General features: G+C 41.9%; 110 protein-coding genes, 1 other RNA gene, 1 riboswitch and 1 other annotated feature (1 of these 113 only partly in view). Of the genes, 28 read left to right on the top strand and 83 right to left on the bottom strand.

The annotated features are described in order from the left end of the window. From metK to PGQ33_RS07920, 4 genes are all read right to left on the bottom strand, one after another. Nucleotides 1-399: the start of a methionine adenosyltransferase gene (gene metK / locus PGQ33_RS07905; protein ID WP_008370096.1), read on the bottom strand. It extends 789 nt beyond the left edge of the window; only the first 399 of its 1,188 coding nucleotides appear in the window; the start codon lies at nt 397-399; the stop codon falls past the left edge of the window. A gap of 139 nt (nt 400-538) precedes the next feature. Beyond that, a riboswitch (SAM riboswitch) is annotated at nt 539-638 on the bottom strand. Between the two features lie 102 nt (nt 639-740). Beyond that, the gene (locus PGQ33_RS07910) at nt 741-2,033 is read right to left on the bottom strand and encodes a UDP-N-acetylglucosamine 1-carboxyvinyltransferase (protein WP_270205567.1); all 1,293 of its coding nucleotides are present in this window, start codon (nt 2,031-2,033) and stop codon (nt 741-743) included. A gap of 268 nt (nt 2,034-2,301) precedes the next feature. After that, complete coding sequence (locus PGQ33_RS07915) at nt 2,302-2,802, bottom strand: shikimate kinase (RefSeq protein WP_117835063.1); 501 nt, start codon at nt 2,800-2,802, stop codon at nt 2,302-2,304. A gap of 66 nt (nt 2,803-2,868) precedes the next feature. Then, nucleotides 2,869-3,264, bottom strand: coding sequence for a hypothetical protein (locus PGQ33_RS07920; RefSeq protein ID WP_055249050.1), 396 nt, complete (start codon nt 3,262-3,264; stop codon nt 2,869-2,871). Between the two features lie 551 nt (nt 3,265-3,815). Between PGQ33_RS07920 and PGQ33_RS07925 the strand changes: the two genes are divergently transcribed. Both PGQ33_RS07925 and PGQ33_RS07930 read left to right on the top strand, forming a co-directional pair. Then, on the top strand, nt 3,816-4,055 hold the full coding sequence (locus PGQ33_RS07925; protein WP_117824103.1) for a hypothetical protein: 240 nt from the start codon (nt 3,816-3,818) through the stop codon (nt 4,053-4,055). A gap of 18 nt (nt 4,056-4,073) precedes the next feature. Next, a complete protein-coding gene (locus tag PGQ33_RS07930) occupies nt 4,074-4,733 on the top strand; it encodes a DUF2185 domain-containing protein (RefSeq protein ID WP_270205568.1) in 660 nt (219 codons plus the stop codon). Nucleotides 4,734-4,900: 167 nt separating this feature from the next. Here PGQ33_RS07930 and PGQ33_RS07935 read toward each other — a convergent pair whose 3' ends face one another. From PGQ33_RS07935 to PGQ33_RS08010, 16 genes are all read right to left on the bottom strand, one after another. After that, nucleotides 4,901-7,102 (bottom strand): DNA topoisomerase III, encoded by a 2,202-nt coding sequence (locus PGQ33_RS07935; RefSeq protein ID WP_270205569.1) that lies wholly within the window; start codon nt 7,100-7,102, stop codon nt 4,901-4,903. Between the two features lie 20 nt (nt 7,103-7,122). Beyond that, a complete protein-coding gene (locus PGQ33_RS07940; RefSeq protein ID WP_270205570.1) occupies nt 7,123-9,075 on the bottom strand; it encodes a diguanylate cyclase in 1,953 nt (650 codons plus the stop codon). A 363-nt stretch (nt 9,076-9,438) separates the two neighbouring features. Beyond that, nucleotides 9,439-9,840, bottom strand: a complete 402-nt coding sequence (gene atpC / locus PGQ33_RS07945; protein WP_008370075.1) for an ATP synthase F1 subunit epsilon — start codon at nt 9,838-9,840, stop codon at nt 9,439-9,441. 12 nt (nt 9,841-9,852) lie between these two features. Then, entirely contained in the window at nt 9,853-11,244 is a 1,392-nt protein-coding gene (gene atpD, locus PGQ33_RS07950; protein ID WP_008370073.1) for a F0F1 ATP synthase subunit beta, read from the bottom strand. Nucleotides 11,245-11,274: 30 nt separating this feature from the next. After that, nucleotides 11,275-12,141 carry an ATP synthase F1 subunit gamma gene (gene atpG / locus PGQ33_RS07955; protein WP_022220234.1) on the bottom strand — a complete coding sequence of 289 codons (867 nt, stop codon included), beginning with the start codon at nt 12,139-12,141 and terminating at the stop codon, nt 11,275-11,277. Nucleotides 12,142-12,151: 10 nt separating this feature from the next. Beyond that, complete coding sequence (atpA, locus tag PGQ33_RS07960) at nt 12,152-13,663, bottom strand: F0F1 ATP synthase subunit alpha (protein WP_008370069.1); 1,512 nt, start codon at nt 13,661-13,663, stop codon at nt 12,152-12,154. A gap of 36 nt (nt 13,664-13,699) precedes the next feature. Then, the gene (gene atpH / locus PGQ33_RS07965) at nt 13,700-14,245 is read right to left on the bottom strand and encodes an ATP synthase F1 subunit delta (RefSeq protein ID WP_008370066.1); all 546 of its coding nucleotides are present in this window, start codon (nt 14,243-14,245) and stop codon (nt 13,700-13,702) included. Then, a complete protein-coding gene (gene atpF, locus PGQ33_RS07970) occupies nt 14,233-14,748 on the bottom strand; it encodes a F0F1 ATP synthase subunit B (RefSeq protein ID WP_270205571.1) in 516 nt (171 codons plus the stop codon). The genes atpH and atpF overlap by 13 nt, the downstream gene beginning before the upstream one ends. 41 nt (nt 14,749-14,789) lie before the next feature. Beyond that, entirely contained in the window at nt 14,790-15,056 is a 267-nt protein-coding gene (gene atpE / locus PGQ33_RS07975) for an ATP synthase F0 subunit C (protein WP_117557506.1), read from the bottom strand. 64 nt (nt 15,057-15,120) lie between these two features. Further along, nucleotides 15,121-15,840, bottom strand: a complete 720-nt coding sequence (gene atpB, locus PGQ33_RS07980) for a F0F1 ATP synthase subunit A (RefSeq protein ID WP_022220233.1) — start codon at nt 15,838-15,840, stop codon at nt 15,121-15,123. 14 nt (nt 15,841-15,854) lie between these two features. Next, a complete protein-coding gene (locus tag PGQ33_RS07985) occupies nt 15,855-16,250 on the bottom strand; it encodes a hypothetical protein (RefSeq protein ID WP_117835075.1) in 396 nt (131 codons plus the stop codon). A gap of 20 nt (nt 16,251-16,270) precedes the next feature. After that, complete coding sequence (locus tag PGQ33_RS07990; protein WP_022220232.1) at nt 16,271-16,501, bottom strand: AtpZ/AtpI family protein; 231 nt, start codon at nt 16,499-16,501, stop codon at nt 16,271-16,273. A 231-nt stretch (nt 16,502-16,732) separates the two neighbouring features. Continuing rightward, nucleotides 16,733-17,230, bottom strand: coding sequence for a tRNA (cytidine(34)-2'-O)-methyltransferase (locus PGQ33_RS07995; protein ID WP_117557510.1), 498 nt, complete (start codon nt 17,228-17,230; stop codon nt 16,733-16,735). Next, the gene (locus PGQ33_RS08000) at nt 17,223-18,233 is read right to left on the bottom strand and encodes an AIR synthase-related protein (RefSeq protein WP_055156264.1); all 1,011 of its coding nucleotides are present in this window, start codon (nt 18,231-18,233) and stop codon (nt 17,223-17,225) included. Before PGQ33_RS08000 ends, PGQ33_RS07995 begins: the two co-directional genes overlap by 8 nt. A 53-nt stretch (nt 18,234-18,286) precedes the next feature. Further along, complete coding sequence (locus PGQ33_RS08005) at nt 18,287-19,795, bottom strand: VanW family protein (protein WP_270205572.1); 1,509 nt, start codon at nt 19,793-19,795, stop codon at nt 18,287-18,289. A 203-nt stretch (nt 19,796-19,998) separates the two neighbouring features. Beyond that, nucleotides 19,999-21,759 carry a B12-binding domain-containing radical SAM protein gene (locus tag PGQ33_RS08010; protein WP_270205573.1) on the bottom strand — a complete coding sequence of 587 codons (1,761 nt, stop codon included), beginning with the start codon at nt 21,757-21,759 and terminating at the stop codon, nt 19,999-20,001. 136 nt (nt 21,760-21,895) lie between these two features. On the opposite strand from PGQ33_RS08010, the gene ffs reads away from it, so the two are divergent. Continuing rightward, nucleotides 21,896-22,159, top strand: an RNA gene (ffs, locus tag PGQ33_RS08015) — signal recognition particle sRNA large type. Between the two features lie 83 nt (nt 22,160-22,242). Here the strand turns inward: ffs and tadA are convergent. The 3 genes from tadA to PGQ33_RS08030 all read right to left on the bottom strand — a co-directional run bounded on the left by tadA (nt 22,243) and on the right by PGQ33_RS08030 (nt 25,015). Continuing rightward, nucleotides 22,243-22,764, bottom strand: coding sequence for a tRNA adenosine(34) deaminase TadA (gene tadA / locus PGQ33_RS08020; RefSeq protein WP_172676465.1), 522 nt, complete (start codon nt 22,762-22,764; stop codon nt 22,243-22,245). Next, nucleotides 22,688-23,755, bottom strand: a complete 1,068-nt coding sequence (locus PGQ33_RS08025) for a hypothetical protein (RefSeq protein WP_270205574.1) — start codon at nt 23,753-23,755, stop codon at nt 22,688-22,690. Before PGQ33_RS08025 ends, tadA begins: the two co-directional genes overlap by 77 nt. A 120-nt stretch (nt 23,756-23,875) precedes the next feature. After that, nucleotides 23,876-25,015 (bottom strand): hypothetical protein, encoded by a 1,140-nt coding sequence (locus tag PGQ33_RS08030; protein ID WP_118217404.1) that lies wholly within the window; start codon nt 25,013-25,015, stop codon nt 23,876-23,878. Nucleotides 25,016-25,317: 302 nt separating this feature from the next. Between PGQ33_RS08030 and PGQ33_RS08035 the strand changes: the two genes are divergently transcribed. After that, on the top strand, nt 25,318-25,656 hold the full coding sequence (locus tag PGQ33_RS08035; protein WP_117557518.1) for a P-II family nitrogen regulator: 339 nt from the start codon (nt 25,318-25,320) through the stop codon (nt 25,654-25,656). 124 nt (nt 25,657-25,780) lie between these two features. After that, nucleotides 25,781-27,031 carry an ammonium transporter gene (locus tag PGQ33_RS08040; protein ID WP_270205575.1) on the top strand — a complete coding sequence of 417 codons (1,251 nt, stop codon included), beginning with the start codon at nt 25,781-25,783 and terminating at the stop codon, nt 27,029-27,031. Nucleotides 27,032-27,313: 282 nt separating this feature from the next. On the opposite strand, the gene PGQ33_RS08045 is transcribed toward PGQ33_RS08040, so the two are convergent. The 13 genes from PGQ33_RS08045 to proS form a co-directional block, all read right to left on the bottom strand. Beyond that, entirely contained in the window at nt 27,314-29,356 is a 2,043-nt protein-coding gene (locus PGQ33_RS08045) for a glycoside hydrolase family 13 protein (RefSeq protein ID WP_118217405.1), read from the bottom strand. A 10-nt stretch (nt 29,357-29,366) separates the two neighbouring features. Then, nucleotides 29,367-31,184 (bottom strand): ATP-dependent zinc metalloprotease FtsH, encoded by a 1,818-nt coding sequence (ftsH, locus tag PGQ33_RS08050; protein WP_022220226.1) that lies wholly within the window; start codon nt 31,182-31,184, stop codon nt 29,367-29,369. Nucleotides 31,185-31,203: 19 nt separating this feature from the next. Beyond that, the gene (gene hpt / locus PGQ33_RS08055; protein ID WP_270205576.1) at nt 31,204-31,725 is read right to left on the bottom strand and encodes a hypoxanthine phosphoribosyltransferase; all 522 of its coding nucleotides are present in this window, start codon (nt 31,723-31,725) and stop codon (nt 31,204-31,206) included. Further along, nucleotides 31,670-33,118 carry a tRNA lysidine(34) synthetase TilS gene (tilS, locus tag PGQ33_RS08060; protein ID WP_270205577.1) on the bottom strand — a complete coding sequence of 483 codons (1,449 nt, stop codon included), beginning with the start codon at nt 33,116-33,118 and terminating at the stop codon, nt 31,670-31,672. Before tilS ends, hpt begins: the two co-directional genes overlap by 56 nt. A 19-nt stretch (nt 33,119-33,137) precedes the next feature. Then, a complete protein-coding gene (locus PGQ33_RS08065; RefSeq protein WP_270205578.1) occupies nt 33,138-34,556 on the bottom strand; it encodes a SpoIIE family protein phosphatase in 1,419 nt (472 codons plus the stop codon). A gap of 72 nt (nt 34,557-34,628) precedes the next feature. Next, a complete protein-coding gene (locus PGQ33_RS08070) occupies nt 34,629-34,952 on the bottom strand; it encodes an FtsB family cell division protein (RefSeq protein WP_270205579.1) in 324 nt (107 codons plus the stop codon). An 84-nt stretch (nt 34,953-35,036) separates the two neighbouring features. Then, a complete protein-coding gene (gene yabQ, locus PGQ33_RS08075) occupies nt 35,037-35,381 on the bottom strand; it encodes a spore cortex biosynthesis protein YabQ (protein ID WP_117835086.1) in 345 nt (114 codons plus the stop codon). Nucleotides 35,382-35,392: 11 nt separating this feature from the next. Next, nucleotides 35,393-35,683 carry a sporulation protein YabP gene (gene yabP / locus PGQ33_RS08080; protein WP_117557534.1) on the bottom strand — a complete coding sequence of 97 codons (291 nt, stop codon included), beginning with the start codon at nt 35,681-35,683 and terminating at the stop codon, nt 35,393-35,395. Nucleotides 35,684-35,804: 121 nt separating this feature from the next. Continuing rightward, nucleotides 35,805-36,044 (bottom strand): RNA-binding S4 domain-containing protein, encoded by a 240-nt coding sequence (locus tag PGQ33_RS08085; protein WP_022220222.1) that lies wholly within the window; start codon nt 36,042-36,044, stop codon nt 35,805-35,807. 78 nt (nt 36,045-36,122) lie between these two features. Then, nucleotides 36,123-36,398 carry an HU family DNA-binding protein gene (locus PGQ33_RS08090; RefSeq protein WP_117557536.1) on the bottom strand — a complete coding sequence of 92 codons (276 nt, stop codon included), beginning with the start codon at nt 36,396-36,398 and terminating at the stop codon, nt 36,123-36,125. A gap of 172 nt (nt 36,399-36,570) precedes the next feature. Further along, nucleotides 36,571-37,566 (bottom strand): CotS family spore coat protein, encoded by a 996-nt coding sequence (locus tag PGQ33_RS08095; protein ID WP_117557538.1) that lies wholly within the window; start codon nt 37,564-37,566, stop codon nt 36,571-36,573. Between the two features lie 77 nt (nt 37,567-37,643). Then, the gene (locus tag PGQ33_RS08100) at nt 37,644-38,972 is read right to left on the bottom strand and encodes a CCA tRNA nucleotidyltransferase (RefSeq protein ID WP_117557540.1); all 1,329 of its coding nucleotides are present in this window, start codon (nt 38,970-38,972) and stop codon (nt 37,644-37,646) included. Between the two features lie 12 nt (nt 38,973-38,984). Then, the gene (proS, locus tag PGQ33_RS08105; RefSeq protein ID WP_008370004.1) at nt 38,985-40,430 is read right to left on the bottom strand and encodes a proline--tRNA ligase; all 1,446 of its coding nucleotides are present in this window, start codon (nt 40,428-40,430) and stop codon (nt 38,985-38,987) included. A 304-nt stretch (nt 40,431-40,734) separates the two neighbouring features. Continuing rightward, nucleotides 40,735-40,936, bottom strand: a binding site (T-box leader). 118 nt (nt 40,937-41,054) lie between these two features. On the opposite strand from proS, the gene PGQ33_RS08110 reads away from it, so the two are divergent. Continuing rightward, the gene (locus PGQ33_RS08110; RefSeq protein ID WP_022220218.1) at nt 41,055-41,747 is read left to right on the top strand and encodes an RluA family pseudouridine synthase; all 693 of its coding nucleotides are present in this window, start codon (nt 41,055-41,057) and stop codon (nt 41,745-41,747) included. Nucleotides 41,748-41,764: 17 nt separating this feature from the next. After that, a complete protein-coding gene (locus PGQ33_RS08115) occupies nt 41,765-42,100 on the top strand; it encodes a hypothetical protein (RefSeq protein ID WP_270205580.1) in 336 nt (111 codons plus the stop codon). Here the strand turns inward: PGQ33_RS08115 and PGQ33_RS08120 are convergent. Together PGQ33_RS08120 and PGQ33_RS08125 are read right to left on the bottom strand one after the other, a co-directional pair. Further along, a complete protein-coding gene (locus PGQ33_RS08120) occupies nt 42,060-42,731 on the bottom strand; it encodes an HAD family hydrolase (protein ID WP_117557544.1) in 672 nt (223 codons plus the stop codon). The genes PGQ33_RS08115 and PGQ33_RS08120 overlap by 41 nt on opposite strands. Beyond that, on the bottom strand, nt 42,731-42,892 hold the full coding sequence (locus tag PGQ33_RS08125) for a hypothetical protein (RefSeq protein WP_008369991.1): 162 nt from the start codon (nt 42,890-42,892) through the stop codon (nt 42,731-42,733). Before PGQ33_RS08125 ends, PGQ33_RS08120 begins: the two co-directional genes overlap by 1 nt. 224 nt (nt 42,893-43,116) lie before the next feature. On the opposite strand from PGQ33_RS08125, the gene PGQ33_RS08130 reads away from it, so the two are divergent. Then, nucleotides 43,117-43,677 carry a hypothetical protein gene (locus PGQ33_RS08130; RefSeq protein ID WP_022220216.1) on the top strand — a complete coding sequence of 187 codons (561 nt, stop codon included), beginning with the start codon at nt 43,117-43,119 and terminating at the stop codon, nt 43,675-43,677. 192 nt (nt 43,678-43,869) lie between these two features. Here the strand turns inward: PGQ33_RS08130 and PGQ33_RS08135 are convergent, their stop codons facing one another. From PGQ33_RS08135 to PGQ33_RS08155, 5 genes are all read right to left on the bottom strand, one after another. Next, entirely contained in the window at nt 43,870-44,730 is an 861-nt protein-coding gene (locus PGQ33_RS08135; RefSeq protein ID WP_117557546.1) for a deoxyribonuclease IV, read from the bottom strand. Further along, the gene (locus PGQ33_RS08140; protein WP_117557547.1) at nt 44,700-46,490 is read right to left on the bottom strand and encodes an aminopeptidase P family N-terminal domain-containing protein; all 1,791 of its coding nucleotides are present in this window, start codon (nt 46,488-46,490) and stop codon (nt 44,700-44,702) included. The genes PGQ33_RS08135 and PGQ33_RS08140 overlap by 31 nt, the downstream gene beginning before the upstream one ends. A gap of 156 nt (nt 46,491-46,646) precedes the next feature. Next, on the bottom strand, nt 46,647-46,844 hold the full coding sequence (locus PGQ33_RS08145) for a hypothetical protein (protein WP_270205581.1): 198 nt from the start codon (nt 46,842-46,844) through the stop codon (nt 46,647-46,649). Between the two features lie 115 nt (nt 46,845-46,959). Further along, entirely contained in the window at nt 46,960-47,337 is a 378-nt protein-coding gene (locus PGQ33_RS08150) for a DUF3783 domain-containing protein (RefSeq protein ID WP_118217411.1), read from the bottom strand. 12 nt (nt 47,338-47,349) lie between these two features. Beyond that, the gene (locus tag PGQ33_RS08155) at nt 47,350-48,234 is read right to left on the bottom strand and encodes a YitT family protein (RefSeq protein ID WP_082424298.1); all 885 of its coding nucleotides are present in this window, start codon (nt 48,232-48,234) and stop codon (nt 47,350-47,352) included. A gap of 218 nt (nt 48,235-48,452) precedes the next feature. On the opposite strand from PGQ33_RS08155, the gene PGQ33_RS08160 reads away from it, so the two are divergent. After that, nucleotides 48,453-49,901, top strand: a complete 1,449-nt coding sequence (locus PGQ33_RS08160) for a 4Fe-4S dicluster domain-containing protein (protein WP_270205582.1) — start codon at nt 48,453-48,455, stop codon at nt 49,899-49,901. Nucleotides 49,902-49,988: 87 nt separating this feature from the next. Here PGQ33_RS08160 and fliB read toward each other — a convergent pair whose 3' ends face one another. The 3 genes from fliB to PGQ33_RS08175 are packed head-to-tail and all read right to left on the bottom strand — an operon-like array spanning nt 49,989 to nt 52,482. After that, on the bottom strand, nt 49,989-51,125 hold the full coding sequence (gene fliB, locus PGQ33_RS08165) for a flagellin lysine-N-methylase (protein WP_195502142.1): 1,137 nt from the start codon (nt 51,123-51,125) through the stop codon (nt 49,989-49,991). Next, nucleotides 51,126-51,767 (bottom strand): endonuclease III domain-containing protein, encoded by a 642-nt coding sequence (locus PGQ33_RS08170; RefSeq protein WP_195502141.1) that lies wholly within the window; start codon nt 51,765-51,767, stop codon nt 51,126-51,128. A 13-nt stretch (nt 51,768-51,780) separates the two neighbouring features. Continuing rightward, nucleotides 51,781-52,482, bottom strand: a complete 702-nt coding sequence (locus tag PGQ33_RS08175; RefSeq protein ID WP_117557557.1) for a helix-turn-helix domain-containing protein — start codon at nt 52,480-52,482, stop codon at nt 51,781-51,783. Nucleotides 52,483-52,732: 250 nt separating this feature from the next. On the opposite strand from PGQ33_RS08175, the gene pepT reads away from it, so the two are divergent. The 4 genes from pepT to PGQ33_RS08195 all read left to right on the top strand — a co-directional run bounded on the left by pepT (nt 52,733) and on the right by PGQ33_RS08195 (nt 58,533). Continuing rightward, nucleotides 52,733-53,953 (top strand): peptidase T, encoded by a 1,221-nt coding sequence (gene pepT / locus PGQ33_RS08180; RefSeq protein ID WP_118198896.1) that lies wholly within the window; start codon nt 52,733-52,735, stop codon nt 53,951-53,953. An 18-nt stretch (nt 53,954-53,971) separates the two neighbouring features. Beyond that, a complete protein-coding gene (locus PGQ33_RS08185) occupies nt 53,972-55,471 on the top strand; it encodes a YfcC family protein (RefSeq protein ID WP_173826119.1) in 1,500 nt (499 codons plus the stop codon). 30 nt (nt 55,472-55,501) lie between these two features. Then, a complete protein-coding gene (gene pepV / locus PGQ33_RS08190) occupies nt 55,502-56,878 on the top strand; it encodes a dipeptidase PepV (protein ID WP_270205583.1) in 1,377 nt (458 codons plus the stop codon). A gap of 170 nt (nt 56,879-57,048) precedes the next feature. After that, entirely contained in the window at nt 57,049-58,533 is a 1,485-nt protein-coding gene (locus tag PGQ33_RS08195) for a sensor domain-containing diguanylate cyclase (RefSeq protein ID WP_270205584.1), read from the top strand. Nucleotides 58,534-58,673: 140 nt separating this feature from the next. On the opposite strand, the gene PGQ33_RS08200 is transcribed toward PGQ33_RS08195, so the two are convergent. From PGQ33_RS08200 to PGQ33_RS08255, 12 genes are all read right to left on the bottom strand, one after another. After that, nucleotides 58,674-59,807, bottom strand: a complete 1,134-nt coding sequence (locus tag PGQ33_RS08200; protein WP_195502138.1) for an ATP-binding protein — start codon at nt 59,805-59,807, stop codon at nt 58,674-58,676. Nucleotides 59,808-59,978: 171 nt separating this feature from the next. Then, the gene (locus tag PGQ33_RS08205) at nt 59,979-60,173 is read right to left on the bottom strand and encodes a hypothetical protein (RefSeq protein WP_055156213.1); all 195 of its coding nucleotides are present in this window, start codon (nt 60,171-60,173) and stop codon (nt 59,979-59,981) included. A gap of 88 nt (nt 60,174-60,261) precedes the next feature. Beyond that, on the bottom strand, nt 60,262-61,551 hold the full coding sequence (locus PGQ33_RS08210) for an O-acetylhomoserine aminocarboxypropyltransferase/cysteine synthase family protein (RefSeq protein ID WP_008369949.1): 1,290 nt from the start codon (nt 61,549-61,551) through the stop codon (nt 60,262-60,264). A 215-nt stretch (nt 61,552-61,766) separates the two neighbouring features. Beyond that, on the bottom strand, nt 61,767-62,894 hold the full coding sequence (locus PGQ33_RS08215; RefSeq protein WP_195502137.1) for a M20/M25/M40 family metallo-hydrolase: 1,128 nt from the start codon (nt 62,892-62,894) through the stop codon (nt 61,767-61,769). 108 nt (nt 62,895-63,002) lie between these two features. After that, nucleotides 63,003-64,142, bottom strand: coding sequence for a trans-sulfuration enzyme family protein (locus tag PGQ33_RS08220; protein ID WP_270205585.1), 1,140 nt, complete (start codon nt 64,140-64,142; stop codon nt 63,003-63,005). A gap of 89 nt (nt 64,143-64,231) precedes the next feature. Further along, nucleotides 64,232-64,666: a GNAT family N-acetyltransferase gene (locus tag PGQ33_RS08225; protein ID WP_008369942.1), complete on the bottom strand. Its 435-nt coding sequence runs from the start codon at nt 64,664-64,666 to the stop codon at nt 64,232-64,234. 16 nt (nt 64,667-64,682) lie between these two features. Continuing rightward, nucleotides 64,683-65,273 (bottom strand): glutathione S-transferase C-terminal domain-containing protein, encoded by a 591-nt coding sequence (locus PGQ33_RS08230; RefSeq protein WP_270205586.1) that lies wholly within the window; start codon nt 65,271-65,273, stop codon nt 64,683-64,685. A gap of 69 nt (nt 65,274-65,342) precedes the next feature. Then, complete coding sequence (locus PGQ33_RS08235; RefSeq protein WP_055249387.1) at nt 65,343-66,101, bottom strand: amino acid ABC transporter ATP-binding protein; 759 nt, start codon at nt 66,099-66,101, stop codon at nt 65,343-65,345. A 3-nt stretch (nt 66,102-66,104) separates the two neighbouring features. Continuing rightward, a complete protein-coding gene (locus PGQ33_RS08240) occupies nt 66,105-66,848 on the bottom strand; it encodes an amino acid ABC transporter permease (protein ID WP_055158585.1) in 744 nt (247 codons plus the stop codon). Then, nucleotides 66,848-67,711 carry a transporter substrate-binding domain-containing protein gene (locus PGQ33_RS08245; RefSeq protein WP_117835104.1) on the bottom strand — a complete coding sequence of 288 codons (864 nt, stop codon included), beginning with the start codon at nt 67,709-67,711 and terminating at the stop codon, nt 66,848-66,850. Before PGQ33_RS08245 ends, PGQ33_RS08240 begins: the two co-directional genes overlap by 1 nt. Before the next feature lie 25 nt (nt 67,712-67,736). Beyond that, nucleotides 67,737-68,774, bottom strand: coding sequence for a glutathione S-transferase C-terminal domain-containing protein (locus PGQ33_RS08250; protein ID WP_270205587.1), 1,038 nt, complete (start codon nt 68,772-68,774; stop codon nt 67,737-67,739). A 12-nt stretch (nt 68,775-68,786) separates the two neighbouring features. Continuing rightward, nucleotides 68,787-69,821: a glutathione S-transferase C-terminal domain-containing protein gene (locus tag PGQ33_RS08255; RefSeq protein ID WP_117835106.1), complete on the bottom strand. Its 1,035-nt coding sequence runs from the start codon at nt 69,819-69,821 to the stop codon at nt 68,787-68,789. Between the two features lie 236 nt (nt 69,822-70,057). On the opposite strand from PGQ33_RS08255, the gene PGQ33_RS08260 reads away from it, so the two are divergent. Beyond that, nucleotides 70,058-70,465 carry an RrF2 family transcriptional regulator gene (locus tag PGQ33_RS08260; RefSeq protein ID WP_055158591.1) on the top strand — a complete coding sequence of 136 codons (408 nt, stop codon included), beginning with the start codon at nt 70,058-70,060 and terminating at the stop codon, nt 70,463-70,465. Nucleotides 70,466-70,476: 11 nt separating this feature from the next. Continuing rightward, the gene (locus PGQ33_RS08265) at nt 70,477-70,965 is read left to right on the top strand and encodes a GAF domain-containing protein (RefSeq protein ID WP_055158593.1); all 489 of its coding nucleotides are present in this window, start codon (nt 70,477-70,479) and stop codon (nt 70,963-70,965) included. Between the two features lie 24 nt (nt 70,966-70,989). Here the strand turns inward: PGQ33_RS08265 and PGQ33_RS08270 are convergent, their stop codons facing one another. After that, nucleotides 70,990-71,190, bottom strand: a complete 201-nt coding sequence (locus PGQ33_RS08270) for a hypothetical protein (protein WP_270205588.1) — start codon at nt 71,188-71,190, stop codon at nt 70,990-70,992. A 68-nt stretch (nt 71,191-71,258) separates the two neighbouring features. On the opposite strand from PGQ33_RS08270, the gene PGQ33_RS08275 reads away from it, so the two are divergent. Beyond that, nucleotides 71,259-72,467, top strand: coding sequence for an MYG1 family protein (locus tag PGQ33_RS08275; RefSeq protein WP_195479647.1), 1,209 nt, complete (start codon nt 71,259-71,261; stop codon nt 72,465-72,467). Nucleotides 72,468-72,547: 80 nt separating this feature from the next. On the opposite strand, the gene PGQ33_RS08280 is transcribed toward PGQ33_RS08275, so the two are convergent. The 7 genes from PGQ33_RS08280 to PGQ33_RS08310 form a co-directional block, all read right to left on the bottom strand. Continuing rightward, complete coding sequence (locus PGQ33_RS08280) at nt 72,548-73,546, bottom strand: aromatic acid exporter family protein (RefSeq protein ID WP_117835110.1); 999 nt, start codon at nt 73,544-73,546, stop codon at nt 72,548-72,550. A gap of 88 nt (nt 73,547-73,634) precedes the next feature. Continuing rightward, nucleotides 73,635-73,832 carry a hypothetical protein gene (locus PGQ33_RS08285; RefSeq protein ID WP_118198904.1) on the bottom strand — a complete coding sequence of 66 codons (198 nt, stop codon included), beginning with the start codon at nt 73,830-73,832 and terminating at the stop codon, nt 73,635-73,637. Between the two features lie 542 nt (nt 73,833-74,374). Beyond that, a complete protein-coding gene (locus tag PGQ33_RS08290; RefSeq protein ID WP_117835112.1) occupies nt 74,375-75,283 on the bottom strand; it encodes a radical SAM mobile pair protein B in 909 nt (302 codons plus the stop codon). After that, the gene (locus tag PGQ33_RS08295; protein WP_270205589.1) at nt 75,271-75,960 is read right to left on the bottom strand and encodes a radical SAM mobile pair protein A; all 690 of its coding nucleotides are present in this window, start codon (nt 75,958-75,960) and stop codon (nt 75,271-75,273) included. Before PGQ33_RS08295 ends, PGQ33_RS08290 begins: the two co-directional genes overlap by 13 nt. After that, nucleotides 75,957-76,394, bottom strand: a complete 438-nt coding sequence (locus PGQ33_RS08300) for a radical SAM mobile pair system MarR family transcriptional regulator (protein WP_004844961.1) — start codon at nt 76,392-76,394, stop codon at nt 75,957-75,959. The genes PGQ33_RS08295 and PGQ33_RS08300 overlap by 4 nt, the downstream gene beginning before the upstream one ends. A gap of 241 nt (nt 76,395-76,635) precedes the next feature. Further along, nucleotides 76,636-77,931: a tyrosine-type recombinase/integrase gene (locus PGQ33_RS08305; RefSeq protein WP_005608354.1), complete on the bottom strand. Its 1,296-nt coding sequence runs from the start codon at nt 77,929-77,931 to the stop codon at nt 76,636-76,638. 86 nt (nt 77,932-78,017) lie between these two features. Next, complete coding sequence (locus PGQ33_RS08310; protein WP_005608353.1) at nt 78,018-78,647, bottom strand: helix-turn-helix domain-containing protein; 630 nt, start codon at nt 78,645-78,647, stop codon at nt 78,018-78,020. A 171-nt stretch (nt 78,648-78,818) separates the two neighbouring features. On the opposite strand from PGQ33_RS08310, the gene PGQ33_RS08315 reads away from it, so the two are divergent. The 8 genes from PGQ33_RS08315 to PGQ33_RS08350 all read left to right on the top strand — a co-directional run bounded on the left by PGQ33_RS08315 (nt 78,819) and on the right by PGQ33_RS08350 (nt 85,699). Beyond that, nucleotides 78,819-79,049, top strand: a complete 231-nt coding sequence (locus PGQ33_RS08315) for a helix-turn-helix domain-containing protein (RefSeq protein WP_004843519.1) — start codon at nt 78,819-78,821, stop codon at nt 79,047-79,049. A gap of 140 nt (nt 79,050-79,189) precedes the next feature. Continuing rightward, nucleotides 79,190-79,504, top strand: a complete 315-nt coding sequence (locus PGQ33_RS08320) for a hypothetical protein (RefSeq protein WP_005608351.1) — start codon at nt 79,190-79,192, stop codon at nt 79,502-79,504. Nucleotides 79,505-79,833: 329 nt separating this feature from the next. Beyond that, nucleotides 79,834-81,555, top strand: coding sequence for a MobA/MobL family protein (locus PGQ33_RS08325; protein ID WP_270205590.1), 1,722 nt, complete (start codon nt 79,834-79,836; stop codon nt 81,553-81,555). Further along, nucleotides 81,494-82,228: a DUF6040 family protein gene (locus PGQ33_RS08330; RefSeq protein ID WP_005608347.1), complete on the top strand. Its 735-nt coding sequence runs from the start codon at nt 81,494-81,496 to the stop codon at nt 82,226-82,228. Before PGQ33_RS08325 ends, PGQ33_RS08330 begins: the two co-directional genes overlap by 62 nt. Nucleotides 82,229-82,291: 63 nt before the next feature. Next, nucleotides 82,292-82,636: a broad-spectrum bacteriocin mediterrocin MdcF gene (mdcF, locus tag PGQ33_RS08335; protein ID WP_008402210.1), complete on the top strand. Its 345-nt coding sequence runs from the start codon at nt 82,292-82,294 to the stop codon at nt 82,634-82,636. A gap of 67 nt (nt 82,637-82,703) precedes the next feature. After that, the gene (locus tag PGQ33_RS08340; protein ID WP_004843525.1) at nt 82,704-83,153 is read left to right on the top strand and encodes a hypothetical protein; all 450 of its coding nucleotides are present in this window, start codon (nt 82,704-82,706) and stop codon (nt 83,151-83,153) included. Next, nucleotides 83,154-85,094 carry a DUF1430 domain-containing protein gene (locus PGQ33_RS08345; protein ID WP_005608344.1) on the top strand — a complete coding sequence of 647 codons (1,941 nt, stop codon included), beginning with the start codon at nt 83,154-83,156 and terminating at the stop codon, nt 85,092-85,094. Then, nucleotides 85,091-85,699, top strand: a complete 609-nt coding sequence (locus PGQ33_RS08350; RefSeq protein ID WP_005608342.1) for an ATP-binding cassette domain-containing protein — start codon at nt 85,091-85,093, stop codon at nt 85,697-85,699. Before PGQ33_RS08345 ends, PGQ33_RS08350 begins: the two co-directional genes overlap by 4 nt. 151 nt (nt 85,700-85,850) lie before the next feature. On the opposite strand, the gene PGQ33_RS08355 is transcribed toward PGQ33_RS08350, so the two are convergent. Both PGQ33_RS08355 and PGQ33_RS08360 read right to left on the bottom strand, forming a co-directional pair. Beyond that, nucleotides 85,851-86,087 carry a DUF6061 family protein gene (locus PGQ33_RS08355; RefSeq protein ID WP_004843528.1) on the bottom strand — a complete coding sequence of 79 codons (237 nt, stop codon included), beginning with the start codon at nt 86,085-86,087 and terminating at the stop codon, nt 85,851-85,853. Between the two features lie 318 nt (nt 86,088-86,405). Next, nucleotides 86,406-86,738 (bottom strand): winged helix-turn-helix transcriptional regulator, encoded by a 333-nt coding sequence (locus tag PGQ33_RS08360; protein WP_008373705.1) that lies wholly within the window; start codon nt 86,736-86,738, stop codon nt 86,406-86,408. 142 nt (nt 86,739-86,880) lie between these two features. Here PGQ33_RS08360 and PGQ33_RS08365 point away from each other — a divergent pair, with 142 nt between their 5' ends. Further along, nucleotides 86,881-87,234: a cupin domain-containing protein gene (locus PGQ33_RS08365; protein ID WP_117824071.1), complete on the top strand. Its 354-nt coding sequence runs from the start codon at nt 86,881-86,883 to the stop codon at nt 87,232-87,234. Between the two features lie 106 nt (nt 87,235-87,340). Here the strand turns inward: PGQ33_RS08365 and PGQ33_RS08370 are convergent, their stop codons facing one another. From PGQ33_RS08370 to PGQ33_RS08425, 11 genes are all read right to left on the bottom strand, one after another. Then, nucleotides 87,341-87,487, bottom strand: a complete 147-nt coding sequence (locus PGQ33_RS08370) for a hypothetical protein (protein WP_008373708.1) — start codon at nt 87,485-87,487, stop codon at nt 87,341-87,343. A 71-nt stretch (nt 87,488-87,558) separates the two neighbouring features. Then, a complete protein-coding gene (locus tag PGQ33_RS08375) occupies nt 87,559-87,972 on the bottom strand; it encodes a UvrD-helicase domain-containing protein (protein WP_270205591.1) in 414 nt (137 codons plus the stop codon). 60 nt (nt 87,973-88,032) lie between these two features. Then, entirely contained in the window at nt 88,033-88,218 is a 186-nt protein-coding gene (locus tag PGQ33_RS08380) for a DNA-binding protein (RefSeq protein WP_118301011.1), read from the bottom strand. A gap of 114 nt (nt 88,219-88,332) precedes the next feature. After that, the gene (locus tag PGQ33_RS08385) at nt 88,333-88,698 is read right to left on the bottom strand and encodes a DUF4411 family protein (protein ID WP_270205594.1); all 366 of its coding nucleotides are present in this window, start codon (nt 88,696-88,698) and stop codon (nt 88,333-88,335) included. 56 nt (nt 88,699-88,754) lie between these two features. Then, nucleotides 88,755-88,826: a putative holin-like toxin gene (locus PGQ33_RS08390; protein WP_270205595.1), complete on the bottom strand. Its 72-nt coding sequence runs from the start codon at nt 88,824-88,826 to the stop codon at nt 88,755-88,757. Nucleotides 88,827-89,054: 228 nt separating this feature from the next. Next, the gene (locus tag PGQ33_RS08395) at nt 89,055-89,495 is read right to left on the bottom strand and encodes a GrpB family protein (RefSeq protein WP_243002816.1); all 441 of its coding nucleotides are present in this window, start codon (nt 89,493-89,495) and stop codon (nt 89,055-89,057) included. A 94-nt stretch (nt 89,496-89,589) separates the two neighbouring features. Next, the gene (locus PGQ33_RS16820) at nt 89,590-90,345 is read right to left on the bottom strand and encodes an NUDIX domain-containing protein (protein WP_306464917.1); all 756 of its coding nucleotides are present in this window, start codon (nt 90,343-90,345) and stop codon (nt 89,590-89,592) included. Beyond that, nucleotides 90,345-90,980 carry an HD domain-containing protein gene (locus PGQ33_RS08410; RefSeq protein WP_055248363.1) on the bottom strand — a complete coding sequence of 212 codons (636 nt, stop codon included), beginning with the start codon at nt 90,978-90,980 and terminating at the stop codon, nt 90,345-90,347. Before PGQ33_RS08410 ends, PGQ33_RS16820 begins: the two co-directional genes overlap by 1 nt. 287 nt (nt 90,981-91,267) lie before the next feature. Beyond that, a complete protein-coding gene (locus tag PGQ33_RS08415; RefSeq protein WP_019163197.1) occupies nt 91,268-91,567 on the bottom strand; it encodes a type II toxin-antitoxin system RelE/ParE family toxin in 300 nt (99 codons plus the stop codon). Between the two features lies 1 nt (nt 91,568). Beyond that, nucleotides 91,569-91,817 carry a type II toxin-antitoxin system prevent-host-death family antitoxin gene (locus PGQ33_RS08420; RefSeq protein ID WP_021905858.1) on the bottom strand — a complete coding sequence of 83 codons (249 nt, stop codon included), beginning with the start codon at nt 91,815-91,817 and terminating at the stop codon, nt 91,569-91,571. A 122-nt stretch (nt 91,818-91,939) separates the two neighbouring features. After that, a complete protein-coding gene (locus tag PGQ33_RS08425; protein WP_270205592.1) occupies nt 91,940-92,140 on the bottom strand; it encodes a hypothetical protein in 201 nt (66 codons plus the stop codon). A gap of 390 nt (nt 92,141-92,530) precedes the next feature. Between PGQ33_RS08425 and PGQ33_RS08430 the strand changes: the two genes are divergently transcribed. The 3 genes from PGQ33_RS08430 (at nt 92,531) to PGQ33_RS08440 (ending at nt 94,499) form a co-directional block, all read left to right on the top strand. Further along, a complete protein-coding gene (locus PGQ33_RS08430) occupies nt 92,531-92,713 on the top strand; it encodes a hypothetical protein (RefSeq protein WP_270205593.1) in 183 nt (60 codons plus the stop codon). A gap of 365 nt (nt 92,714-93,078) precedes the next feature. Further along, nucleotides 93,079-93,273, top strand: a complete 195-nt coding sequence (locus PGQ33_RS08435; protein ID WP_009265203.1) for a DUF3173 domain-containing protein — start codon at nt 93,079-93,081, stop codon at nt 93,271-93,273. Between the two features lie 35 nt (nt 93,274-93,308). After that, nucleotides 93,309-94,499, top strand: coding sequence for a site-specific integrase (locus PGQ33_RS08440; protein WP_055158674.1), 1,191 nt, complete (start codon nt 93,309-93,311; stop codon nt 94,497-94,499). A 305-nt stretch (nt 94,500-94,804) separates the two neighbouring features. Here the strand turns inward: PGQ33_RS08440 and PGQ33_RS08445 are convergent, their stop codons facing one another. The 4 genes from PGQ33_RS08445 to PGQ33_RS08460 form a co-directional block, all read right to left on the bottom strand. Next, the gene (locus PGQ33_RS08445) at nt 94,805-95,302 is read right to left on the bottom strand and encodes a nucleotidyltransferase domain-containing protein (RefSeq protein ID WP_009247521.1); all 498 of its coding nucleotides are present in this window, start codon (nt 95,300-95,302) and stop codon (nt 94,805-94,807) included. Between the two features lie 84 nt (nt 95,303-95,386). Beyond that, complete coding sequence (locus PGQ33_RS08450) at nt 95,387-96,931, bottom strand: ATP-binding cassette domain-containing protein (RefSeq protein ID WP_009247522.1); 1,545 nt, start codon at nt 96,929-96,931, stop codon at nt 95,387-95,389. A 453-nt stretch (nt 96,932-97,384) separates the two neighbouring features. Next, the gene (locus PGQ33_RS08455) at nt 97,385-97,762 is read right to left on the bottom strand and encodes a TnpV protein (protein ID WP_009247523.1); all 378 of its coding nucleotides are present in this window, start codon (nt 97,760-97,762) and stop codon (nt 97,385-97,387) included. 26 nt (nt 97,763-97,788) lie between these two features. Beyond that, nucleotides 97,789-98,928, bottom strand: a complete 1,140-nt coding sequence (locus tag PGQ33_RS08460) for a plasmid recombination protein (RefSeq protein ID WP_019190307.1) — start codon at nt 98,926-98,928, stop codon at nt 97,789-97,791. Nucleotides 98,929-99,440 lie beyond the last annotated feature (512 nt).

Raw genomic sequence — 99,440 nt, forward strand, 5'->3', positions numbered from 1 at the left:
CATTCCCTGGTCTCCTGCACCGATTGCTTCCAATTCTTCATCTGACATCTTGTGTTCCTTTGCTTCAAGAGCTTTATCAACACCCATGGCAATATCGCTTGACTGTTCGTCAATTGCTGTCAGAACGCCACATGTGTCAGCATCAAATCCGTACTTTCCTCTTGTATAACCAATTTCACGAACAGTATCACGAACGATTTTTTGAATATCTACATATGCATTTGTAGTAATTTCTCCCATTACCATAACAATTCCTGTAGTCGCGCATGTCTCGCAAGCTACACGGCTCATTGGATCCTGCTCCATAAGTGCATCCAGGATCGCATCGGAAATCTGGTCACACATCTTATCCGGATGTCCTTCAGTTACTGATTCAGAAGTAAATAATAATCTCTCCATCTTTTTTCCTTTCTTTTCTTCTTTGTATCTGCCTCTCTTATCTCTGGAATAATGAAAATCGACAAACAGAATTTCTCTTCTGTCTATGCAAATTTAAAGGTCAGCCCCAAAGGACTGACCTGATATCTCATCATCAATCCTCTTATTGTTCGATTGCTCGCTCAGGTTGGCACCTTCCGGCTTACCGGGGTTGCCGTGGCTTCGCAGGTCCTTTGTACCTCCACCACTCTGAATAAGAGAAAGCGTATTTAATTGTTACCGCTACACATCATAACACTGTCCATAGCTTCCGTCAATATACATTTTGGGAAATATGTTCTATCAAAACAGGAATTCCTGTCTTAACCTACTTTTAACTTGAATTTCTGGATCTCACGTTCTGTAGAAACTCTCTCGATCACTGCGCCGAGACTTCTGAGCTTCTCTTCAAAACGTTCGTATCCCCTCTGGATATATACGATGTCATCTACGATCGTAATGCCATCTGCGGCCATTCCTGCAATCACAAGTGCTGCTCCTGCACGAAGATCCGGTGCACTGACCCTTGCTCCCGAGAATTTATCTACGCCTTCGATAGTCGCTGCATTGCCTTCAACCTTGACATTTGCACCCATTCTTGCAAGTTCTGAAAGATATTTGAAACGATTCTCAAAAATACTTTCTGTAATCGTGCTTGTCCCTTTACAAAGAGCAAGTGTAACACCGATCTGCGGCTGCATATCTGTCGGGAATCCCGGATATGGAAGAGTCTTCACCTGTGTATTATGAAGATCTCCTTTGGACACAACACGCACTGCATCATCAAATTCTTCTACTTCACATCCGATCTCAACAAGCTTTGCAATCGTAGCTTCCAGATGCTTCGGAATGACATTCATAACAGTCACATCACCTCTGGTTGCTGCTGCCGCAAACATAAATGTGCCGGCTTCGATCTGATCCGGAATGATAGAATAATCTGTCTTATAAAGGCGGGATACACCGCGGATCTTAATCACGTCCGTACCTGCTCCACGAATGTTCGCTCCCATACTGTTCAGGAAGTTTGCCACATCGACAACATGAGGCTCTTTTGCCACATTCTCAAGGATCGTAAGTCCTTCTGCCATCGATGCTGCCATCATAACGTTGATCGTAGCTCCTACGCTTACCACATCAAAATAAATGTGCTTTCCGATCAGACGCTCTGCTTCTGCGATAATCTTGCCATGCTCGATATCCACATAAGCACCAAGCGCACGAAAACCTTTCAGATGCTGGTCGATCGGACGGCTTCCGATATTGCATCCTCCCGGAAGAGCGACTTCTGCTCTTTTATACTTACCAAGAAGTGCTCCGAGCAAGTAATAAGATGCACGGATCTTCTTGATGTAATCATATTCTATATCAAAATTTTCAATGTTGCTTCCGTTGATTCTGACTGTGTGCCGGTCAATACGGTCAACCTCGGCACCAATCCCACTGATTGCTTCCAGCAGAACGTTGATATCGTTGACATCCGGAAGATTATCGATAGTAACTGTCTCATCTGTCATAATCGCAGCTGCCAGAATTGCCAGTGCTGCATTCTTTGCTCCACCGATCTCGACTTCGCCGACCAGCGGATTGCCACCCTTAATAATATACTGTTCCATTTCGCACCTCAATTAACGATTTCTTTCCCTCTGAAATATATCCTGTTCTATACTTCTGTCAAACACTCTATTCATACTCTTTATTATTTCATGAATAAAAAACCTCATACTTTTTATTCTTTCCAGATCTCTCAGGATTTGTATGAAGCTTTTTGTAATAATCCTCTATATCTCATATCAGTATAGCATATTTCTATATTCATTGCAAAATTATTTATCTTGCTTTCTTCATTTTCGTAAAACTTTTGTAATAATTTCTTTAAAAAATTTATTGATTTTCCAAAATTTCCATTACATTTTCAATGGTTTCTTCCAGCTCCAGTCCATCCTCTGAAACAGTAATATCTGCATATTTTTCAAATAATACTACTCTTTCGTCATATAGATCCTTCAGCGTCTGCCCGTCCCGAAGTGCAACTCCCCTTTTCTTTGCATTCTTCAGTCTGGAATTGATAACCTCAAATGACGCATGCAGATAAACAATGGTTCCGATCTCTTTGTAATGCTTCATTGCTTCTTCACAGTAAACTACGCTTCCTCCCGGGGAAATCACCGCATGTTCCGCTTCCACATCACGATTGACCTGATTCTCAATACTTAAGAATCCGTCCAGACCTTCTTCTGCGATAATCTCCCGCAAAAGTCTGTTCTCCTGCTTCTGAATCAGCAGATCTGTATCAATAAACTCGTATCCAAGCCGCTTTGCGACTACCACTCCGACGGTACTTTTTCCAACTGCCGGCATTCCGATAAATATAATATTCTTCATATGTACCCTGGCCCACTCCTTACCGAAACTGTGTTTCAGATGCTGTCATTTTTATATCGGACGATATTATAGCACAAGTCCTGTGCATGAAGCAACTGTTTTTTCCTGTTGCCGCCTGCCTTTTCCTCTTCTTTCCATCAATTCCTGGTACATCAGGATTTCTACGATCTCCCGGATCTGTTCCGGAGTATAGGTCTCTTTTTCCCATTTTTCCTGTTTCATGACCTGTTCATACGCCCTACGACACATCAGGCACAGTTGGAGCTTATCCGGGTACTCATCATAGATCATGCTTCCTTCATATTCTTGGCGGTCGCATTCTTCCTGTATATATGGAAAAATCTTTTTTGCTGTTGCCGGATACATACTTTGCAGGTATTCCCGGTCGCGCTTCTGGATTTTGTCTTCGTCAAATGCGTATGGAATCGGATACATCATATAATAAGGCAATCTCAGGTCCATGTCTGACACTTCCATTTCTTTTTTCTATGCTTTAGTGTATGCGGTATGGGGGAGTGGGGTTCCTGGGGGGTGTGGAAGGGGGACGATTTTCGGGCAATCCTGTTTCCGGGGCGGATTCGGAATGTAACAGGGAGGTAACGGGGAAGGAAGCGGCAAGTGGCGGCACCGGACAGATTCGCCCCGAAATCTGATGATTTCGCGGCTCAGGCTGTCCTCACCAGTCGTGCGGGAGGCACGGCTGGTGTCCACCTCTTGCCACTTTCTTCTCCTAACTCCCTGTAACGTTCCTGCATATGCCCTGGAAACAGGATTGCCCGAAAATCTGCGCGCTTCAAGACGGAGGGGTGCCCCGGAACTCTACTCGCGAAGTTGAGTGTTGTTCAGAACGGGCGCCAGGCGGACATTTGTCCTGTGGCTTGGGATATTGTGTGGGGATTTATTTTACTGGATTTTGGTTGTAAAAAGGACATATTCTATATTGAAATAATTGGGTTTATGGTATACTGAATTATAGGTATATATTTTTTCATGCTTTACGAAGGAGGATATATATGGATATAATTATCAGACCTGCGGAAACCAGTGATTTTGACAGTGTAGTACATATCCTGAATCAGGTTCAGGCTTTGCATGTGAACTGGCGGCCTGATATTTACAAAGAAAGTAAGGATTTTTTCTCTTTGGATGCTTTTCAGGATGCTTTAGGGAGAGAAACTTTTTATGTTGCTGCATATGAAATGTACAAAAAATATGGCTTTACAGAAAAATCAATCAACATGGAATTATTATAAGTAGTGAGGTGCAAAGTTATGAATAATGAAATTGTGAATGCTATGGAGGAACTTGAAAACTGGTTGGCTGATCCGACTGAACTGGGGCGGAAACCGGCGAAGATTGAGTATACAGCTTCTTTTGAGGATGAGGATGGGATCAAATGTATGATCTTTAAATTCAAGAAATCTTTCTTTGGAAAATGGCTTCTTGGCATCGTCAGTGAATCCGGAACCTTCAGTGAGATGAAGGAATACAATTCTGCCACAGAAACAGAAGATGCTAAAGCGTTACTTCATATATTAAAAGAATACTGGAAAAAAATGGCAGAAAAAGAACAGGGATTTATCGAAATCCCGATTGAAAATCTGATCGAATGGGACGAGCCGAATGGGGAAGGTTGTATCGTTTCCGATAAGATCACAAAAGAAGGCTATAAAGTCGGCTACATGCTCCGCGAAGAGCCAACAGAAGGGAATCCGGACAGTGGCTGGAGATTCATGGCTGGCAATGAAGATGACGAATATATGGACAATCCGGATAATCATCATGTCTTTGCACTCAACACCATCTGCAATTACGACAGCGATATTATCCCTTATCTTCATGCCAAAATCGGATCTGCTTTCATACGTGTAGATGAGTCCCATTTTGAAAAATATCATGAATTTAAGCCTATGTTCATCCAAAAGCAATAAATAAGTAAAAATAAACTCTGTTTTTCCCACTTCGCCACAACATCCTCGTCTGCCAATGCACAGGCGTGTGGAAGGTTTGACTTTCCGGTTCCGTTTTGTACTACAGCCATCAAGTCAATGAGACGTACCAGAAAACCAAACCTTCCACACGCCATCCCATTCGCCACCTACAACTTAATCTTAGCCAGCGCATCCGCAAATGGATTATTCACCGGCTCATCCTTCTGCTGTCTTAAATATTTCTGCACATCCTTCTTGCTGACTCCCGCACCTTCTTTCTTCCGTCTCTCCTGGAACGATGTCAGCTTCTCCTTATGTCCGCAGACACACACAAAAATCTGTCCATCCCCTCTTCCTTTCAGCTGCATCTTCTTGTGACACACAGGACATCTCGCATTCGTTGTCCGTGATACTGTTTCGCGGTATCCGCACTCTCTGTCCTGACAAACCAGCATCTCACTGTTCTTTCCTTTCACTGCAAGCATTCTCTTACCACATCGCGGACATTTACTATTTGTCAGATTATCATGCCGGAACGTTCCTGCTCCCGCCTTAATCTCAGAAACCACCTGATCCGTATATTTATCAATATCCTTCATAAAATCCTTCCGCGAAAGCTTTCCCTTCGCAATCTGCGACAAACGCATTTCCCAGTCTGCTGTAAGTTCCGGCTGTTTTAACTCTTCCGGCACAAGTTCCAGAAGCTGCTTCGCTTTCGATGTAAGATAGATATCTTTTCCACGCTTTTCCAGCAAAAAGCTTTTAAAAAGTTTTTCAATAATATCCGCTCTTGTCGCAACCGTTCCCAATCCTCCTGTCTCGCCAAGCGTTTTCGCCATCGCTTTGTCATGGCTTTCCATATAAGCCGTCGGGTTCTCCATTGCTGACAAAAGTGTTGCTTCATTAAAATGTGCCGGTGGCTTCGTTTTACCTTCTGTCAATGACAACACAAGTCCTTTAATCTCCTGTCCTTTTTCCAGTTCCGGCAGTGTCTGTCCTTTCAAACCCTTTCCAGACTCATATGCTTCTTCCTCTTCTTCATCCTCAGCCGAATAGATTTCCTCTTCATAAACAGCCCGCCATCCCTGCGCTTTCACAATCTTTCCAGACGCAAGGAAAGTTTCACCGCCAACCTTCACCGTAACCTGTGTCTGCTCATACTCAAATGGTGGATAAAGCACAGCAAGAAAACGCCGCACAACCAGATCATAAATCTTCCGCTCTTCATTTGTCATATGACTCAGATCCACAAACTGCTCCGTTGGGATGATCGCATGATGATCCGATACCTTCGCATCATTTACAAAAGCGAGCTTTCCGCTCAGATCCTTTTTCTTCGCTGTCATTGCAAGCTTACGGTACGGTCCTGTACCACACGCCTCCAGACGGTCCTTGATCGTCGGAACAATGTCTTTGCTCAGATATCTGGAATCCGTTCTTGGATAGGTCAGCACCTTATGATTCTCATACAGTCTCTGCATGATATTCAGCGTCTCTTTCGCCGAATATCCAAACCGCTGATTGGCTTCTCTCTGCAGCTCTGTCAGATCATACAAAAGCGGTGCATACGTTTTTTTCGGTGTTTTTTTAATCTCTTCCACTACCGCTTTTTGTTCATCCAGCTTTTTCATCAGTCCGGTCATTTTCTCTTTATCGAATGAGCGATAACTCTTTGACTTCTGATCCTGCCAGGTCAGCATAATATTTTGTCCTTTTGCAGTCATTCCATAATAACCTTCCGGAATAAAACTACGGATCTTTTCTTCTCTCTTTGCAATCATTGCAAGCGTTGGTGTCTGCACACGTCCACAGGAAAGCTGCGCATTATATTTACAGGTCAGTGCCCTTGTTGCATTGATTCCAACCAGCCAGTCTGCCTCGGCACGGCACATTGCAGCATCATAAAGCGCATCATACTCATGCCCGTTCTTCAACTTTGCAAAACCTTCTCTGATTGCTTTATCTGTTACAGATGAGATCCACAGCCTCTTGATCGGCTTTTTGCTTCCTGCTTTTTCCAGAATCAGCCTTGCTACCAGCTCTCCTTCTCGTCCTGCATCCGTAGCAATGATAATTTCATTCACATCCTTGCGGTGAATCTGTGTTTTCACCGCTGCGAACTGTTTTCCGGTCTGCTTTATTACTTCAAGCTTAAATGGAGCCGGCTTCATCGGAAGCACATCAATTTTCCACTCTTTATATTTTTTATCGTAATCTTCCGGATCTGCCAGCGTAACCAGATGACCAAGTCCCCAGGTTACAATATAACGCTCTCCTTCAATTGCTCCATTTATCTTTTTCCCACATTTAAGTACGCGCGCAATATCACGCGCAACAGAAGGTTTTTCTGCAATTACAAGTGCCTTCATTCTGTCTTTTCTACTCCTTTTTATTCTTCTGCCACTTCCATCATTGTCTTTAATTTATCCTGCGCTTCGGTCATACACTGGAGTAACAGTGGGTTAAATGTACCGCATTCACCATTCCTAATCATTTCCAGTGCTTTTTCATGCGAAAATGCCTTCTTGTAAACACGTTCACTCACCAGGGCATCGTACACATCCGCCAGCGATACTACTTGTGCCGAAATCGGAATTTCTTCTCCGACAAGTCCGTCCGGATATCCCTTTCCATCATATCTTTCATGATGCCAGCGGCAAATCTCATATGCAAGCTTGAGCAGCTTTTCATTCCGGTCCATATCCAGATTATCCAGCATTTGTGCACCGATCAAGGTATGTGCCTTCATAATCTCAAATTCCTCTTTGGTAAGCTTTCCCGGTTTGTTCAGAATTCTCTCGTCAATTCCAATCTTTCCGATATCATGCAAAGCCGATGCTGTTGCAATCAAAAATCTATCTTCCCATGAGAGCTGATATTTTCCTGTCTTTTTCACCAGTTGTTCCAGTAAAAGCTGTGTGATCAGATTGATATGGATCACATGCCGACCGCTTTCTCCGTTTCTGAACTCAACAATCTGACTCAGGATACCGATCAGCATTCGGTTATTTCTCTCTTTTTCGTAAATCTGCCTGGTCACCAGACGGATCAGTCTCCTCTGTTTTGCATATAGCTTGATCATGTTCAGGACGCGTTGATATACGATTTTCGCATCAAACGGGCGGCTGATGTAATCTGAAACGCCCATCTCATATGCCCGTCTGATATAGCTATCTGAATCTTCACTGGAAATCATGATTACCGGAATATCTTCAATCCAATGATTCTGGTTCATCGCAGCAAGAACTTCAAATCCATCCATTTCCGGCATCACAATATCGAGCAGCACCAGTGAAATCCCTGTTTCATACCGTTCCAGTTGTTCCAGACATTCTTCTCCGTTAGCCGCCTCCAGGATCCGGTAGTCCTCTTTCAGGATCTCTTTCAGAATCTCGCGGTTTATTTCCGAATCATCCACGATAAGGATCTGTTGTTTCAGTTTTTCTGATGCAGAATTTTCTTCCTTTTTCTTTCCATTTTCATCCCATTCTGTGACAACCATATTTTTATAATTTTTAGCTATATACATCTGTCTGTCAGCACTGGCAACAGCATCTTCCATATTGCCTTCGCGGAATATAGCTCCGCCGATGCTGACCGAAAGCTGCATTTTCTCATAATTCGGCACAACCGCATCGTGGATTTTTTCCCGGATCAGTTTCAGCTTATCCTCAAAAATATGCTTCTTAATCGAAGGTAGGATCAGTAAAAATTCATCTCCGCCATACCGGATCAGAATATCTGTCTTCCGGATATATTTTTTGATAATGTTCGCAGTCGTTATAAGTGCCGCATCTCCCGCACTGTGTCCATAAGTATCGTTATGGAGCTTAAAATCATCCAGATCGATCACTGCAATTCCGGCTTCATCCTCCATCTTTTTGATCTCTTCTTCAAAAAAACGCCGATTATATATCCCGGTCAGTACATCCGTATATAGCTTTTCATTATATCCTGACAGTTTACTGATCAGCTTCTCATACCCTTCCTGATCAATCTGAATACTCTCATCAAGATTCTGAATCATTTCCATAACATAAGGTCTGCCATCAATCTCAACATAACGCGAGATTACCTGAAATACCTGCGAATCCAGAAATTCAAATTTTATCTTCTGCGTCTGTTCTTTCAGTGCCAGAAGAGAGCTGCAGTTCTTGCATTCCTTGTCTTTTTTCCAGAAAGTGTAACACTGACACGTTTCAGATAAATCTCCTGCATTTATCCGTTTTTCCCGATCCATCAGCATTTTCCCGTCTACCAGTCTGACAACCTGAAACACTTCCCTCAAAGATTCCATCTTTCTTTCCGCTTCCTGCATTGTCATTTGGTCCTGTTTGTTCATCCCTTTATCCTCTCAATTTTATCCTGCCATTCATACTCTTTTTTACGCTATATAATGATGTTGGGGTCAAAAAGTATTTTGACCCCTTTGATACCAGATTGCTACGTGCTTTGGCACTCTCGCAATCCTCAAAAATATTCGTAATCCGCTCATTTTTCTTTGAAAAATGGCTACTTACTCATGTTTTTGGCGGATCAAGAGGTCAAAAATCCTCTTGCAAGCAAGCTTGCATCGGCTTTCTGACCTTATGACCCTGGTATCATCATATAATAAAATTATTATAGGCAAATTCCTCCTTATTGTCCAGTTTTCCTTCATTAAAAAAACCGAAAATCCAACAAAGGATTCTCGGTTTTTAATGCTTTATGACTGAGCTGCTCCAATTCGGGCAACTGCTCTTTTCAGTGCCGCCTCTGCACGGCGCATATCTGTGCCTTCCTGCTTCGCAGCAATTCTGTCCTCAGCGCGCTTCTTCGCCGCTTCGGCACGTGCCACATCAATTTCATCCGGCCACTGTGCATCTTCTGCAAGCACCGTTACCCTCTCCTGCAGGATTTCTACAAATCCTCCGAGAATTGCCGCTTTCTTAATCTCCCCGTCATTGTGGATTCGCATCACGCATGGTTCAAGAATCGTCGTCAGCGGAATATGCTTTGCATAGATACCAAGTTCTCCTTCAGTACTTACAAATTCAAGGAATTCGCAATCACCCTCCAGAAACTTCTTTTCCGGCGAAATAATGTTAAGTTTAAATTTATCTGCCATAGGACGTCCCTCCTATTTCACACGGGCAAGCACGTCATCGATATTACCTGCATTCAGGAAATATCCCTCCGGAATATCATCATGCTTTCCTTCGAGGATCTCTTTAAATCCTTGAATTGTCTCGCCAATTGGAACATAACGTCCTTCCAGACCTGTAAACTGTGTCGCAACGTGGAATGGCTGGGAAAGGAATCTCTGGATCTTTCTTGCTCTGGATACGACCAGCTTATCTTCCTCGGAAAGTTCATCCATACCAAGAATTGCAATGATATCCTGCAGTTCTTTGTATTTCTGAAGAATTTCCTGTACTCCACGGGCTACTTTATAGTGTTCTTCTCCGACAATGTGTGGATCCAGAATACGTGAAGTAGATTCCAGTGGATCTACAGCCGGGTAAATACCAAGCTCTGTGATCGCACGGGAAAGTACGGTCGTTGCATCCAGATGGGCAAATGTTGTTGCCGGAGCCGGGTCAGTAAGGTCATCGGCTGGCACATATACTGCCTGCACGGATGTGATGGATCCGTTCTTCGTGGATGTGATACGCTCCTGCAGCGCACCCATTTCTGTCTGCAGTGTCGGCTGATAACCTACCGCTGAAGGCATACGTCCAAGAAGCGCTGATACTTCGGAACCTGCCTGTGTAAAACGGAAAATGTTATCAATGAAAAGAAGTACATCCTTTCCACCTTTATCACGGAAATATTCTGCAAGAGTCAGTCCTGTAAGTCCGACTCTCATACGTGCTCCAGGTGGTTCATTCATCTGACCGAATACCATCGCTGTCTTTTTGATAACTCCGGATTCTGTCATCTCATAGTAAAGGTCATTTCCTTCACGGGTACGTTCTCCTACACCAGTGAATACAGAATAGCCGCCATGCTCCGTTGCAATATTGGTAATCAGTTCCTGGATAAGAACGGTCTTTCCTACACCAGCTCCACCGAACAGACCGATTTTTCCACCTTTCTGATATGGGCACAGAAGGTCAACAACCTTGATACCTGTCTCCAGCATCTCTGTCTGTGTTGCCTGCTCTTCAAAGCTTGGAGCTTTTCTGTGAATCGGTGCGTATTCAACATCCTTCGGAGCCTCTTTTTCATCAATCGGCTCACCCAGTACGTTGAAGATACGTCCGAGTGTTGCTTCGCCAACCGGAACTGAAATCGGTCCCCCGGTTGCTACGGCGTCCATGCCTCGCACCAGTCCGTCTGTCGGTCCCATGGCGATACATCTTACGATATCATCACCCAGATGCTGTGCAACTTCTACCACAAGTTTTCCTCCATCCTTGCGCGTAATCTCAACCGCATCGTTGATCTCCGGCAAGTATCCTTCCGAAAACTTAAGGTCAAGAACGGCACCGATAACCTGGGTAATTTTCCCTATATTTTTATCTGCCATTTTCTCCTCCTTACATACAGAAACCTGTATTTATCCGATCGCCTCTGCTCCGGCAATGATCTCGGTAAGTTCCTGTGTGATCGCACCCTGACGTGCTCTGTTATATTTCAATTCCAAATCATCTATCATCTCTTCCGCATTGCTGGTTGCCGAATCCATCGCCTGCATACGTGCACCGTTCTCACTGGCAACTGCTTCCACAAATGCGCCATACAGAATGCTGCTGATATATTTCGGAACAAGAAGGCTGATTGCCTCTTCCGCTTCCGGTTCAAAGTTCATCGGTGTAAGCTGCGCCTTTGCATCCTCTTCTCCCGCTTCTTCCTGCACCTCTGCCGGAAGGACTTTGATCATCGTCGGAATGTGACTTACCGTATTTTTGAAAAATGTGTAGATCAGATAGATCTCACCAATCTCACCATTTTCAAAATCTGTCAGAAGTCTTTTGGTAATACTCTTCGCATCATCATAGGACGGTTCTTCGATCATCTCTGAATAATCAGCGACAATATCATATCCTTTGTGTTTCAGAAGTTCCAGTCCTTTTCCTCCAATTGCATAGATCCGGATATTCTCCTTCGTAAAGGCTTCGTTTTCAGTCACCATCTTCACTACATTGGAGTTATATCCACCTGCCAGTCCACGATTGGATGTTACAACAATGACTGCTTTCTTCTTCGAATCATCTGCTTTCAGATATGGATGATTGATATTCCCTGCCTTTGCAAGCAGAGAGGTCATTGTTGCATACATACAGTCAAAATACGGCTTTGATTCTTCTGCCCGGGTTCTTGCTTTCTGCAGCTTTACGGTAGAGACAAGTTTCATGGCTTTTGTAATCTGCTGCGTGCTCTGTACACTGGTACGGCGACGCTTGATATCTCTCATAGATGCCACTTTGTATCACCTACCTTGCCTGAAATTGTTCTTTATATTCTCCGATTGCTTTTCTGAGAGCTTCTTCTACTTCTTCTTTCAGCACTTTGTCATTCTTGATAGATTCTGGAATTTCCGGATATTTTGTCTTAATATAATCAAAAAGTCCGCTTTCAAAAGCCAGAATATCTTCTACCGCAATATCAAGAAGAAGCTTCTTAACTGCTGCATAAATGATAATAATCTGGTATTCTACCGGCATCGGCTGGTACTGCGGCTGTTTCAGGATCTCTTTGATCCGGACTCCCTGTGCCAGACGTTCGGAAGTCTCTGCATCCAGTTCCGATCCGAACTGTGCAAAGGATGCCAGCTCACGGTACTGTGCAAGATCAATACGGATTGTACCAGCGATCTTCTTCATCGCCTTGATCTGTGCCGATCCACCTACACGGGATACAGAAAGTCCGGCATTAACGGCCGGTCTGAAACCAGAGTTGAACATCTCTGTTTCCAGATAAATCTGTCCGTCTGTGATGGAAATAACGTTGGTAGGAATGTATGCTGATACGTCACCTGCCTGTGTCTCGATAATCGGAAGTGCAGTAAGTGAACCTCCGCCAAGTTCATCTGAAAGACGGGCTGCTCTTTCAAGAAGTCTTGAATGCAGATAGAATACATCTCCCGGATAAGCCTCACGTCCAGGTGGACGTTTCAGAAGTAAGGAAAGGGTACGGTATGCAGTTGCATGTTTGGACAGGTCATCATAAACGATCAGTACATCATCTCCGTTCTCCATCCATTCTTCTCCCATCGCACATCCTGAATACGGTGCGATGTACTGCAGTGGTGCAAGCTCACTGGCTGTTGACACAACTACAGTTGTATAATCCATTGCCCCAAAGGTCTCCAGAGTCTTAACAAGAGAAGCTACGGTCGAAGCTTTCTGACCGATTGCTACATAAATACACTTTACGCCCTGCCCTTTCTGGTTGATGATCGTATCAATCGCGATCGCTGTCTTACCGGTCTGTCTGTCACCGATGATCAGCTCTCTCTGTCCACGACCGATCGGAACCATGGAGTCGATCGCTTTAATACCTGTCTGAAGCGGTGTATCTACTGACTTACGGGAAATAACCCCCGGTGCCACACGCTCGATCTGACGATGCCTGGTTGCCTGGATTGGTCCTTTTCCATCGATTGGCTGTCCAAGTGCATTAACTACACGGCCAAGCATACAGTCGCCTACCGGAACCTCTACAACTCGTCCGGTTGTCTTTACAGTATCACCTTCATTGATATTCTTATGATCTCCCAGAAGAACAGCACCTACGTTGTCCTCTTCCAGGTTCAGAACCATTCCGTATACTTCTGAAGGGAACTCCAAAAGTTCACCCTGCATTGCATTTTCAAGGCCGTGGACACGCGCAATACCATCTGCCACCTGAATAACCGTTCCGACATCCGATACGTTCAGCTCAGAGGAATATCTTTCAATCTGTTCTTTGATCACAGAACTTATTTCTTCTGGTCTTAAATTCATGGAGCGAATCCACCTTCTTTCTACTAATTCTAACTGCTATACCTGAATTTTCTTCAGGCTCTTTGACAGTTCATACAGCTTTGTCTTAATACTTGTATCCACAACTCTGTCACCGATACGGATCACCATTCCGCCGATCAGAGAAGCATCTACCTGATAATTCATCTCAAAGGATTCATATTTTGTCGTCTGAAGAAGCCGCTGCATGACTGCTTCTTTCTGTGCCTCGCTCAGTTCTACTGCTGTAGCGATATATGCAATCCCGATTTTCTTTTCTTCTTTTACAAGTCCGATAAAATATTCAAATACAGAATCTATCTTGCTGTAGCGCCCTTTTTCGATCATCAGCTTCATCAGCTCTACAATCTCATTTGAAACACGTCCGCGGAAAATCGTCTCGATCATCTGCTCTTTGTCTTCACGCATAACTCTCGGATTTCCGAGAATCTTCTGAAGCTCTGCATTTTCTTCGAGGATCACTCCGATACTCTGTACTTCCTCGAATATCTCATCCATTTTTCCGCAGTCACGGGCAGCTTCAAACAGGGCGTCACCATATACCTTTGATACTAGCTTAGCCATGTCTGTTCTCCCATTTCTTTTAATGTCTCTTCGATCAGTTCATCCTGTACACTGGTATCGATCGAAGCTGCTACTACTTTACCTGCCATTGCTGATGCAATGGCGATCAACTCCTGCTTCATATCATCAAGCGCACGCTTCCGTTCCAGTTCGATCTCATTATTGGCACGTGTGATGATCCTTGCTGCTTCTTCTTTTGCTTCTGCAACAATTTCATTTTCGGTCTTCATCGCTTTTTTCCGTGCTTCACTGAGAATAGCCTGCGCCTCTTTATCGATTTCTTTTAATTTCTGTTCGTATTCTTCTTTGTAAACGGCTGCCTCTTTCCGGTCATTCTTTGCTGACTCCTGTTCATCAGCAACTCTCTGCTTTCTGTCCTCCAGAAGTTTTCTTACCGGTTTGAAAAGCAGATATGACAGAAACGTGAACATGACAAGCATACTGAGTGCCATGACACAGGCATCAAAAAGAAGCTGCGCATCCAGATTAAACAAACGTTCCAAGGCGTTGCCTCCTTTCTCTTATTTTACAGGCAAAACCTTTTTTACAGCTTTCCAAGAAGCGGGTTTGCGAACAAGAGAATAAGTGCAATAACCAAACTGTACAGACCTGTTGTCTCTGCTACTGCCTGTCCTAAAAGCATTGTAGACGTGATGTCTGATCTTGCTCCCGGGTTACGTCCTACTGCAGATGCACCATGACCTGCCGCAATACCCTGTCCTACACCAGGACCAATACCTGCGATCATCGCAAGTCCTGCGCCGATTGCTGAACACGCTAAAACTAAAGCTTCATTTGAAATATTACCCATAATAATTTTCCTCCTTAATCACTGCAAACCTGATACTGTCTGAACTTAGATCCCAGTTTGCTTTTTACTCCGCTGACGGCATCTTGTCATTGATATATACCATCGTCAGCATGCAAAATACATATGCCTGAATTGCTCCCGAGAACACATCGAAATAGATGTGTAGAAATCCCGGCCATGCCCATGCGATCTTATACAGAAGACCATAGATAAGTCCCATGATTACAGTACCGGACAGCACATTTCCAAACAGACGAAGTGAGATGGAAAATGGTGCTGCGATCTCCCCGATCAGATTGATTGGGAACAAGAACGGCAATGGTTTGAACAGGCCTGTAAATGCCTCAATTTTGTTGTATTTGATGTTATTGAACTGAATCAGCACAAATGTGATAAGTCCAAGTGGAAGTGTTACACCATAATCTGCAGTTGGTGGCCGAAGCCCCAAAAGTCCCGAAAGGTTTGCCACAATCAAAAACAAAAACAAAGACCCGATATAATTCCGGAACGCCAGTCCGTTTTTCCCCATGCTTCCTTTTACCATATTGTCAAGCATCTCAACGATAAGCTCGGCAATATTCTGCAGGGTTCCGGGTTTGCCTTCGGCATCGCTCAGCTTAGCTCGGACAACCAACGCAAAAATCAGCAGTAATAACGCTACGATCAATATGCTGACATGTGTAGTGGTGAGCCATAACTCCTGCCCAAATAACTGGAATTTAACGAGACCGTGAATTTGAAAATCCGGCTCCTTAGCTGCCAGCATTCCTAAGCTGTTCCCCACGCGCTCTACCTCCTTTACTTAGATTTTTTGAATTTAGCGAAAAGCTTATGCATAATTGGCTGCAAATATGCCGCAAGCTTTAAACTCATAATTCCTGCAAACAGTGTAAGTACATTCGCAATCCGAAGCCAGCTGACGGCTATAAATACTACAACTACAACCAGATATCTTATCGCGTAAGATTTCTGCATGTATCTCTGTGCTTCCTGTTCTCCATAAAGTACCGCCTCATCCAACGAGTTTTTCATATGGATTACCATGAAAACACCTGCAGCCACCCCGATCCAAAGCCCTGCTGTCATTCTCAGATGATCCCCTGGGATAATCAGACATACAATCTGTACGATTATTCCATACAGAAGCATAGTGATGATCATATCCTTCAGTACGGTATTGTCTGTCTTACTCATGTTGTTTCATTCCTCCCTGCTCAATTTTTGTTTTTGTCTTCCGGATCTTCATTCGCATGTCTCGCAAGTACCCATGCATTGCGCAGGCCTGCCAATACACCCACTATCACCAAAGGGATAAAAACTGGAAAAGAAACCTTCTTTTCCAGCCATGTACCAAAAAAAGTGCATAGCAAAATGGGAACCAGTATACTGATGCCTAACTGACTGATGAGTGCAAAGGTTTTATATACGCTTTGTTTATATTTCATGATACTTATCTCCATTCTCTATATCACTTTCCATTTATTATATCCTTTTTTATGAAATATGTCCACTGGTTTACACACGATTGTATTTTTTCTTATACAATTTCCAAATATTGTCATCACTTTTACCAATAAATGCCATTAAATGCGTTGATTATTTAAAATATTTTATATAGTTATTTTTTTCACAATAGCAAAAGTGCTGCAAAGCGTTTTTAGCCTTGCAGCACTTTTTTATTCATCCCATTCCAGTCTGTGAAGATGTCCTTCTGTATTCATTCCGGCAAACCCATTCTGCCGGAGCGCTTCATATAACACGATCGCAACCGAATTTCCAAGATTCAGTGAACGGATATCTCCGATCATCGGAATCCGGATGCTGTCTTCCTTGTGGTGACAGAGGATTTCTTCCGGAATCCCTGCGCTTTCTTTTCCGAACATGATATAACAGTCCGGTTCATATTTAACATCCGTATAAAGATTCGGTGATTTTGTAGTTGCCATATAAATCTTCGCTCCCGGATTTTTTTCCATAAAATCCCGGTAATCAATATAAGTCGTCACATCCAGATGTTCCCAGTAATCCATCCCTGCCCGTTTCAGGTTCTTTTCATTTAACCGGAAACCAAGTGGCTCGATCAGATGAAGTCTGGTATTCGTCGCCACACAGGTCCTTCCGATATTTCCGGTATTTGCCGGGATTTCCGGTTCAAAAAGTACAATATTAAGCATTTACATTCTCCTTCATTTCATAAATTCGTGCCAGTTCGTCCGGTGCCGGTCTGTCGAGAAATCTTTTTTCTCCCCCACCCCAGATGATTCTCTCGTTTCCTTCTGTTGTGTGTCCGATGATCTCTGCCGGAATACCTTCCCTTTTCAGTCTTTCCTTTAGTTCTTCACCCTTCGGTGTCACCATAAGAACCGCTCCTGTACTGGTAAGCTGGTAAGGATTCAGATGAAATACTTCACAGACTTCAATCGTTTCCTGACGTACCGTCATTTTCTTCATCTCTACCGAAAGACCAATTCCTGCACCTTCTGCCATATCCCAAAGTGCTGCAAGAATCCCTCCTTCTCCGATCGGATGCATTGCTGACACCCCGTTCCGGCCGGCAATCTCCATTGCCCTGTCACTGAAAATTTCATCTCTCATATCTTCCAACTTATTTAAGAATCCCGGCGCAAACCGCTCTGCCAGAGCCGCCCCTTCTTCCCGTATGATCCGTAAGGTTCCTTCCATACCAATCCATTTAACCAGGACAATCTCTTCGCCTGCTTTTGCCGATCTGCTTGCAAGCAGCTGTTCTTTTTTTGCCTCACCGTGTGCTGTTACATGAACAATACTCGTCTGGATCCCATTTACACTTTGCGCATCTGCAAAGAAAACCCTGAGACCTTTTTCTTTACATATCTCCGAAATCTCCACCATCATCGCTTTCAATCTGGACTCATAGGCAAACGTCGGGAGCATGATCCGGACACTGATTCCATATGCCCGCGCTCCTCTGGAAGCCAGCTGATCCACTGCCTGCGCTATGGCAAATACTCCAAGATCTTTTTCATTTCCGGCTAATGAAACATCCGTTGCGATTGTGATCCGCTCTTCACTTTCATCTGCTATATAACAGGTTTCCTCCTGTGACGGTCTTAAAAAATCTATACCTTCTATATTATTCTGTATCTGTTTTAAAACCGAACGCCGATAGACGGTCTGTGACACTCTTCCTGCTTTCATACTTTTATCCTCTTTCTGTTCTGCCATTCTTTCCAACAGCCGCCTGCTTTTTATTACTTAAGTGCAGATGCCTTGCTGATCGCCGCATTAATCTTCTCCTGATCCTGGGTTGCAATTGCTTCCTCCACCAGCTTAGTTGCCTCTGCATTATCTGATTTTGTCCCGACTTTCACGGTAACATCAGAAGTCTGATAGGTGCTGTTATTGATTACTTCCCGGCTGACCTCTTCTCCGTTTTCATAGGTAACTTTCCAGAGCCGTGCCGTGCTTCCATCCATTCCGGCTCCCTCTGTTTCCTGTGAGCCGACCGCACTTTCCGTATCTTCTACATACTTTTTCGTATACTCTGTTGTCTCCAGAGTCTCACTTTCAAATTCCACGGAATGTCCTGCAGCTCTGGTATCTTTTCCGTAAATATAAAAACCAAGCTGGTTATTGCCATCAATATATCCTTCAATCAGGATCGGTGTATCGTAATTATTGACAAATTTAAAATCACTGATTCCTTCCGCTATCATTGCATCCCTTGATGGTTCTACATAGCTGACACTCATGGAATGCGGTGCACGCCGGGTGACCTCCAGTTCCGCATAAAGAACCGCATTATAAAGCGTCGTAGATACCTGACACAGGCCACCTCCGATACTCTCTACAATCTGTCCGTTCTCATAGGCACTTCCTGCCACATAGCCATTCTCTTCTGTGTAAGGAAGTGTGACCTGTTCCACTGAAAATTCTTCTCCCGGCATAACAACAGTTCCGTTGATCAGCTCCGTTGCTCGCCTGATGTTCTGCACGCGGTCCCCCCATCCGGCGTTTGTCGTATAAGAGCCAAGCTCATCCTGCAGGGATTCCAGATCTGCCTTTTTGATCGTCGGCTCTTCCGTATCCAGCTTTAACTCTACTTCTGCGTCCTCGTAATTCCATTTTTTGTTCATGAAATTCTTAATCTTCTTCACGGATTTATCTACATCAACCGTATAACCTTCTGCTTCATCTATCAGATCGAATCCGCTTCCGTTATAGGATGCCGATGCATTGACCGCTTTCTGTTCCAGCGGAACCGCACGTTCCTGGATCAGCTCTCTGAGTTTTGCTTCATCAACTTTAAAGCTTTCATCTATGACATATTTCTTCTTATTTAAATTATGTATCTTCTGATAGCGGCTCCAGATGCTTCCATTTTTTCCGTATCCGACCGCCTTTTCTGCAAGCTTATCAATATTTTCTACTTCCGCTCCCATTTCCTCGATTGACACATCTGCGCCCTGATCTTTTACCTTCAGTACAAGTTGCTTATTCCGATAATCTCCAAGTGTATTGTTTACCGCTTTCACTGCTTCTTCCTTGGTCATTCCGGATACATCTGTCTTCCCTATAAAAACATTTTTGCAGATATGCTCCTCATCTACCTTGCTCACATACCGCCATAATATGAACTGAATCACGGAGAAAATAATCACGATGGCTGCAATAACCATAATCCCCACATGCAGATTTCTCTGCCGGATACGCTTTTGTGCCTTTTCACTTAACTCTCTCTTTTTCTTTCGTGCCGCCATCAAAAAAATCCTCCTGATTTTATATGATATATGGAATAATTGATGTTGCTACCATTGCAACAATAACAACAAGAATAATCACTGCCGCTATCTTCCGTGTCTGTTTTGGATTAAACACTTTTTTTCACCTCAAATCACACATTTGTTTTCATTCTATACTCTTTCATTTCTTTTTTCAAGATATCCATTACTACTGTCAGATGTTACTGTTTGCATAATTCCCGGATTTCTTCTGTAACACAAAATACCTTTGCCTGATGATCCAGTGGGTTCCGGTTCTGGTAGTCAAACAGAAGCACACATTCTTCCTCTTTCATATCCCCCAGAACATCATAAGAAAACCTCTCGATATGCGTCATTTTTCTAAGCTGCCGCTTCTCCATATTTTCATAATTTTCCAGATAACGCCTCTCTTCATCCTCACGGTCATAGAACAGGCGGAACTCTTCTTTGGAAATCCGCTCATCGCCTGCAAATAACGGACGGCTCTTTGCATTCTCCCTCAGATAAAAGTCCAGTGTCAGAAGCTGCTTATACGCCTCACATCTTTCTGCATCATAAAATCTTGCAAAATCATACAGGATCTCATATCTTGCCGTGCGTGCATGACTTAAAGTATCCAACCCATTTTCTTCATAATACTCTGCCAGCTTTTCAAAAAGCGTAAATGGTCTTTTAAAGTGTCGGATCAGATAAGGAAGCGTGTAACAGAACTGCCTGCTGTTATAGTAGGTCTCCACCATTTCCTCGATCCCTTTCAGGCGCAGGGTATCCTCATATGGAAGCCACTTTGTATACAAAACTTCATACGGTGGCATTCCTTTATAAACCAGTCCGTAATCGTCTTTCTTCTCTTCCATATAAGAACCCTTCAGTACTTTCAGAAAACCAAGCTGCAGCTGCTCCGGTTCCAGTGCATAAACATCATCAAAGGATTTCCCAAAGCTTTCATAATCTTCATACGGCAATCCTGCGATCAGATCCAGGTGCTGATGTACATTACCATAAGAATTGATTCTCCTTACCACTTCTGCAACCTGTTCAAATTTCATTGTCCGGTGAATCTCACGTATCGTATCCAGGTTGGTAGACTGCACACCGATTTCCAGCTGGATCAGCCCCGGTCGCATGGTTTTTATCAATTCCATTTCTTCTTCATTCAAAAGGTCTGCCGCAACCTCAAAATGGAAATTGGTAATGCCGTTATCATGCTCTTTGATATAACGCCAGACTGTCATGGCGTGATCATGTTTGCAGTTAAATGTACGGTCTACAAATTTAACCTGAGGTACTTTATGATCGATAAAAAATTGCAGTTCTTTTTTTACCAGTTCCAGATCACGGAACCGCAGACACTTATCTATAGAAGAAAGACAATAACTGCACGAAAATGGACATCCACGGCTTGTCTCATAATAAATAATCTTATGTTCAAAAAGCTCCATGTTCTCATATACAAACGGAACCTTACTCAGATCCATGGTCTTGCGCCATTCATTTTCCACAATCTGCCCGGTCTGTTCCCGGTATACGATTCCTTTCATATTCTGAAGTCCGTCCGCTGTCTTCTCCTGATAAAAGTGTAAAAGATCGCAGAAAGTCTGCTCCCCTTCTCCTTTCATGACGCCATCCACTTCTGGCAGACGCTCCAGCACCTTTACTCCATCATAAGATACCTCCGGTCCGCCTATCCAGATGATGATCTGCGGCATCACTTTCTTGATCTCCCTGCAGATCTCTTCAACATAAGTAAGATTCCAGATATAGCAGGACAGACAGAGCATGTCCGGCTTCCTTTTGTAGATATCCCGCAGAATCTCATCGAGCTGCTGATTGATCGTATATTCTCCAATACTGATCTCATCTGATGTATCACCATACTTTTCCGCATATGCTTTCAGACAGTAGACTGCCAGATTGGAATGTATATATTTCGCATTGACTGCACCTAAAAGTACTTTCATATCGTTTCCTTTCCGTTTCCAAAAAGTTTTATCTTTAGTATCATACTCCATTTTCAGATTGGCGTAAACCAAAATGATAAAATAAAATCTCCTCAGATACATTGACATTTTTACAAAAACACGGTAAAATAATGTTCTGTGCAGCCGGGGTGCTAGCGGTACCCTGTACCTACAATCCGCTATAGTGGGGGTGATGCTGTGCCGAGGGCTTTACTTGTCAAAGCTGCCTCTGGTTTGTGGCGTTGAGATTTGGGTCTTACGCGGCGGGACTCTGTGAACCGTGTCAGGTCGGGAACGAAGCAGCACTAAGCAGAACCTCTCGGGTGCCGTAAGGTAGCCTGGGTTGAGTTTACAGCCAGAGTAACGTTTGGTAGGCTTTAGTTCGACGCACAGCGCACAGAAAAAAAGAAATTACAAAAGCTACGGATTTTGTTTCCGTAGCTTTTTTCATGCAAAAAAGCCTGCCTTTGACAGGTTCTTCGATTAAGGATTTTCTTCCGGCATATTTGCTGATTCCTGTTCTTTCTTTTTCATCTTCTGCTTCTTGCGCAGTTCCTTGAAAAAGCTCTTCATCATCTGTGAGCATTCTTCTTCCAGAACTCCTGTCGTAAGCTCTGCCTGATGATTAAACGCTTCCACCTGTAGAAGATTCAGGATGGAACCGGCGCATCCGGCTTTCGGATTCATACATCCAACAACCACTCGTGGAATCCTTGCCTGTACAATGGCTCCGGAACACATCTGACATGGTTCCAGCGTTACATATAAGGTGCATTCTTCCAGCCGCCAGTCACCCATTACCTTACTTGCCTTTTTGATTGCAGAAATTTCTGCATGTGCAAGGGGATTCTTATCCGTTGTCCGCCTGTTGTATCCTCGTCCGATAATTTTCCCCTGATATACGATCACACAACCAATCGGTACTTCCTCAATCTTCCATGCTTTTTTCGCCTGACGGATCGCTTCCTTCATGTATTTTTCGTCTTCGGTCAATATCTGCCGCATCTTCCTTCTCCTTTACTTCTTTTCGAATCACTGCCCCTACCGGTCTGCACCAGTAACCGAAATGTTCCTCATCTTCAATCTCATATTCTTCCAGATCCAGTTCACCATCAGATGGCTTCATGAACTGACTGAATCCAAATGCTCCTGCCGCCCGCTGCTCGCCCGGAAAATACAGTCCCGGAACCCCAATCCAGCATTTCCCTTCTTTTTCAAATGATACCAAATGATGGTAATTATAATATCCATGGAGCAGAAAATGATTATTCGCAAGCTTCCATTCCTTTCGCGGAAGTCCGGCAATCTCCTGACGGGTGATTTTATAGATGATATCCTTTGTGGTTTTTGGTGGTAAATCTGAATTTGCGTTCTGAGAGTTTCTTTCTTCCGGCACATTTGGGTTGCTTTTCGATTTCCTAACTGCATCTGTGTTTTTAGATTGTTCTGAGGTATCCTGTTCTTCTATATTCTCAGATTTTCTCTGGCTTGTTTTCTCCTCAAGTATTTTCTCATTTCCTGGCTTCTCGTATTTTTCATTGCTTAGCACGTCTCCGCCAATTGCAATTTTTTTATTTTTCCCCGATTTGTTTAGCTTCCATTCTTCTTCCGTAATCATCCTGCTAACATCTACCGGTCTCGCCTCATCCCAGACTGCTCCATAATATCCTGCATCCGCTCCGTTTCCAGCCCGAAGGATCATTCCACCAATCCTGCCAAACTGTCCATCTCCTCCCACATCGTCTGTCGTATAGCTCAGCTTATAACCAAATGCTGCCTGCGCCCCTCTGATCTCTCCCATTAAAATCCCTATGCACTGTCCATCCTCTTCATAAAACAGATAAATTTCCAGTGTACGACCTCCCGCTACGGGAAATCCTCTCCCATAAATCTGGACCACGGTCGCCTCTTCCTGCTCAAGAACCTTTACAAAACCTGTATTTCTTGTCCTTTTTCCATTCTGATATTCATATAAATACCGGATAAAGCTTTTCATAATCTAGCACCTGCACCTTCCTTCTAACTGCCTGTTCTAAACTATTCTGACTTTCCGGTAAAAATTACCATTTTTAAAAAATCAGAGCGGAATCTTCCGCTCTGACAAATAACTCATTGATTAATCCAGATAAATCGGTGGTTCGTAGTCTTTTCCCATCGTAGCTTTCTTTCGCTCTTCCACCCCAAGGAACGCCCACTCTGTCATGTCTGTCCACTTGTGATCTTTTCGGTCATATACCTGTACATAACCGATTCTGTGTGGATGCATACGCACACTGTTTGTCCGATACTCATGTCCGGTATATGGGTTCACATCTCCATTTACCAGATCTTCATCAATATCCTCCCGACGCTTGATCGGCTGGAAATCCTGCGGCCATCCGGAAGATTTCTTTTCCTTTTTCGGAGTAATCAGCTTTGTAAGTTTTGAAAATGGTGATTTTTTCTCCTCATGAACATCTTCAGTTTCCGCATCTTCTACTGCAGGAGTTTCCTCTTCCTGATAGGTTTCCGGCTGATTCTCTTCATAATAAGCCGGCTGTTCCTGGTACGCTTCCTCCTGCGGTTCTGCCTCTTCCTGGTAAGCAGCTTCAGAAGTTTCCTCCGGAATCTCCTCACCCCCGGCTTCTTCAACCGCTTCCGCTTCTACTTCCTGTTCGGGCTCCTGCAATTCTTCTTCAATCTGTTCTGCGTCTTCTGCAGATACTTCCACATCATCTTCTGCCGGTTCTGTGTACGGCTCTGTTTCTTCTTCAGTCAGAATATCCTCTTCCAAAGTATCTGAATCCGCAACGCTTTCTGTCTCCCTGGCAGTCTGTTCTTCTGCATCAAGATCCAGTTCCATCTGTACAGCTTCTTCCTTCGGTTCTGCTGTGGTCTCTTCAAGTATATCTACAATCTCTCCAACTGTAATATCACGTTCTACATTCTTTTTTGCTTCTTCTCTTGCTGCCTTTCTTTCTTTTTTCGCAGTAAGCTTCTCAAGCTCTCTTCCCGTCGGCATCTCTTCTTCATCCAAAGCTTCCTTTTCCGAATCCGCATTACCAAGAATGCTGAGCTGGAACGGGCATCCAAGAATGTCTGCGATCATACGCATATCCTGCTCCTGAAAATTATCTCTGCCAAGCCGCTGTGTCAGATTCTGACGGGACATCTTTTTCCCGGTTCTTGCTTCGATTTCTTCTGCAAGCTCTTTAATTGTCATATCTTTTCTGCTTAAGACAATTTTTACCTGCTCCCCGAATGTGAGATTAATCATGTATTTTTCCTCCTTTTCTCCCCGTATAAATATATCTTCTTTCTAAATACAGACTTATTGCTTTGTTAACTTAAAACTTTCTTGATAAAGGAATCTTTTTCACTTATCTTTTATTCTAGCAAATGACATTTTATCCGTCAACACCTAATAAATGCGCGAATTTTTTGTATTTTTTCAAAAAATAATTTGACAAATCAAAATCAGTCGCTATAATAAAGCGTATCAAGAACGATGGCGTTCCCTATTATCCGGGGAACGCCTTTTTTGTTCTTTCTTTTAAATCGAGAAGGAGGGAATCAGTTATGAAAAAACTAGAAATCATTATCCAGCCGGAAAAACTGGAGGCTCTGAAAGCAATCCTGGATGCTTCCAATGTCAGCGGTATTATGATCAGTAACATTATGGGATATGGTAATCAGAAAGGACACAAACAATTTTATCGCGGTGCTGAATACAGCGTAAATCTTCTTCCCAAGATCAAAGTAGAAACCGTTGTTGAACCGGAAGTTGCAGAACCTCTGATTCAGAAAATTGTCGAAGAGATCAAAACCGGTGCTTACGGCGATGGTAAAATTTTTGTTTACGAAGTACAGGATGCTGTAAGAATCCGTACCGGTGAACGCGGATCTGCTGCTCTTTAGCTAAAAAATATATGTGAATCAAAATAGTGTTGAATATTGTTATCAAAGAGGATAACTGCAAATGAACTGTCTGTAGATCATTCATTGCAGCTATCCTTTTTATTTGAAATGGAGGATGTTAAATATGGGATTATCTGATTTAATTGCAGGCGGAATGGATGCAACCGCCGCCACTGAACTACTGCTTAATGTTGTCTGGACAATCATCGGTGCAACTCTTGTTTACTTTATGCAGGCTGGATTTGCAATGTGTGAAGCCGGATTTACCAGAGCAAAAAATACTGGAAATATACTGATGAAAAATATGATGGACTTTGTACTTGGAAGTTTGTTCTTTTTCATCTTCGGATTTGCGATCATGCACGGAACCGACTGGAATGGTATCATCGGTATAAAAGGGTTCTTCAATCCTACAACACTTGCCGATGCCGACGGACTTTTCAACGGACTGCCAATCGGAGTCTTCCTTATTTTCCATACAGTATTCTGCGCCACATCCGCTACCATCGTATCCGGTTCCATGGCAGAACGTACTAAGTTCCTTGCTTACTTATTATATAGTGCAGCGATCAGTATTTTCATTTACCCGGTAACCGGTCACTGGATCTGGGGCGGTGGATGGCTCGCCCAGATGGGATTCCACGATTTTGCAGGTTCCACAGCAGTTCATATGGTAGGCGGTATCTGTGCACTTGTTGGTGCCAAAATCCTCGGACCTCGTATCGGAAAATATGATAAAGAAGGAAATGCCCGTGCAATTCCAGGACACAACCTTTCCATTGCAGCTCTTGGCGTATTTATTCTCTGGTTCTGCTGGTTCGGTTTCAACTGCGGCTCTACCACAGCAGCATCCACAAACCTCGGTGATATCGCAATGACAACCAATCTTGCCGCTGCTGCCGCAACACTTGCAACCCTTGTTGTAACCTGGATCCGCTATGGAAAACCAGATGTATCCATGACATTCAACGGTTCCCTCGCCGGACTCGTAGCAATCACCGCCGGATGCGACACCGTCAGCAACTACTCTGCAATCATCATCGGACTGATCGCTGGTATCCTCGTCGTATTCTCCGTAGAATTCTTCGACAAAGTAGCCAAGATTGATGACCCGGTAGGTGCGATCAGCGTCCACGGCGTATGCGGTTTCACAGGAAGTATCCTCGTTGGAGTCTTCTCCCCGGAATACACCCTCAAAACCCAGATGATCGGTGTCCTTTCAACCGTAGCCTACGTCCTCGTAATGGCAATCATCGTATTCACCATCATCGATAAAACCGTAGGTCTCCGCGTCACCAAAGGAGAAGAACTCGACGGTCTCGATATCCACGAACACGGCTGCTCAGCATATGCGGACTTTAACTTCCGTTTATAGCCGGGCGAAGTAAAATAAAAAGATACAGCCTCTGGGATGCTTGCATTTCAGTGGCTGTATCTTTTTATTTTAATGAGCGGCTACGCGACTGAGGAAAGTTGCCAGACTTTCCGAGGTTCGCCCGGCGGACGTCTTGTACTACCTTTATCATTCTACATCCCCTGAAATCCTTCCATTTCAGTGGCTGTATCTTTTTATTTTAATGAGCGGCTACGCGACTGAGGAAAGTTGCCAGACTTTCCGAGGTTCGCCCGGCGGATGGCTTGTACTACTTATATCATTCTACCACTTCTTATTCTTCAGCACGATCGCCGATTTCTTACCCATCATCAGTGAAATATTTCCCTCTTTCACGATATACTCTTCGAATTCTCCAATATACCCATCTTCATAAGAATACATCACTCGCGCCATATTATGTCCTTCGGCAACTTCTGCCTGCCAGACCGGAACCCTTACTTCCTTCAGATGATCGGAATTATTGATAATAACCACGATCTGCTCATTCCCCCAGAATCTTCCATAGGCCAGAAGATCCGGTTCTGCTTTCAGCATCTTGATTGACCCCTTTCTGAGAGCCAGAGACTTTCTGTGGATTTGGATCATCTCACGGTAGAAATTGATCAGATCCCGTTTTTCTCTTCCCCACGGATAAGTTCTCCGGTTATCCGGATCCGTGAAACCACAAAGTCCTGCTTCGTCTCCATAATAAAGGGTCGGTGCTCCCGGCCAGGTCATCTGCATGATGATCGCTTCCCGCATAACTGCAAGGCTTACCCCTTCTTCTGCCGCACGCGACCCAAGCTGTCCCACACGGCCAACCTTATGGTTGGTACGCGTCAGAAAACGGGAATGGTCATGGTTTGACAACTGGTTCATCGCCGTCTGAAGTGACGGTGTCATCATATTTGCCATATGATGCTTCATCGCATTCATAAAATGGTCTGCATTTCCGAGAAGATCGCCGCGATATTCATCACTGTGTTTCTCCATCCCGGTCAGAAACCAGGTGACCGGCTCCATAAATGCATCGTAATTCATAACGCTGTCCCATTCATCGCCCTGCAACCAGTCACTCGGATCTCCATAGTGCTCGGCAAGGATCAGTGCATGTGGATTTGCTTCTTTTACTGCCTTACGAAATTTCTTCCAAAATTCATGATTGTACTCATTGCTTCTTCCAAGGTCTGCCGCAACATCCAGTCTCCAGCCGTCTACATTATACGGCGGTGAAACCCATTTCTTTGCGATACCAAGAACATACTCTTCCAGCTCTTTTGAATCTTCATAATTCAGCTTTGGCAGCGTATCGTGTCCCCACCAGCCGTCATAGCTTCCATTGCCCGGCCATTCATTCTCCCCGGTACGATGGAATAGAAAATAATTCCGGTACGGACTCTTCGGTGACACAAAAGCACCTACTTCATAACCATCGGCGCTCTCGTAGATCAGCTCTCTGTCCAGCCATTTATTGAAAGAACCACAATGGTTGAAGACGCCGTCAATGATGATTCGCATTCCCCTCTTATGGAGTTCTTCTACCAGCTTGATGAACAGCCGGTTACTTGCTTCCAGATTCTCTTTTCTGGTAGTTCTTGTCCGGTAACGGTCCGCATGGATATTGTTATTTTCTCCCGGATCCAGAAGCCTTCCTTCATCGACTTCAATTTTACCGACATGCGGATCAATATAATCGTAATCCTGTGTGTCATATTTATGATTAGATGGTGATACAAATAGTGGATTACAATAGACAACTTCTACTCCAAGTCCATGCAGGTAATCCAGTTTATCAATGATCCCCTGGATATCTCCTCCGTAAAATTCCCGTACATCCATCGGCTGCGGATCCCGGTACCAGTCATCTACATGATGAACCTGCTCTCCAATATAAAAGTACTCTCCCGTCTGTACATCATTATCCGGGTCGCCGTTACAGAAGCGGTCTGTATAAATCTGATACATGACCGCTCCTTTTGCCCAATCCGGTGCCGTAAAGCCTGGCACGATTTTAAAATCATAATAATCCACAAGTTTGCTCTCTGCTCCCCATTTGTTATAGTAGCAGATCTCATTTCCTGATCTGATCTTAAAATGATACCGGAATGGTTTATCTTCTAATTTGTATTTCACTTCATAAAAGTCAAATGCCTTATTTGAGATTACTTTGTTCATTGGAATGCATAGTTCGCGGTTTTCCAGATAGACTTCGTCTACGTCGTGAGCTGCTGTACGGAACCACAACTGAAGTTCATCTCCTGCCTCCGGTTCCGGCGGACTCACATACGCCTCTGTTCCATCACAAAACAATGCTTCTTTTTTCATAATCTAGCCTCTATTCTTCAAATAATGCTTCAAATTCTTCTCTTGTAATCTTCTCTTTTTCAAGAAGCAGATCTGCACATTTATAAAGAACAGCTTCATGCTCTTTAATAATGGTCTTTGCACGGTCATAACATTCGTCAATGATCCGTTTCACTTCACTGTCGATCGTTGTGGCAACCTGTTCACCATAACCTCTGGAGGTATGACCAAAATCTCTTCCGATAAATACTTCATCATTATCATCTCCATAGCTTACAAGACCAAGTGCTTCCGACATACCGAACTTCGTTACCATGGATTTGGCGTATGCTGTTGCCTGCTTGATATCCTGGGATGCCCCGGTTGTAATATCATCAAAGATCAGCTCTTCTGCCACACGTCCACCTAGTGATACGGTAATATCCTGCAACATCTTTCCTTTGGTATTGAACATCTCATCCTTTTCAGGAAGCGGCATCGTATATCCGGCTGCCCCTACACCGGTAGGAATGATCGACACGCTGTACACCGGTCCTACATCCGGAAGTACATGGAATAAAATGGCATGTCCTGCTTCATGGAATGCAGTGATCTTCTTCTCTTTATCAGAAATTACACGACTCTTCTTCTCTGCACCGATTCCGACTTTTACAAATGCTCTGCGGATATCCTCCTGTTGCAGATACACTCTTCCATCCTTTGCTGCAAGGATCGCAGCCTCATTCAGAAGATTTTCCAGATCAGCTCCGGTAAATCCTGCCGTTGTTCTCGCAACCTGTTCCAGATCCACATCATCCCCGAGCGGTTTGCCCTTGGCATGAACCTGAAGGATTTCCAGGCGTCCCTTCACATCCGGTCTGCCGACCATGACTTTACGGTCAAAACGTCCCGGTCTTAAGATCGCCGGATCAAGAATATCGACACGGTTGGTTGCTGCAAGTACGATGATTCCTTCATTCGCGCCAAAACCATCCATCTCTACGAGGAGTTGGTTCAGCGTCTGCTCTCTCTCATCATGTCCGCCGCCCATACCGGTTCCACGACGTCTTGCCACGGCATCGATCTCATCAATAAAAATAATACAAGGTGCATTTTTCTTGGCATCCTCGAAAAGATCTCTTACACGGGATGCTCCGACACCGACAAACATCTCCACAAAATCAGAGCCTGAAATGGTAAAGAACGGGACACCTGCTTCTCCCGCAATTGCTCTTGCAAGAAGCGTCTTACCTGTTCCCGGAGGTCCTTCAAGAAGGACACCTTTCGGGATTCTGGCTCCTACCTGCGTATACTTCCCGGGGCTCTTGAGGAAATCCACGATCTCTGCAAGCTCTTCCTTTTCTTCCTGCAGTCCGGCAACCTGCGCAAACGTCACATGGTTTTCTTCCTGCGTGCTCATCTTTGCCCTACTCTTTCCGAAATTCATCGCTTTTGCATTCGATCCGCCCTGACGATTCATCATCATCACAACAAATACCATGATACCTGCCATCAATATGATCGGAACCAGTGTTGTTGACATCCAGCTGTCCTGCGGGACATTGTCCACACTGTAGGAAATGTCATAAGATTCAAGCAGATCCTCTGCACTGTTGACATCGGATACATGAAGCTGTTCGATGTCATCATTCTTCAGCCGGATCTTCAGTGTCCCAGTCGGTGCGACTTTGTTCTGCTTGACCTCTACACTTTCTACCTTCTCTTTTTTCAGATCTTTCTGAAAATCCTGATACGTGTATGCTGTCTGCTGCACACCCGACTGGCTCATAAACCAGTACACACCTGCCAGCACCAGAACACAGAGCAGAATCGAAAGACCACTGATTCCTCTTGTCTTATTATTATTCAAAACCTGCTCCTTCCACCTGTTACATCTCTACACTTCCGATGTACGGTAAGTTTCTATATTTTTGTGCATAATCCAGACCGAATCCTACCACAAATTCATCCGGAATATTAAATCCGACATAATCTACATGTACATCGCACACACGACGATCCGGTTTATCAAGAAGTGTACAAAGTTTCATGCTCTTCGGTCCTCTCTTCCGAAGGATGTCAAGCAGATAATAAAGAGTACGTCCTGAATCTACGATATCCTCAACAACAATTACGTCTTTTCCTTCCAGAGACTCATCCAGATCTTTTGCAATCTTAACAATTCCACTGGACTGGGTTCCGTCACCATAGCTGCTGACACTCATAAAGTCCATTGTTACCGGCACTGTAATCCTTTTTGCCAGTTCACACATAAAGAACACTCCACCCTTTAAAACACAGATCAGATGAACCTGCTTTCCCGCATATTCTTCACTGATCTTTTTTCCAAGTTCTTCAACTCTGGCATTTACTTCTTCTTCCGGAATTAACATTTTCACTTTCTCGGCCATTTAAGGTACCTCCATTTATCGTAATTTCTAATATTTTCGTTGTCTGCTCTGTCACCTGGTATGCCTTGCTCTGCCGGCAGCCCACAATCCATAAAATCTCGCTTCCCTCTGCGATCAGAGGAATTCCGGCACGTTCTGCCACTGGTATTTTTTTATTGATAAAATAGGATTTCAGCTTCTGCCTTCCTCCGCTTTCATCAATTACAATAAAATCGCCAGCCCTTCTGGTGCGTACAGCGACACTCTGTTTTATTATACCATAATCAAACCATTTCGTGTACGTTTTTTTCGGGATCTGGCATCTGCATTCTTCTTTTTCAAAAATACGGTAGGAAATTTCCCATTTCCCGTAAGTTATATTTCCCGAAACCTGCTTCAGATCCAGATTTTTCTCTTCTTCTGCCAATTCCGTGTCCTTCTTTTTCCGCTTCAGTTCAATTCCTTCATAGGTTCTGCATGCACAGACCCCATAAGGAAGATCCAGTCTTTTTCCAACCTGCTTTTCAAACAGTCCCTCCAGCTTTTCTACATGAACCTGCTCCAGATCTTTTTCATGTTCTGCCACCAATGCCAATGCTTTCCGGAGAATCATTTTCCGGATCAGCCGTTCCTGTCGGTGATATGCATCTGCATGGATGCAGATTTTTTCTCCATTTTGGTCAGTACAGATCTGATATGCACCTTCTGTCTGCCGTTCCATATAATCCCAGATCTCCCTAAGCTGATCCATAGACCGGTTCATATGCTCCACGGTTTTTTCATTGATATTTTCTTTAAAATACGGAATCACATGGTTACGGATGCGGTTTCGCATATATGCATCTTCCATATTTGTCGCATCAATGCAGTAAGACATCTCCCGTCCCTTCAAATAATCCTCGATCTCTTTTCTCCCCACGCAAAGAAGCGGCCGTATATACATCCCATTTACCGGATATATACCGCCGAGTCCCCGAAGTCCGCTGCCGCGGGCCAGATGCAGGAAAAAAGTCTCTGCATTGTCATCCTGATGATGTGCCAGTGCGATCCTTGTTCCTCCCCATTCTTCCGCTGCCTGCTCAAATATTTCCCTTCGTGCAGTCCTTCCCGCCTCTTCTTCTGACATCTTGTATTCCACTGCCATTTTCGGAATATCCACCGAAACACTCCTGCATGGGATTTCTTTTTTCTCACACAGTGTCTTTACAAATTCTTCATCAGCTTTTGCCTCTTCCCCACGGATCCCGTGATTCACGTGTACCGCAAGGATCTCAAATCCGATCTTTTTTCGCAGCTCTTCCAGTATCAGAAAAAGGCATACAGAATCTGCCCCTCCAGAAAGACCAACGACAACTTTATCTCCTTTTTCAAGCATCTTCCACTGCCTGATATAGTTCTCTACTTTTTCTAACATGGTAAATTCCTCTCGTCTTTTATCTACTGTAACACATCTTCCAGATTCCCGCCACAAGGACTGTCATATCATCTCCTGCATTTCCGGCCGCCAGCTCCAGAACCTTATCCAGAATATAATTCGCCAGTTCCTCCGGATTCTCCAGCGGACTTCCCCCAATCATCAGATCCAGTAAATGCTCCTGCTCTCCTGCCGGAAGCGCATCCAGGATCCCGTCCGATACCATGACCACCACATCTCCGGATTCCAACTGTCTGGTTTCCTTTTCACTTTGCTGTCTCTGGATTACCCCCAGCGGAAGACTTTCCGAACGGATATGCTCCACCCCGTCTTTAGTCCGCAGAAATGTCACTGCCGCTCCTGCTTTTACAAACTCACATTTTCCATTATAGAGATCAAAAATGCTCATATCAACCGTAGAAAAGCGAACCTCTTCCCGTCCCATAACAAGAGCCGTATTGATCATGGAAAGTGCAGTTTCCACAGGAAATCCTGCTCCAAGAAGCTCTTCCAGCATTTCTACCAGCATCCCGCTTTCCTGTAGCGCCCTCTCACCAGATCCCATTCCGTCTGACAAAATTGCCGCCTCTTTTCCACCCGGAAGTGTCTTCATAAGAAAACTGTCACCAGATATCTTTTGTCCGTTTTTTCCCATTTTTGCCACACCCTGCAGCACATAATATCCCGGTCCTTCCACACATACAATAGTTTCATACTCCTGTCCCAGAACCTGCCTTTCGTTCTGAGCCGGGCACATCCTTCTCTTAGTACATACTGATAAAAGCTCTGCCGCTTTTCTGGTTGGGATACAGTTTCCCTTCTCACTTTTTACCGTTACATGAATTTCATATCTGCCATGCTCATCCACAAAAAAAACGGAACTCAGCATCCGGATCCCTGCTTTTTTGAAATGCTGCGCAACCTTTTTTGCAAGCGGCGGATCCGTAAAAATACTCGCATCCAGATCTCTCGTCACATGGCAGAGCATGTCCGCAAAAGAATCCAGCTGTGCCGCACATCCCTCACGGCTCTGTACCATCTTATTATTCCACACCAGAATCCTTTTTGCCTCCTGGAAAGTTTCCAGTGATTCTCGTAAAAATCGTGGTGCCTGAATACACTCCCTCTGAAGATGCTGTTTCATCTCTTTATTCAGTTCTGCACCATATCCTTCAATCGTACACAAAAGATCATAAAAAAGCTGCCAGTGTTCTGCCTTCTTTCTCTCCAGACACTCCGATTTCCTGCTGCATCCTCTGCACACCTTTTCCGTAATCCGATCATACATTTCTGTCATTTCTTCGGGTGTAAAACACTGCTTTTTCGGCTCCATTTTCAGAAACCTGTCTGCCAGATGCCGAAGCGACACTGCCATCTTATCTGCCTGCGTTACATATGGACTTGTGATCACTTGCTCCTCTCTGTATTTAACCTCCATTTGCCACCACCCTCTAAATTTCTATGAATGAAAAAAGCTTCGGGATATTTTCTTCCCAAAGCTTTTCTTACGTTACTGCTGTGCACGGAACAGAATCTCATTCTCCTTTACAAGTCCCAGCTTCTCTCTGGCGACTTCCTCGATGTATTCATCTGTTCCTACATATTTTTTCAGTTTATTAATTTCTTCTGAGCGTTCTTTTTCCGCATCGATCTGTGTCTGCAGTTCTTCTTCCTGCACCTTATATGCATCATTGCTCTTTTTGAGCGCCATCCCATGTACAATAACCATGCCGCATAATAATATAATAACTGCGGTAATCGCAACAATACTTCTTTTGTGCTTCTGAAGCCCGCTCCCCGGACTCTTTTTCCGGTTCTTCTTTAAGCTTCCCATCTAATCTATTCACCTTTCGCTATCAGTTGATCTTGTATAGCTTCTTACTACCAAACCCATTTAGTCTTCTACAGTGTACCGTTTTTAATCAGATTTATCAACTCTTTTTACTCTTTTTTCACAAATTCGTGTAGAAATCTTTTTGTAAGCTCTTACAAAGACAGCTGAAAGCAGCGCCATCCAGATTGCTCCGAGCGCAATCCCCAATCCGATATACCACCGCAGAACACCATCACTCGTATGATAGATCTGCACAAAGGTATAAACGGAAATCCCTGCCCAGTAACAGGCATCCTCCAGATTGATCAGCCACAATCTGTGAGCAACCAGTCTGCGCAAAACCCTGATCCACAGATAGACTGCCACGATCAGGACACCGGTCAGGATTGCATAACAGAAAACCCTGATCTCTGTTCCGATACCAGACATTTTTTCTCCTCCTACCGAAACAGTTTTGACAACAGATTTTCTCCGGCTTTTACTCCAGAATGGATATCCGAATAAGAAATATTGTCAATATTGCCTGCCAGGTCGACCTCCCCTTTTTCAAGATTCAGCCGGTTTACATGCATGTCCGTACCTTTTACCATCAGCATTCCCTGCTCTGTCTCAAGCAGGATCTCATTTAAATCAAAAGAAAGAACGTCCAGCACTCCCGTTACTGTACCTGTCTTCCGGTTATTGATAACCAGCCTGTGATTCTGAGGTTTTACCAGCTGTCTCTCTTCCATACAAATCCCAACCTTTCCTATACTGTCTTTCTAGTTATTGTATGAATAACATCTGGTAAATATGCCTCGGATCCGCTGCCAGAATGATCTCAAACCACATCTTTTCTGATGTTCCGGAGTTTTAAAGATAACGGAATAAATCTGCCGCCTCTTCTTTTTTAGTCGTATCTCGCAGATCCAGAACCTCTGCCTTTACAGTCTTGGTTCCAAACTGGATCTCAATGATATCACCTTTTTTTACTTTCGTGGAAGCCTTCGCCACCGCCCCGTTGATCAGGACTCTTCCTGCATCACAGGCTTCATTTGCAACGGTGCGCCGTTTGATCAGGCGGGACACCTTTAAAAATTTATCAAGTCTCATTTTGATTTTTCCTTCCCGTAATACGAATAAAGCGCAGCCCTTTTCAGACTGCGCCATTTTTCAAAAATGTTTTACAAATTATGCATTAACAGCATCTTTTAAAGCTTTTCCTGCTTTGAATTTCGGAGCCTTGCAAGCTTCGATCTTCATAGTTTTTCCAGTCTGTGGATTTCTTCCTTCTCTTGCAGCTCTTTCGCTTACTTCGAAAGTTCCGAATCCTACTAACTGAACTTTTTCACCTTTTTTCATTTCTTCTGTAACAACATCAACAAATGCTTTTAATGCTTTTTCTGCATCTTTCTTTGAAATATCTGCCTGTTCTGCAACTGCAGCTACTAATTCTGTCTTGTTCATGACTTACGTCCTCCTGTAAAATATACTCCCGGAACACCCCGGCATTTTGTCTTTTTGCTAGGTTTATTCTGCGTATCCATGCGGTCTGACACGCCCCTTACCCTACATATGTTATATAAGTTTTTACCTTCTTTGTCAAGTCTAAACCCTTAAAATCTAAGAAAACCGAACGCTATACCTGAAACGCAAACAGATTCCGCAAAAACCGCTTTTTTTCTTCTGTCTGTGCGACAGAAAGTGAAAGTTTTTCGACATTTTTTGCAGGAATCCATGCCTTTCCTGAGTGGTAATACGAATTGGTGATCTTCCAGAATTTTTCCGGATAAGCAAGACGGATTGCAAGGTAATCCCGTTCTTTTTTCCCAAGATTATTCACCGAATCATACGCTCTCATCATCCGATATCCAAGCCGTTCATCATAATGATGCTTTTCCATACATTTGCGCAGGAAATAATACAGATCTTCCATCTGAACATCCCGGTGTGCATGTTCAAATCCAGTCACCGCCATGCCTTCCTGACAGACCAGAAGATTATGATAATTATAGTCTCCATGGACCATATGATTTTCTGCCTCCGCTTCTTTAAAAACACTGTCCAGATCCATATTTTCCAGTATTTTCAGCACTCTGTCTGCCCAAAAATACATCTGGTCATATCCCTTTAAAAATGCGATCTCAAACGGGCTTTTCACACTTCTTCTGCAGACAAATTCCCGAACCTTTCTGAGTTCTCTGTTATGCCTTGCGTACTCCTTGATCACCGGATTTTCTTCTCTTCCTGCAAATCCGTTTTCTTCCCCAGCCAGACGCATGCATAGATGGATCCGGGCAAGATTTTCCGCACCGGCGATCAGTTCATTTTCACGTCTGACATCACACTCACGTCCCTGAAACCATTTCTTTAAGATATAGCCTGTTCCATCCTCGGCTTTACTGACATAAGCATCCTCTTTATTAAGCAGAGGCGTATCTACCCATTCAAATCCATTCGCATTTAACTGCTCATATATTTTTGCAAGCGCGCAGATCCGGCTCTCCTCCATGCGCGTCTCCTTCAAGAGGAGCAGCCCCTTATCTGTATCGCATAAAATAGCACCCCTTACTTTGTGGGTGCCGAATACTTCCATCTGATATTGTGTCAATACACTGATTCCATAATCTTTCATGGCTTCCCCCTGCCGCTTTGTTTTACCGGTCTTTCTAATGTATGCAGGGGGAGACTTAAGTCATGCATGATTTTTGATTATTCCAGTTCTTTTATTCTGGCAAGTAAATATTCCCGTGTATTTTTCTCCGGTTCCTCGATCACTTCCTGTAAAAGTGTCTGGAGTGTCTGACCAATTTTCGGTCCTTTTTCAATACCTGCCGCGATCAGATCCTGACCGTTTACTTTTAGTTCTTTTAAAGAAACACATTGCTTTTTCTCCAGAATCTCCTGGTAGCACTTCTCGATACCAGCCAGATTTTCCAGCTTCTTATCACGCTGATAATCACTCTGTGCCAACGTATCAGCCATCCGTACCTTCATATAATACGGGAACAGTTCCGCACTGATCCGGTTCATTGCGCGGCGTACATGCTTCATCGTTGCAGGCATCCGGTCATCATGATACAGCACCAGCTTTGACACCTTACGCAGCGTATCATTATCGAATTTCAAGCGATGCATGATCGACTTTGTGAGTTCTTCGCTGACGTATGCATGCCCTTTAAAATGTGCCGTCCCATCCGGATCGACCGTCTTTCGTGCCGGTTTCCCCGTATCGTGAAACAGCATTGTAAGACGCAGCACTTTATCTGCCGGAATATTCATCAGCGCATGGATCGTATGCTCACCTACATTATAACAGTGATGCAAAGTTTCCTGTGTTGTTTCCATCATTGCATCGAATTCCGGGAGGATCACCTTTGTGATCCCAAGCTCATATGCATCCAGGATCTTTTCCGGATGATCGGAGACCAGAAGCTTTACAAGCTCTGTCTGAATACGTTCTGCACTGATATAGGAAAGATTTGGTGCAAGTTTTCGGATTGCCTGTCTGGTCTCTTTCTCAATCTCAAATCCAAGCTGCGCCGAAAAACGGATCGCCCTCAAAATCCGCAGGGCATCCTCCGAAAAACGTGCCTCAGCATTTCCCACACAACGGATCACACCTTTTTTCAGATCCTCCATCCCATGAAACAGATCCACCAGTCCATCCTGTTCATTGTACGCCATCGCATTGATCGTAAAATCTCTGCGCAGCAGATCCTCTGACAGACTTCTGGTAAACTGCACTTTACTCGGATGCCGGTTGTCTTCGTATTTCCCGTCAATCCGGTATGTCGTCACTTCAAATCCTTCTCCATTTAAAAGCACCGTAATCGTTCCATGCTCGATTCCGGTGTCAAAAGTTCTGGCAAATAATGACTTCGTCTCTTCCGGCGCTGCCGATGTTGTGATATCCCAGTCACCCGGCACACGTCCGAGAAAAGAATCCCGGACGCAGCCGCCGACTGCATATGCCTCAAAGCCATGTTTTTGTAATGTAGTTATAATTCGATTCACCTTTTCAGGTAACTGAATTTTCATATACATTCGCTCCTAGTATGCTTTTCCAAAATAAACAACATGTTTAGCCTGTTTGCCACAGAAAATACAGGTATCTCCGTCTTTTACCTGATCCTCTTTGCAGATACAGCGGGTGGTTGCTCCACCTGTTGCTGCCTTGATCTCATCTTCACATTCTGCGCTTCCACACCATTTTGCTTTGATAAATCCACGTTTGGTGTTGAATTTTTCATTCATTTCATCCATGGTTTCAGCAAAATCAATGTGGCTGTCAAGGAATGCTTTTGCACGGTCATACATATCCTTCTGGATTGTTTCAAGGATCTCGCCAAGTTTTGTCTCGATCTCATCTAAAGAAACAACGATCTTTTCTCTTGTATCACGACGTACAACAACAACCTGGTTCTGTTCGATATCCTTTGGTCCGATCTCGATACGTGTCGGGATACCAAGCATTTCCTGCTCACTGAATTTCCATCCAGGGCTCTTCTCAGAATCGTCAATCTTCACGCTGTAGCCAGCTTTTTTCAGTCTCTCTGTCAGTTCATTTGCTTTTTCAAGAACGCCTTCTTTGTGCTGTGCGATCGGAATGACTCTTGTTTGAACCGGTGCGATTCTCGGTGGAAGAACAAGTCCGCTGTCATCACCGTGAACCATGATCAGGGCTCCGATGATACGTGTAGACAGTCCCCATGAAGTCTCATATACGCTGTGAAGTTCATTGTTCTTATCCAGATATTTGATGTCAAATGCATCCGGGAACGCATTTCCGAAGAAATGGCTGGTTGCAGACTGAAGTGCTTTTCCGTCATGCATCAGAGCTTCTACGGTGTAAGTGTCCTGTGCACCTGCGAACTTCTCGCTCTCTGTCTTCGGACCTGATACGAACGGGATTGCAAGGGAATCACGGATCAGTTCCTGATATACACGAAGCATGGTCAGTGTTCTCTGTTCTGCTTCTTCATAAGTTGCATGAATAGTGTGTCCTTCCTGCCATAAGAATTCTCTGGAACGAAGGAACGGTCTGGTTGTCTTCTCCCAGCGAAGTACCGAACACCACTGATTCCATACTTTCGGAAGGTCACGGTAAGACTGTACGGTTCTTGCCCACAGGTCGCAGAACAGAGTCTCCGATGTCGGACGGATGCACATTGGCTCCTGAAGAGTCTCAAGACCACCTTTTGTTACCCATGCAACTTCCGGTGCAAATCCTTCGATATGATCGCTTTCCTTCTGAAGAAGGTTCTCCGGGATCAGCATTGGCAGGTATACGTTTTCAACACCTGTCTCTTTAAATCTCTTGTCAAGGTCTGCCTGGATCTTCTCCCAGATTGCATATCCATTTGGAAGATAATTAAGACATCCTTTTACACTTGAATAATCACAAAGCTTTGCTTCTCTTACAACGTCGGTATACCACTGTGCGAAATCTTCATCACGAGAGGTAATCGCCTGTACAAATTTCTTTTCCTTAGCCATTGGTAAGTTCTCCTTTTCTTCATTTTTGATTTGTAACTGTTCAGAGCCAAGCAAAATTTCATAAAACAGGTGTAAAATGCTTGCATTTTTAAGACTGTTTTTGAAATTTTATTTGGCGGATACGCCACACCGACGAAATGCGTAGCATTTTGAAGGTTGGCTCTGAACAGTTACTTTGATTTTATAAATAAGGTTATCATAAAACCAGAAGATGCTGCTCTCTGCAGCCTCTGCCGGATGCAGGGGATTCAGATCAGACATGCTTTGCCCGTAAAATAAAAAACACCAAATCTTCATGCCCCTGACAAGGGACCGAAAATTCGGCGGTACCACCCTAATTAATCGTATTACGATTCACTTCATTACCCGTTAACGCCAGGCATACGCCACACTTTTCATGCGGAACTCCAAGGTCGGTTCTATAATTTCCATGTAGCTTCCTCCCACCAGCCAGAAGCCTCTCTGTGCCACTTTCATCATATACTAGTCCTCTTCATCGTCAAATCTCTTCGATTTACTATAGAGTTTAATTGAGATTTTCGGATTTGTCAACCCAATTGACAAGCCCTTTCCGTTATGTTTTAATCAAAGAAACAAAATTTTCGCATATGGGGAGGAATTATTTTGCAAACACCTGAAATTCTATATGAAGACGACCAGATTCTGGTCTGCCACAAACCTGCCGGTGTTCCCGTGCAGACAAAAAAGATCGGCACACAGGACATGGAGAGCATTTTGAAAAATTATCTGTTCATCCATTCTTCACATCATGCCGGACATAAGCCACCTTATCTTGCCGTGATCCACAGACTGGATCAACCGGTTTCCGGCATCCTGGTTTTTGCCCGCACACCTGCGGCTGCGAAAAATCTGAACCAGCAGTTACAGAACGATCAATTTGAAAAATACTACCAGGCTGTAGTATGTGGATCCCTTCCGGACTCCGGCACTCTGACCGATTATCTGGTAAAGGACGGTCGCACCAATACCTCCCGCATCTGCAGTAAAAATACACCCGGTGCCAAAAAAGCTGTCCTTTCGTATGAAATACTGGAAACTTCCGAAGTGACTGGCTTATCCGTTGTTCAGATCCATCTCGGAACCGGACGCCATCACCAGATCCGTGTCCAGATGGCAGGTGCAGGCGCACCACTCTGGGGTGACAACAAATATAACCCGGAATTTGTAAATAAAAGAGGATATTTCCCGATTGCACTGCGGGCTTTCCGGCTTTCTTTTTGCCATCCGACCACCGGAAAACGTATGGAATTTGAAGTCCCATGTAACTGGGAACAGTTGGAAACAAAAGCAGATTAGAATGGAGAATACAAAAAATGAACTTATTAGAAGAATTCAAAAAAAATCCCGGATTCGTCTACCGAATCGGGACTGATTACTATTATATAGGAAAATGGATCTGCAAGCCATGCACAGACGAAGCCGTTACAGACTGCCATGCCATGTATGAAATGTGCATCCAGGCAAAAGAACAGGCAAACGCAGCCCTTTATTTTCAGAAGCTGCGTGCCTACAGTGAATTTGCCCTGGACATTCCATACAATCCGGCAAAGATCCTTCAGTACCAGACCGCTCTTGTCGAAGCACTTTCCGATACTGATATCCAGTCTCTTACCGACCAGCTTCGGCATTTTCACGATCAAGCATCTTAATCACATCCAGAAGTGTAGGATACACATACCGGCATAATCCTCTCACTTCTTCATCCGGCTGTGCAAGATCCGGGATCATCACCGGGATCATACCCGCAGCCGAAGCCGAGCGGATTCCTGCCGGTGCATCTTCAAGCGCAATACTATGTACCGGCTCGATGCCGATCGCCTCGCACGCTTTGAGGTAAATTTCCGGATCCGGCTTTGCATGTTTCACCGAATCGCCAAAAACCCCGCCATCAAAATATTTCCACAAACCGACTTTCTCAAGAGATGCCTTTGCGTGGATCTCTCTGGAGGACGTCGCAAGTCCGACCTTGTATCCGTGTTCCTTCGCATAGATAAGAAGTTCCCTTGCTCCCTCTTTTACGCCGATCCCTTCTTTGTCACAAATGCCGTAATACTTCTCCCGTGTCAGCTCATTAAACTTATCCATCGGAAAATCTTCGCCATATACACTTTTAAAATATGCTTCTCTGCGGACTACATTGAATCCCAGCGTATGATAAATATGCTCCCCGATCCGTCCGTATCCGAGCTTCTCTCCTGCATAATTCCAGGATCTCTGCACAACACGTTCCGAATCAAGGAGCAGTCCGTCCATATCAAATACCAGTGCTTCTACCTTCATCAGAATTCAATTCCCTTTCCGAGGGCATCTTTTAAATACGTGGTTACGTCTTCCAGTTTTTCCAGAATTTCTTCACGTTCTTCCCACTCTTCGCCGGTCATATCTTTGCTGACCAGTGCCTGCTTGACATCTTTTAATTTTTTGATCAAATCTTCTGTCATAGTAAATCCCCCTTTTCTTATCAATTACTGTTTTTCTATAAATTTATTTTACCGATATTGTCAGCAAATTTCAACAGTTCATCCGAAAATGTAAACAAATCTTAACATTCACCGCTATAAAAAACTCTTAGCTAACTTCCATTTTTCTACTTCCATTATATAGCAAATGTGCTATAATAATTCAGTATGTAAAAAAGTGTTATAATCATAAGGGGATTAAGAAATTGGATGACAACAAATTAGAAGCAAAACTGCTGAAGATTAAAGCGCTTGCCGAACGGGGAGAAGGTGGCGAGAAAGAGGCCGCCATCAAAATGTATCATAAGCTTCTGAAGAAGTATGATATTGATGAAAAAGCATTACAAAAAGACAAGCTCAGCAAGCACTGGTTTACATATGAGACAGATATCGAGGAAAATCTTCTGGTCCAGATTTTTTACATGGTAACCGGAGATCCCGAATATTTCCGCCGGACAAGCCGTACACGCGGAACCCAGTGCGGATGCATATGTACCGATTTTGAGAAAACTGAAATTCGTTTTTATTTTGAATTTTACAAAGATGCACTCAATCAGGAACTGGAAGCCTTTTTGATGGCTTTCAAATTAAAAAATCATCTGTTTCCGGATGAAAGTGCAAGATGCTTTGTTCCTGAGGAAGAGGAAGAGATATCAGAAATGCTGTTAAAAGCGCAGAAATTTGCAGAAGATATTGATAAGTCCAACCCGGTTCGCCGGATTGCATCTGCCGATCTTTCTGCTGATCCGGATGCACTGGAATCATAGGTATATACGTCGTTCTTTTGCGATATGCATTATAGCAAAAAAGCTGTTCTTAAAACAGGAGGGTATGACTCATATTAAATCATACCCTCCTGTTTTGATTTCTCGCGCTGTATCTGTGATAAAACTTATCTTCTGTACAATCTATAGCCTGCAGATACCGCCTTAACAACTCTTTTCCATCTGTCTGACCACCTAGGCAAGATCCCGAAGCCTTGCAATTTCTTCTTTATGCCCCGCATCATCCAGTGGCGTTTCCAGATAAAACGGCAGATCTTTTAATTTCGGGTGACGCATGACATTTAAAAGCGCCTCTATCCCGATCTCTCCGCCGCCGATCACCGCATGCCGGTCTTTTCTTGAACCAAATGGCATCATACTGTCATTTAAATGAATCGCTCTCAAAAGCTCAAGTCCAAGTACTTTGTCAAACTCTTCCAGCACCCCGTCCAGATTATTTACAATATCATATCCTGCTGCAAACACATGACAGGTATCCAGACAGATTCCGATCCGCTCCGGATGTGATACCCCGTCGCGGATTGCTTTCAGCTCTTCAAATCTCCAGCCAATCTCTGTCCCTTTTCCGCTCATTGTCTCAAGCAGAACCGTAATATTCTCTTTTCCGGTAATCGCCTGGTCAAGCCCCGCAATGATATTTTGAATTCCTGCTTCTGCGCCAATTCCGGTATGGCTTCCCGGATGAAACACCAGATTCTCAATCCCCAGTCTGTCCATCCGCGTCACATCTTCCCGGATCACCGTGCAGGCGAATTCATACACCTCCGGCTTCGCACTCGCCAGATTCATCGTATAAGGTGCATGCGCCAGAATCGCTCCAAAACCGGCCTCTCTCCTGATCCTCTGAAACTCCTCCGCTTCCTTCACCGTCGGATCCTTATAATTCGATCCCCGCGGATTCCTGCTGAAAATCTGCATCGTATCTGCATTCATCTTCACCACATTCTCTGCAGTCTTCACAATCCCTTTCGCAATCGACATATGTGTTCCTATTACCATATTTATTAGATCGCTCTCGTATACTTCTTCAGCCATTCTTTCTCTTCATCATTCAGATAAGGAGACACCTTCTCATATACAGTTGCATGATAAGTATTCAGACGTTCCTTGTCTTCTGCATTCATGATATCCGGATTGATCGCATCCAGGTCAAATGGCACATAAGTAATCGGTTCAAAATACAGGAATTCTCCATACTCATTCTTCTCGCCTTCACAGACAAGCAATTCATTTTCCAGACGCACACCGTGAGATCCTTCGATGTAGATTCCCGGTTCATCCGTAATGACCATACCTGGCTGGAATGCATCAGACTCACCGGCTCTGTAAGTATAACGGAAGCCTGCCGGTCCCTCGTGGATGTTCAGAAGGTATCCAACCCCATGTCCTGTTCCGTGATTAAAGTCCAGTCCTCTGTCCCAAAACGGCTTTCTTGCCAGATAATCAAAGTTCATTCCGCAGCAGCCTTTCTTGAAGATCGGACTTGCAAGATTCAGGTTACTGATCGCAACCAGTGTAAAATGATCTTTCATGATCTGTGAAACTTCTCCAAAAGCATATGTTCTGGTGATATCAGTAGATCCTTCGTAGAATCCTGCTCCTGTATCCGTCATCAGGAAACTTCCCTCATGAAGCTCTACATCGGTCTCCGGTGAAGAAGAATAGTGTACGATCGCACTGTGCTCCCCGAATGCAGAGATCGGTCCGAAGCTTGGACGGATAAATCCACCCATCTCGGCACGGAACTCATCCAATTTGTCAGAAGCGCTCATCTCTGTGATCGTCTCTTTGCCAACATTTTCTTTCAGCCATTTCATAAATCTGACATGAGCCACGCTATCCTTGATCTCAGCGATACGGATATTTTCGACCTCTGTCGGATTCTTTACACATTTGAATAAGATCGCCGGATTTCTCTCTTCCACTTTCTTCACATTCTCCGGAATGTTCTTGTAAAGTGCAAAGTTCAGTCTTCCCGGATCTACCATCAGGACTTCTTCTGCTGCAACCTTTTTGATGTCCTCATAAATATCATTGTATGGGTGCAGAATAACCCCGTCTGCTGCAAGATGTGCTTTGATCTCATCGCTTAATTTTTTCTCATTTACAAAAAGATCCACCTTATCCATTCTAATCACTGCATAGGTCAGAACCAACGGAAAATATTCTACGTCATTTCCACGAATGTTCAATGTCCAGCAGATGTCATCCAGTGTGGTAAGAACGTGTGCTGTCGCACCTGCTTCTTTCATTGCTGCACGTGTACGTGCAAGCTTGCTCTCCACAGTCTCTCCTGTGTATTTCTGTTCCAGTTCAAATACCGGCTCTTCTGAAAGAATCGGACGGTCTTCCCATACTTCATCGATCAGATCATATGCATATACGACCTTTCCGTTCTTCTCAGATGCGATCTTCTCGTATTCCTCTCCTTCTGTTACAGAAACAACACGTCCATCAAATCCTACATTTTCGCCTTCTGCCAGAGCTGTTTCCAAATATTCCCCAATCTTCGGAACGCCCGGCTGTCCCATCTTCATCAGTTCTACTGTTGTTCCCTCCAGCTGCTTTGCCGCTTGGATAAAGTATCTTCCGTCTGTCCACAGGCGTGCTTCTGTCTTTGAAACCACTGCTGTTCCTGCAGATCCCGTAAATCCAGTAATATACTCTCTTGCTTTAAAATGCTCCCCCACATATTCGCTCTGATGAAAATCTGCAGTCGGAATAATATAAATATCTATTCCCTTTTCCTGCATTTTTGCACGCAATTTTTCAAGTCTTTCCGGTATTGTAGACATTTTAAAAAACCTCCTTTAATTTTTCCATTCTCTGACCATTATAACCCGTAAACTTTTGAAAAGCAACCTAAGAAAAGGAGTCGGATTCAGCAAGACTAACTTACCTGTTCCAACTCCCTTTTCTATCCTCCCAATCTGCCATTAGCAGACACTTTATCACTCGAAATAATATCCGTCAAAAGAATATTTGTACACTCTGTATATAAATTTTTCCACATCCATCATGTAAGATGCAATCAAGTTATGTTCTGCATCATACTCTGCAAAGACTCCTGCAAATCCGCTGTCAATCACATCATTTTCATTCAGATCCTGTGCACTGCCTGTAAGTCCGGTCACAAGTCCGCTACACATCCGATTATCTTCACCTTTTTTGACATCTTCCATCACCTTTCGCAAATTTTCACAAATGGTAGTCTACCCGAAAAACTTGTTCTGTCTATAGGAAAAATGTGATTTTTCTGTAAAATCAGGACTGATGCATCGCCGCATGCTCCTTTTCCAACTCTTTAAAAAGTTCCGGCACAGTCCACTGACTGTTTGTGTCTGTCAGAACCGCTTTATAATCAATACGTTTCATACCCTTCTTTCGCATCATAAATAAAATCTGATCCAGATGGCTGCCTGTCACTCCGGCAAATACCATCATCTCATCTGCCAGCTCTTCACCCTCATAAATCCTGTCTGTCTCTGACGCTTCTTTCATTCCGGCAAGTACACCAACCGTCTGAAAATACTCTTCTCTTTTTATCAGTCGCACCCGAATCCTGAGTGACATACAGATCATCTGCAGCTCCTGCGCACGCTTCTTATCTTTTATATTAAATAATAATACTGTTTCTCTCATAAATTTCCTCGACTACTCCGCTTTTCTCAAACGGTTCTTTTTATGTTTATTCCACTCTCCGATTACCTCACTGACAGTTGATACCGTAACAAACGCACTCTGGTCTGTCTCATGGATAAATGCAAGAAGCTTTGCATATTCACTCTTTTCCAGAATTGTAACCACTTCTGTCTGTTCCTGATTGCCCAGTCCTCCGACTGCCGGATAAAGAGTCGCCCCTCTGTGCAGCTCATGTACAACAAACTGCTGGATCTCCGGATATTTCTTTGACAGGATACACACCCTCTTACGGATACTGAAACCATCGATAAAATTATCCAGAACAATCCCATAAAGATAAGTTCCCAGAAGGCTCACTACCAGTGTCTTTCTGTCGTAGACAAGGATAGACGTCGCAGCGGTCACAAATCCTGCGATCGTAAGACTCTTTCCAATTTCAAAATGCAAATATTTATTTAAAACTTTTGCAACAACATCAAGCCCACCAGAAGATGCATTGACATTAAACAAAATCGCCTGTCCAATGCTGATCACCAGAATATGGCACAGCATATTGATAAACATATCATCCGTGAGCGGCGGAACATCTGGTGTCACTGTTTCAAAAATACGCAGATAAACCGGGAGCATTAAAGATGTAATGACCGTCTTACCTCCGAATTCTTTTCCGACAAACACAATCCCTATGATCAGAAGTGCTACATTTAGAATCATCGTCATCGTCGAAACCTTCAGCGGAATAAAATTTGCCAGAACCATGACAAGTCCCGAAATACTTCCCACAACAAAGGAATTCGGCATCATCAGATAATACACTGATGCCGATACAATAAACATTCCTACCGTGATCGTTGCATACTCTTTCAATATGTTTTTTGCTTTGTTCTTCTCTTTCAATTTTCTTTCCTCTCTTTCATACCGGTGCCTCTTATTTCCCCAAATATGCGGCACACTATATTTCCCAACATAGCACATTCATCATAACATACTTCTCATCAAACTTCTACGCTATGTTTCTCATTAAAAACATGAAATCTTCTTTCCATTTATAGTAGTTTCAATTATAATAAAGGAAGAGTGAATTTTTTAACAATTTAGAGAAGAGAGGGTTAATTATGAATGCTGATGGAAACGTAATCAAAATCAAACATGACGTACTGTTCGAAGTAGCAAAGCTTGCTTTTGCAGGTGAACTTGAAGAACAACGTGATCACCTCCCGCTGAAGCTTATTCCGGGACCGACACCGCAGTTCCGCTGCTGTATCTACAAAGAGCGTGAGATCATCCGCCAGAGAATCCGCCTCGCAGAAGGCAAAGCTCCGGGACCGGAAGATGATGGCAATATCATCCAGGTTATTTCTTCTGCCTGCGAAGACTGTCCGATCTCCAGCTACACAGTAACAGAGAACTGTCAGAACTGTCTTGGAAAGGCATGTATCAATGCATGTAAGTTTGGAGCAATTGAACCGGGACATTACCGTTCCCATATTGACGCATCCAAATGTAAAGAATGTGGTCAGTGCGCCAAAGCCTGTCCGTACAATGCCATTGCACATTTAAAACGTCCGTGTAAATTCAGTTGTCCGGTCGATGCAATCACCTACGACGAGCATGGCATTTCCGTAATCGACAAAAACAAATGTATCCGCTGCGGTAAATGTATCCACAGCTGTCCATTCGGTGCAATTGCTTCCAAAACATTTATTGTTCCGATAATCAATGCTTTAAGAGAAGGCAAACACATCTATGCAATGGCTGCTCCTGCCACAGAAGGTCAGTTTGGTGCTGACATTACCATGGAAAGCTGGCGCAAAGCAATGAAAGAGCTCGGATTCGTAGATTTCTACGATGTAGGACTCGGTGGAGATATGACTGCTGCTTACGAAGCTGAGGAATGGGCTGAAGCTTACAAAGAAGGACAGAAAAAAGTAACTTCCTGCTGCCCTGCATTTGTAAATATGGTTCGCCTGCATTACCCACAGCTTGCTGACAATATCTCAACAACTGTTTCTCCGATGTGTGCAATTTCCCGTATGATCAAAGCACAGGATCCAGAAGCGCTCACTGTATTTATCGGACCTTGCCTTGCTAAGAAATCCGAAGTTGTTGATCAGCAGATTGAAGGAAATGCAGATTATGTTCTTACATACAGCGAGATCCGTGCGATCATGAAAGCAAAAGGCGTTGAGCTCGAGGCCTGTCCGAACGACAACCAGACCGCTTCTACCTTCGGAAAACGCTTTGCAAATTCCGGCGGTGTAACAGCAGCTGTTCTGGAAAGTCTGAAAGAATCTGACAATTGCATCGACGCGAAAGTCTGTCGTGCAAATGGTTCTCAGGAATGTAAGAAAGCCCTCCTTCTCATGAAGGTTGGACGTCTTCCGGAAGACTTCATCGAAGGTATGGCATGTGACGGCGGATGTGTCGGCGGTCCAAGTTCATTCAATGACCAGATGGCTTCCAAGAAGAACCGTGACACCCTGATTTCTCAGGCTGACGATCGTGGAATTCTTGATAACCTGAAGAATTACGATATGAATAAGTTCTCTATGCATAGAGATTAAAATTATAAGGGAGTTTTGCTCTATCACTGAAATCAGTTATAAAGTAAAACTCCCTTATTCTAATTATACACACCACGCATCTATTTATTATCCCCTATACCACGGCAGCCTGTCCCGCAGCATCATCTTTTCCATCCGCTCTAGATTCTTATCCGAATGCTCAATCTCCCGCGAATACCGGTACACCAGCTCTACGATCTCTTCTGGTGTAAGCTCTCCTTCATTTTTTATCCACCGTGCTTTCCACAGCTCATAAATATGGAAAGTACTTATTACTGCCATCTGCACCTTCGCATAAATCCTTCCATCATAAACTGCGCCACAGAAATAAGTGAAAATGAAATACACCAGCAGCTGCTCTGCCTGGATCTGGATATTGCTCTCTTCCTTCGCCCACCGCTTAAAGTCAGACGAGATTCCTTTATACGCATCTGCTCCATGTGAATACAGAAGTTCTTCGCTCTCCATCAGAAGCATATCCCAGTCCTCACGTAGAAGTTCCAATTCATAAAGTTCCCGGAACATCTTATGCGCCATCTCCCATCTTTCCTGCACAGACGGCTTTTCTTCTTTCCAAAGTTTCCGTACAAACTTTCTGGCACTCTTTGTCTGATAACGTTCAATGACTTCCTCGCAGGAAAATAACTGTTCCCGGTTAAATCTGCCCTGCAGATCATGCGCCATTCCAAAAATCAGTCCCACTCTTATTTTTAATGAATGTTCCCGGTCCTGCAGAATTCCAAGCATTGCATCTCTCGCATCTACAAGCATAGAATACAGAAACGGATCAAATTCCTCGTATTCCTCTTCTCCTTCTTTTTCATAAGTAAGAAAACGGACCGGCTCTTTCTTCTCCATCAAAATCCTTGCCACCTCTGGACAGGATACCGACAGGGTAATCTCCCGTACATCCTCAAACTCCTCGACATGTCTCGGATACAGGCGGCAGGTTTTACACAGACTTTTCTCTCCGAGATTCGCATACATCTCACACAGATTACAGTCATTTAAAAATGCACATCGCTTTTCTTTATCCTGCCTGAAAATGCCACGGATCCAGTCCACGGATTTCAACATCGTAAACCAGAATTTTCCTTTCACATGCTTATATTTATTCAGTGATTTTTTGTCAATTACAATCTTCCACCCTGCACAGCAGGTATCTTCACATTTGTCTGCGATGCAGGTGAACTCTTTATAATAATCCGGAATTGTATATTGCATTTATTTTTCTACCCCTATCTTCTTACAGATATCCGCCAGACAGCATCTGTCGCAGTGCGGCTTCGTCCTTGCCGTACAAACTTCTCTTCCGTGGTACACCAGTCTGTGACAGAAATCGCTTCCTTCCTCCGGCGGAACCAGCTTCCAGAGTTCCATCTCTACTTTCTTCGGATCCTTAATCCCGTCTACCAGTCCAATACGGTTCACCAGACGGATACAATGGGTATCCGTTACGATCGCAGGCTCACCAAATACATCTCCCATGATCAGGTTCGCGCTCTTTCTCCCAACACCTGGCAGCTTTAAGATCGCATTAAAATCCTTCGGAATCTTTCCGCCATACGCATCCCGAAGCATCTTCATACAGGCACTGATATCCCGTGCCTTACTTTTCCCAAGCCCACAAGGACGTACAATCTCTTCGATATTATTTACATCTGCTTCTGCAAGTGCCTCTACTGTCGGATATTTTGCAAATAAACCTTCTACGACTACATTTACCCTTGCATCCGTACACTGTGCCGCAAGACGCACACTGACCAGAAGTTTCCATGCCTGATCATAATCCAGAGTACAGTCTGCATCCGGATATTCTTTTCGGAGGCGTTCGATTACTTCCAATGTCCTTTGTTTTTTCGTCATTTTCTACTCCTCTTTACTTCATATTCTGTATTGTAAGATAATTAATCTGTTTCATCTGTTTGATATCGTCTTTATTGAAGGTAAGCAGATTCATCAGCTTTTCTTTATTCACGATCTCTTTTTCTGAAATTACTGCTTTAAAGGTAATCGGAAGCATCGTATAATTCGACAACCCCGATACCAGTGCAAGCTGCTGCCCGGGATTTACCAGATTATTAACACAGGAAATCATGATATGCTCCGACTTTAATGCCTGATTATGCAGCATATAGGTTCCGATAAAGCCTTCTTTCTCATATTCTCCTGTATAAAGTCCACTGCAATCTCCCGGTTCCCGAATTTCACTTACATCATTAAAAAGATGTACTTTATATCGATTCCCATTTCCTTCAACTACCTGCTGTTCGATCACACTTTTGATGATCACCTTCCCGATTGCATCATAGCTATACATATACAATTTTTCGATCTTCTCTGCATAACGGCATTCTTCCTCTTCTTTTGCAGTCTCATCCCCAATAATTGCCAGCGGAGATACTTTCAAAATCCGTGACAGCTCCACAAATGTCGACATATCCAATGAAATATCTCCTTTTTCGTATTTAGAAACTGTCGACACACTCTTATGTAACAGTACCGCCAGTTCTTTTAAGGTCATATTATACGCCATACGGTATTTTCTGATATTCTGACCTACTCTTTCATCTACATTCATACCAATTTTCTTTCCTTTAAATCAATTTTTTTATGACATGTGCATAAATTTCGTCGCATTTTCCAAAATTTGCATTTTGCAGCATGTTTTTTCTATTATTTCAATAATAACACGTTCATTTTTTTCCTGTCAATAAAACACACCTCCTTTGTCATTTTGGTTTAATCCGCATAAAATGAGGTTGTCAAACACAATCAACTCATAAATTTGTGTAACTAAAAATCAAGGAAGAAATGAAAGGGGATTACAAATGGAAGTTGAAGAAAGATTACTAAAATACATTTCCATCAAAACACCTTGTGACGAAAACAGTGATAAGGTTCCAACTACATCATGTCAGTTTAATCTTGCGAAAATCCTTGCCGATGAATTAAAAGATCTCGGACTTACCAAAGTGATTCTGGATGACAAGTGTTTTGTCTATGGAATTCTCCCGGCTACTCCCGGTTATGAGACCAGAAAAAAACTGGGATTTATTGCACACATGGATACCGTTCAGGAATTCTGCGAAGGAGAAATTCATCCTGTCTGTACACCAGATTATAATGGTGAAGATCTCGTCCTTGGAGACAGTGGAAGAATTCTTACCACAAAGGATTTCCCACATTTAAAAGCTTTAAAGGGACGTACCTTAATTACCTCTGACGGAAATACCATCCTCGGAGTAGACGACAAAGCCGGTATTGCAGAAATCATGCAGCTGCTGGAAATCCTGCAGACAGAGCAGATTCCTCATGGTCAGATCAGTGTAGCATTTACACCGGATGAAGAATGCGGAAGCGGTGCTGCTCATTTCGATTTTGAAGCTTTTGATGCTGAAGTTGCCTATACAATGGACGGAGATGGAGAAGGCGAGATCCAATACCAGAATTTCAATGCCTGTGAAGCAAAATTTGAAATCAACGGGAAGAATGTTCATCCCGGATCTGCAAAAAATGTCATGATCAATGCGGTTCTCATCGCAGCAGATATCAACAATATGCTTCCAAGATATGAGATTCCGAGATATACCGAAGAGTACGAAGGATTTTACCATCTTCTGAGTATTCACGGCGACGAAGGATATGCCATCGCTGAATATATTATCCGCGATCATGATACAGACAGCTTTGAGGCTCGAAAAAATACACTCCGCCATATCGAGAAAACCTTAAATGAGTTCTGGGGAGCGGGAACAGTTGCTTTGACTCTGACAGACGAATATAAGAATATGGAATGTATTATTAAAGAGCATATGTATCTGATCGATTACGCAAGACAGGCTTGTGCAAACGCAAATGTCCCGGAAGATATTTCTCCGATCAGAGGCGGCACAGATGGCTGCAAGCTGTCTTTCAAAGGACTTCCTTGTCCAAACCTTGGCACCGGAGGTCATGGCTATCACGGACCATTAGAGCATGTAACCATAGAAGGCATGGAAGCTGCTGTCCGTGTGATCGTAGAACTTGTAAAAATATTTGCAAACGAATAGAAAACAGAGGTACCGATTATGAAAAAGAAAAAAATCTCTTTCCCTTCTGCGCTTACCGTATTATTTATCGTCCTTATTTTTGCCGCTATTTTAACCGCAATCGTACCGGCAGGACTTTATTCCAAATTAACCTACAACGCAGATCATGATGTATTTGAAATCACTACACCGGATGGTGACGTTACAGAAATGGCTCCCACTCAGGAAACGTTGGATGAACTTGGTGTCACCGGTAATCTGAACAAATTTTTGGATGGAAGCATCAGCAAACCAATTGCCGTTCCGGGAACTTATCAAAAAGTAGAACAACAGCCACAGGGAGTATTCAAAATCCTTCTCGCTGCCATCAAAGGTGTATATGATACCATTGATATCATCCTCTTCGTATTCATTCTGGGCGGATGTATCGGTGTCCTGAATTATATGGGCGCATTCAATGCAGCAATTGCCGCTCTTTCCAAAGTCACAAAAGGGAAAGAATATATCCTGATTATTTTGATTACCATTATTATTGCGGCAGGTGGAACAACCTTTGGTCTTGCCGAAGAAACCATTGCTCTGTATCCGATCCTTGTTCCGGTATTCCTTGCAGCCGGATACGATGTTATGGTCTGTATCGCTGCCATTTATATGGGTTCTTCCATCGGAACCATGTTCCCTACCATTAACCCGTTTTCCGTAGGAAATGCATCAAACGCAGCCGGAATCAGCCTTGCTGACGGAATGGGAATCCGTGGTATCGCACTGGTGCTCGGAATCATCATCACCTTGATCTATATTCTTCGTTACGCAAAGAAGGTAAAAGATGATCCGTCTAAATCTATCTGCTATGACCAGTATGAATACCATTTACAGAAATACGGTCATCAGGGAGAGGTTCCGGAATTTACAGGTAAAATGAAACTTTCCCTGCTTGTATTCGGTGTATCCTTTGGTGTACTCGTATGGGGACTTGTCGCACAGGGATGGTGGTTTGATAATATGACCGCTCTCTTCCTTGCCTGCGCGATCCTGCTCGCCTTTACCTCCGGCATCGGCGAAAAGAACTTTATGGATCAGTTTATCGGTGGTGCTGCCGATCTGATGAGTGTTGCCCTGGTTGTCGGTGTTGCCCGTGGTATCAATGTCATTCTGGAAGATGGTATGATTTCTGATACGATCCTTGAATTCTTCTCAAAAGCGATCAGCGGCATGAATCCGATCCTGTTCATCATCCTTATGATGCTGGTATTTATCGTACTTGGATTTTTCATTTCCTCTTCCTCCGGTCTTGCGGTTCTGTCCATTCCGATCATGGCACCGCTCGCCGACACCGTTGGGGTATCAAGATCCGTCATCGTTTCAGCATACGCATACGGTCTTGGACTGATTTCCTTCATCACACCGACCGGACTGATCCTTGCATCCCTTGCAATGGTTGATGTTACCTATGACAAATGGCTGAAATTTATCATGCCTCTTATGGGTATGACAACCGTATTCAGTGCGATCATGCTAATCATTCAATTATATGTATAAATACCTTATCCAGACAGGAGGAAGCCAGTTATGGATTTTGAAAAACAAATAAAAGCAGATCGGGAAAGTCTGATCCAGGATATCATAAAACTGGTATCGATCAACAGTGTGGAAGCAGCACCGGAGGCAGGAATGCCTTTCGGTGCAGGTCCTGCAAAGGCTCTCGATTGTTTTCTTGAAATAGCAAATTCAATGGGACTTACAGTTGAAAATTTTGACAACTACGCAGGACATGCCGATTATGGAGAACAGGATGAAATTCTGGGAATCCTTGGGCATGTAGATGTCGTTCCCTGCAGCGGAAACTGGATCTGTGATCCTTTCAAACCGGAAATCATAGACGGAAATCTTTACGGGCGCGGTGTTCTTGACGACAAAGGTCCTCTTCTCGCCTGCCTGCACGCAGTAAAGATTCTGAAAGCAATGGAACTTCCTCTGCAAAAGAGAATTCGTTTCATCGTTGGCGCCAATGAAGAAACCGACTGGAAATGCATGGATTATTATTTCAATCAAAAGAAAATCCCTGCTCCACAGATGTCTTTTACACCGGATGCTGTATTTCCACTTATTTATGCCGAGAAGGGTGTCTTCCAATATCAACTTGTAACAGATATCACGGAAGAGCTTGTTCTATCCGGCGGAAACGCTTTTAATGCAGTTGCAGATCACGCATCTGTTCTGCTTCCCGAAGAAATGGAAGCTGTGATCCATAAGAATCTTCTCTCCTGGGAAACACAGACGAATTGCCATTTCCGACTGGACAGAATGGACTCGTCTCTTCGCCTGACTGCAGAAGGTGTTGCCGCACATGCCGCCCATCCTTCTACCGGAATCAATGCGATCAGCGGACTTATGAAAGCTGTTTCTGAATTACCACTTCAAAATGAGCTTTCCAGAATCGCTGCCTTCTATATGAAGTACATCGGTTTTGATCTGACCGGCAAAGGACTGGGAATTGATCTTTCCGATGAAATTTCCGGTAAATTAAGTTTTAATGTAGGAAAGGTCGAAGTACAGGATTATAAAGTCATCTTTTCTATTGACAATCGTGTTCCTGTCACTTACCGCTGCATGCAGGTACAGGAGCTTATCCAGAAGCATTTAAGCGGCTCCGGATTCCGTTTTGAAAATCCAAATGCCACAGAATCGATTCATATCCCAAAAGATTCTTTCCTTGTACAAGCATTGTTGGAATCCTACCGTACCGTTGTTGGCGATTCATCTGCTATGCCTCTGGTTGACGGAGCCTGCTCATATGCGCGCGCACTGGATAACTGTGTTGCTTTCGGAGCACTTTTACCGGATCAGCCGGATCTGATGCACCAGACCAATGAATATCTGGAACTTGACAAGCTTGATATCTGGATGAAGATTTATCTGGACGCCATTTACAGACTCGCAAAATAGAATCGGAATGAATAATGTAATGTATTTGTTAATATCTTACATTATTCATTCCTTTTTTTATTTAAGTTTTATACATTTTGTACATTTCTCAAATGACATTTCGTTAAATCCATGCTATAATTAAAAAAATGATAATTCATCTGTTAACGTACAAAATAAGGGGGGCTTACATGAAAAAAATATCACGTCATGAACTGATGCAATATGGAACGGCTGTCATTTCGTTCCTGATTGTAATGACGTTCACACTTCTGATTTTTTTCTGGTTTGTACAACAGAGCGTTGATAAAAGTGTACAGAACGTTATCCAAAAAAACACACTGCAGCAAAAGGATCACCTGGAACTGGTTCTGGAAAAAGAATATGAATTCCTGGAGAGTCCTGCTGCATACTTCGGAACAACTTCCGATCTGTTCAGTAGAGATAATCTTCAACTTCTTGCTGAACTGGCTTCTTCCAGCTCCTTTCACCGGCTTATGCTTTTTTCTACAGACGGTATCGGACACTCCAGCGATGGAAAGAATACCGATGCAAGTTCACGGGACTATTTTCAAAAGACATTGGAAGGCAGACGCGTCCTTAGTTCTCCTCTGTCAAGTAGCGTAGACAACGAAACCCTCGTTGTCCTCACAGTTCCTGTTTATGACAAAGATCAGAATATTATCGGTGTTTTTGGAGGTTCCATCGATGTCGCGAAACTGACTACCATGCTCTTTGAGGATCTGTATTCCGGTTCCGGCTACTCATTTATCACAGACTCGGACGGCAACATTATTTCCATTGAATCTACTCACAACGAAATCCGGGAGAACTTTTTTACTTCTTCCTCTGACTGGGTATTTCAGACCTCGGAAGATGGCGCTACCCTTCAGGAAGATTTTAAGCAAGGACACGCAAACTGCCGCAAGATTACAGCAGATTTATCACATGCACGCTATATTTCCTACCAGCCACTAAAGTACAACGACTGGATGCTCTGCTATATCGTTCCTGCTGTCGAAGCCCGTCAGCACTTTGCTTTTATCAACAACTTTGAAATCATTCTGTTCGCCTTTTTTATCTGCATTGTGCTGCTTCTGATCTTCGCACTCTGGAAGATCAACCAGAAGAATCAGACTTCGCTTCTTCGCCAGGCGCATACAGATGCTCTGACCGGACTTCTGAACAAAGTTTATGCAGAACACACGATTTCCGAATGGCTGCGCGAAAAAGATTTTGAAGATTTACAGGCTTTAATGATGATCGACATGGATTATTTCAAGCAGATCAATGATACTTATGGACATGCAACCGGTGACCAGGTACTGAAAATATTTGCCGGATTTCTGAAAGAACAGTTTCGGACAACCGATATCATCGGTCGTGTCGGTGGTGACGAATTTATGATCCTGATGAAAAATGTACGTCTGGATTACAGTATCCATCTGCATTTGCAAAAGCTCTATACAAATCTTCAAAATGTAGATATCCCGGAACTAAATGGCCGGAAACTTTCCTGCAGTATCGGCTGTGCTGTTGCTCCAACGGATGCTGAATCTTTCAGCCAATTATACCGCCTTGCTGATCATGCTCTGTATACAGCTAAGCACAACGGACGTGGACGTTTTGTTATTTACCACGATATCAAGAACCAGCAGGAAACCGTTTTATCCTGATCAACGTCAGGAATTCTGGTACAGGTCAATATTCCTGTCATTTAATCTCAAAATTCCCGCCGGGCAGATCCTGTACCTGCCCGACGGGAATTTCATTCTTCTTTCTATCTCAGATACGCCTCCGGCACATCCAGTCATTTTTAATCATCGTAAGTATCCAGGAAATTGTGTCTTACACCTTTTGCCTTGTAGCCGACAACCGTATCCAGATTGACATTTTCCACACTCTTGAAAATATTGCCCTCCACAAACGGGTTCGTCTTCTTAAGCTCTGCAATCAGCTTTTTGATCTCCATACGCTTTGACTGATTTTCTTCATTGTTGCAGGTTGTGCAGGTATCGGTAAACTTACATGCACACTGAATAAAATGCAGGTCATTGTAATCTCTCCATGCCTTGATGTCATCCTCACGGATCAGATACATCGGGCGGATCAGTTCCATCCCTTCAAAATTTGTACTGTGAAGCTTCGGCATCATAGTCTGCACCTGTGCACTGTAGAGCATTCCCATCAGAATCGTCTCAATCACATCATCATAATGATGTCCCAGTGCGATTTTGTTGCAGCCCATCTGCTGTGCAAAATTATAAAGATATCCACGTCTCATCCTTGCACAGATATAACACGGTGATTTTTCAATCTCAAATACCGATTCAAAAATATTGGATTCAAAAATCCGGATCGGAATCTTCATCTTCCTTGCATTTTCTTCAATGACCTTCCGGTTCTCCGGACTGTATCCCGGATCCATCACCAGGAACTTTACTTCAAAGTTAAATTTGTTGTGACGCTTTAATTCCTGGAAAAGCTTTGCCATCAGCATTGAATCTTTTCCACCGGAAATACATACTGCGATCCGGTCACCTTCTTTGACCAGTTCATATTCTCTGACAGCTTTTGTAAATTTGGACCATATCTTCTTTTTGAACTTCTTGCGGATACTAAGCTCCACATGTTCACAGACATCATCTGCTTCCTTTTTCTTCATATCTGCCATCAGCCATCCAACATAACCGCCCTTCAGGCTGTATGCTTCATATCCCTGATCCTGCAGTTCTTCTGCGATATCCCTGCTGATCTGTCCTCTGCTGCAGCAGATAATGATCTTCTTTTCCTTATCTTCCGGCGGATTCTCCATCAGTGCATCTGCTGAGCTTGCCACTGAATTCGGCAGGATTCCATGGGCGCGCTCAATCTCGCCACGGATATCAAAAAGCTCGTAGGACTCTGCAGGAAGCGTTTCCATTTCCTCGATCGTAATATCTATACTCATTGATTTTCTCCTTGTAAAAAGAATGTATCCTGACACATAATCCTCTTTATTGAACAGAAAGTTCCATCTGGATTGTTGTCAAATAAAAAATACGTGTGTATCGGTACATATCATAGCATAATCTGTTCATCTGGTCAAAGGGAGATCCATCCGAAAATACCGGATTTCCGCTTATCGCACAGCATTTTCAACACTCCTGACTGCCGCAATTCCTTTCGGAAATGCAAGACTGACAAACAGTGAATAGTACCAGCCAAATCCGGCATTTTCCATCATAATCCCATATGCCATGCTTACGAAAATGTAACTGCACATGATCGGAATGGATTTCAGAAAAGCATTTTTTCTGATCTGTGCCTTTGTCATAGTGTTTTCTCCTTAAAATTTTCTGTGCACATCGAAAAAGACGAAGGTTTCGAAAAACCTCCGTCCAAAATTCCTGTGTGTATAATATTTATTTGCCCTGAACCGCTGCAAATCCACCTTCAAGATCTGCGATGATATCATCGATATGTTCTGTACCGATAGAAAGACGGATTGTGTTCGGTTTGATTCCCTGATCAAGCAGTTCTTCTTCTGTCAGCTGAGAATGTGTTGTTGTTGCCGGATGGATAACAAGACTCTTAACATCCGCAACATTTGCAAGCAGCGAAAAGATCTTCAGGTTGTCGATGAACTTGTGAGCTTCTTCCTGTCCGCCTTTGATCTCGAATGTGAAGATAGATGCTCCACCATTCGGGAAATATTTTTCATAAAGTGCATGATCCGGATGATTCGGCAGTGACGGATGGTTCACATGCTCTACCATTGGATGATTAGAGAGGTATTCTACTACTTTCTTTGTATTTTCTACATGACGGTCAATTCTAAGCGACAGTGTCTCTGTTCCCTGCAGCAGAAGGAATGCGTTAAATGGAGAAATTGTTGCTCCCATATCACGAAGAAGGATTGCACGGATGTAAGTTACAAATGCTGCCGGACCTGCTGCATCTACGAAAGATACTCCGTGGTAGCTTGGGTTTGCATCTGCGATTGCCGGGTATTTTCCACTTGCTTTCCAGTCAAATTTACCGGAATCTACGATGATTCCACCAAGAGTTGTTCCGTGTCCACCGATGAATTTGGTAGCAGAATGTACAACGATGTCTGCTCCGTGTTCGATCGGACGGATCAAATATGGTGTTCCGAATGTGTTGTCGATTACAAGCGGAAGTCCATGCTTGTGTGCAATTTCAGCGATTGCATCGATATCCGGGATATCACTGTTCGGATTACCAAGAGTTTCAAGATAGATGGCTCTTGTGTTATCCTGAATTGCATCTTCTACTTCTTTCAAGTTATGTGCATCTACAAATGTAGTTGTGATTCCGTAATGTGTCAGTGTGTGTTCAAGAAGGTTGAAGCTTCCACCGTAGATTGTCTTCTGCGCTACGATATGTCCGCCATCTGCTGCAAGTGCTTCGATGGTATATGTAATTGCAGCTGCTCCGGATGCTGTTGCAAGAGCTGCCACACCACCTTCAAGTGCTGCGATTCTCTTTTCAAATACGTCCTGTGTAGAGTTTGTCAGACGTCCGTAAATGTTACCTGCATCTGCAAGTCCGAATCTTGCTGCTGCATGTGCAGAGTTCTTAAATACATAAGATGTTGTCTGGTAAATCGGTACTGCTCTGGCATCAGATGCCGGATCTGGTTCTTCCTGTCCTACGTGAAGCTGAAGTGTTTCAAATTTATAATCGCTCATATTTTTCTACCTCTCTTTTCTACTGTCTGATGTATCGTGATCTCTATAGTGATCTTTCAAATTTGATAGTTGCATTATATCCACTTTTACCTACTTTGTCAATAGGTTAATAGGGAATTATTTTAAAAACATTTAATTTCAATATGTTTTATCTGTTTTTCTTCTATCAATATAAAAAAGACGCTTTTGGCGTCTTTTCTGTATAATAACATCCACTACTGCTCATCGGTGATCAGCCCGGCGATCAGTTCTGCTCCTGTCCCAAGATCTTTGATTGTCGTATATTCATTTACCGAATGTGCCTGGTACATTCCATTTGACAGCACCAGTCCAGGAATCCCGTTCTTCGCAAAGCTGTTGTTGTCACTTCCGCCAAATGTCTCTACAAGATTTCCTGCAAGTCCCAGCTTTTTGCTTACTCTTTCAAACCGTTTTACCGGCACACTGTCTTTTGCTGTCTCATAAGCGATCAGATGAACTTCGCAGGTAAGTTCTGATTCAGCTCCGTGTTTTTCAGCCACCTTTTTGAAGGTATTTCCCACTTTTTCTACACAACGAGTCGCTTTTTCATGAGAATAGCTCCGGATTTCTCCCTTTACAATACATTTTTCCGGAACAATGTTCGTTCCGCTTCCACCTTCGATCAATCCGATATTGCAGGTTGTCTCTTCATCCACATGTCCCTGACTGATCTGCGTGATCGCTTCGGATGCAATAGCGATCGCATGAACGCCGTGCTCCGGATCAAATCCGGCGTGGGATGCCTTCCCGGTTACTACCACCTGATAAGAAATCAGAGACGGTGCTTTATATGCCGCGCTTCCAACCGGTCCGCTGATATCCAGTACATAGGCTTCTTTTGCACGAACCTTTGAAAAATCAAATACGCTGCTGCCCTTGATATAAAGCTCTTCTGCAATTGCAAAAAGAATCTCGATATCCCGGTGTGGTACTCCCGCTTCTTTTACACTGCGGATTCCTTCCAGAATCTCCACAAGTCCTGCCACATCATCAGCTCCAAGAACTGCTTTTCCTGCGGAACGGATCACACCGTCTTCTCCGATGATCCCTTTCTTGCCTTTGGACGGCTCAACCGTATCCATATGACCGGACAAAAGGACCGGATCTCCCGGAAGATCTCCCGGAAGATATGCATATAAGTTTCCGGCATTTCCTCCGAAATGTTCTCCGGCATTGTCTTCCTCTACTTCAAAACCAAGTTCTTTTAATTTCACGATCAGCCGGTCTGCCATCTGACGCTCCCCAAAGCTTGGTGCATCGATCGCAGTCAGTTCCTGAAATTCGTCAACTACTCTTTTTTCATTTACTTCTATTTTGCTCATTTCTGCCACTTCCTTATCTGCACGGTCATTATTCCGATCTAAAAACGGTCATCGTCCATCTGTCCTGTACATCTTCCATCACAGATGTCTGTCGCTTGACTCACACTTCTACTTTAATACAGCTTCCAGGTCTGCGATCAGATCCTCTGCGCCTTCGATTCCAACGGAAAGTCTTAAAATCCGGTCTGTGATTCCGTTCCGGTCAAGCTCTTCTTTGGAAAGATCCGCATGCGTCTGGGTGATCGGATAAGTGATCAGAGTCTCAGTTCCTCCTAGGCTTTCCGCAAACTGGATCAGTTTTACATTTTCCAGAATGTGATATGCTCTCTCTTTGGAATCTACTTCAAAGGTCAGGATCGAACCAAATCCTCTTGCCTGCTTTTTCATCAGTTCGTAACCCGGATGTGATTCAAGTCCCGGATAAAGCACCCTTGTCACATACTCCTGCTTCTCCAGAAAATGTGCGATCTTCAGTGCATTTTCCTGTGCCCTGTCCATACGGACTCCAAGCGTCTTGATCCCTCTGAGGATCAACCAGCTGTCCATCGGTGCAAGGGTTGCTCCTGTCGTCTTGATAATAAAACGAAGCTGTTCCTGAATGTCCTCGCGGTTTGTTATCAGAAAACCTGCAAGTGTGTCATTATGTCCACCCAGATATTTTGTCCCGCTATGCACAACAATGTCAGCACCAAGCTTCAGCGGATTCTGGAAATATGGTGATAAAAAGGTATTGTCCACGATCAGAAGAAGTTCATGTTTTTTTGCTTTCTTTGAAAGTTCTTCCAGATCGGATACACGCATCATCGGATTGGTCGGTGTCTCTGCATAAATTGCTTTTGTGTTATCCTGGATATAATCCTCTACATCCACACTGCTTAAATCCACGCTGGTAAATGTCAGTCCATTTTTCACATTAATGCTGTGGAACAGACGGACGCTTCCTCCATAAAGATCCTCATCAATGATGATGTGATCGCCCGGTTTGAAAATCTCCATCAGAGCTGTGATTGCTGCCATTCCTGTCGAAAATGCCAGTGCATCGATTCCTTCTTCCAGCGATGCTACGATCTTCTCAAGATGTTCTCTCGTCGGATTCTGTAATCTGGAATAGTCATAACCACTTCCTCCGCCTACTCTGTCTCTTGCAAATGTTGCAGACTGATAGATTGGATAACTGATCGCCCCATATATTTCATCCTTATTATCGTCAGCCAAATGCTGACATCGTGTATCAATTCCGTACTTCATTCTTGTCTATCTCTCCTGTTTCTATAAATCAATGTCGCTATTTACTGTACAATATCTTTCTGCCAAAATCCAGTTTTCTTTTCATAAATTTACGCAAGTTCTTTCTCCGTCATCACACATTCAAACTCTCCGGAGCCGCTTACCTGTGAAAAATCTGCGGTATAGCCGAGCTTTTCATAGAATCCAAGTGCCGCTTTTCTGGAATTGATATAGATTTTTGTCACACCTTTTTCGCGCATCCAGTTTTCCGCCTCAATGATTCCTGCCTGTCCGTAATGTTTTCCCCTATAGGATTCCAGTGTTGCCACGCGCTCAATTTTTCCGGTATGTTCATCCAGATAATGCAGCCTGCAGGTGGATACCGGATAAATTCCGTCCATCACCAGAATATATTCATCTTCCGGTGTGTCATCTGAAAATTCTCCCTCAAGCGGGATCTTAAATCCCAGGCACATTGCCTGTGTCCGCACATAGTGTACCCCGGCTCTCTGCCATTCTTCTGTCACTCTGACTGCTTTCATCATTCATTCCCCGCTTTCTTTATTTTCCGGATAATTTTTCTCTTCCGTGTGGTGTCAGCCATAAGGATTCATCCGGTCCGTTCGGCACGATTGCAAACTCATTGGATGGGCAGCAATCAATATGATAATGCTTCTTGATCGCCGCAAAATTCGTTGTGTCGCCAAATCCCGGTGTCTGATACAAATCTCTTGCATATGCCCACAGATTCGGATAATCGCGGAGAAGCTTTTTATTCAGACGAAATACCGGATAATATGCACAGTCAAATCGTACCAGTGTCACATAAAGACGCACATCAGATTCAGTCAGTCTGTCACCAAATAAGTATCTCTGGTTTGCAAGCCTTCTCTCATAATCGTTTTCACCAAAACGATAGCCTTCTTCCAGAAGTGCCACATTGTAGATTGCAGCCTGACACACGCCATCGGAAATTGCCCTCGCACAGCCAACTACCTGGCCTCCATCGTAAATAAATGCCGTCGCATAGCTGTTCTTAAATATTTTTTCTTCTGTAGCGGCATCAAAATGACTCAGTCCAAAATGGTCTAAAATATCTGCCACTGCCTGATAATCTACATTTTCCTTGTCTGTCACCAGTCTGATACTCATTGCTTTCGCTCCCTTCTTTTATCCTGTTGGAAAAAATCGACTGATCCCTCAACCGATTTTGTTTTTCTCTTAAATTGAATAATCCGGTTCTTCCATCCGGTTGATCTTTGTAAAGAACTCTTTGACACGTTCGTTCTTTGGATTTCCAAACACTTCTCTCGGCGTTCCGTCTTCCAGGATCTTTCCTCCGTCCAGGAAGATCACTCTGGTTGCAACGTTTCGTACAAAGCTCATCTCATGAGACACCAGAAGCATTGTATATCCTTCATTTGCCGCTTTTTTGATCGTATCCAGAACTTCTCCGACAAGCTCCGGATCCAGTGCAGATGTCGGCTCATCCAGAAGCAAAAGCTTTGGCTCCATCGCAAGTGCTCTTGCGATTGCAACCCTCTGCTGCTGACCACCTGACATATGTCTCGGATAATGGTTTGCGTGATCCAGAAGACCTACATTTTTAAGCTGCTCTCTCGCAATCCTTTCTGCTTCCTCTTTTTTCATCTTCTTTACCACGATCAGCCCCTCCATTACATTCTGAAGCGCTGTCTTCTTTGAAAAAAGATTGAAATTCTGAAAAACCATGCCGGTCTTTTTCCGAAGCTCTGTCAAATCTTTGCCATGAATATGTGCAAGATCCTGTGTCTCACCGTCAATCGTTATGGTTCCGGTTTCCGGTTTTTCCAGTCTGTCCACACATCTTAAAAATGTGGATTTTCCTGTTCCAGAAGGTCCGATGATCGCTACGACATCTCCCTGATTGATGGTAAGGTCGATCCCATCAAGAACCTTATTATTTTTAAATGTTTTTGATATATTTTTGATTTCGATCATACCTTATTCCACCTCTGTATCTCTGATATCTAAAAGTGCCGGTGCATCTTCCGGTACCCGGAGCTTTTTCTCAAGATAGCTGATCACTCTCTCAAGTACGAAAGTAATTACCCAGTAAATAATTGCCAGTGAGATATACACTTCAAAATAACGGTAATTTCTTCCCGCAAGAATCTTTCCTTCTGCGGTCATCTCCACTACGGAACAGACAAATGCAAGAGAAGTTCCTTTGATCAGTCCGATAAATGCATTTCCAAGGGATGGGAGTGCTACCACGGTTGCCTCCGGAAGGATGATCCTTATCAATGCCTGGAAATAATTCATTCCTAAAGCGCTTGCTGCCTCAACCTGTCCTTTATCTACTGATTCAAGAGAGGCACGGATGATCTCTGCGTTAAATGCAGATTCATTGAGTGCCAGAGCAACGAATGCATATACGATTGGTGCGACTCCATTGACATTGTAGTTGGTTCCACATTTAAAATTGATATATTTCAGGAGCATCGGAATACCGAAATAAGTCACATATAACTGAACCAGGATCGGCGTTCCGCGGATAACCGAGATATAGATACTTACCAGCTGTTTCAGTACCGGTACCTTTTTAATCTTCACAAGTGCAAGGAGCAGTCCCAGGATGAGACTGGCGATCATTGCTGTGACAGCCAGTTCCATTGTGACCGGAAGATATTTTAAAAGTAGCGGTATCTGTGTAAATACCAGTTTTCCATCAAATAATTTACCCATTAGTTAATCGTCTCCTCGAACTTATCATCCTCCGGTGCGGCATCCTGACCATACCATTTTTTACTGATCTCAGTCAGGGTTCCGTCTTCCTTCAGCTCCTTCAGCGCTTTGTCTACCTGTTCTCTTAAATCTTTCTGATCCTGTGGGAAAATATAATATGCATAAGAGTTTTCTGCAATCATTTTTGCTTCATCTTCCGGAATATCATTTTTCTGCACATCATAGTTAAATTCTTCCATGTAAGAGTTGTACATTGCCAGATCGATGATCGTAAAATCCTGCGATCCGTCTGCTACATGCTGTAAAAATACAGATGTATCTGCATCCGAGTAAGTAATATTGATCGCTTTATCCGGATTCTTTTCATTCCATGCTTCTACTGCATTGGATACGCTGATTCCTGTACCACCTTCAAAAGAAAGTCCTGCTGCATCTTCAAATGATTTGATCTCTTTTCCACCTTTCTTTGTTACGAATACATAGCTGATCTTGTCATATGGATAAGAGTAAAGATAACTTGCTCCACGGTCTTCGTTGTAAGAGAAGTTGTTAACTCCGATCTGATAATTTCCACTGTTCAGTCCGGAAAGTACAGATCCAAAATCAGTCACTTCATATTCCAGTTCATAATCCGGAAGTTTATCAAAAACTGCATTCAGTACATCCACATCGTATCCTGCCGGCTTGCCATCATCGCCTACATAGACATATGGTTTTGCGTTTGCTCCGGTTGCTGCTTTGATTACTGTCTTTCCACTGTCTGAAGAGCTGTCCTTTGAAGCGCTTCCTGAAGAAGATCCGCATCCTGTAGCCAGGACTCCTGCTGCCAGTGTAACTGCTAAAATGCTTGCCAACTTTTTCATAATATTTTTCCTCGTCTTTCGTCTGTTATTTTTCTGCTTTAAATTTGTGTGCCGGATCTTTACTGAGTGATTCTCTTCCTGTCGGTGTCTTCCAGATAGTATCCCAGTCTGTTTCCTGCACCACGATATCATAGTATGTATTTTCCCAATACTCTTCATCTGCTTCATTCAGATCGACAGATGCCGCAAAATCCTTAAAATATGTGTTATGTCTGAATGCCGGGATCTGATACAGATCTCTTGCATATCCCCACAGATTCGGGTAATCTACCAGACGGTGTTTGCAAGGTCCGATATTTCTTGAATAAGACACATCCAGTCTTGCGATGGTTGTATAAAGACGGATATCACTGTCTGTCACATAATCTCCGAATAAGAATCTCTTGTCTGCAAGTCTTTCCTCCATTGCATCAAGCCCTGCGAAAAATGTCTCATATCCATCGGCAAATGCCTGTAAGGATTCAGCGAACTGCGCTCGATAAACAGCGTTGTTTACATTTTCAAAGAGCCATTTGTTCAGCTTATCGATCTCCGGTCTTAATTCTTCCGGGTAAAGATCCGGCGCTCCCTTTTTGTGGAATGGTCTGAACGCTGTTTCCAGATGATTTGTAAGCCAGTGGTAATCATTATTTACCACTTTCTTTGTCTTATAATCTACAAATGCCGGAACGGTTGTACGTCCTGTGTATTCTTCATCCGCATTGTAGTAAAGCTCACTTAAGAACTGTGCGCCCGTTTCCGGATTGATATGATCCGGGGAATTTACAAATTCCCATCCAAGATTCTCTTCCTGGTCTGTCCAGTCTACGATCTCAACTTTCACTGCATCCTCAAGTCCGAGAAGCTCTCTTGCGATCGCTGCCCGATTGGACCAGTTGCATCCTTTTGCCCAGAAAAGAATATATCTGTCTTTTTCTACCGGATTTTTCCCTTCTCCAAAACCTTCCGTGAAGCGGTTTGGCTGACGATGGAAATTTCCATATTCATCAATTTCCTGTGCAGTTTCTCTCGGTCTTACTCTGATCTGTCTTCCATTTACATCTACATATTCAAAATCTGCCATAATTCGTTCCTCCTACTGTTCTTCTGCCTTAAATTTATTGCCCGGATCGCTGCTTAAATGTGCACGGTCATGCGGTGCACCCCAGTATGCATCAAAATTAATCTCATCCAGAAATCTTGCATTGAAAGATTCAAAAAATAATGCGCCGACCTTCTTGTTGTTTGGATTTGCGAAATCCTTAAAGTAGGTGTTATTTCTGAATGCCGGAATCTGATACAGGTCTCTTGCATATCCCCACAGATTCGGATAATCGATCAGGCGGTGTTTGGTATGTCCAAGCTGCCAGGTGTAACGAATATCCAGTCTCGCCAGCGTCACATACAGTCTCACATCACTGTCTGTCACATAATCTCCAAAGAGAAATCTCTGATTTTCCAGACGTTTTTCCAGAATATCCATTGCTGCATAAAAAGAATTATAGGCATCCCAGTAAGCTTCCTTTGATCTTGCAAAGGTTGCTTTATAAACTCCATTATTAATGTTATCAAAGAGCCATTCATTCATCTCATCGATATCTTTTCTGAGTTCTTCCGGATAAAGATCCGGTGCTCCTTTTTTGTGGAACGGTTTAAAATCTACTTCAAAATAATTGGTAAGCCAGGTGTAATCGTTATTTACAACTTTTCCTGTCTTTGTATCGATCAGAGCCGGTACCGTTGTTCTTCCTGTGTAATCATCATCAGCTTTGTAATAAGCTTCACTTAAGAACTGGATTCCAAGGACCGGATCGATATGTTCTTTGTCGTATACGAATTCCCATCCAAGATTCTTCTCATGCTTTGCATGATCAACCATATTGACACTGATTGCATCTTCCAGTCCAAGAAGTTCTCTTACGATCGAAGCTCTGTTAGACCAGTGGCAAAGCTTTGCCCATACCAGATGGTATCTGCCTTTTTCTACCGGATTTTTTCCTTCTCCAAATCCTTCTGTAAAATGATTTGGCTGGCGGACAAAATATCCATTCTCATCTATCTCCGATACAACTTCCTGCGGACGTACACGGATCTTTCTTCCATTTACTACTTCATAATCAAATTCTGCCATTATTTCTTCCTCCGTTCATATTTATCAGTACTGGTTATTTTGTATAACCTTTATTTCCTATCAATTTAGTTGGTATAATATCATCTATTACCTACTAAGTCAATAGGTTATTTTATTTTTTTGTTTTTTTCTTGAAACACATATAACCCTACGGTATAATAGGTAAAAAAGCACCAGGGTTCATAAACTCTCTGGTGCTGCTATTGTACATATAAAAAAATGGGGGAAAACTAATTATGATTTCTACAAAAGGACGTTACGCACTTCGCGTGATGATTGATCTCGCCCAGCATAAGGACGAAGAATATGTTCCGCTTAACGAGATCGCAATCCGCCAGGAAATTTCCGAAAAATACCTGGAAATTGTCCTGAAAATTCTTGTAAAGAAGAAACTCTTAAAAGGACGCCGTGGCAAAGGGGGCGGATACCAGCTTACCAGGGAACCTTCTGAATACACTATCGGCGAGATTCTTGAACTTGCGGAAGGCAATCTTGCTACAGTCGCCTGCCTGGTTCCAGGTGCCGAGGTCTGCAGCCGTGAAGAGCAGTGCATTACGCTTCCTTTGTGGAAGAAATTTGATGGAATGGTACATGATTTCTTCTACGAGATTACATTGGAAGATGTGTTAAACGGAAATATTTAAGGAGATTTTTTATGAATACTTCGAATTTTGAATGGCCAGTTGATAAAAAGCCACTGTATTCCCTGCTTTCAATCCGCCTCCGCGGTCTGATTGACGGAATCCCTCACCAGATCTCAAATCTGGCAAATGCATCGGCCCTTCTCGGTGATGCGCTTCTGAACATCAACTGGGTTGGTTTTTATCTGATGAGAGAAGGCAGGCTCGTCCTTGGTCCTTTCCAGGGCAAACCTGCCTGTATTGAAATTGAAATCGGTAAAGGTGTCTGCGGAACCGCTGTGGCAAACGATCAGGTTATGCTGGTAAAGGATGTCCACCAGTTCCCGGGACATATCGCCTGCGACAGCGCCTCTAATTCCGAGATCGTGATTCCGCTTCATAAAGGAAATGAAATCGTTGGCGTTCTGGATATCGACAGCCCTGTTCTCGCCCGTTTTGATGAAGAAGATCAGGAAGGGCTGGAACACTTTGTCAGAATCCTGGAATCTATTTTTGACAGATAAGCTGTTCTTCCAGATAGCTTACAATCACCTCAGCTGCATATCCATGTGACTTTTCCCCCGGATGCCGGAGAGAACCCACTTTTCCTCCGGCGTATCCGGGAGTTCTAAAAATCCATAAATCTTTTCATAGCGTGATGGCACATTATGATCCGGATTATTATCACATCCTGACAAAACTCCCCATCCTCTCTGCGAAACAGCCCGGAATTCTACTATTTTCCACACTTGACATTTTCCTTTTCTGCTTATACATTATTACATTAGCAAAACTATTTTTATTTGGAGAGATTAAGATGAATGAATTATTAAAAAAGATCCGCCTAAAAGATGCTTCCGCATTTACACATAGTGGAAAATTCCACGCAGATGATGTATTTTCCTCTGCATTGTTATTATATTTAAATCCGGAAATTACAATCCTTCGTGGTAATAAAGTACCCGAAGACTTTGACGGCATCATATTCGACATTGGGCGCGGCAGATATGACCATCACCAGAAAGACAGCCGCATCCGTGAAAATGGCATCCCTTACGCGGCATTCGGCCTTCTCTGGGAAGAACTTGGTACCGAAATCCTGGGGGAAGAGCTTGCTGCTAAGTTTGACGAAGCTTTTGTCCAGCCACTGGATAATAATGATAATACCGGTGAAAAAAATGAACTGGCTTCACTGATTGGAAGCTTCAATCCTTCCTGGGACGAAGATGGCGGAACCGATGAAGCCTTTTTCCGTGCAGTCAGTGTTGCCGGAATGATCCTTGACAATAAATTTGCCCGTTACCTTGGAAATGAACGTGCTGACAAGCGGATCGAAGAAATTCTCGAAACACAAAATCCTGAAGCTGATTCCCGTATTCTGGTCCTTCCTGAATTCATTCCATGCCAGAAACGTCTTTCCGAAACAGATATCGCTTTCGTTATTTTTCCATCCAACCGCGGTGGTTACTGTATCCAGCCTCAGAAAAAAGAATATTCCCTGAATTATAAATGCAGTTTTCCATCTGAATGGCTCGGTCTGGAAAATGAAGAACTCCAGAAAGAAACCGGTCTTTCGAGTGCTTCTTTCTGTCACAAGGGCGGCTTTTTAATGACTACAGCTACTTTAGAAGATGCACGAAAAGCATGTCAGATCAGTCTGGATACCTTTACTGACGAGATTACCCTTGTAAATCTCAGTTCCGACACTTCTACAAACACACTTTTAATGAAGCTGCCAGAACTCACGCATGTAAAAATTATCCACAAACCTCTGCCTGATCTCCCTGCTTTAGATATCAATGGAATTTATGCTGAGGTAGAAATGGAAAAAACAGAGTGGAAAAAATATATCAAAGATCTGGTAAAAGATATGCTGAAAACGAAACCGGAAGCTGTCTATGTCGATGGAGATATGTTTTCTCTTTACCCGGTCGTGCATCAGCTTCGCAAAAAGCATATCCCGGTTCTTACTTCTGTTACAAAAGACGGTGAAAAACTTATTATCCGTATCCCATCCGGTTCCTGATTTTTTATTATCAGGAATTTGATGATCTGAAAGTGTCAAAAAGAATGTGCCATAACACATTCTTTTTGACAAATGAGAGCTTAATTATCCCAGTATAATTTTCGCTTTTTATCATCCAGCCCATCCACAAACCTTCTTTTGAATACAAGGAATTCTTCCAGATCCATCAGGATATGGTACAGCATCGCACGGCTCTCAAATTCCTCTCTGGTCTTTGGAAGTGAATTGTTCCTGATAATCGCAAAAAGTTCATGTAGTTCATCCAACTGAGCTGTCGGAACTGTATGTTCCTTCACACATACCAGCATATCAAACACATAACTCGAAATGATCATTGCCTCATCTGGCATATGTCTGATTTTCTTCATCTCATAATGTAAGTTATGGATCACGTTGCACTGCTTCATACGCATTTCAAAATAATCGATATAGTATCCCGGATGTGACTGAAACGTATTATCCTGATATTCATAGGCATCCTGGATAAAGCCCTGAACCTCTTTTTCCAACGCACAGATATCATCCCATACATTTCTCTGCATTTCCTTATTCGCCAGATATGCCGAGATCTCTCCAAGTATCATCTGCAGACGTTCTTCCGTATATCGCATATTTTCGACCAACGCCTTGCGCTGACTTCCATAATCATAAAACAAGTTCAGGACCAGTGCCATCGTAATTCCGATCAATACCAGCATAAATTCATTTGCAATAAAATCAACTTCAAAATCTCTGACTTCCAGAAAATGCATTCCGATCAGTGCATTTACAGAAATCGTCGCTCCCCATCCGATCATCTCTGAGATAATAACCACAAAAAAAACATAAATACCATATGCCATCCATTCTGATTCTACTGCCGAGAATATAATAAGCGCCATAAGTACTGAAATTATAAATGTTACAACCCTCGCTACCGATAATTTGACAGTTTTCCACTTTGTAGTCACCATCGTAAGAAGTGCAACACTCCCTGCCGCCAGTGAATACTTCAGTCCAAACAGATTGGCTATGTAAATCGCCAGACTGCTTCCTATCGCAATTTTTAGTGCCTGCATCCCAATCTTTTTACTTTTCATTGTTCCTCCTGAAATTTCATGCGTATATCCCCATAAATTCTGTACACTTGATTTTGTATCCATATTTATGATACCGAGAGCAGGATAACTATGTCAAATATTTTCTTACTTCTATCATACCTGCTCCACTCCAAAAATAATTTTGAATTGTATTTTCGATTTTTTCAATAAGCTCTGGATTATCTTCACCATCAACCATACCGTCAAAAATCATGAGTACTTTTTCGTTTTTCACATCATAATAGTATTGTGTATCATTAGCTGTGTTCCTTTTTTCGTCTGCCACTTTGATGCATACACAGTCATATATAATGCATTCGGAACCGACTGATCATAGCTGAACCATACACATCCATGTCACGCTCATATTACAAATATCCAAAATAATCCCTGTAATCATTATTATACCGATTAACAGACTAATAAACCACCTTTTTTTATCTTTACTCTCCTATAATGGTCTCATAAATTTAGACACTTTTTCGGACAGATTATAATAAATCTGATATACTAAAATCAGTATGGAAGAAAGAATTTTTGAATAATGCAGCCGTTGTATTCGACGATAAGCGTGAAGAAAATCTCAAAGAAAAACTCGCCGAAGAACGAAAAGAAAAAGCTGCATATACTCTGTATTGGGAGAGACAAAATCGGACATGATTTTAGAAATTTTTTGAAATTATTTTTTGAAGTGCAAAAAGACATAAAAAAATGCCAGGATTTCTCCTGACACCATAGTGACTGAACCAATATTCATGAGCTTTCATTTTACCATCTCCCCTTATTTATTTAAATATGCAACTTTTGATGAAATATACAAACTTGAAGTTAGCGATTTCTTTTTCCGGTATTCTCTGTCCCACGGATTTCCTCATGATAGAAATAATCTACGATCACCGGATGTCCCTGCGGGACTCTGCCATAAGGCATTTCATTATCCACAAAGGCACAATCATACTTCTTAGCCATTTTCTCAGCTTTTACTTCAAGTGCTTCAAAGTAGCTGCGGTTATGCTTGTTATAGATCTCGTCGTAAAGTGGTACAAGATCAGGATATTTTCCGGCGATATAATCCATAATTGTCTTTTTGAAACCGCCTCGAAGATTGAGATTTTCGAGCCAGAACAGATCGCACTGATCCTTTACCCGCTCAAAGATTGCTTCAAAATCCGTGATACCGGGGAATACCGGGGATACGAAACAGACTGTACGGATACCTGCTTCATATACCTGCTTCATAGCAGAGATACGGTGCTCAATGCTCGAAGCAGAATCCATATCGTTCTTGAAATTTTCATCTAATGTGTTGATCGACCATGAAACGGTTACATGTCCAAGCTTCTTCAGCAGATCAATATCCCGTACCACAAGATCCGACTTTGTGCAGATCAGAATATCTGCGTCACTGCCGATCAGCTGTTCCAGAAGTTTTCTGGTATTCCCGAATTGCTCCTCCTGTGGATTGTAGCCATCTGTCACAGAACCGATGACCACCCGCTGTCCGGCATATTTCTTCGGATTTTTAATTTCCGGCCAATGCTTCACATCAAGGAAAGTACCCCATTCCTCCTTGTGCCCGGTAAAGCGCTTCATAAAAGAAGCATAGCAATACTTGCAGGCATGTGTACAGCCCACATAGGGATTGACCGAGTAACCGCCTACCGGCAGACTAGACTTAGTCATGATGTTCTTTGTTTCCACCTCACGAATGAGGATTCCATTTATTACTTCTTCCATGATTTCTGTACCTCTAACACTTTATTAAATTCTTCCGGCATTTCCTGAATCATATTTTCATCCCCTATGATAGGGACAAGGTCTTCCTTCATAAACACCGGAATGCCGAGCTTATGTGCCTGGTCCGTCAGAGACCATGCCCATTCCGGCTCCGTATGAATCTTCCTGTTCTGAGCTCCGGTCATGGTGCCCACAACGATCCAATTGATTCCGGAAAGGTCAACTGTGCCGGGATCGTCGAATAACGGCTCAAAGGTAACATGGTAATGTTTTGCTCTGACGTTTTTCCGAAGGGCATCGATACGCCACAGTTCTGCTTTCCTCGTCACCGTAACGCCAAACCATGCGTTTTCCAGATCGGTATCAAAATCCAGCAAATCAGGTCGCTTGGTAAGGAACAGGAACTGATGCTGTGGATTTTCACGGATCTTTGCAAATACCTCGTCTCTCCATTCCGGCTTCCATCCGGAGAGATCGCTCATCCCAGTAAGAAGAAAGTTCTGCGGACGTTTCTTTTCCATCATCTTGAGCTTACCCGGAAAGAATTCAGGGTCAGCGAAGTCATCAATCACATGCCAGCGTTTCACGTTGTTGCGGGCATAGCAATATGTACACCCCACTGTGCAGCCAATGACGATATTCATGTTCTGAATCTGATCTTTGATACAAATACTCATGACTTCTGCCACTCCTCAAGATTCTTTCTGATGCGGTCGAGGCATTCCTCAAACCGGGTAATTTCTTCCTCTGAAAAACCTTTGTAGTAAATACTGCCCATCTCATCAGATACAGAATCGTACTCGCCCTTTAAGGCATGTGCTTTCTCAGTCAGAAACAGGAGCGTTTTCCTTTTGTCCGTTTCAGACTGAACACGGCTTATCAGCCCTTGATTTTCCATTCTTTCCAGCATCGTAGTAAGAGATGTTATCGCTAATCCGCATTTAGTCGAGAGTGACCTGATTGAAATACCATCCTTCTGCCACAGCACATAAAGAATACGCCCTTGGGCTCCATTAAACGCATCAATATTCTTTTCACTGAGAATCTTCTCGAAAATCCGGTCTCCAAGCTGTTTTATTTTGGTAACAAGAAATCCTCCATTCATTTCCATACAAAAGCTCCTATATAGTAGTTTATTAAAACATACTATATAGGAGCTTTATTGTCAACAGTTTATATGTCTTAATAGGTAAATTCCGTTTTTTTCAATTCTCCAAACTGGAATTTATATAATTATTCCTCTAACTTTCCCCATTTTATAGGCTTTCCCGCCTGTCCATTAGTGAAATGATATGTAGTTTCCCTTATTTTTGCCCTTATGAGATAATCACAAGGGAAATAAGGGAAATTTTTTAGTCATTGCCCACCACTTTATCAAGAAGCCGAACTGATTTTCGTTTCGCATCTCTTGTGGAGTGAGCATAGACGTTCATTGTGGTACTGACATCTGAGTGTCCCAACAATTCCTGCACATCTTTTGGGGCAGCTCCATTTGCTAAAAGGTTGCTTGTATAGGTGTGACGTAACTGGTGGAAATGAAAGCCTTCAAATCCCTCTAATGTTTTTGCCACCTTTCTGCAAACAGTCCCCAAAGTAGTTGGAAGTTCCAAACAACCATCCGGTCTTAAACAGACGAAAGAAATTTCTTTATAATCTGTCGGGACTTCCTCTGTTCTGTCTAAACAATAATATTCGTAGTACACTCTGTTTTTCTCTTTGACCTCTTTGTAGTAGTTCGTGTGATAAAGTTCTCCGTACTGCATTCGATTTTTTAACTGCTCTTTCCGGGCATTACGGAAAATCTCTACCAGTGTATCTCCAAAATCAACAACCCTTACTTTTTTCCGCTTGGTTGGTCCGATGATATATTTGCGCTTTGAGCCATCATATCGGATGCTGCGTCTTATGGTAAGGCATTGTTCTTCCAGATTTACGTCCTGCCATGCCAAACCGCAGGCTTCTCCAATACGAAGCCCGGCATAATAGGCTATCTGGATTGGAAGTATTGCGGCTGGGTTCTTTTTTTGCAGATAAGCAAGCAATCTTTCATAATCTTCTCGTGAAATTGGTTGGACATTTCCGTCCATATCCTCATCGGAAAACAAATCCACTTCATCCGTCTGATACCGCAGTTTAATATACTGCATGGGATTGAACGTAATATACTGCTTTGGAAATACTGCAAAACGGAAGGACTGCTGCATGACTGCGGAAAAAGAATGGATATAATCTTTGCTGTAACCCTTTCTCTCTTTTCCGTCGGGATGAACTCCCCCGAAGGAAAGCAAATCGAAGAAGGATTGCAAATGTTCAGAGGTTACATTTTTCAGTTTCCGTTCTGCCAATGGGTGTTTCTTGATATTTCGGATTGTTCCGAGGTAATTCTCCACCGTACCATTGCTGAGCGTACCTGTTTTTAATTCCTCCTCTGCCCACACATCCAAAAGCTGTCCGACTGTGAGATTTTCCGCTTTGGCAACAAATTTCTTTTTCTCATAATCATCCATTGCCTGACGGAGCAGCTTTTCAGTTTCACTTTTGCTTTCTGTTCCAACGCATTCTTTCTGAACAAGATTGCCGCTTGCGTCCTCTACATAGAAGCGGTAGTACCATTTCTTTCCTTTTTTTCTTACAGATCCTTTTGCCATAATCGTATGTCTCCTTTCGATATTAGACAATCGGAACTGATGAAATGCTTCGTGCGTGTAAGTATATCATAACTCCGGTTGTCTTACTATACCGATTCGGAATCTTCGTATAAGACTTCTGATAAAAGATTTGCAAGCCTTTGTTCTGCTGTTTTTGGTTTCTTGGAATAGAGCCTTACAACGTCTGCCATCTCATTAAAAGCATTGATGGTGTGAGTGATTTCCCTTAAGAACATAATCTCATTATATTCATCATTCGATTCAAACCCTATTGTTTTGGCAATATCCGTCTGACCAGCATTCCCCTTGAAGTTTTTGCAGGCGAACTGGAAGGAATCCAAAAACAGACCATATTGTTTTAACATCAGCAGTAATAAATCTTTTGAAAAAGCATCTTCTTCTTTGGTAAGGGCAAGCGGTAACTGTTCCAGAATATCTCCCATCGCATCACGAATCTGTAACTCTCTCTTATCCGTAATGTCGGTTTCATATTCATCTGTTTCCCCTTTGAGCCATTCCACAGATACATGGAGTGCTTCCGAAAGACCTTCCAGCACCATTTTTTTCGTATTGTCAATCGAACCATTCTCATAACGCAGGATTGTAGAAGCGGTAACACCCATCTTTTCTGCGACATAAGGCTGTGTCAGATTCAATTCCAGACGGCGCTGTTTTACTCTGCTGCCTATCAGCTTGCGTAGTTCTTTATCTTTCATGCTGACTGCCTCCTTTTTCGGTATGTATGAATTATAGCATTGTTTTTCTGTAATTGCAATATGCAACTTAAAAATTATTTTTAATATTTCGTAACGCTTGACAAAAAGATATGAAAAGGATATACTTACATCACAAGAATTGCATAATGCAATTTATAAGGAGGTGATTATATGACGCAAAGAAAAATTGCATTATCCATCGAAGAAGCTGCTGACTATACGGGAATCGGCAGAAACACCTTAAGACAGCTTGTAGAATGGAAGAAACTTCCAGTATTAAAGGTTGGTCGCAAAGTCCTGATTAAAACCGATATTCTGGAAATGTTTATGGAAGCGAATGAAGGTCGTGATTTGAGGGATAGAGGAAATGTAAAAGCCGTAACAAGAACTGCGGCAAATTAAAAAGGCGGCTTCCAAAGAAACCGCCAAAGGTTCTATCAGACCGAAGCCATGATATACCTACACGCAAGAAGATTATACCATGTGCTTCTTCTGATACGCAACCGAGAACTTATGTTTGTAAAAGAAAGGGGAATGTAATCATGGCAAAATCAACAAAAAGTTATGAAGAACGAATGCTTGAAATGGAAAAGAAGGAACAGGAAAGCCTTGAAAAAGCAAAACGATATGCAGCACAGAAGAAAGAACTTCTGAAACGAAAGAAAGCCGAAGAAAGTAAAAAACGAACCCATAGGCTCTGTCAGGTTGGCGGTGCGGTGGAATCCGTTCTCGGTGCGCCTATCGAGGAAGAGGACATCCCAAAGCTGATTGGTTTTCTGAAAAAGCAGGAAGCCAATGGGAAATTTTTTTCAAAGGCAATGCAGAAAGAAACACATACCGATATGGAGGAAGTGTAATGGCGGGGGGGGGATGAGTTTTTCATTCCCTTCATTGCTTTTTCATGAAGGGCGCACTTATGGACAACCAGAGGTCGTCCCAATAAGTTTGCCACAAGTGGCAACCGGTCTTCGCTCACGCTTGCCGGGCTCGTTCCGTCGGCGGGGCTTTCAGCCAGACCTGCTCATGCCGCAGGAGGCACTCTTCGCCAGAGGGGCGCATTCCATGCAGGCTGCTATGCGCAGGGCACTCTTACGCAGAGGGCGTTCCGGCAATACTGCTTTTTCTAAAACTGAAAGCAATGTTGCCGGAAATCTATGCCGGATGTGCAGAAAGGGGGAATCCAGACATGGCGATTTTTCATTACACAATCAAAATAGTCGGACGAAGTAAAGGGAAATCTGTTATCTCCGCTTCCGCATATCTCAATGGGGATGTGATGAAAAACGAGGAAACCGGGCGAATCAGTTATTACACTTCTAAAAAAGAAGTGGTCTACACCAGTCTGATGATGTGCGAAAACGCACCTCCTGAATGGCAGATAGTACCAGAAGAAAATATAAAACGCTTTCAAAAATCTGTCCGATACAAAAGGTCAGAAGATAAAGAAGCTGCTTTAGAAAAATTTAAAATCACATTTCAGAAACAACGGTTATGGAATGAGGTATTGAAGATTGAAAAAAGTGCAGATGCCCAACTTGGCAGGTCATTTGAATTTGCCCTCCCCAAAGAATGGAGCAGACAGGAACAAATTCAATATACAACCGACTATATCCAAAAAACTTTTGTAGATAGAGGAATGTGCGCTGATTGGAGTATCCACGACAAAGGGGATGGCAACCCCCATGTCCATCTGCTTCTAACTATGCGTCCTTTTAACCCGGATCATTCTTGGGGGAAGAAAGAAGTCAAAGATTGGGATTTTGTCAGAGATAAAAGCGGAAATATCGTGATTGATGAATCCCATCCGAACTGGTGGCAGGATAAGAAAAACCCTGACCGTCATGGAATCCGTATCCCTGTATTAGATGAAAACGGAATCCAGAAGATTGGTGCAAGAAACCGCCTGCAATGGAAACGGGTACTGACCGATGCTACGGGATGGAACAATCCAAAAAACTGTGAACTGTGGCGGAGCGAGTGGGCAAAGGTGTGTAATGAACATCTGCCTTTGCATAATCAGGTCGATCACCGTTCTTACGAAAAGCAGGGAAAACTCCAGATTCCTACCATCCATGAAGGTGCTGACGCAAGAAAGATTGAACAAAAGTTTCTTGCCGGGCAGGAAATAAAAGGTTCGTGGAAAGTAGCGGAAAATCAAATCATAAAACAACAAAACACGTTATTGCAAAAGATACTGGACACCTTTGGGAAAGTATCAGGTGCATTATCATTATGGAAGGAGCGATTAAATGACATTAGAAGAAAGCCGGGAAATTATACCCTTAATGGAATCCATGATTGGGCAAATCGAAGAACAGCAGACCTTAATGGCAGAAATGCTTCTGGAAATGCAGAACCGGGACACCCAACTCTCTCTTATGCAGGAACAGAATCAGAAATTGCAAAAATTAAACAGCGAGTTATCCGAGCTGCTCAACATTTTGCCAAATACCGAGGAACTACTTTCCAAGATGGAAGAACAGAAAACGAAGATAGAACTTTTGGAAAACGAAAATCAGCAATGGCAGATATTGGCACAGAAGCTGAACAGCGAAAACAGTTTATTACTGAAACAGAACACCGAATTGCTGAACTGGAACAGCAGGTAGAGAAAGGACGTGATATAGATGAACGAATCCAGAGAATTAAAGAACGCCGAACAGTTGGAAGAACTTCTGCTCTTGACCGAGGAGATACAAGAAGAGTTGGAACAGAAAGACCAGCTTATCGTGGAACTGAAGACGCAGCTCAACGAATCTCTGACCTTGAACGAGAAATTAAACAAAGAGAACAGAGCCGGGAATATTCAAGCATTAAAGAACGACTTGAAGCTGGCAGACAGAGCATTGCGGAGCGAGAAAGAGAAGCTGCGAAGCGCAAACGTCACGATAGAGGAATGTCAAGATAAAATACGATGCTTAACACAACAACGGGATTATGCCCGGACACATCAGAAAATCGTAGAGATACCGGTAGAAAAGCCGGTACTCTATAAAAAATGCGAAGCCTGTGACCGGACAGCCTATCAGAATGCAAAAGCAAGATACGAAACACAAAAAGAGCAACTTGCAGGACAATATAAAGCAAAAACGGTAATGTTCCAAACAACCTTGTTCCTTCTTGCATGGTATTCGCTGACAACCACTCTTTTTCAGGCAGTACAGTCAGATGTGTTCCTTTCCGATTGCAAATCATTCTTCCATGATGCAGCATCATTCATACAAACTTTTATCGGTTGGACGATTGATGCCGGGCAATCTGTGGCACAAATCAGCACAAAAATTCCAAATGAGATTATAGCCGGAATCATATATTGGTTATTGATGATATTGGTTGTTGGAATATGTGTGGCAGGGACAGGGATACTGGCAATACTGATAGAAATAAAGGTTATAGAATTATATAAGAAAAACTGTTGGGATGTTATTACCCTACTGATGATACTGACAAGTGCGGCTGTCATCATTTATTTTGGAGAAGTAATTAAAAAAGCATTATCAATAAATCTGTTGTTCTTTTGGTTAATTTTACAAGGAATATATCTTACAATTCGACGCTATATAAGTCAAGATACTGATTGACTTGATACAAAATATTTGATAAAATATAAATAGAAATACAGCAGATCAAAGGAGGTAAAACTTATGAGAGCAAAGAAAGTGATTGTAGGGGTAGCTATTAGTGCAATGTTAATTTCTTCATCAATTCCAGTAATGGCATTTTCTGTTACAAACGGGAATAAGACATTTGATAAAAAGTGGGAATTGAGCACTACATCTGATGACGGAAAAGGTGTTTTGACTTATGGTTATAATACTCTTGCTATTAATGAAGATTATGCACACGCATATCATTCAACTAAAGATCATTACGCATATGTCAAGAATGGAAATGGTTCTTTTTCGGGTTCAAATGTTGGTAAAGGTAATTGGTCTAAAATTGAGGTTGCTCATAAAGGAAATAGTATTACCTACGGTAATAGCTACTAAACAAAGGTTCGGGATAATGGCTGAGTGGTTGGAATTCCAACCACTCTTTTTTGTGGAGTGTATATAAATGAAGAAAAAAATAAAATATATAGGAATTGTTTTGGTTATTTTGTTCTGTTGCTATAATTTATTTTGGTACTTCGGGAGTTATAAACCATATAACGAATTTCAGAAAGACTTCCCTGAAATAGAAGAATCTGGAGTAAAAATTTACACAGATAAAGATGGATTCCAGTATAGTGTGTCTGTCCCTGATTATTTGCTTTGGAATGGAAATCTTGCGATAGCTGAGTCAGATGTTCGATATGCACTAATTATTTGGATAAAACCATTTCACCAAGGAATAAGTCAAGGCGTGCTATTTAATGACTATAAGGATTTGAATACTCAAATTATGTTGTCAAGTAGCAAAAAAGCTGAAGATCAAGAAGATCAATGGATTGTTGATGAAAATAGCACAATATTGACTACGATATTTGAAAAAGCAAATAAAGTATGGAATCTGGGGTTGAAATAAATGAAAGCAATTAAAAACTTATGTTTGTTTTGTTTCCTGATTTTTGGAATACTTATGCAATCTGAAATATTTCAAGATCAGCTTTGGAACTTTTCTACAGCATATTTTACGTCATCACGCTATGAAGTTGCTAGTGAAGATATGTCGCAGTTTCTGAAAGATGTATCAGAAACTGCAACGGAGAATGATGTACATATTTTTTCTCAGTACAATGAAATCAATAATAAATACCTTTCAACACTTCATATTTATGGCGATGATAAAGTAATCAGACAAACATTAAAAAATACTGCAAACATAGAAGAATCAGAATATACCGCTTTAGTTTCCGGAATTACGAAAGTAAAATTTCATAATCTCTCAGAATTGCAAAGTACCTCTGTGGGTTATGAAAACTTTATCTCATACATAGGAAATGAGGACAATATTATCTCTGCATATCAGAAATTATCAGAAAAATATAGCTTAACTTATCCAGAATATTGGAATTCTACGGAAAAGGACATGATTTTTATTATATGGGGTATGATTATTGCATTGATGATTGTTCTAAATGTAATTGAAGTGGTTAGGCGAAAAAAAGAGGTTGTTGTACGAGTTTCCTTAGGAGAAAGTGCTGGTTTCATAGCATTTAAGGCTGCTTTATTCGATGTAACTTTTGACATTGCATTATTTATTGTTGCAAAAATATTGCTGTCAAATTATATATCGGGAGCATATGAGAATAGACTCGTCACAATTTTATATTCCATTGGAATTATTCTTTCCACTATTCCATATTGTTCTTTTTGCTTTTTTGATATTAGAAAGGCATTCGCAAATGCAACACACAAAAGAGGAGTGGATTTTTTAATTTATTCGTTAAAATTTATAGCAGGGGTAGCCGCTGTTTTTACAATTACCACTAATATTAGTAGTATTCATAATAACCTATTTACAAATGAACATTTGTTAGAAGAATATTATGATGCAAATTATTTTACCGTAAAGACTACTGATTTTAATGCTGAAAAAGAAGAAGCTTTTTGGAATAAACTATACAAGAATGAATATAACACATTAAAGCCTGTAATATGCTTGAATATTTTAAATGATAAAAATGATGTGATATATGTAAATAATCATGCAAAAGATATGTTACAAGGTTTTACGAAGCAGATAAATGCAGTAGAGAATGAATCTTCTGATTTGATTATTTTCATTCCAAAGAATAGATATTTTGCTAAAAACAAGCAATTAGCCTATGACTCCTTGAGCCATGTTTTAAATCATGATAATTTACAACAATTAAATATTCAGTACATAGAGTATAGCGAAACAGAATACTTTTCCTATTTAGATACAAGTAGAATAAATGGTATCGAAAAAAGCAAAAATCCGATAATTATTTATCAGGCAAACAAAGATTTAGCAGTCAATGGTGGGTATCTTGAAAGCTATAAAGCAGGAGCAGTTTTATTTCAATGTGATGAAAAACAGCTAAGAAATATCAGCAAAAAGTATGAAGATATGCTTGGAAATTATCAGCTAGTAATTACAAACGTACATGAACAGTATTTATATAATCACACATTTTTAATAAAACTCGTGGGATTTTTAAGTTCTCTTTGTACGATTGTATTGCTTTTAAATATTATGATTATTGTTACAGTAAGTAGACTAGAGTTCCGAGAAAATGCAATGAAAATTTCCTTGATGAAAATCTTTGGATATAGTTTATTTGAACGGCACAAAACACTTCTTAAAATGATTGTAGTGGAAAATTTTGTGATATTAGTAGGTATGCTTATCTATTCTTTATTATCGGTACAGACTGAAGTAGGAATTAGCATTCTTGTTAGTTCATTTATGGCACTAATAGAATTTACAATTATTTTCTTTAATATCACAATTGTTGAAAAAACAAACATACCGAAATCATTAAAAGGAGGTTGCTTATGATAACAATTGAAAATCTATGCAAAGCATATAATGATAAAATTTTGTTCAAAAATTTTCATTTGGAAATTCCAGATAGCCGTTTTTTGGTAATTAGTGGCGAAAGTGGATGCGGAAAAAGTACTTTACTTAATATGATTGGAGGTATTGAAACTCCTGACAAAGGTTCTATTATTGTGAATGGTTTTGATGTGGCAAAAAAAGGAAAAAAGCAGAAATATTTCAAAGAAGTTGTTGGATTTTTATTTCAAAATTTTGCCCTTTTGGAAAACAAAACAGTAAAAGAAAATCTAGAAATAATAAAAAAATCAGGTAGAACGGATATTTCAATAAATGAAGCTCTTGAAAAAGTTGGTTTACAGAAAGTAATTAACAAAAAAGTCTATCAATTATCTGGTGGCGAACAGCAGAGAGTTGCGTTAGCTCGTTTAATGCTAAAGAAATGTTCGATTGTATTAGCAGACGAACCAACTGGTTCCTTAGACAAAAAAAATAGTGAGATTGTTATGAATATATTGCATGAGTTAAGTGAACAGGGAAAAACAGTTATTGTTGTAACTCATAGTGAAGAAATTGTAGCACAAGAAAAGCATGTTCTATATTTATAATTACCCATAATAGAAGAATATGTTCTTTCGGGAGACACCTCCTCTAAGAACATATTCTTTTGGTTAAAATTGATTATAAAGATACTTTTATTTCAGTATATTCGCTATATTGATGGGATATATATTTGCATATTATTTATATGGATAAGGATTATAACTCTAGTGAGTCTTCTGCATCTACCCACATCTGTAAATTACCCTCAAGATATAATCTTGCATATTCCAAAGGCTCATCCACAGCCAATGAAGTAAGCGCACATTCTGATCCGTATGTGGTTTTTAGATTTTTTTCAGCTTTCCAGCAATCAATGCGAAGCATATATCCGGCACTTGTGTAAACATCAATACTATCGTGATTTATGTTGTATTCTGCATAAATTGTTCTCATCGTATCTTATCTCCATTTTCTTTTAATAATCAGTTATAGAGTTAAATATCGAAAACATTTCAATCAGTTCACCATGTCGTTATTGTTATACTGTGTTATGAAATTTTCTTTCCCTTATTTTTTCCCATATTAAGGTTCATGAAAACCAATGTGAGAATATAACACAAGGGAAAGAGTAAGGGAAAGCTCACTTGCTACAAACTTAGTATTTTCAAGGGTTTGCGAAGAATTTGATAATTAAATATAACAGTTATTAAATTTCCTAAAATATGTGAAATATCAACTGGAATTGTTCAAGCTTTTCAAATACTAACGTCCTTAATTCTGTTCAATAATTGATTTATAGTAGTTACCAAAGTCAGCAAGTGAATTAACAATTGGAAGCATTTTTGTTCCGAGTTCCGTTAAGCCGTATTCAACTCTCGGTGGCTGCTCATGGTAATCGTGGCGATATGCCAGCCCATCACTCATCATTTGTCTTAAACTATCTGTCAAAACCTTTTGTGAAATACCATCTATACTTCGTTGTAACTCATTGAATCTCCATGGACGCTCTTTCAAGTTACGCAAAATCAGCAGTTTCCATTTTCCTCCGATAAGAGATACTGCTGTTGCAACTGGGCATTCCGGTAATTCTTCTTTTGCTCGCATAATTCTCACCTCCGAGTCTATTGTAACACATTCATTTTTGAGTGTACAGTTACAAAAAGGTGCGTACTTGTTTTTGTATGTGTCTCACACTATACTAATACCAAGCAACCAGAAACTACAAATTAACTATGGAGGTACTATTATGGCAAATTACACAAAAACAACTATTGGAAAGGAAAACCGAATTGAGCTGCATGAAAAGTTGTCTTTAACAGGTGCAGAAATCAGTTTAAACGAACTACCTGCAGGAGCAAATGTCCCGTTTGTTCATTCTCATAAAGAAAATGAAGAAATCTATGGAATTCTTTCAGGTAACGGCAAAGCCATAATTGATGGAGAAGAAATTAACCTTTCAACTGGAGACTGGCTAAAAATCGCACCTGCTGCAAAGCGTCAGTTTTTTGCATCCGATATTTCTGGAATTACTTATATCTGCATTCAGGTAAAAGAAAATTCTCTGGAACATTTTACAGCAGAGGATGCCGTAATCGGCTAATTAAAAGTATTTATTTACAAAAATGCACAGTTCACGATAAGCTAAGAACTGTGCATTTCTTTTTTGTTCAATATTACGTTTACTCAATTTTTCAAACAAGAAGTTATCAGTGATTATCTTTTAGAAAACAGCCAACTACAGCGACGCCAAATCCAAGAACACCTAGGACATATCCCCAAAAATTATTTGTTGTCACAGCAATTCCTAAAGGTATTATTGCAATCCCCAATAACTCAATCTTAATTCCTTTCATCGCAAATACCTTCGTTACAAACTTGAATTTCTGGATGAGTATAATATGCGGAAAATAAACTTAACTCCATCTTAAATATAGTGCTGAGTTTCACTGCCATTCTTTAACACCATTTTCACCACACCAAGCAATGCTGCAAACAAAACACCTGCAACCGGCCATACAATCCATGTAATATCCCAGCTCATCGTCCAGAAGCTCCATGCAAGGTAAATCGCTGTAGTCAAGCACCAATATACACCAGAAAACGTGTCAGTCTTTTTCTTAAACAGTTTTTCTTCTTTTGTATATTCGCCTTTCTGAAGAAGGGTAGCAATCAATATTTTCTCAGGAAGCACATCTTTTTCAGTTATAAGATAAACAATTCTCTTTACTAATGTATATGTTTTTCCTGTACCAGGGCCTGCAATAATTAATAACGGACCATCTGTTGTTGAAATAGCACTTCTCTGTGCTTCATTTGCGTTTCCAAAATCAAATGCCATATCAGTACCCCCTCTGCATTTAATTATATATTCTCATATATTTATAAATCCTATTTCGTATTACATCTTACTTTTCTGATTTTTCTTGTATCGTCCATCCGCAGGCTTTATTGCATCCGAAGGAATTAACCATGTTTTACCTTTTTTTATTGCGCCTTCAATTCTTCCCTCTGCACATAAAACACCTATTCGACGTGATGTGATATTCCATCTTTCTGATAATTCCACAGTCGTTAAATACTCCATAATCTTACCTCTTCAAAATCATACATAAGTAGAAACATAAAACTAGTTTGATTATACATCGTTTATCGGAATAATACAAACAAAAAAGAGAAGGATTTCTCCCCCTCTAATTCATTACTCCAATACCTCATCTAACATATCATTAAGTTTCATATACTCTACACCTAATGATTCACATACCATTGATATTCCATTATTCTTGTTTCCCTCATCAGTTACTATAACACCATCTTCTAAAATAGCTGTTGCAATCAAAAATGGATCTCCATTTGAGCTTCCCTTTGTTTGAATTTTTATTATTTGTGGAAATTGTTGTAATATTTCTGTAGTCTTTAACTGTACTTCCTTTGATAAAGGCAAAAAAGCATCTTTGTATTCCTTTGCCCATTTTACAATATCATCATCTTTTAATTCTTCAAATATTTCCGAACTTGAAATAAGTTGTCCATTTTCTATAAGTTCATTAAAAGCCTGCCATATATGTGAAAATCCTTAAGGACACCGCCTATCCTGTGGATCAGACAGGATAGGCATTTTTATTTTCGCTTGTTTCTCTTATCGAGAAAGGCAAGCAACGCTACAATCAAGCTACCAAAGGACATCAGCAATGCTAATATCCCAATGAAAATCGAAATGATCTCATTAAGCCGTCATCGGCGCCACCTCCCTTCCTATGTATTCCGGTTGCCCGGTATCATAAAACTCGGGAGGCTACCACTACGCTCCGCTCCGGTCGGCGCTAAACAAGCGTCCCCCGGACGCTTAACGCCCTGTCATGGGTACTTTCCTTAGATAGTATCCTAACATAAGAACTAATGCTTATGCAAGGGAAAAAATTATTGGTTATCAAGAATAATGTCTATCATATCTTGCTTTCCATTAGTGTATGCTACTCTATCATCTGCATACTTACTTTCCAATTCTTCCTTTACATTCTGATACTGCAAAGCCATATTCTCATTATCATTTAGATAATCTCTGAAATGAATATAATTTTTCCACTCAGTTCCGTTCCATTTCACAATATGAATATGGTGCGTTCTTGTATCATTTTCCATATCGCCCATTACATAAAGAAGCTGACATTCCACATCTGAACCACGATAAAATATTCCCACTTGTCGTAATTGCTCATTATGTAACATTACTTTATCAAAATCAGTTACCCCAACGACAATATCAATAATCGGTTTTGCTTTAATTGCCGGTATTGCTGTACTTCCAATATGCTGTATATCAATAGCATCATCTCCTAATATAGATTTAAGTATTTTGATTGTTTAAATGGCAGCCTCATCCCACTGTTTATCATGTGGTTCAAGCTGCACTATTCCTCTTTTTAATCCTAATGACATAGCAATCTCCTTAATATTACATCACAATTTCACTGTCGAAATATTGTTCCTGAAAATGAATCTGTCTCCTGATTTCTTCCTTTGAAAAAGTTACTCCGTCTGGCACAACTACCCACTTTTCTTCTATATCATCTTTTCTCCGAACAATGGCAATAATTTTACCTGTAAACTTCTTTACTGGTTCATTTACACCTAATATATAAGCGTCCTGCTCTTCTCCATCTGGTGCCATAACTCCTTCAATGTAACCATAATTTATTGGATAATACATATCCTTATATTCAGGATGATAACTTCCTAATGGTCTATCGACTGTGACAGTTACTGTTGCTCCAATTATAGAATTATTTTTTACCTGTAAATACTTCTCTATCAATTTCGGCTGTATCAACGGATATGTCCAGTTCTCAGGCAACTCATCCATAAGCACAACTTTCTCCATTTCGCTATGTAATTCTTTCGCAAACTCTGTTATCTCTGCAAAGCAAAGCAGTCCAAATGTTTCTTCACCAGTATCATTTACTCTAGTCTTACCTGTCACCGAATATACGCATATTGGTTTTATCTCAAATTTGATAGCCCCAGTCTCTTCCTGCAACTCCCTTTTAGCTGTTTCAAAAATATCCTCCCCAGCTTCTCTATGCCCTCCCGGCACTTCATATGTATCTCTTTCTTTATGTTTGCAAAATACCCACTTGCCGTTACTCTGTGAGATAATTACTGCAAATTTCAATAGTTCATCATTAACTGTATCATAAAATTTTACTTCCATCACATTTTCCCTTCCCATTCCAGCATAAACTCATTCAGAAATTCCTGCATTACAACCTGTCTATGTTCTGCCAGTTTCTTTCCCTCAGTCGTATTCATCATGTCTTTCAACAAAAGCAACTTTTCATAGAAATGATTAATGCTTGTAGAATCTTGATTATTCCGATACTCTTCTTTGTTCATTCCCATTTTAGGTTTTATTTCCGGATCATAAATCTTTCTTCCCCTACTACCACCATATGCAAGTGTTCTGGCAATTCCAATAGCTCCTATAGCATCAAGTCTGTCTGCATCCTGCACACATTTTCCTTCTATGGTATCAGGTACGACTGAATCAGCTCCTGCAAATGAAACTTCATCTATAATTTTGCATACCGCCTCTATCCTTTTACCATCTATTTTGTTAATTGTCATAAAATCAACTGCATTTTTCTTGGTAGCATAAGTGTCCGGAGAAAGCTTAATATCGTCCACATCATGTAACAGAGCCGCCAACCGCACTGTTTTAACATCTGCATTTTCCTGTTTTGCGATTTTAGTAGCCAGTTTATATACTCGTATCGTATGATAATAGTCATGTCCACTACTGTCTCCCGAAAATATACTTTTTATAAATCTCTTTTCATTATCTGTCATCTTTTCTCCTAATCAACCTAGCAACGCAATATATTGATTTATGAAAGTCATTACTCTCCCCACAAATAAAGCCAAACCAGAGCCATTTGATAAAACAAATGCCGGAACCCCGCATAAATACAGGCTTTCGGCATTTTAGTCCGTTATTCAAACTCGCAAATAAAATCTCGTCACTATACACTTTTGTATAGTAATTATGGTTCTATCTGGTTTTATATGTGTTCCACTGTCCAAAGTTCCCAGGCTGTACTGAACGGTGCTATCAATTTGTTATCACATCTCTGTTATCAATCAAAGATTCTCGTGATATCCTGATATCGGTTAACTACACGATAAATCTCTACATATTCGTTACCGACCTTGTAGATAATCACATAATCTTCCCATATCGCATATTTATAATCTGTCCGAAAGCTGACTCTTTTAGAAAGATCCGATCCCATTCCAGGAAACATCTGAAGGTTTTCAAATTTACCGTAAATTTCCTTTATGGTCTTTGCTGCATATTCTTCGTTATCTTCAGCAATATAATCTCGGATGTTTTTCAAATCCTTTGCAACAATCGGATTGATCCGCAATTTTAACATCTTATTCCCCCACAAGTGCTTTCAGTTCGTCCAGATCCAGCCAACCTTCGCCATCTTTCACTGCTTCTTCAGCTTCCTGCAGCTTCAAGAGAAGCTTTTTCTCTGCACGGTCACGCTCATAATCTTCAATATCCATGACAACGAAACGTCCTCTGCCATTCTTGGTCAGATATACCGGTTCTCCTTTGTGACAGTTTTTTAGGACTTCGTTATAATTTCTCAAATCAGATACTGGTAAAATATTTGCCATATTCTTTCAGCTCCTTCCTTTGATTTCAAATTGTTTCTTCTACTTTTATTATACACAAAAAGCTGTAAAATTCAACGTAGATTTTTATAGCTCTTATCATTTCTATATATTTTTATCACAATCTATTTCAAATATTGAGCAAAAATCGCCTCCAGTTCTTTATTCCCTTTCAAAAATTCATACTCTTCTTTATTTTCAATTTCTGTAGCTAATGCACGAACAAAATTATTTCCGACTCCTGAAAAAGATTTTCCCTGTACTGTATCCGCATATCTGTAATATAAAGGTGATTTCACCATCTTCCATGGCTTCTGTGACTCCATCAACACTTCTTTTATCAACTGAATACATTTTTCTACATCCTTTCGATACACGGCAATGATAGCACATATACTATGGTTTTACTAACTCTGTTTGCCATGATAACACTGTGTGCATTACCGATGTTTTTTGCTTTTATTTTTCGTGATATGGGGAAAACACTGACAGTTTCAATGGTTTTATTTTTTGTTATGATTTTTTTGCTGAACAGTGAATCTGCACAAATAATCAGCAGAATAATACCAATGGGACAACTTAGGTTAATTTCATTGCAAAAAGTCTATTCGACAAACTTTTGCTTGTTTGTAGATTTTTTATGGAATTTTATTTTATATTTCATTGCAGGTAGTGCTTTTTTACATACAGACTTGAAATAACCGGAGGTGTTTTTTATGGATAAATTATTAAAACTGGAAAAATATCAGTTGTTACATAATTCTATTTACTGGTGTGGTATGATTGGAATATTTATTTTAGGATTTTTTACAGCAGATACTTATGTTACAGAGGTCATGGGACCGACAGAAGAAATTGCTTCTTCTCTTGCTGATATTTTTAATGGAACAGTTCTTTGACAAGTGAATAAAGCAGTCAGATACGTTTGTGCTTGCAGTGAGCCATCAGAGGTTGTACGCCGTGACTTTTCCAATCGGGAGATAGCGATTCATGCAATGATCTGGGAGCGACCGTTGGAAAAGTCGTTCTGCCATGACCTGCAACACAGGATAATGATACACCCGTATGACACGGTTCAGCCCACAGGAATGGGAATGGTTGAGATACCAGCGGAGCTTGCCGAAGCCGTCTGATTGCTTGTAAAACTATCTAACAACGATTTTGCAAGAAAAAATCATCTTAATAGAGCTTTTTTGCTCATCATTTGATATACTGATAGACAAGATATTGAGATTTCCTTATCTGGTCTATGGAAAGGAGGATTATGATTACCGTAACAAAAAAAGACCTCATAGCACTAGGTTATGGAACTTCTTTCTCGGCAGACATCATAAGAAAAGCAAAAAAACTTATGATTGAAAAAGGGCATACTTATTACCAATCCCGTAAATTGGACAGAGTACCCAAAGAAGCCGTGGAAGAATTATTAGGGATTACATTATCAGACACAAACGATTGATTGTACTTCTTGCATATCATGTAAGGAGTGAAATCATGGCAAAAGACCCTATTAAGAAAGCAGATAACGGAACTTATTATTTCAGAGCTAATTTAGGCTACAATCCCATTACCGGAAAACAGATACAGAAATACCGAAGTGGATTCAGAACGAAAAAAGAAGCAAAGGAAGAATATTCAAAACTGGTGTTAGCTTCTACCGAAGAATTAACAACAAAAAAAGATGGCGTTTCTTTTCAGCAATTTATAGAGGAAACCTACCTGCCATGGTATAAAACACAGGTAAAAGAAAGCACTTATCTTAATCGTGCTACTACCATCAAGAAACATTTTTCCTATTTCTACAAAATGGAAACAGACGAAATCGAACCTATCCATGTTCAAAACTGGCAGTTGAAACTTGCAAAAGATTTTAGCCCTAATTACATTCGTATCGTACAGGGAATGCTTTCTATCGCATTTGACAGAGCTATTGTTCTTGGAATTGCGAAGAAAAATCCTTCTCGTATGATAGGCAATATCAAAAGCAAGAAAACCAAAGTTGATTTCTGGACATTAGAAGAATTTCAAAAGGTTATTTCCTTACTCTGTAAGAAAGACTATTATGAACATTATCTGTTTATATCGTTCTGGTTATTATTTATGACTGGTATGCGAATTGGCGAAGCGTCAGCATTACATTGGTCAGACATAGATTTTGAAACAGGCTTGCTTAGCATTACCAAAACATTATATTACCGAACAATGACGGACTATAAATTCGTTGAGCCGAAAACACAGGCAAGTATCCGTACTATTTATATTGATTCAGATACACTCAATGAGCTAAAGGCTTGGCAAAGTGTTCAGCAACAGGTTCTTCCCGATTGTCCACTTGTACTAAGTTATAACGGAACTCCAACCAGTAAAACAACGCTTCCCAGAGCTTTGGAAAAGTTGTCAAATTTAGCAGGTGTTCATCGTATTAAAATTCATGCCTTGCGACATTCACACGCTTCATTGCTTATCAGCATGGGCGAAAATCCTTTACTTATCAAGGAACGTTTAGGACATGAAAAAATACAGACAACACTCGGCACTTATGGTCATCTGTATCCAAATACGAATCTTGAAGTTGCTAAAAAGCTGACTGGAATATTACAAGTACAATCTGCTACTGAAAGCATTGCTAATTATACCAGCAATCAACATACAGCAATCTATCACAGAGCAGTTGAAGAAAAATAATGCAATGAAAATGCAATCCTATAAAGGAAAAGCTGTAAAACCCTTGTAAACAAAGGCTTTACAGCTCAGCTTCAACTATTCAAACTCTACAAAGACTAACGCTTTTTGTTTAGGAATTATTCTCTGTAATGTTTCTCGTTCTTTTGATTATTTGATATATCCATATTATCCTGCCTATACGAGCTAATGTTATCATTTTGTTATCGGCATTGATAACACCTACTCGATAACTGTGGATAATAACTATATGTAGCATGTCAAATTATAAGCTATTTTGCTTAGAGATTCAACACAAAACTGAAATTTTACTTTTCCTTATATTCATCTGGTATTGCTATTTGAAATGTTTCACACAACAGCATCACATCATGCACATCATTTTTATCGTGTTCATATCCCAAATGAAGCATTACCTGACTCAATGGTTCAATACAAGAAACAGTTATATCTCCAACTTTTCCAATACCGGAAAAAGTTTTTGATGGAAATATATCTCCCTCATAAACAATTCCGTCATCTGTAAATTCAAAACAATGTAAATCAATGATTCTTTGTTTATCATCTTTCCAGACAGTATGACCATCCGTTGTATAATCAGTATTTACTTCCTCAAATCCATGCTGCTTAATCACATAAATATAATCATGATAATGTTTCAGTTCAACAAACAAATCAATATCATTGTGTATTCTTGATTCTCTTTTAAGAAGTGCATCAACACCCCATCCGCCATCTAAATATACTTTAATTTCGTTTTGCAAAGCATATTTTATAATTTCACATGCATCTTCTGTACGTACCATAATCTATCCTCCAAATTCAAATCTTTGTATGCTTTCCAACTCACTAAAAGCCTGAAATTTGTCAGTCTTTCATCCTTTTTGTTATCAATCACCAATTAGCTGTAATCCATTAGGATTTAGCTGATATATTTTATCGCACACCTCTTCAATATACTTTCTATCGTGAGAAATGCTAATGACAGCCCCCGGAAATTCTCGGAGCATTTTTCTTATTACCGGACCGGACAATGGTGAAAAATTTCTTGTCGGTTCATCCAGAATAAGAACATTTGCACCACTTAAGCTCATCCTCAAGAGAAGCACTTTCGCCTTTTGTCCGCCTGATAACTCCCGAATCGGATGCTCCATTTCATCTGGTGTGTATTTAAGTGAACCAAGGTATGTTCTAATTCTTGTACGCTCTTCTTTATCTCCTGTTTTATCAAGGTAATCAACCGGTGTAACATCCAAATCCAGCAGGTCTTCATAAGTTTGAGGCATATATTCTGCTTTAATGTCATTCCGATTTAGGAGTTCTTCCGCTATCTTTTTTAGAAGAGTCGTTTTTCCTGCCCCGTTGGCTCCTATCATACAGATTTTTTCTGAACCTTTTATTTTTAAATGAATTCCTTCTGCTAAAATTCTTTTGCCATCCGGAGTCACAAGCTTTGAAAGTTCATATTCTATGACCGTTTTTCCTGCGGGAATGTGTGAGTTTTCATCCCCTAATTTGACAAAGATTGCTTCTTCCTGTTCCGGCATCTGAGTCATATTTTCATCTTCTTTTTCAAATCTTCGTTCCATTGCCTTAACCGTATGCATTTTGTCCTTTAAGTTTTTGGCAACAGACGGTGCTTGTCTGGTACAACTTCTTAATGCACCTTGTACACTCTGCATAACTCTTTGATATTTTTCATCGCGAATCTTTTTCTCCCTACGGTCACTCAGTGCCCGCTGTTTTTGGATTTCAAATTTATGAAGCCGTTCTTCCACATAGCGTCTATAGGGAAGCTTTGCCACGGTATATCTCGCCTTTGTTTTTCGTATAATCTGCTCGATATGTATCACCATGTTGGCAGTACGCTCTATCAGCGTTTCATCGTGTGAAATAAAAAGCACAATGTGCTTCCAGTCATTTATGATTTTTTCCAGTAATGTAAGCGTCGCAATGTCGATGTCATTGGAAGGTTCGTCCAACAACAGCACAGAAACATCGCGAATGAAAAGCCTCATAAGTTGTGTCTTGACTTTTTCGCCTCCTGAAAGACTACCCATTGTCTGGTTACTGTAGAAAAAATCATTTTTCATTCCAAATTTTCCCGCAATAACAGACAATTCTTTAGGCGTTTTCTCCCAGAATATTTCCTCTTCAGAAAAATATTCGTATATTGTTTTTTCCTTATCTTCATCGAGCATCTCCTGCGGAAGATAACCAAGACGTTCGTGTCCCATTATCCTTTCCCCATCTGCTTCTATATAGTTTTCTACAAGCGACGGATTGTATATCCACTTCATTAATGTCGATTTCCCATTTCCCTCTTCTCCAATAATAACTGCCTTATCTCCATCATTTAGCACAAGGTTGAAATCATTAAGAATTATTCTCAGGTCTTTTTTATGTGTTAAATTTAATTTTTTTATCTGCAACATTAAAGTTTCTCCTTTTCGAAGTCTGAGCCAATTATTATTTTGAACACACAAAAACGAGTCTTTTTTGCATACGCAAAAATAGACTCGCTAAATAGACCCTTATTTCTTTTCCAAAAGGAAAACAAAGGAAATGCCTCTTGCGATAATCCAACTTAAGCGTACACAAAACAAACCTATTCTCTACAGGCTCAATAACTATATGTGTCTTACTTAAATCAAATTATCTATTAATCATTTCCTCACCTTACACAAAATGTGCCTTTCTTTCTTCTAATGGCAATACTATCATACTGTATTTTTTGTGTCAATACATTTCACCTTATGGAAGTGCAAATTAAAATTTTCACTTCCTAATTATACATCCAACCATTACGAAATTCAATCTTTCACAACCTCTTTACAACCACAACCACAGCACTCCAGCAAACGCAGGAGCACCATACCGTAAAACGCTTATGTGTAAATCAACTCCGTTCCTACAACTTCCCTCACACAAGCCTGAATATTATTCATTCTTCCAATCCATTCGTAGGGATTATCTTTCTTTAATTGTTCCGTCACATCTTGTCTGTCGGCATATTCCTTTACCAGTCGAAGAAACATATCCTCTGCTTGCTTATCGACTTCTGCAAGATAACTATGCAGCTTTCCGCTTGTCAGCAGGTTCATATATAACACTTTATAGTGTTCCTTTAAATGCCTTGCATGTCGTTTCCCCCATAAACCAATCGGCTCTATTTCTTCTTCGGCTGGTACTGTGATGTTCGGCAATAAATAATCACCCACCTGTCTATAAGTTCCGCCCATTTCTTCAAAAATTGTCTTTGTCATTTTCCTTTTCCTCCTGTGATTTTTGTCTATCGTGATCGTGTATTATCACGCTTGCGACCTTTAACTGTTCTTGCCTGCTCCAACAAATCATCTATCTGTTTGCGACCAAAAACCTTACGGAGCAGGCTGTAATCTTTATTTTCTGCTTTTAGGATTTTGTTTTCTTCGGTCAATCTTTCATTGACTTTCTCCAAACGCTGATTGGTGCGGTATAACTGTGCATTCGCTGTATTCAGCCTATGATAGTTGTCCCACCCCTCAAAGCAGCGGGCAAGCACCGTTTTGACAAGTTGCTTCAATTTCCTTACAACCGGCTCTGCCATTTTGGTTTTATATGCCTTTGCAGTCATAAATTTCTCTGGTTCTGGCAACTGATATTTCGGTGCAGTATCAAGCTCTATTTCAAGATTTGACAGCTCGTCTTTTGCCTTATCATAGTTCAATACTCGTTCCGACAACACATCAAATTCAATCTGTTTCTGCTCGATTTTCGCACCTAATGCCGCCACTTCTTTTTCTCTTTCCTGCTTTTTATAATCCAAAACAGAAAGATGTTTTTCGTGTGTGCCTAAATGTTCCCACTCAATCCCATAACGTTCCATCACCGCCGCAAGCTGTTCTTTTTCGGACTGTATCCATTGCGACCACTCCGTATCGCCACGACTGCCGCCCTTAAAACCTTGCGTTGCAAGAGCCTGCTTTAGTGACACTCTTGTATCAAGTCCACGCTTGCTGCCTGTGGTAAAAGGTACAAAATCTATGTGCAGATGTGGTGTAGCTTCATCCATATGCAGATGAGCCGAGAACACCCGAAGCTGTGGATTTCGCTCCTGAAAACCCTGATAGTATTCATCTAAAATCTGCTTTGCCAGTTCTCCGTTTTCCGTATCGGCGTTCATATTTCCCTTACCGCCCACCTGTAAAATGATTTCGTGGAACGGTTTTTCCTGCTTGGAACTTCGGATTTTTTCATAATAATCTTTTATCTTTCGGTCTGACCTTATCTGCTTGGCATTGTATCTTTCCAATGCTTCATCAAACAATTCGTGATAAACTGTCTTTATATTTTCATTGCAGTAGTCGATATTGAGATGAGTACGAGTTCCGTCTACATTTTCTGCTCGGAACTTTCGGCTATTGTGATTGACCGAGCCTTTACCGACCATTGCACTTATCGTTCTCTGCATTTTTTCATCTCCCATCTGTAAATTTCAACATTCTCAGGTTTTGTTACTTTTGTCAAAAGTAACGCAAAAGCACTTTTGACGGGTACACCCATCAAAAATGCGACCTGTAAACAGGTTTTGCGTTCTCCGAAGGCTCTCCGAGGGGTGAGCGTGTGCCGGTGGCACACACGCCTGCGAACCGACCGAGCCAGCAGGCGAGACCAAAGAGCCGCCTTTGAAAAGGCACTCTCTGCACACTCCCCTAAACTTTATCCGGTGTCAAAGTGTGACGATGGTGACAATGTTTTTCACAGCGTGCTGCTCTCAAAAACATTGACACCTTTGACACCGTTTGTCACGCCGTCTGCTCGGTTTCTTTCCAAAGTGAAACCTTTCTTCCGTCGTGTGTGCGGCTGTTCTGATAACGGATACCGTAATCACGAAACAGCCTGCTTCTTTTCTTTGTTCTTGGAAGTTTCCACTGTTTCCATATACACATACGTATTCTGTGG

The organism is Coprococcus sp. AM100_B19A (genome assembly GCF_027662015.1).
GTDB classification, from domain to species: Bacteria; Bacillota; Clostridia; order Lachnospirales; family Lachnospiraceae; genus Allocoprococcus; species Allocoprococcus comes.

Coding starts and splice junctions, on each gene's coding strand:
- PGQ33_RS08100 (WP_117557540.1), bottom strand. CDS start 38,972: ATGAAAATTCAGTTACCTGAAAAGGTGAATCGAATTATAACTACATTA.
- PGQ33_RS07920 (WP_055249050.1), bottom strand. CDS start 3,264: ATGGACCTGAGATTGCCTTATTATATGATGTATCCGATTCCATACGCA.
- yabQ (WP_117835086.1), bottom strand. CDS start 35,381: ATGTCTGGTATCGGAACAGAGATCAGGGTTTTCTGTTATGCAATCCTG.
- PGQ33_RS08200 (WP_195502138.1), bottom strand. CDS start 59,807: ATGAGTATAGATATTACGATCGAGGAAATGGAAACGCTTCCTGCAGAG.
- PGQ33_RS08170 (WP_195502141.1), bottom strand. CDS start 51,767: ATGACGAAAAAACAAAGGACATTGGAAGTAATCGAACGCCTCCGAAAA.
- PGQ33_RS08065 (WP_270205578.1), bottom strand. CDS start 34,556: ATGGAGGTTAAATACAGAGAGGAGCAAGTGATCACAAGTCCATATGTA.
- atpC (WP_008370075.1), bottom strand. CDS start 9,840: ATGGCAGATAAATTTAAACTTAACATTATTTCGCCGGAAAAGAAGTTT.
- PGQ33_RS08045 (WP_118217405.1), bottom strand. CDS start 29,356: ATGAAAAAAGAAGCATTGTTTTGTGATGGAACAGAGGCGTATGTGAGT.
- PGQ33_RS08120 (WP_117557544.1), bottom strand. CDS start 42,731: ATGAAGGTAGAAGCACTGGTATTTGATATGGACGGACTGCTCCTTGAT.
- PGQ33_RS08360 (WP_008373705.1), bottom strand. CDS start 86,738: ATGCGAGCAAAAGAAGAATTACCGGAATGCCCAGTTGCAACAGCAGTA.
- PGQ33_RS08290 (WP_117835112.1), bottom strand. CDS start 75,283: ATGGAAGAAGTAATAAATGGAATCCTCATTCGTGAGGTGGAAACAAAG.
- PGQ33_RS08210 (WP_008369949.1), bottom strand. CDS start 61,551: ATGAGCGATTATAAATTTGAAACACTTCAGCTTCACGTAGGACAGGAA.
- PGQ33_RS08005 (WP_270205572.1), bottom strand. CDS start 19,795: ATGGCGGCACGAAAGAAAAAGAGAGAGTTAAGTGAAAAGGCACAAAAG.
- PGQ33_RS08370 (WP_008373708.1), bottom strand. CDS start 87,487: ATGAAAGGAATTAAGATTGAGTTATTGGGGATTGCAATAATACCTTTA.
- PGQ33_RS08195 (WP_270205584.1), top strand. CDS start 57,049: ATGAAAAAAATATCACGTCATGAACTGATGCAATATGGAACGGCTGTC.
- PGQ33_RS08090 (WP_117557536.1), bottom strand. CDS start 36,398: ATGAACAAGACAGAATTAGTAGCTGCAGTTGCAGAACAGGCAGATATT.
- PGQ33_RS08310 (WP_005608353.1), bottom strand. CDS start 78,647: ATGAAAGATAAAGAACTACGCAAGCTGATAGGCAGCAGAGTAAAACAG.
- PGQ33_RS08220 (WP_270205585.1), bottom strand. CDS start 64,142: ATGAAGTACGGAATTGATACACGATGTCAGCATTTGGCTGACGATAAT.
- PGQ33_RS08300 (WP_004844961.1), bottom strand. CDS start 76,394: ATGGAAATGAATGGAGGATTTCTTGTTACCAAAATAAAACAGCTTGGA.
- PGQ33_RS08025 (WP_270205574.1), bottom strand. CDS start 23,755: ATGAAAAGCTTTATCCGGTATTTATATGAATATCAGAATGGAAAAAGG.
- PGQ33_RS08325 (WP_270205590.1), top strand. CDS start 79,834: ATGGCGATTTTTCATTACACAATCAAAATAGTCGGACGAAGTAAAGGG.
- PGQ33_RS08440 (WP_055158674.1), top strand. CDS start 93,309: ATGGCAAAAGACCCTATTAAGAAAGCAGATAACGGAACTTATTATTTC.
- PGQ33_RS08340 (WP_004843525.1), top strand. CDS start 82,704: ATGAAGAAAAAAATAAAATATATAGGAATTGTTTTGGTTATTTTGTTC.
- PGQ33_RS08365 (WP_117824071.1), top strand. CDS start 86,881: ATGGCAAATTACACAAAAACAACTATTGGAAAGGAAAACCGAATTGAG.
- atpD (WP_008370073.1), bottom strand. CDS start 11,244: ATGGCAGATAAAAATATAGGGAAAATTACCCAGGTTATCGGTGCCGTT.
- PGQ33_RS08265 (WP_055158593.1), top strand. CDS start 70,477: ATGAATACTTCGAATTTTGAATGGCCAGTTGATAAAAAGCCACTGTAT.
- PGQ33_RS08415 (WP_019163197.1), bottom strand. CDS start 91,567: ATGTTAAAATTGCGGATCAATCCGATTGTTGCAAAGGATTTGAAAAAC.
- PGQ33_RS08375 (WP_270205591.1), bottom strand. CDS start 87,972: ATGGCATTTGATTTTGGAAACGCAAATGAAGCACAGAGAAGTGCTATT.
- atpA (WP_008370069.1), bottom strand. CDS start 13,663: ATGAATTTAAGACCAGAAGAAATAAGTTCTGTGATCAAAGAACAGATT.
- fliB (WP_195502142.1), bottom strand. CDS start 51,125: ATGCAATATACAATTCCGGATTATTATAAAGAGTTCACCTGCATCGCA.
- PGQ33_RS08435 (WP_009265203.1), top strand. CDS start 93,079: ATGATTACCGTAACAAAAAAAGACCTCATAGCACTAGGTTATGGAACT.
- PGQ33_RS08255 (WP_117835106.1), bottom strand. CDS start 69,821: ATGGCAGAATTTGATTATGAAGTAGTAAATGGAAGAAAGATCCGTGTA.
- PGQ33_RS08035 (WP_117557518.1), top strand. CDS start 25,318: ATGAAAAAACTAGAAATCATTATCCAGCCGGAAAAACTGGAGGCTCTG.
- proS (WP_008370004.1), bottom strand. CDS start 40,430: ATGGCTAAGGAAAAGAAATTTGTACAGGCGATTACCTCTCGTGATGAA.
- PGQ33_RS08135 (WP_117557546.1), bottom strand. CDS start 44,730: ATGGCTGAAGAAGTATACGAGAGCGATCTAATAAATATGGTAATAGGA.
- PGQ33_RS08010 (WP_270205573.1), bottom strand. CDS start 21,759: ATGAAAGTACTTTTAGGTGCAGTCAATGCGAAATATATACATTCCAAT.
- PGQ33_RS08430 (WP_270205593.1), top strand. CDS start 92,531: ATGGATAAATTATTAAAACTGGAAAAATATCAGTTGTTACATAATTCT.
- PGQ33_RS08260 (WP_055158591.1), top strand. CDS start 70,058: ATGATTTCTACAAAAGGACGTTACGCACTTCGCGTGATGATTGATCTC.
- PGQ33_RS08175 (WP_117557557.1), bottom strand. CDS start 52,482: ATGAATGTAGATGAAAGAGTAGGTCAGAATATCAGAAAATACCGTATG.
- PGQ33_RS07940 (WP_270205570.1), bottom strand. CDS start 9,075: ATGAACAAACAGGACCAAATGACAATGCAGGAAGCGGAAAGAAAGATG.
- PGQ33_RS08145 (WP_270205581.1), bottom strand. CDS start 46,844: ATGTGTAGCGGACTTGTGACCGGACTTACAGGCAGTGCACAGGATCTG.
- PGQ33_RS08000 (WP_055156264.1), bottom strand. CDS start 18,233: ATGAAAGCAGGAAGAGTGTCACAGACCGTCTATCGGCGTTCGGTTTTA.
- PGQ33_RS08410 (WP_055248363.1), bottom strand. CDS start 90,980: ATGACAGATAATGAAAAGAGATTTATAAAAAGTATATTTTCGGGAGAC.
- tadA (WP_172676465.1), bottom strand. CDS start 22,764: ATGCGGCAGATATTGACCGAAGACGAAAAATACATGAAGGAAGCGATC.
- PGQ33_RS08305 (WP_005608354.1), bottom strand. CDS start 77,931: ATGGCAAAAGGATCTGTAAGAAAAAAAGGAAAGAAATGGTACTACCGC.
- PGQ33_RS08240 (WP_055158585.1), bottom strand. CDS start 66,848: ATGGGTAAATTATTTGATGGAAAACTGGTATTTACACAGATACCGCTA.
- PGQ33_RS08420 (WP_021905858.1), bottom strand. CDS start 91,817: ATGGCAAATATTTTACCAGTATCTGATTTGAGAAATTATAACGAAGTC.
- PGQ33_RS08125 (WP_008369991.1), bottom strand. CDS start 42,892: ATGACAGAAGATTTGATCAAAAAATTAAAAGATGTCAAGCAGGCACTG.
- PGQ33_RS07930 (WP_270205568.1), top strand. CDS start 4,074: ATGAATAATGAAATTGTGAATGCTATGGAGGAACTTGAAAACTGGTTG.
- hpt (WP_270205576.1), bottom strand. CDS start 31,725: ATGGCCGAGAAAGTGAAAATGTTAATTCCGGAAGAAGAAGTAAATGCC.
- PGQ33_RS08040 (WP_270205575.1), top strand. CDS start 25,781: ATGGGATTATCTGATTTAATTGCAGGCGGAATGGATGCAACCGCCGCC.
- PGQ33_RS08185 (WP_173826119.1), top strand. CDS start 53,972: ATGAAAAAGAAAAAAATCTCTTTCCCTTCTGCGCTTACCGTATTATTT.
- PGQ33_RS08450 (WP_009247522.1), bottom strand. CDS start 96,931: ATGTTGCAGATAAAAAAATTAAATTTAACACATAAAAAAGACCTGAGA.
- PGQ33_RS07925 (WP_117824103.1), top strand. CDS start 3,816: ATGGATATAATTATCAGACCTGCGGAAACCAGTGATTTTGACAGTGTA.
- PGQ33_RS08280 (WP_117835110.1), bottom strand. CDS start 73,546: ATGAAAAGTAAAAAGATTGGGATGCAGGCACTAAAAATTGCGATAGGA.
- PGQ33_RS08350 (WP_005608342.1), top strand. CDS start 85,091: ATGATAACAATTGAAAATCTATGCAAAGCATATAATGATAAAATTTTG.
- PGQ33_RS08070 (WP_270205579.1), bottom strand. CDS start 34,952: ATGGGAAGCTTAAAGAAGAACCGGAAAAAGAGTCCGGGGAGCGGGCTT.
- pepT (WP_118198896.1), top strand. CDS start 52,733: ATGGAAGTTGAAGAAAGATTACTAAAATACATTTCCATCAAAACACCT.
- PGQ33_RS08445 (WP_009247521.1), bottom strand. CDS start 95,302: ATGGTACGTACAGAAGATGCATGTGAAATTATAAAATATGCTTTGCAA.
- PGQ33_RS08295 (WP_270205589.1), bottom strand. CDS start 75,960: ATGAGTATTTGTATCAAAGATCAGATTCAGAACATGAATATCGTCATT.
- atpE (WP_117557506.1), bottom strand. CDS start 15,056: ATGGGTAATATTTCAAATGAAGCTTTAGTTTTAGCGTGTTCAGCAATC.
- PGQ33_RS08085 (WP_022220222.1), bottom strand. CDS start 36,044: ATGAGACTTGATAAATTTTTAAAGGTGTCCCGCCTGATCAAACGGCGC.
- tilS (WP_270205577.1), bottom strand. CDS start 33,118: ATGTTAGAAAAAGTAGAGAACTATATCAGGCAGTGGAAGATGCTTGAA.
- PGQ33_RS08250 (WP_270205587.1), bottom strand. CDS start 68,774: ATGGCAGATTTTGAATATGTAGATGTAAATGGAAGACAGATCAGAGTA.
- mdcF (WP_008402210.1), top strand. CDS start 82,292: ATGAGAGCAAAGAAAGTGATTGTAGGGGTAGCTATTAGTGCAATGTTA.
- PGQ33_RS08275 (WP_195479647.1), top strand. CDS start 71,259: ATGAATGAATTATTAAAAAAGATCCGCCTAAAAGATGCTTCCGCATTT.
- PGQ33_RS07990 (WP_022220232.1), bottom strand. CDS start 16,501: ATGAAATATAAACAAAGCGTATATAAAACCTTTGCACTCATCAGTCAG.
- PGQ33_RS08225 (WP_008369942.1), bottom strand. CDS start 64,666: ATGATGAAAGCAGTCAGAGTGACAGAAGAATGGCAGAGAGCCGGGGTA.
- PGQ33_RS08230 (WP_270205586.1), bottom strand. CDS start 65,273: ATGAGTATCAGACTGGTGACAGACAAGGAAAATGTAGATTATCAGGCA.
- PGQ33_RS08235 (WP_055249387.1), bottom strand. CDS start 66,101: ATGATCGAAATCAAAAATATATCAAAAACATTTAAAAATAATAAGGTT.
- PGQ33_RS16820 (WP_306464917.1), bottom strand. CDS start 90,345: ATGGAAGTAAAATTTTATGATACAGTTAATGATGAACTATTGAAATTT.
- PGQ33_RS08205 (WP_055156213.1), bottom strand. CDS start 60,173: ATGACAAAGGCACAGATCAGAAAAAATGCTTTTCTGAAATCCATTCCG.
- PGQ33_RS07935 (WP_270205569.1), bottom strand. CDS start 7,102: ATGAAGGCACTTGTAATTGCAGAAAAACCTTCTGTTGCGCGTGATATT.
- atpH (WP_008370066.1), bottom strand. CDS start 14,245: ATGGCTAAGCTAGTATCAAAGGTATATGGTGACGCCCTGTTTGAAGCT.
- PGQ33_RS08455 (WP_009247523.1), bottom strand. CDS start 97,762: ATGACAAAGACAATTTTTGAAGAAATGGGCGGAACTTATAGACAGGTG.
- PGQ33_RS08345 (WP_005608344.1), top strand. CDS start 83,154: ATGAAAGCAATTAAAAACTTATGTTTGTTTTGTTTCCTGATTTTTGGA.
- yabP (WP_117557534.1), bottom strand. CDS start 35,683: ATGGAAGAGAGACAGCTGGTAAAACCTCAGAATCACAGGCTGGTTATC.
- PGQ33_RS08215 (WP_195502137.1), bottom strand. CDS start 62,894: ATGAGCAAAATAGAAGTAAATGAAAAAAGAGTAGTTGACGAATTTCAG.
- PGQ33_RS08115 (WP_270205580.1), top strand. CDS start 41,765: ATGAACTTATTAGAAGAATTCAAAAAAAATCCCGGATTCGTCTACCGA.
- PGQ33_RS08160 (WP_270205582.1), top strand. CDS start 48,453: ATGAATGCTGATGGAAACGTAATCAAAATCAAACATGACGTACTGTTC.
- PGQ33_RS07915 (WP_117835063.1), bottom strand. CDS start 2,802: ATGAAGAATATTATATTTATCGGAATGCCGGCAGTTGGAAAAAGTACC.
- PGQ33_RS08380 (WP_118301011.1), bottom strand. CDS start 88,218: ATGGAGTATTTAACGACTGTGGAATTATCAGAAAGATGGAATATCACA.
- PGQ33_RS08425 (WP_270205592.1), bottom strand. CDS start 92,140: ATGGAGTCACAGAAGCCATGGAAGATGGTGAAATCACCTTTATATTAC.
- PGQ33_RS08140 (WP_117557547.1), bottom strand. CDS start 46,490: ATGTCTACAATACCGGAAAGACTTGAAAAATTGCGTGCAAAAATGCAG.
- PGQ33_RS08030 (WP_118217404.1), bottom strand. CDS start 25,015: ATGATTAATCTCACATTCGGGGAGCAGGTAAAAATTGTCTTAAGCAGA.
- PGQ33_RS08095 (WP_117557538.1), bottom strand. CDS start 37,566: ATGAAAGATTATGGAATCAGTGTATTGACACAATATCAGATGGAAGTA.
- PGQ33_RS08315 (WP_004843519.1), top strand. CDS start 78,819: ATGACGCAAAGAAAAATTGCATTATCCATCGAAGAAGCTGCTGACTAT.
- PGQ33_RS08460 (WP_019190307.1), bottom strand. CDS start 98,928: ATGGTCGGTAAAGGCTCGGTCAATCACAATAGCCGAAAGTTCCGAGCA.
- PGQ33_RS08355 (WP_004843528.1), bottom strand. CDS start 86,087: ATGAGAACAATTTATGCAGAATACAACATAAATCACGATAGTATTGAT.
- pepV (WP_270205583.1), top strand. CDS start 55,502: ATGGATTTTGAAAAACAAATAAAAGCAGATCGGGAAAGTCTGATCCAG.
- PGQ33_RS08245 (WP_117835104.1), bottom strand. CDS start 67,711: ATGAAAAAGTTGGCAAGCATTTTAGCAGTTACACTGGCAGCAGGAGTC.
- PGQ33_RS08150 (WP_118217411.1), bottom strand. CDS start 47,337: ATGAGAGAAACAGTATTATTATTTAATATAAAAGATAAGAAGCGTGCG.
- PGQ33_RS08320 (WP_005608351.1), top strand. CDS start 79,190: ATGGCAAAATCAACAAAAAGTTATGAAGAACGAATGCTTGAAATGGAA.
- PGQ33_RS07985 (WP_117835075.1), bottom strand. CDS start 16,250: ATGAGTAAGACAGACAATACCGTACTGAAGGATATGATCATCACTATG.
- PGQ33_RS07910 (WP_270205567.1), bottom strand. CDS start 2,033: ATGGAACAGTATATTATTAAGGGTGGCAATCCGCTGGTCGGCGAAGTC.
- PGQ33_RS07995 (WP_117557510.1), bottom strand. CDS start 17,230: ATGCTTAATATTGTACTTTTTGAACCGGAAATCCCGGCAAATACCGGA.